We start from the raw sequence: 105,952 nt of genomic DNA on the forward strand, positions 1-105,952 counted from the left end.
CCCGTTCGTATTGCGGTCACTGGAGCAGCTGGTGCAATAAGTTATAGCTTGTTATTCAAAATAGCCGCTGGTGAGATGATGGGCAAAGATCAACCCGTTATCCTTCAATTAATTGAATTACCTCACGCAATGGATTCATTACGCGGCGTTGCGATGGAGTTGATGGATTGTGCTTATCCTTTACTCCACACGATTACACTCCATGATAATGTTGAAGGGGGCTTCAGAGGCGCACATTATGCGCTTTTAGTCGGTGCCAAACCGCGTGGCCCAGGCATGGAACGACGTGACCTCCTTGAAGAAAATGCAGCGATCTTTGCTCGCCAAGGCAAAGCGTTAAATGATTTTGCTAACCGTGACGTAAAGGTTTTAATTACAGGTAACCCTGCAAATACGAATGCGTTGATTACCAGTCGTAACGCGCCTAACCTAAGCCCCTCACAATTTACATGTTTGACGCGTTTAGATCATAACCGCGCAAAAGGGATCCTTGCCAATCACTGTGGTGCGACTACGCGTGATATAGGTGGCATCATGATTTGGGGCAACCATTCTCCAACACAATATCCAGATCTACACCAAGCGACAATTCTTGGCAAACCCGCTATGTCTCAGATTGATACTGCGTGGTATAGAGATGAATTTATACCTAAAGTACAGCAGCGTGGTGGAGAAATTATCGAAGCTCGCGGGCTTTCAAGTGCTGCCTCAGCCGCACAGGCTATTGTTGACCAGATGCGTGATTGGGTATTAGGAACTGACCCAAGCGAGATTATCAGTATGGGTATATTAAGTGATGGTAGTTATGGGATTGCTAAAGGTATTTTCTATTCCTTCCCTGTTCGCTGTAACTATGGTCGTTATCAAATCGTCCATGATATTGAAGTAGGGGAGTTTAGTCGCCAACGTCTGACAGCGACTGAGCAAGAGCTGCTTGATGAGAAAGAGATCGTTGAGCACCTTCTACCTAAAGAAACAGAAGAATCACATCAGAATTTATCGATCTGTTTACGTTCAGGGGTCACCTTGTATGCGGATAATGCAGGCCCTGATGTAGAAAGTAAGTTTATGACAACCAACCGAGTTATGTGATTGTAGATTCCTCACCGCCATAGACTCAATATTCTTGCTAAAATGCCCCTTTTAAAAAGGGGCATTTTTTATGGTCGACATGCTTAGGGTTATTACGCGCCGCCAAGGTTTATATGAATTTACATCGGATTTAGAGCTATTAGTGGAGCGCTCAAAAGTAACTGATGGTATCTGCAACCTTTTAATTCAGCATACAAGTGCGAGTTTAGTTATTCAGGAAAATGCAGATCCTAGCGCTCAAGCGGATCTTGAAAAATGGCTTAATCGCTTAGTACCTGAAGGTGATAGTTTATATACTCATATCTTTGAAGGCGCTGATGATATGCCCGCGCATATAAAGGCAGCTTTAACCGCAAGTTCTCTTTCTATACCGATTAAAAATGGGCGATTGTGCTTAGGCGTGTGGCAAGGTGTGTTTTGTTGGGAGCATCGCCATGCGGGCAGTAGGAGGGAAATAGCTGTTCATATAGGTCAGTAATTAAAGGCTACCTTTGGCAGCCTTTAATATATTAAAAAGGCGTTTAGAAGGCCTCTTCATTTTCATCTAAAGGGGTAATGCTTTGTAGCATTTTGAATATATCTAACAAAATAATCAAAATATTATTGTAATAGCACACACCCATTACAAAGCGTTTTGTGGTTTCTTCGCCGGTTGCATTAGGGGCTCGATCAATATCATTTTGCGGCAGATTAATAACCTCATCGGCACTATCGACCACTAAACCGACAACTTCCTGTTCGTTATATTCAACCACGATAATACGCGTATCATCATTTGGTTTGTGGGCGGCTATCCCAAATAGAAGTCGTGTATCAATAACCGTGACTACGTTACCGCGTAGATTGATAATACCTAGGACATAATCATCAGAGCCGGGAACGGGAGTTATTTCGCTGTAACGCAAAACTTCCTTAACTTGGACTACATCTATGCCATAAAGCTCATTATCAACCTTGAATGTTGCTAGTTGATGGTAGACCACTTCCTCTTGATTGCTTCGTCTGCTCTCAGATGATTCTTTTTGCTGAAAAGCTTGGTCTGTTTGTAAGCTCCGAAGGTGTTCAGCTGCTGATTCTAAACCCATGGTGTTCTACCCATCCAAATTCACTACACAAAAGGTCTCTTTAAAAAATGACTTTTTAAAAAGGTCCTATACTTTTATTCGAGTATCCCATAGCTTGGATACTATTGAAAAGCTTAGAAATATACTTTGTTAAGCATAGACTAGCTAAGCGGGGCTGAAAACCGCAGATATGGAAAAAACAGGGGTGGATTTCAGCTTATCTAATAATTTGTGGGTTAATTAAATACAGTTGTCAGGCTTAGGTAGGCCGGCAATCTTGGCAATGATTTTAGCGGGGCTTCCCGGGAATAGTTTCATCAAGTAGATACTCTTGCCTTTATCTTTTCCAAGTTTCAAGGAAACGGCTTTTACTAGCGGACGCATAGCGGGTGAAAGCTGATAAGTTTGATAAAACTCTCTTACAACATTGATAATTTCTAAATGTGCGTCGGTTAAGCTAATGCCTTCTGTAGTAGCAATTTGTATAGCCATTTCAGGAGACCAATCGCTTAAATCACGCAAATAACCCTCATCATCAAATTCTATCGGCATGTTTTAGTACCAGCTGACAATTTTGTCGTGTTCACAGCTTAGTTTAACAAAGCCTTGGTCATTAACGCTGCTAAATCTAGGTGAGAGTTTATCTTCTAGACCGCGTGCTTGGATGTCAGCTTCTAGTGCGCTTAGTTGAATATCATCAGGCGATAAAGCTTTGAAAATGCTTTGATGAGCTTCTAAGGCGCTATAAACCGCATCCTCAATAAGTAGTACGGCATCGCCAGAGGAGAGGCCATTTAACATATTTAGGTATAGCGACCTATTCTGGGGTGTTTTGTTAATTACATGTAAAGTCATAATCAAAAAGTCAGTACAGAATCATTTTGTTGGATAAGTGATGCAATAGCATCTCTTTGGATAAGTGTTACCGGTATAGCTAAATCGTTTTCAGCTAAGCCTATGCTTTCTAAGTCTTCTTCGGTTATATAGATATTTTCAATATCATACATAGGTAGAGCACTGAGCATTGCTTCATGTTTTTTCATGCTCAAGGCGTCAGGGGATTGGTTGTTGATGAGTTGGTACAAGCCATCACCGATAAAAAGAAGGGATACCGGCATTTCAAAAATGGAGCAGGTTAGCGCAACATCAAGAGACTCTCTTGCCTTGCTTGATCCATAAGGCGCCGATTGGTTGATAATTAATATGCTTTTTTTATCAATCATCTCTTAATTCCCAAAAGTGATAACACGGTCTGAAACCGCAATGGCTTCAGCAAGCTGGCCTAGTCCAGATAGTTCAAACCCTAGAGCAAGATTAGCATTTTCTTTATTGTATCGTTGGGCTTCATTATCGTCTAAAACACCGCGTTTCACAGCAGCGGCAATACATACCACAAGATCTAAGTTATGTGTTTTAGCAAGCGACTGCCAGGAGCTTAAAAGGTTAGTTTCATCTTGAGGAGGCGCAATCTGTTGATTAGCCACGAGCACGCCATCACCATAATAAAAAATACGGAATATTTGATGACCTTCCTCTAACAAGCACTTCGCATAGCGGTAAGCGGTTGAGGAGGTTTGCGCACTAAAGGGTGAGGCATGGACGATTAAAGAGAATTTCATAGTATCTGCTGGTTGGAAGTCTGAGTTAGGCGCTATTTTTCATCAGTTACAAAATAAAAAGCCCCGCTATCTTATCAAAGAAAGCGGGGCTTTTTTATACTATTACTTTAATTAGTCATCGCTAAGCACGCCAACAAGGCTAAGCAGATGAATGAATAGGTTGTAGATGTTTAGATACAAACTAACGGTCGCCATAATGTAGTTTGTGTAAGTACCGTTTACGATATTGCTTGTGTCATAAAGGATAAAACCACACATCAGCAATACGACAAGAGCGGAGAATGCCAAATGTAGGGCGCCTAGCTGTACACCGAAAAGTGGCAATACAAATAAGGCAACCATAGCAATAATCGCGACCATCATACCTGCTGCTAAAAAGCCTCCCATAAAGCTGAAGTCTTTTTTGCTTGTCAGTACATAAGCGGATAAACCAAAAAAGGTTAAGCCTGTCATGCCAAGCGCTGTCATTACAATCTGCCCACCATTTGCCATGGCAAGGTAGTTATTAATGACTGGGCCTAGTCCAAAGCCCATCATGCCGGTAAAAAGGAAGACTAGCGGAAGAGCAGCAGCACTGTTCTGCTTCTTATTCAAAATGAATAACATAACAAAACTAAGTATAAAGCTGCCTAAGTAAACGATCATTGGCATTTGTAGCAGCATTGAAATGCCTGCTGTAATTGCACTAACGACCATCGTCATAGCAAGTAGCATGTAGGTATTTCGAATTACTTTGTTCGTTTGTAAAACTGATTGTTCAGACTGAACATCATAAGTGTTTACGTTACGCATGTTATCCTCGAAGAAAATCCTTGTTTAATATACCTCTATATATAAGCATTTTACTGGGTTTTTCAAGGTCTCTTTACATAGTTTTACGCTCACGTAGAATCAGCCGTCCTCCAAACAGATGAAATAAGCATGAATAATTTAAATATACTCTTTGAAGATGATGACATTATTGCCCTAAATAAACCCTCAGGTTTATTAGTTCATCCTAGTTGGATAGCGCCGCGGGGCACGCCAAATCTAGCCTCAATGCTTAAAGAGTATTTTAATGGGGGGAGCCCTTACACAATTCACCGATTAGATCGGCCAACATCGGGGGTGATTTTGTTTGGTAAAAATAAAGAGATCGCTCAAAAAATGAATTTACTCTTTGCCGAGCGAAAAGTTGAAAAAACTTACCTCTGTATGGTGAGAGGCTATACTCCCGAAGCAGATCTTATCGATTACGCGTTGAAAGAGGAGCTAGATAAGATCGCGGATAAGCACGCTAGTAAAGATAAAGAGGCGCAAGAGGCTGTTTCAGAATATCGACGATTAGCGACGGTAGAGTTAGATATTCCAGTTGGTCGATATGAAAAGTCACGCTATTCGTTGGTTGAGGTAAAGCCTAAAACGGGTAGAAAGCATCAGATTCGTCGTCATATGAAACATATCTTCCATCCCATTATTGGTGATACCAATCATGGGGATAATAAACATAACAAATCGTTTCGTGAGAACTTCGATTTACAGCGTTTAATGTTAATGGCATCCAATATTAAATTTGAGCACCCTGTCACCCAGCAGATGATGGATATTAGTGCACCAGTTGATCAATATACAGATCAATTATTTAAAAAGTTTGCTTGGGATGGATTGTACCTCTCGGAACAAACACTCATTTAAAGACAAGTATCCAGATTGGATAAGCGCAGGTGGTTAAATGCATAAATGGTTGATGTTTTTAGTTGTAATAAGCTTAGGTGTAATCAATGCTTATGCCGATGAGCCTGAGGTGGGTACTCAGATCATTAACTATTCAGGTACTGTAGTTGAGGAGCCTTATTGGTTCAAAGACAGTTTTTTAGACCTTGCCGATGATATTCAAGAAGCGGACGAGGAGGGGAAAAGCCTATTACTTTATTTTCATCAGGCAGGTTGCCCTTATTGCTATAACTTAGTGCAGCAAACCTTTTTGGATCCTCAGTTAAGCGTCTTTATTCAGGAGCATTTTGATGTTATTGCCCTTAATTTATGGGGAGATCGAGAGATAACATTACCTAGCGGTGAAGTATTTACAGAGAAAGAGCTTGCGGTTAAATGGAAAGTACAATTTACGCCAACGCTTGTCTTTTTTACAGGGGACCCAGAACCTAGTCTAAGAATTGATGGTTATCGTAGTAAAGCGATGCTCGCCAAAATTATGGACTATGTGATTAGCGGTTCACAAGAACCATTTTTAGCCCAACAGATTATCAGTAAAGCGAATGGCGTTGAGCTTTACCCTTCCTCGGTTTTTAACGAGCTAAAAACATCATCCCAATTAAATACAGATCAGCCCGTTGCTATACTATTTGAATACCCTGGCTGTGCGGATTGTGAACAGCTTCATAAAACGGTGTTGTCGCGTAAAGATACTCATCAGCTACTATCGTCTTATCAAGCGTTAAGAGTTGATCTATCTGATGAAAAAACGCTACTTGCGCTACCGGGTCAAACGCCTAAAACAGCTAAGCAGTGGGCGGATGATCTAGGCTTAACCTATTTCCCTAGTCTCGTGTTATTTGATACAAATCATCAAGAGCGTTTTAGGATTGATAGCTATGTAAGGTCATTTCATTTCCAAGCGGCTTTGGAATATGTAAGTCAAAAAATATATGAAAGAGAGCCCGAATTTCAGCGCTATATCAATGAACGTGCGGATAATTTACGAGAGATGAAGAAAAAGGTCGTAATCGTCGAATAAGCAAGACTTCAATGCTATTTTTTTGTTGACAGCTGTGATCTAATCCGCGACGGATTCTCAACATACTTTATATAATAAAACGACGGTAACAGTCTCTAATGAGCACAGATCAAAATATGGCTGATCTGCTTAAGCAGAAAAGCGGTAATGTACGCATCGGAATCATCGGTGCAATGGATGAAGAAGTGAAACTGCTTAAGGCCTCTCTTGAAAATAGAGAGGATCACACCGTTGCCGGATATCATATACATACAGGGCAATTACACGGTAAAGATATTGTCTTACTCAAGTCGGGCATAGGTAAAGTAAACGCGGCTATAGGCACGACTATTTTACTGCAAATGTTTAAGCCTGATTGCATCATAAACACAGGTTCTGCTGGTGGTTTCGATCCAGAGCTGAATGTAGGCGATGTGATTATCTCGTCTGAGGTTCGTCATCATGATGTTGACCTTACCGTGTTTGGTTATGCTTATGGACAAGTCCCTCAACAGCCTGTTTCATTTATGCCCGATGAAACCTTAGCCGCTGTCGCTGAACGCTGTATCTCTCGTATGGATGGAGTCAAAACGGTACGTGGTTTGATCGCTACCGGCGATCAATTTATGAACGATCCCGTTCGAGTTGAGCGTAAGCGTAGCCTATTTCCTACGATGAAAGCGGTCGAGATGGAAGCTGCAGCTATAGCACAAGCTTGCTATCAATTTTCAACTCCCTTTATTATTATTCGCGCACTTTCTGATATTGCCGGTAAAGAGTCAGGAGTTTCCTTCGATCAGTTTTTAACAACCGCCGCTAAACATTCTGCAGAAATGATCATTGCAATGATTGATGAGTTAGCCGTCAACTGATACAAATAGAGCCTTAATAATTTACCAGCTTTAGCAAGCGTTAAATAAGGCTCTATAATGACAACTTCTTTTCACCCCCCTGTACGTACACTTATGGGCCCTGGTCCCTCTGATGTAAGTCCTCGTGTGCTTGCCGCTATGGCGCGACCAACGATTGGGCATCTTGATCCTGAATTCATCCGTATGATGGATGAAGTGAAAGCGATGCTCAAAACCTGTTTTAAAACTAACAATGAGTTAACTATGCCTATTTCGGCCCCAGGTTCCGCTGGAATGGAAGCCTGCTTTGTTAACCTTATTGAGCCTGGTGACAAAGTTATTGTTTGCCAAAACGGTGTATTCGGTGGACGTATGAAGGAAAATGTCCTTCGCTTCGGTGGTGAGTGTATTCTTATCGAAGATGAGTGGGGAACTCCGGTTAACGTAGAGAAAGTAAAAGCTGCGTTTGCGGAGCACACAAATATTAAAGCCTTGGCTTTTGTTCATGCAGAAACGTCCACGGGTGTTCGCTCGGATGCTAAGGCCCTTTGCGCCATCGCCCATGCTAATAATGCACTGTCTATTGTCGATGCAGTTACCTCATTAGGTGGTATTGAACTTGATGTGGATGGCTGGGGTATTGATGCGATCTATTCAGGTACGCAGAAGTGTTTGTCATGTCCTCCGGGTATCTCGCCGGTTAGCTTTAGTGATAAGGCGGTCGATGTGGTTAAAAACCGTAAAACGCCTGTTCCAAGCTGGTTTTTAGATACAAACTTAGTGATGGGTTACTGGGGAGGGGGCGGTAAGCGCGCTTATCACCATACCGCGCCGGTAAACTCTTTATATGCGCTTCACGAGTCGTTAGTTATGCTTGAGGAGGAGGGCTTAGAAAATGCTTGGGCTCGGCATGAAAAGCATCATCAAGCGCTGCGCGCAGGTTTAGAGGCTATGGGAATCGGCTTTTTAGTTGAGGAAGGTAGTCGTTTACCGCAACTGAATTCAGTTTATATCCCTGAAGGTGTTGATGATGCAGCGGTACGTACCGCATTACTGCAAAACTACAATCTTGAGATCGGAGCCGGTCTCGGCGCCTTAGCTGGTAAAGTTTGGCGCATAGGTTTGATGGGCTCAGCGGCAACGCAACGTAATGTTATGCTTTGCTTAGATGCATTGGAAAACACTTTAGTTGATATGAAAGCACCTATTAATATAGGTGTTGCAGCGCAAGCGGCTGCGGCCGTATTTGCGGCTGAATAACGTGAGTTATCTAAAGATAAACCGGCTTTTGTAAGCCGGTTTTTTTTATTAGGCGTTAATGATCTATTTGTCTTTTAATGGAGAGCTTTGTTTATTAATTGGATGGAGTCATCACTATCCCAATCTCTACCGCCCAAGGTTCGTAAAATTAACTCACCTTCTTTATCCAGAAGAAGGGTCATTGGCAAACCTCTTATACCAAATCGTTGATAAGATTCTCCCTCTTCATCAAGTAAGATGGGGAAGGTCAGTTCTGTCTCAAGCTCAAGTAAGAAGCTAGAAACTGCTGTTGAGCTTTCACCAATATTGATCGCTATTATTTCAAAAGGTTGCTCAGAGAAATGCTCTTTTAACCGCTGCATGGATGGCATCTCTTTTACGCAAGGCGGACACCATGTGGTCCAGAAATTAAGGAGTATGATTTTTCCTTTATAATCTGCAAGGTTCACCGTTTCATTATCTGCATCTTTTAGGCTGAGTTTATAAAGTTCAGAGCCGGTTTCCCCATGTGCGCTAAGAGTCATGCTGAAGGTAATAAAGAGCATCAGCATAAGGCCAATAATTTTACGGAATTTCATTTGATTACCTACTAATGATTTTCAATCATTCTAACAAATTAGTGAGGGTTGTTTTACCTTATGCTGCTTATTGTTACCTTAATCTTATAGAGATATTTTTAGCTAATGCTTGGCGGCCCAATGTTTACTTAAACTTTATAAACAACTAGAAAAAAAGAGATGCTTTTGCTTAACTGTTGATTCTTTTAAGTCGTCATGTGGCTTTTTTTAGTACCAATTCATTAGTTTAACCAGCAATTTATAGGATGATTATGAACGTAGCATTCATTGGCTTAGGCGTTATGGGATACCCAATGGCAGGGCATTTATCTAAAGCTGGCCATCAGGTTAAAGTCTATAACCGAACAACAAGTAAAGCTGAAAGCTGGGTGAAGGAACACAAAGGTAGCTACGGCATTACGCCAGCAGAGGCCGCAACGGGCGCAGAGATCATATTTGTTTGTGTAGGTAACGACAATGATTTACGTGATGTAATTTGTGGTGAAGACGGCGTTCTCAAAGGTATTTCAGCGGGCGCGATACTCGTTGATCATACAACTGCTTCAGCAGAAGTGGCTAGAGAGATCTATGCAATCGCTCAAGGACAAAATGTTGGCTTTCTTGATGCGCCCGTTTCAGGTGGTCAGGCAGGTGCAGAAAATGGTGTATTAAGTGTCATGGTTGGTGGCGATGAAACGTCGTTCGCAAAAGCCTCGCCAGTTATTGAGGCTTACGCAAAATCTATACGTTTACTGGGAGAGGTAGGCTCAGGACAGCTAGCCAAAATGGTTAATCAGATCTGTATAGGTGGATTGGTGCAGGCCCTTTCTGAGGCGGTTCATTTTGCCAAATGTTCAGGTCTGGATGCTGAGCAAGTATTCGATGTAATTCAGCATGGTGCTGCGGGCTCTTGGCAGATGGCTAATCGCCATCAAACGATGATTAATAATGAGTTTGAATTTGGTTTTGCTGTCGATTGGATGCGGAAAGATTTTGATATAGTACTTTCTGAAGCTCGTAAAAATGGCGCTCGTTTACCTGTTACCGCATTAGTGGATCAGTTTTATGCGGACGTGCAAGCGATGGGAGGTGGGCGTTTAGATACCTCAAGTTTGCTGAAGCGATTAGAAATAGACGAATAAAGCCCTTTTATTAGTATGGTTTTTGTGGCCTAGATGCGGATAGACATCATCATTTGAAACTATATAATAAAGTCGATCTCAAAATTATTATTAAAGAATACCAAGGACCGTTCTATGGATAAGTATAGTTTGATCTCTGTTGCACCAAGCTTAGTTATTGTTGCCGCAATGATTATTGGCACAGTGGTTGGCATCGCAACCCTTAAAAAAGTTATAGCTAAAGACGCTGCTTCTGCAGAAAAATAAGTTGTAATTTTGTCAGGCAGGCTAACAATGGTTAGTCTGCCTGAATTACTGTAGGGCAGTATACTTCCTCTTATTCGCACCATTGATTAGGTACGATAAACCCCCGATCGACTTCTCCTCCTGTTGTTTTATCAAACCTAACAACCAATAACGGTTTATCCGAGCCGTCTATAACTAGTTTAAATTGGTTTAGTGTTTTTAGACTGTTTACCTTAGGTGATAGCCAATAAGGTTTTTCGAGAATAGCATAATTAAATTGCTCGCTGAGCAGATGTTGTTCCTGTTGCTTTATCCACCAGCCTTTTTTGTGATCAGGGTTGATTTCAGGATGTAAGGTGCTTAATTTGCACGGTTGTGACAAGTGGTAAAATAGATAACCTTGTAACAACATAAGTTTTTTGGAAGGGTGTATATTTAACACCTCGCACTGAGCGCGACCCGCAGGGCTATCAGATAGGCGAAGTTGGTGGTTCAATAATCGTTGGTGTTTTCGATCTAATCGGTCCCGTTTATTCGGTCCGATGAAGTGAGAAAGTTGGCTGCCGTCACCTACACAAAGATAGAATTTAACTGCACATTCTAGATGAAAATCGTACTGCTCTGTTCGGCCTAGGAAGTCATATTCGCCGAGAGTTTTCTTTTGCTCTATGACTTGTATATTTCTTTTTAATTCAATTGGTTGTATCTGCTTATTGATAACTTGATTAACAAGTTGCTCGTAGTAGTGACCTATACGATTGTGGGTTGAAGTTACCTCTAGCGTTTCAAAAGCTAATGGGGTTTCAGCTTCATTAATCCAGTCGACTGCTGATGTGATCTCATCATTGGTCAGCTTCATTAAAGAGGGGCATTTTAATATCCAAAAAAGGTCGTCTATCATATGAATTATCTAGTTACACATAGGGCTTTAATCGCTTAAAGTATGCCTTAACTCGAATTTGGATTAAGAGAGAAATAATGAGCAGCACAAATAGCAATAAAAAACCGTTAAATGAGCAAAACCGTGAAGTGATGCTCTCTGATTCTGATATTAACAGTATCATAGTTAATGGGGCTCAAATTTCACTTATGAAGTTGCGTAGAGCGCGCAGCACTGATGCTCAGCTTTGCTATTACGCAGAAATTGGCGTTTATCTTGAAGTTTCTTTATCTAGAGGCGCAGGTATTACTGATGAAACTCTTGAAACCCTTGAAGAGATTCATCGTATAGCCACCCATGAATATATGGATACTCGTAAACTTGAGGCGATGGCAGATAATTAAGCGTGCAACAGGATAATACGACAGAGGGCTTTGATGCCAAAGGCTTCCTTAAGCAGCTTACAACACGCCCTGGCGTTTATCAGATGTATGATCAGGCTGATAAGTTGCTTTATATTGGTAAAGCTAAAAACTTAAAGAATCGCGTTAGTAGCTATTTCAGAGCGACGGGACTGAGCATAAAAACAGCCGCATTAGTCGCTAAAATAGCCGATGTGCATGTAACGGTCACTAATAGTGAAACCGAAGCGCTGCTGCTAGAACAGAACCTAATAAAGCAATATAGACCGCCCTACAATATCCTGCTTAGGGATGATAAGTCCTACCCCTATATTTTCATTTCCGATAAGCACGCCTATCCGGCTGTCCAGTTTAGTCGTGGAGCTAAACGGAAAAGCGGGCGTTATTTCGGTCCATTTCCTAGCGGTGGGGCTGTTCGAGATAGTTTGAACTTACTGCAAAAAATCTTTCAAATACGTCAATGTGAAGAGAGCTTCTTCAAAAACCGTTCACGACCTTGTCTTCAGTATCAAATTAAACGCTGCACAGCCCCTTGTGTTGAAGCTATCTCAGAAGAAGCTTATCGAGAAGATATACGTCATGCGGCTATGTTTCTAGAAGGAAAAAATAGTGCGGTCATGGATGAGGTGGCGAGCCGAATGGAATCAGCCTCGAATGACTTGGATTTTGAGCAGGCGGCGACCTACCGTGATCAATTGATCAGCTTGCAGAAAGTACAGGAACAGCAATATGTGTCAGGTAAGCAGGGTGATGCCGATGTGATTGCCTGTGCGATAAAGCCTGGCGGTGTTTGTATCCATATGCTTTTTGTTCGTGGTGGTCGTATTATTGGTAGTAAATCATATCACCCCAAAGTGGCTATAGAGGAGAGTGAATCAGAGATACTCTCATCGTTTATTGCACAGTGGTATCTTAGCGGCGTTCGAGATATTCCATCTTATGTTATTGCTTCTGATGAGGTTACAGATAAATCTTGTATAGAAGACGCGTTGGCAAAAGCAAAAGATAAAAAAGTCACCTTAACCCATCAGGTCAGAGGCGAAAGAGCAGGGTGGCAAAAATTGGCATATACAAATGCCGAGCAACAGCTGAATAGCTTCCTAGCCAATAAAAAGAATATTTATAATCGTTATTTGGAACTTCAAGAGCTTCTTGGACTTGAAGAAGTGCCGCAACGTTTAGAATGTTTTGATATTAGCCACAGTTCAGGTGAAGCAACGGTTGCTTCTTGTGTAGTGTTTGATCGTAACGGCCCTCTTCAAAGTGATTACCGGCATTTTAATATTGAAGGCATTACCGGCGGCGATGATTACGCCGCTATGCACCAAGCTTTACATCGGCGTTATACCCGTCTTAAAAAAGGTGAAGGGAAGCTACCTGATGTTTTGATTATTGATGGTGGTAAAGGTCAAGTCACGCAGGCTATGGAGGTATTAGATGAGCTGTCGATCAGTGGCGTGCTTGTAATTGGTATCGCAAAAGGCCCTACGCGCAAAGCTGGCTTTGAAGTGTTAATATCAGGTGATACCGGCGAAGAAACTGTACTTGAAAGCGATTCAGCGGCCTTGCACTTAATGCAGCATATTAGAGACGAGGCCCACCGTTTTGCTATTACAGGCCACCGGGCAAGACGAGGTAAAGCTCGTAAAAAATCAGTTTTAGAGGATATTCCAGGCGTTGGCCCAAAAAGACGGCGTGAATTACTGCGTCATTTCGGTGGAATACAAGAAGTTGAGCGTGCGAGTATTGAAGAAATTGCAAAAGTCTCTACCATAAGCCAGACCATAGCCGAAGAGATCTACTCGGCACTTCATCCTGATGTATAAGAATTGATGAAAATACCAAATATACTGACAAGCTTACGCATTTTACTAATACCTGTATTCGTACTCGTTTATTATTTGCCTTATGAATGGGCACCTATAGCGACAGGTTGCGTGTTTGCTATCGCCGGCTTTACGGACTGGCTCGATGGCTATTTAGCTCGCAAGTTGGATCAAGCGTCGCCTTTTGGGGCTTTTTTAGATCCTGTGGCTGATAAGTTACTGGTAGCTATATCGCTTGCATTGCTAGTAGAAGGGTACGCAAATTGGTGGATTACGATTCCCGCCGTGGTTATTATCGGCAGAGAGATTGTTATCTCAGCCCTACGTGAGTGGATGGCAGAGGTAGGTAAACGCTCAAATGTTGCGGTTTCTTACATTGGTAAGGTGAAAACTGCCTTGCAGATGTTGGCCATTATGTTGATGATTGTTACTGAGCCTTATACGACTATTTCTTGGGCTGGGATTGCGGCTTTGTATATAGCAGCCATTCTAACTTTATGGTCTATGTATCAGTATCTTAGAGCTGCTTGGCCCGCTTTATCTGAAGAGATGTAAGTGGTTAATAATTAAGCATAATTTTTTTATCGTAACAGTGTTGACTTATAATAGGGGAACTCTATAATACGCACCACTTGTTACAGCAGAGCGGGAATAGCTCAGTGGTAGAGCACAACCTTGCCAAGGTTGGGGTCGCGAGTTCGAACCTCGTTTCCCGCTCCATATGCTAGATCAAGTTATAGAGGCGCGGTGGCAGAGTGGTCATGCAGCGGACTGCAACTCCGTGTACGCCGGTTCGATTCCGACCCGCGCCTCCATTAAAATTCGCCCGGGTGGTGAAATTGGTAGACACAGGAGACTTAAAATCTCCCGATCGTAAGATTGTACCGGTTCGAGTCCGGTCCCGGGCACCACTTTTCGTGGTGCACTTTAAACCCCGCAAGTTAACGCTTTCGGGGTTTTTTGTTGTCTTTTTTTATGTACGCTCCTGTAATTTATAGCCCACTCGAGTGCCGAATGAGTGCTGCCTTGATAGGCAAGTCAAGTCTCGATTAGCTTAAGGCTATAGCTCTTTTTTGTAGCGATCTGCTACAATCAGTAATGAGTTAATAAAATGATAGAGCGTACGATATGGCAAAAGCACATTCCCCGTTGCGTTTAGATGCAAATCTAGTAGAGCAAGCCAAACTATCAGGAAAGCATCTCCACCGTTCGACAGCGGAGCAGATCGAGTATTGGGCGGACATTGGGCGCAGTGTATCTAAAGTAATTACGCCAGAGACTTTGCTACAGCTCTATGCAGGGTTGGTAAAAGTTAAAGTAGAGCCAGTAGATGGTCCAACTGTAGATCCTGATAGACTCTTTGATATCTTGGAAGATGATCGGGTAGCGGGTTGTCTCCAAGATAATATTACTTCTAGCTCATTAAGGTATCAGGCTTCAGCTCAATATCTTGGAATGCTAGAGCAGATTGCTTTAGATGGCACTGTTATTGTAGGTCAGTTCGAAAATGGTAAATTTATCCCATCCGCTGGCGTGATTTGTGAGTAATTCCAAGCAGTTATGGATGCTTGTTGGTGGAAATGGTGCAGGCAAAAGCACCTTCTACCGTAAATACCTTGAACCAAAGGGTGTGCCATTTGTTAATGCCGATGTGCTCGCAAAGCAAGTCTTTCCTGATGATCCAGAAGGCAATAGTTACGAGGCTGCTCAGTTAGCTACGCAAATGCGTGAGCAGTTACTGATCGATGGTGCTAATTTTTGCTTTGAAACCGTTTTCTCTCATCCCTCCAAAATCGACTTTGTCGCTAAGGCTAAAGCGTTGGGTTATCAGGTTGTTTTAGTATTTATTCATGTTGATAGCCTTTCATTGAATAAAGCTCGAATATCTCAACGAGTAGAGGAAGGTGGACACTTTGTGCCGGATGATAAGGTAGAGGCCCGTATCCCGAGAACGTTAGCAAATGTCCGAAGCGTACTTCCTCTATGTGATCATGTAAGAATTTTAGATAATTCCAGTTGCGGCAGTCCGTATGAGCAAGTAGCTACTATTCGGAATCAAGCGATCACTGAGCATAAGAAACCATTGCCTGCCTGGGCGTCAGATTTGTTATACGCATAACGGGCGGCATAAGTTCAATTATCCATATTATTTCGTATTCCGATTCAGGCTTGGGCTCGAGTCCCGCTTTTTGATGTTTTTAAGCCCCGCAAGTGAGTGCTGTCCGTTTTTTTGTTGTCTTTTTTACAGCTTAGTTGGTGTGGAATTTAGCGGCCTTTCACTTTTCTGTCTCTGTGCATCTTGGGGTGATGTGTCGTTATTGGGATTATGTCTTAATGTATCTATGCTCTTGTACCTCAGTACAATAATGCTATTTAAGCTAGCAAGTTATAATCCTAGCAATTATATATAGGTTTGATTTGAAAATTCATTAGGGCTCTGCAGCAGCTGGCTGAGCCGTTATGTGCTGCTATAATGGAATGAGTGGTTATCGCCTAGCGTGTTAAGGGCCTAAGGGAGAATGGCATGGGTGGTTTATCTAAAGGGGTATTAATTTTATTGGCCGTTGGTGTTGTCGGTGGCCAAATTTTTAGTGCGCTTGATACTCGACCATCAACTAAAATTGCGTCTAATGAATCAGCATCAAGTGAAACTGCCTTTCTAGAGTCTATGGATAATGGCGTGGATCCAACCGATATTCTTGAGCCTACTGCGGCAGGAAAAACGCTAAACTCAGCATGTGAAGCTGGTTATATTGTGGGTGACTTAAATGATAATCGCTTCTCAGAAATCAGCTATGCCTCAATTGATAGGGAAGGTATTACCTATATACAGGTTTCAAGATACAGTCCGTCCTATTTAATTCAAGAGCAAGATCAAATTGTTACAGCCACTGAAGTTGATGAAATACCAGATAGTATAAGACGTCAGTTGCAGCGAGATATTATCGAGCCGGATAGATGTAACAATTTGGACCTCTACCTTTCTAAAATAAAAACTGCAGAATAGTTGCTCAGGCCGTAGGAGCATTGCTTTTCGTTAACGACCTGTGAGTTTAGTTCTATCTGTTTTTCTAGTCTTAAAAGCCTCCAATTTTGGCTATCTCTTTTGCTGTGTCCAGCATGCGATTTGAAAACCCCCATTCGTTATCGTACCAAGCGAAGACCTTAGCTTGCTCCTGGGTACAGATGGTTTGGGTGGAGTCAAAGATGCAAGAGGCTTGTTGGTGATTAAAATCAACAGATACTAATGGCTTGTCGTTGTAGGTGATCACGCTATTATTTGAGCCTTTAGAGGCCTCTTTCATAATGTTATTGATAGTCTCTGCGGTTGTTGGTGTGCTGGGTGTAAAGGTTAAATCAACAAGTGATACATTGGCTGTTGGAACGCGTACGGCCATGCCAGCAAGCTTTCCTGCAAGCTCGGGGAGGACAATTCCTACTGCATCTGCTGCGCCTGTTTTTGTTGGAATCATCGATGTTGCCGCGGCACGCGCTCTATATAAGTCACCACTAAATGCGTCTGTTAGGTGTTGATCGTTAGTGTAAGCATGAATGGTTGTCATGAGGCCTGAGCTGATACCTATAGTGTTATTGAGTGCTTGAGCCATAGGTGCCAAGCAGTTAGTGGTACATGAGGCGTTAGAGATTACTAAATGGTTTTTAGTTAGGGTGCTGTGATTTACGCCATAAACGATTGTTGCATCAGCATTTTTGGTAGGGGCGGATACTAGTACGCGTTTAGCACCACTCTTTATGTGCTCCATTGCTGCGTCTTTATTTGTAAAAAGCCCTGTGCACTCAAATACTATGTCTATCTCTAGGCGCTTCCAGGGAAGGGCGCTTATGGATTTTTCTTTAAGGATTTCTATCTGATCTCCGTTTATTTCTAAACAATGATCTTCGGCTGTGACGTTATACATAAAACGTCCGTGCACGCTATCGTATTCAGTTAGGTGAGCATTTACTTTTGGATCGCATAAGTCGTTGATGGCGATAATTTGTATTTCGCCTTGTTGGTTGGATTCGTAAATTGCACGAAGGATGTTTCTTCCAATACGGCCATAGCCATTGATTGCTATACGTATGCTCATATGAAAACTCCTTTATCGTCTTATTTTTCAGCCTAGTACAGAACGGCGGTTGGCGCTAAAAGATATTTATTAAAGCTGGTGAGGGTGGTGAAGTTAGCTATAATATGTATCAAATAGTACATATTGGATATTAAAAGATGGCAAGAAAGAGCGATACACAGGAGTTTGCTAAAAAGACTGCGGACATTCTTCTACAGGAAGGCATTCGCCCGACGCAGCAAAATGTAAGGGAGCGGATGGGTTGCGGCTCTATTACAACCATCAATAAAGCGTTAAATGCTTGGTGGCAGGAGCTAGGTGAGCGATTAAAGGTAAATACGAGCCATCCTATGCTGCCGGACCCTGTGGCGGAAAGTGCGAGCAAGCTATGGCTTCAGGCGCTTGCTTATGCTGAGAAGGAGCTGGAGGCGCGCCGCGATAATCTTGAGCGCGAATATAGACAAAAAATCAATCAAGCCACAAATTCGTCGAAAGCGGATAACAGCGAATTAAAAGAGCTTCGCTCTCAGTGCCTTAGATTGCTTCAGGAAAATGAAAAATGCTCTGATCAAAAGCTCGTACTTCAAGGGAGGTTGTTTGAGCAAGAGAATACACTTATTGCGCTTCAAGCAAAAAATGAAACCCTAGAGCGAGAGTTAAAACAGAAGCAAATTATGAGTAAAGGTACGCAAGATATTGATGAGTATATTGAAATTCAGGTTAGCAATCGGACTCTCAAAGAGGAAAATAAGCGCCTAAGCAAGCAGATTGAATTGCTGATTAATGACAAATCATCTCTTCAAATGGAAAATATGCAGTTAAATGCAGAGGTTAGCGCGCTGAAGCAGGGGATAAGCTAGTGCAAAACCCAGAGGAATGTTAATCTATATGCTTGTATTTGATCTACATAACTTAACCTCTATTCTGGCTTTCTTAGGTATCTAATTAATATGGATATAGTTTTAAATCTTGAAGCTGAAGATGTAGTGATATTGGATGCGCTGCATGAATGCGGTTCTGAGGATGCTGTCTGTTGCCAGGATGTGGGGACTTTTGAGCGCTCAAAGAAACTACTAATCAAAGAGAAGCTCAAGAATGTTACCGTTCAGCTGCTGGATGAGGGCGGTTACGCGATAAGACAGGTAACCAGCAAGCCTAAGAACAAAGCGCTGAGCTCAGGTTTGCTTAATAGTCGGCAGATTACCGTCATTAAGGCCTTGGAAAAGGTTTTGAAGCATTGTAAAAATGAAGGTATACAGCTTATCGGGTATAGCGATGAGTTAGTTGCTTTGCCCGCAAGTGTTTCAGATGAAGAGATTTCAAGTGCTGGCGCGTTAGATATCAATTGTCATGATGTCTACAAAGGGGCGGATGCAATCCTGCCTGATGAGGATGTGTAATCTTGTAAGAATTGGCTTGATGTTTATTATCTAATTTGTTGTTTTTAAATAAGTACTTTTGGAAAACAGCAAGAGCATATAATGAAGTAAATTACAGGAAAATAGATGACTGATCCAATTAAGATTCTCCTTGTTGATGACCATCCTTTGGTAAGGGCGGGATTTCAACGTTTGCTAATATCTGATGATAGCATTGAGATAGTTGGTGAAGCGGATAACGGCCAGTCTGCATGTGATATGTATGCCACTCACGCGCCTGATGTTGTTGTTATGGACTTAAATATGCCTAACGATTCGTCTACTAGCGATGAGGCTTGCCATAATCTAAATGGTGGATTGGAAGCAATTCGCAGAATAATATCCCATGATGCTAAAGCTAAAGTGCTTGTGTTAACTGCAATGGAGATCGATCCGTTTCCTGCGCATGTAGTTAATGCGGGCGCTAAAGGGTTCCTTACTAAGCGCTGCGCTCCTGATGAGCTACTAGCTGCCGTTAAAGCAATTCATAATGGTGAAGAGTATATTACTGAAGAGATGCGCACCCGAATCAATGGTGATGGCTCCACTGAAGCAGCGTCCATTGGTAACCTGACTAAGCGCGAGCTTCAGATTTTTGCTTTGCTTGCAGAGGGAAGGACGGTTTCACAGGTTGCTGAAGAGATATTCCTAAGCCCTAAAACTATACATGCGCATCGTACTAATATTTTTAGAAAACTATCCATTAGTAATAACTCTGAACTCGTTCACCTCGCAATTCGTCACGGTATCGTCCAAGCTTAAAAATATAACTACTCATAAGGTGGGTGCACCATGAGCGTTTTAGATTTTACTGAGCTGCATATGGAAACTGAGTTTCTATGGAATGAGATATCTATCGGAGATAGCGTTATGTTAGACGCCGATCTATATGAATCCAATACGTTTAAATTACATAAATACCAAGCTTATGAGGTTGTCGCCAAGCTTCGTGCGGTAGCGCCAGAACCCTCAATGCTCATTGTTGAATCAGATATAACTGGCGAATTTATAAATCTTCACCCAGCATTACTGTGCAGCTATCAAGCACCAGATACACCAGTATCTCACGCCTAAAGCGAGCTTAAATTACCACGCATAGCCGCGAAATTGAGCGAGTTAATAGCTCAATAATCAGCGCTAAAAAACAAATCAATCCAAATAATAGTAAGCATTAGCTAATCTGTAGCCCCCTATATAGCCATAATAATATATTCGCATAATATATATTATGTTAAATAGGGTAATTATCTAGGTATAGGTCGCTTTCCCTTTTGGACGTTTACACATAACGCTAAACTTTTTTACACAAAGCGCTAAAGTTTTACACAAAGGTATAAATTCGGTAACCGTAAAATTAAGCTATAAGTGCCTATGACACTAACAAGGTGATCATATTACCTAATGAGAAGTTTTGAGGCGCATTGTACAAATGTGTGCTCTCTCGCACGGACAGTGCTAAAGAAATAGATTTGTGGGTAGTAATCACGGTTAACAACATTCACTGTACGTGTGTAATATCTACGGGATGTTAATGGTTTTTCTGATTAGAAGTTTTACGAGCCCTGATGAATTGTATTGAAGCTTATCCTCTATATAGATATTGATAACTTAATTTTAGAAAAAACTTAGTTTGTATTTTTCTATTAGCTCAATATGCAGTTTTTCAAAAGTAAATACGGAGTCAGGTCTGTATGATTTCGGATCACGGTATAGCTTAGAGCAAACATGTTTAGTCGTTAACGGCTTTGGGATGTTTTCAGTGCAAATAGATAGATCATACATTTATCTCCAGGGCTCATAAGTATGGTGTGCATCGGTTTTATTTTCTTGCAGCACGGCATACAATTAATTACCAGTAGTAGACACTACTGGTAATTAGAATCTTGGAAATTTATAATTGCTTTAAATTCTTATAATTTGTCAAAGGCCTGTTATCTGTGTCGAATAATCCCTTCCCTGGCTTGCCCCTTTACGATTCCGCTAAATTCTTTAATCAGATTTCCAGAAGCGCAGTATTCCCTGATCAATCACCTACAGTAGAGGAATTTGTTCTGGGCCTTAATATTAAAGGTGCAGTTGATGATTACCGTTATACAAAGGATTTTTTGACTAGCTACAGCAAGAAAAGTCAGGATACCTACGACAAGTTTCGAGGTGATGCTGAAAGGCTGCTACTGTGGTCATGGCTGATTAAACGTAAATCAGTTGTAGAATTACGCAGACGTGATCTTGAGGAATATACGGATTTTGTTGCCAAACCTGATTCTAGTTGGCAAGCAGATAATACTGAAAGACGATTTCTCACTGTTAATGGTAAGCGAGAAGCTAATGATCGCTGGCGTCCTTTCCGTTTAACCGGTGCAGGAAAAGGCCGTTTAAACACTAAATCGTGGCAGGGTTTATTTTCCAACCTCAGTGTCTATTTCAACTACTTGATGGCAGAAGATTACGCGTCAGGGAATCATATCCCTATTGTTAAGAAAAATTGCCCCTACTTACGTCATGAAACCGGCATTAAGACTGCTAAGCGCCTTTCTGAATTACAGTGGGAATATCTGCTTAACACCGCCATAGCAATGGCAGACGCAGATTCAAAGCATGAACGAACGCTTTTTGTTATTGCTACTTTAAAGTCTCTCAAGCTTCGTATTTCTGAACTGTCTGAGCGCCCTAATTGGTTACCGATAATGGCTCATTACCATCGAGATCATGAAGGAAATTGGTGGTATCGCACCTATGGCAAAGGCTCTAAAGAACGGGATGTATCTATTTCTAACGAATACTTACAGTTTCTAAAACGCTACCGTGAATACCGAGGCTTGCCTCCCCTACCCTCTAAAGACTCTATAGAACCCGTTATTGAATCAAGAGTACGTAATCGAGGTATTGGTAGCAGGCAGATTCGAAACATCGTTGAACAAGCCTTCACCGAGAGCTGTGACTCTTTGTTAAAGGATGGTTTTGAAGTAGAAGCATTAGAGCTTCGTGCTGCTACGACCCATTGGTTGAGGCATACAGGAGCATCAATGGAAGTTGCAGCAGGTAGGGAGCTATCTCATGTGCAGGCAGACCTTGGCCACGGCAGTATCAGAACCACTGATGAATTGTATGTCGATTCAGATAATATGGAGCGAGCATCAAGCGCGAAGAATCAAATAATATAATTTGTTTGATATGCGCTTGAGGTTTAAGTTGCATCAAATTGATTTTCATCTTTGATGGAAGCACCATCCTGCTTACTCAGGTAAGAATTGAGTAGCCTTTTTATCCAATAATTTATTGGTTATCTAACTAATGACCCCTTGATCCTGGGGTTTGACTTAGAGGTTGCAGTATCTTGTGTTTCATTGCATAACCGTACGCTTTAGTTCTACATATCCACAATTCGCTGAATGCTCTGCTTCCATGACGATTTAAAGGCGTCATCACCAGCAAACAACTTGTATAGCTCTAGCTCATCTTTACGGCGCTATTGAAGCCATCTGGCCGTAGGTTTTTACAAACTGCTTGGCTTTGATTTTGAAGTCAATTTTGGCTTCATTTTCTAGCTCCAAATTTATTGCAGCCCTGCAGATTTGCTTTTTATCCATGAGGTTGCTCTCCATTATTTGAATAATTACGTTAGGGTAAATAAAAAAATGAACAATTATCCAATAAAAGTTTTTAACTGTAGATAGTTTTTAAACTAACCTCCCATATTATCTGAATCGACGCGTTAGTCTTAATGAAAGTCGATTCCTTCCAGAAAATGCCTACTATCGCTGTTCAAGACATTAGTATAGATTTCAGTACTCTCTATCGATTTATGACCGAGGAGCTGGCTGATATATTTAAGAGGACGGCCATGCAACATTAAATGCACGGCAAAGGAGTGTCGGAATGTATTTGCGCTAATAGGAACAGGCATCTGCCCTATTCTATCTACCAGCGAGTTAATGTGGCGATTGACTGTTTGCCTACACATGGTAAACATACGTCGATTTTTTCGGCATGGGTGTTCAGCTAGGTAAGTGTTGAGGCGATCAATCAGTAGCGGCTCTTTGATCGGAATATAACGTCTAGGGTATCTTTTTTTTTGTGAATTAGTTGGTCTGCCCCCGCCTTGTTTCAGCGAATGAAGAATGACTCCAACATCATACCCATCATCTATAAAGTCGATCGGACGTAATGCAAGTACTTCGGAAACCCTTGCCCCTAAGGTCCACATCAAATCCATAATTAATCGATAGGTCGGATGGGCTTCTTGTTCAAGTAACGTGATGACTTCAGGGTGAAGTAAGTAGTTAGGCATATTTTCTACAGTCGCCAGTATGATAGGACGTTTCGTGATTAAGCTTCCCCAGTCAATATCAATGACTTGAATAGGAAACGTGTTACCGCGTGTTCGTGATGCTGTATAGAGCCTGTCTACAGGTGGTCGTGGAAATGCACAGTGGTTGCGAGGAAAATGTTCCATTTGTCTAAGCTCAATGGTTCAATTTAGAACAAGTATAGCTAAGAAAAATATCATTTATGGCCGTGGAACATGCGATTATCAGGAAAAAAATTCATGCACCAAATTACTGAATAATGGTGCAAGATCCGTCCTGTTATAATCACTATGTTGGACTAAGCTCGTAATACTACGAAATTTCGGAGGGTTACGATGCCCCATTCAATCACCATAAATGACCCCAAAACGCTCTCGCAGATTGGTAAGGTACGTACCGAATCTCTTATTCCTAACCAGCAACATACCAGCATAAAACTTCTTACATCCGCTGATTGTTATCAGCAGCGCTTTCTGAAATATCCTGGTATAGCCACTTTCCATAGCTTCGCTGAGTACCTTTATGCACTACAGTTGGAAATCGATCCAAATGTACGGTCATTTGTGCCTCAACCGTTTGTGTTACATATTAATAATAAGAGGTATATACCTGATTTTTATATACTTCGTAATGATAAGGAGTATGTATTTGAACTCAAACCACAAGGATTAATGGACGAGGAAAAACAGCGTGTTGCTGCCGCTTATTTTGATTACCATAATATGATATTTAAGGTGATTTCGAATGAAGAGGTTCTTGCGCATGAACATAAAGCGTTAAATTGGCTACCCATTATTCAGGTACTTGTATGCGCAAATGAATATGGCCTAGATACTGAGGCATTGGAGTTTAAAACTTGGCAGAAATGCGTTAGTTATTCGGATGATCCGGTGATTGGTGATATTTTACTTCCAGGCCACAAAGAGGCAGAGGGATTCCAGGAAATAGCTCTTTACCGTTTAATCTATCGGCACCGCCTCGTCATCGATTTATCAAAGCAACCTATCTCCTATGATACGGTACTCAAACGTTGCGCATAACTTGGCGGCAGCGATTGCAACAAGAGCCACAATGGCAAGATATAGAGAACTGGCCAACAGTGGATATCTTTGTCGGTATGACTCAAAAGAAGCGTAAGCTTTTTAACCGAAATTGGTCATTGCTTTCACGGGCCTTGCAAGGTGAGCCACTACACCAATTAGCATGTGAATACGGGCTTAGCTCAAGCCGAGTAACGCAAATACTTCAACGCGCACTCGGGGGGGATGAAGATACTCCGCCATTGCTGTCTAGAGGGCTTATACCAGGCAATAGATTACAACCTATGAAACGCTTTACTCCTTTGAGTACCCATCAAAAAAAGCATGGGGCACGAGGTTCATTTTCTCACCTGTTGGAAGCTTTACCTAATCTTAAGGTTTATCTCGATAAGCTTATTAAGGGGTATGTACGGCGTTTACGGCGTGGACAAAACCTAACACCGCGTGTCTTCCATCAAGCTTTCATTCGCTATCTCAAAAATCAAAAATGGCCACAGGACACTTACCCTTTTACAGAGGCTTCTTTAGGCTACCAATCATTACGCCGCTATTTGAATAAACAGGTAATCATGCTCACGCTTCCAAAAACATCTGCACGGGTCATATTACCAACCCAGTCAAGTATGCGTATCGGCCAAGAAATTCAAATTGATGAACACCTTGTTCATGTACACGGGCAGGTCGGAATTATCTTCAATGATGTGATAGAACCATTACGCCTTTCCCGTATTTCATTGCTATTAGCTCGAGACGTGGGTTCAAACTGTCATTTAGGCTTTACGCTCGCTTTAACGGGATCCCCAAACCAAGATGATATCTTGTCGCTATTAGAAAAAATCCATAGTCCCTGGAAGCCAAGAGAACTCAAAACACCAGGGTTGAGCTATTTGCCCAATGCTGGCTTCCCTACAGGGGACGATGGCGCATCAAGTCGCGTGACACTCGGTATTGTACGCCTAGATAATGCATTAATTCATAAAGCCAACACTGTTCGATCATTACTCCTCCAATATTGTGGTGCGACAATCAATTTTGGTTTAGTCAGGACTCCTAAAGCGCGGAACATCATTGAACAGGCTTTTAAACAACTAAATGAAGGGCTACACCGTTTCCCATCAACTAGCGGAAGCCATTCTCAAGATTCCAAAGCAGAACCTAGAAAGCATAAAGCGAAAGCACCTATTATCCCACTGTCGACTTTAGAAGAAGTTATTGATGTTTTATTAGCTAATGAGAATGCAAGCAGCCAAGGTAACCTTGGTGGCTCTTCAGCACTAGAGGTCTGGAAGTATCAACTTAGTAATATGATGATTCCGTTGCGCCCCAAACTGTTTGGTAACACGTTCAAACCGTTTCATACACGTCAGGTTGTCACTGTTCGTAAACCAAAGCGAGAATGTAGAAGCCCTTTTATCAATTTTCAAGGGGCACGATATAACGGAAACAATCTCAACAATGTTGATTTGATTAATAAAGAAATTTTGATTGAATATGATCGTAGAGACATTCGTACTCTTGTCGCCTATACCCTTGATGGACAGCCTCTTGGGTTATTGGTAGCACCTAAGGCTTGGCAACGTTTTAGACACGGGCTTAAAACACGAAAAATAATCAATAAATTGATTAAGGGTGAACGAATAAAACGAGAGGACCCCCTCGGCGGCTATTTTGATTACCTTTTAGAACATAGATATATACCTGCAGAAGCACTTAAAATGATTAAGCTAACTCGCGAGTACGAGTTTAATAATCAGATGTATCCAATTGAAAAAGAACCCAGGAAAACAAAGGCGTTTTCCTCTCTCGACGGCATCCCTGAATGGAGTGCAGAGATGGTTAAAAATAGGAATACATTATGACGTCTAGCACTCAGCTTTATAATGCCAGCGAATTTTATATCCCAACACTCATGTCTCAAATGCTTCATGAGACAATACAGAATTGGTTATGGTGTGGATTTACAGGAGGGCTTGTACTAGGTGAATCACGAACGGGGAAAAGTAGAGCAATTCAAGAGCTATCCACCAGTATTCCTTCACGCATAGGGCAAGGAGTACCCATTCATCGCGTTATTTTTGGTGAAAGAGATAATAAAACCATACGTGAAGCGTGGATGAAAATCGCAAAATCGACCGGTATTAATCCAAAAACAGCAGGGTCACTGCAGAAGAATTATCAAGCCAAGTGGCATTCTGGCTAACAGAAGCCGCAATGCAAAACGACACCCATCAAGTCATTTTGATTTCGGATGAAGTGCAGTTCTTATCTATTATGCAGCTCAGTGTGTTTGCTGAATTGCATAATATGCTCAATGAAGAAAAAGTAAACTGCTTAATGATTTTTGTTGCCAATCAAGACACATTTAGCCCTATGGCGTCGGCATTGATGAGGCCAGAAAACAAATATATTCGGGAGCGTTTTTTTAATAATGTGCATCTTTTTTATGGAATAAAAAGCTCGCTAGAGTTGCAGAGTTGTTTAAAATTTTTAGATCAAGGGGATACCGAGCATGGGGGGTATCATAAGGATTCACTCACTGAGAGCTGTATCCCTGAGGCCTTCCGTAATGGGTTTAGATTACACCAGATGACAGACTTGATCTGGGAATTATACAACGAGCAGTTTAAAGGTTATGGTTCATCCCAATCGTGGGGTATGGAGTACTTTTCCCGTTTTATTAAGATTCTTCTACTCGACTATTTACCTCGCTATGATTGTCAATCTGAGGCGGCATTAAAAAGTATGGTAATTCACAGCTTAAATGCTTCAGGTATCAAATCTATGTTGAGTAGCGTTTATGGCTAATGTATCTCACTATGCATCAAGCATACATCAATGCCATTTGAGTGGTTATGCATGCTGGCGCCGCTTTTTACTTTCTAATCCAGTCCTTTCAATGTCCGAGGCTAAACATGTTTTCAGAGGACACAAACCGTATACAGCCGTTCCTAAAAAGATAAGCAAAAATTGTCCAATATGTGCATATTATTTTTTTCACTCGGAGCTCTATGAGCTTCCCTGGATACAGACGTGCCCACTTCACAACATACCACTATCAACACATTGTACGCATTGCAATCAACCATGGCCGAATAAGGAGGCACTACGTACTAGAAATTGTCGTGAATGTGGCTGTCGAGCTTCTTATGGTGATATTGCAGTCAGGAAGCTCTATGACGTCCCCTCGAACCTATCTAGGCTGCAGGCGATCAAAGCGCTAGTTGCAATACACGATAAAACTAAAGGCTCTATACTGAGTATCAATGCACCACCTTGGATGTCTCAATCACAAAATACAGTAGACCTTTATAATCCGCTGATGCCATCACTGTTTAGTGCATATCACAGGTCACTCCGTAGTCCTCTTCAGCTGTCGGGTGTAAAGATCGAGCCTGCTTATATTTTTAATGTAATAGAAACTGAATATATCCGCCTTCAAGATGTAACGTCCGTTAACAATACTGATTGTAAATTAGAAGCGTCTTTGATTGCCGATACCAGATATAAAATATTTAAATTCATTGAAGGTACATTAAAAGATGAATCATACTCAGAGGAGCCTTTTTTATTTGATATGACACGCTTATTTAATGGAAGCAATATTTACTTTTTAGCATACTGTATCTGGCAAGAATTAATGGCTAAGCGGAAAAATGGCTATCGCGACTGGTCTGAACTGGACTTTGGTTATCTTTATAGAGATACGCTATATAAAAATATCCCCCTAATACCCTCTATTAAGCCTTACGCAAATATTGAGGGCATTCAAACAGATGCCTTTGGGTGTATTGATACTTACCACACAATACTCGTTCCTCTGCCAGCGGTTGTCGTAAGTGTTTTGTATAAAATTGAATTATGGGGACTTTTCTTTAATATTTTATGTTTCCTTGACAGGTTAAAAATCGATTTAAAAGATGGTCAAGCCCCTGCTGAGAGCTTATTCGATTATCTAAGTAAACATCAAGCATTACCCGAGCAGAGTTGTATGATTGATGTTGCTATATTAAGAGGTCACAGGAACAGTGTTAATATTGTGATTCCACAAAATCAATCTTACAAATATAGACCTTTAGCAGATACGGGAGAACATTATGGTCCCTACTCTCTGCAACAAACCAAAAAAGCCGGACATGATGAATATTTCTTTGGTAAATACAAGTTTGCAAGATAGCTTAGACCAAAGGGATCTCTTACCTTAGCTACGCTCAGTTCTCGGCAGACAAATCCATGTCTTCAACATTCGGTGCTGTAATTGGGATAACATTATTGAGTAAGATATTTGGTTTAGGTTGCCCTGTCTCATAAATTCAGTGATTCACCTAATTCTTCTGCCAACTGGTTAAGTTCCAACACCAACTCTTCGAGATCTATTCCTTTGAGAGTACTATCTTCTAGGTGATCGGCTTTATAGCGTGATTCCAAGATATTGACATCACCAGCAAGTTCATTCAAACCCTTTATCTGTTGCTCATCAAAGCAATGACCGAACATGTTTGAAAGATAGCTTAGATCAAAGAGATCTCTTACCTTAGCCCGCTGCTTAGCTGCACTCAATTTTTGGTTGATAAGCTCTTCTTTGATATAGACTTGTACCCCATTAATATTAGTAACTAGATTCGATGGAATGCGCTCTTTCCTATAGGAGACTTCGAACTTAAGGGGTAGATTTCCTGCTGGCCCTTCGTAATAGATTTTCCACCGCCTAACAGAATCTGTCTTTTTAACATTATCAATTTTGTGGAGGAGGAATTTCGTTTCAGAAAAGGCTGCTTTAATTTTTTTTTCCGGATTTATGTAAGTAGTAGAATCGAAATCTAAATCCTCACTGTACCGATCTAACCCATAGCAAAGGAGCAGCGCAGTGCCTCCTTTCAGTACCATCGGTGTATCACTAAACTCTTGAGATATTCTTGCCATTATATCTACATGCTGAGCCTGAAGCGGCGTAAATGTATGCCCTATTTCATTCAACATGATTAAGTATCATCCACTCTTCAAGTCTTTGTTGTTTTACTGGATCAATAGAGTAGTAAATTTTTTTGATATATTGACCAAGCTTTTCTTTGTCCCTTTTTCTAGGGAACCAGTCATCCGCTTTGTACGATTCGAGAGTAAGACCTTTAGTCAGCTTGTCATATATCATATCGATCATTGCCCTGTAATGATTAGCCGCAAAAAGTTTATCGTTTACTGACAAACCAGCTTTCCGTAGGACTTCTGAAACCTCTTTTATTCCATCTAGCCCAAGGAACTCATAAGTATCTGAATAATCGTCACCTGCAATAAAAAACGGCCCAAGTGTACTACGGGAACCCCCTTCGAAAGTTTCAATAAAATGCCAATCACCTGTTCCTTCATTTGATGGAATGTTAAGAGCAGACATGCCTGTTAAATAATGGCGGGGGCTTGTCTTCGGTAGGAAGTTATCGATGCTCAGTGAAGGGGGATTATCATTCTCAAAAAACGAACACTGTTCATCAGCAAGAATCTTCTGAATCCGCTTGCGGCCTTTCACTGAGAGCCGCAATTGTTTGTTTTTGCCATCTTCAGAGTCTTTACGTGTGGTGATCCAGTCATTCTGTGAAAGTTTTGTAAGGGAACGACTGAAACTATTACTTGCTTGGCTATTATTATGATACAGATCGCTGAGTGCACACAGGGGCACCCATTTCCCTGTTTTATGTTTGAACAGGGAACAAAGAATGATGAGCTCGGGCAACTTCAATTTGGATATGTCTGAAGAGCGGCTTAACTTTAATAAGTTAATAATGTTATCAGGCACTGTATATCCAGTTAGTTAATTTCGATAACAAAATTATATAATAAATAATAAAAAGGTATTTAGTTATATGGTGATATTCCATTCCTAACAAGACGGTCAATTTATGCATATCGGTTACTAACCTGCTACCAAATTGGGGGTATAAATCTCGATAAGGCTAATGTTTCTTCTAAAAACTTTAGCATTATGTGTACAGGCCGTTTCAGGCCACTACCTATAATCAATGACTTATAAATCCTTTTTTTTAGCGTTATGTGTCAGCGTCCATTTGTCGGTTGTTGTTTTCAGATTCAAATGACTCTTTGTCCAGTTTAGTGAATCTGTTATGCCTAAAGGTTGATACTGTTTGCAATCCAGTCCACATCCAAACTGAATTTAGAAAAGTTTGTACTTGTGAAAATGTTCATAGGCCCCGGCCCCGCCATTTGTGGATTTGATTGCAGTACTAAAGCGTCAGTACAAAAACCACCGTCGAATCTTTTCCGCATTTAGGCTTATTCAGGGTTAAATTAGATCGTGCGGCAAGTCCTTCAAACTCTAATGGCGTTTTACTGAGTACGGTATCGATGATCTGATCATATGTAGACTGACGGATGCTCTCATGCGCTGCATTCAGCAACTCTTGCGGTGTTTGATTGCTTGTAGGCAGCAGTTCAGGTCTGTCGTCCTCAACTCCCTGCTCCGCTTTCTGCTCAGCCGCTCTCAGTGCCATTTGATCTTTTACAAACTGCTGAATCTCCTCAGAACTTTTATTCAGAAACCGTTGAGCCTTATCGGTATTTTTGTAGACGCCTCTGCGTGGTCTTTCTGCCAGTCCGCTATTGGTCAAATAACTAAGCGCCCAACTGATTCTGTCCAAAAATACAGTGCCATTACCTGAGTCATATTCCTGAGCTACTTCCTCGTCAGACAGTTCAAACTCTCGAGCTCCAGGCTTCTGAATTTTTGCTCTCCATGATTATCAAGGTAACGCATAATGTCGTTGTATTTAGGGATAGACATAACTTGTCTGTAAGTTTTATTTGCATGAAATAGCATTTAAAAGTACTTGTAACATATTGATATGAAATGAAATACAAAGCCCTGCATATGTATTAATATCAACAAGGCTATAAATAATTAAATATCTTTAATGCTCTATTTTCCAACCGCTAAAGCCTCAATTCCTTTAATTCGATTTCTCAGGTCCATCACCACACCATCATCAAACAGACCAAATACACCTTCAAAATGAATATCTGAGAACGGCAGTTTGGCCAACATCGCTGGGCTCATCATTCGTATTTAACTCAACATCTTTTAAATTCAGTGCTAATGTGCGTCTATCAATTTAGAACTTTGATGGCAGATCAAATATTAGCTGAACTAATGACTGGGTTGGGTGAGGTCAATTTATCAAGCTATTGTTTACAAGATGGGATCGACGATGTGATTTTTTTATCGATCTGACGTATGAAGTTATAAATTGCTACGTATGCATTGGAGACAAGCTCGTAGTTTACTTCGATAATTTCACCGCCAACGGTTTTACCATTCCTGTGTACTAAGTCGTGCCTAATTGAGCAGGCCTGTTTTATGTCGGTGATGTCTATTTCAAATTTCTGATTTATCATTCCCTCAAATATTTTCACTGACTTCCAAATGTTGTGATATAGAACATTCGAGAGAGAATTGATTACAGTGGATAAGACAAAATCTGGGTCTTTTAAAATTTCATGTAATGGGTATTTTTCAAAAGACAGGGCTTTGCTTATATCTTTGTCAGACACAAAATTGTTCAAACAAGTAGGATGTGTTCTTACGAGATGAACGGCAAGTTCATATAGATAGGCTTCTAGAATAGTTATTCCATATGAATACAGCATTTTGAACTGCCAAGGCTGCTCCTCTGAAGCTTGGAAAGATTCAAGTACCTTATAAGATTCATTCAAATCGTTAACGGTATTGTTGAAGAGAACAAGCGGTTCATTTTTTATAGACCATTGAGCTTCTGCAAAGTCTTCATCTGCAGCCCTACGGCGTTCATGGTCTTCGTAGAAATCGTTGGATAAAGCTTCCCATTTAGGATGGGATTCATCAGCCTCTTCATCATTCAAAATAGAACGAATATAGACTTCTTTTTCCTGCTCAATCTGTTCTTCCGCCAATTCCATATAGTACTGTTTGACTGAACCCATAAGCTTCCTTTATATCTCTCCCATCAGGCCATTGTCCTAACTATAAACTGGTTAAACAGGCTCCTAAGAGTGAATAGTTAACTTTTGAAATACAACTTCTCTAGGCTATTAATACCAAAATATTTTTCATATTCCTGGGCGGCATAGGAGTCCATCATTCCTGAAATATAGTCGGTAACTAGGCGCGTTTTACAGTCCTTCAATGATCTGAGTTCAGGAGGTAGAAGTATGTTGTTGTGGTTGTATTTTTCATCGCTATATACTTCGAATAGTCCTCTGATTATCTGCTCTCCTCGTCTTTCGTAGAGTTGTATATCTTTCTTTCTCAGAATTGCTTTGAATAGTAATTTTTTGAGCCCTTTTGCTAACTGAGAATGTTGCTTGTAACCAAGCTGGCCATCAACTAACCCTATATCTGAACAAAGCATATTTACAATTCTGGACGTCAGCTCTTTCTTCAGGACTATTGCGTATTCCTCAGAGGTCTGTGAACGCTCAGATTTCATTGCCTCTGCTTGTACATATCGTGCCAATTTCTGCATTTCGGGGAGAGCATCTTTAAACCTATCACTAATTTTAAATTCGTGGACTATTTCTCCTAAGCTGATCATCCCAAAACTCAACGCATCTTCAAGGTCATGTGCTGCATAAGCAATTTCATCAGCTAGATCCATGATTTCGGCATCAATGCTTTTCTTAATTGCAATATCTTGCTTTTGCTGTTCAGCAAACAAGAAATCATAATCATCGTCGTACAAAAATTTTTCATCATTTTGGCTTTTGTTAAAAAAGTATTTAGTAACAGCCATTAAAGTACGGATATTTAGATTTAACCCATCGTATGCATGGTGTTTCTTTTCTAGGGTTCTAAGAATTCTAAATGCTTGGGCATTACCTTCATAGCCGCCGCAACCATGGCTCAGTTCATTAAGAACAACCTCGCCATAATGCCCAAAGGGAGGATTGCCAATATCATGCGCAAGGGAAGCCGTTTCAGTTACTACAGAGTCTTTTAGATCTAGATCCATAGCGATAGACCTAGCAATTTGTGCGACTTCAAGGCTGTGAGTTAGGCGATTTCTATTGAACTTGTTGGCATCAATGCCCAATAGCTGCATTTTTCCTTGTAGTCTGCGAAACGAAGATGAATATAATACCCTTGCATAGTCCCTCATCAGCTCTTGCCGACCTTCAGAGCGGCCATCATCCGATTGATAAACTCGATACTCTAATTTTTCGAGTTTTGCTTCTTGCTCCTTCGCATAGTCCTTTGTTTCGCTGTCGTACATATTGTGCTCCTTTATTCCTTGGAGGGAGATCAAAGTTATCTGAAAGAGCCCAGGAAATTGTTAAGTGCAACTTCAGGATGGTCCTCTGTAGAGGTAATCATAGTTATCCCCCACTGGTCTAAGATTGCTTCTTGAATTAGATTTGGGCGATTCGTAAACACATAGGATCTAGGTTGACCGCTTGCTATACCATTTGATCGCCATAATTTTGCAAGTTTGTAGAAAAGAAAACGTAAATTTACATCAGTAAGGCTATAACCGATAAATAGTACAGATTTACCCAATACATCTGACCGAAGTTTTATATCGAGAGGGGTTTCAAACTCAAGGCGTTCATAGTAACTAGACTCATCTAATACAATGGACTCGTCATTATCAAAGTCACCATGAAACTTAATTATCTGCGTGAGACCTTCCTTGATATTTGGAATGTCCGAAACAGCAGCAATCTTGGTATATTCCTGATCATACAGTTCGAATGACTTTTCGATCCAGCGGTCATAGTTAGTCGTATAAATGATTGGGAAATTTGAGGTGGCTATTAACCTATGAATGTTTGAGTCTTCTAGTTTGATAGACTTGTCATGCCAGTTGGTATCCATCCAGCTTCTAAGCGGACCGATGTTCCCCTTTTTTACTTTGTAGTACTCAGCTAAGGCAAGGTTATCACCAAAAGTGTTGAAAATTTCTGGTTCATATCCAAGCTCCTTTGCTATATGCGCAGTGAGTTCAGACCAAGAAGGTAGACCTAAGTTTTTAGATACACCTGCACCAACAAAAAGTATGACATTTCCATTTCTGTATGACTCGTGCAGATCATCCATCACAGAGCCTCCTCAAGCAGAAAATCCCTGAACCGATCAAATGCTATTTTCCTCATTGAAATATCATTTTTGATATCACCCAATTCAGCATACGTTTGATCATACCCTTTGGGAATGAAAACGCAGTCCCACTGAAAATCTCTATTACCTCTTGGCTCTGGTGCGATATTACCTTCTACTACACCTTCAAAAATGTGTAGTTTTTTTGAATCGCAATAAGCAATCACCGTCTTTGCCTTAAGGTCTGTGTTGTCTAGCTGGCCTAATAGCTTTGAAAAATTGTCGGCTTCCAACTTATCCCAAAAAACTTGTGTTAACCCACCTGGAAACCCTTTGAGGCTATCGATGTATAGACCCGTGTGCTCCACGAAAACAGGTCTACTTATTTGCTTAAAGGCTTTAAGGATTTTGTCACGGGCAATATCGTAGATATCCTCAGTTTGTATTTCGTGAATTTCCAAAGGGGTAGGAATGATTGAGACTCCAAGACCGCTAAGAATAGTCTCAACTTCTTGGGCTTTATGAGGATTTTTTGTAACGAAGCGAATATCCATTATCGATAGCAATCCATGAGTAATGCACTTTCATCCTATCCCTTCATTAAAATCACAAGCTTGAAATGATAGAGATAGGCTGCTAACTTATTTTAATATAATGTATACCATAATTAACTAATAATTAAGATATATCCATTTATTTGGCGAAAGTTTGGATTTTCCCAAAATGTGGTCTTAAGCTGGATTCGCAGTTAAAAGTGGTTTGTACTCTTCTCTCTACAGCTCCCTAAATTCCTCAAGCACCAGTTTGGAAAAAGCTTGGATTGCACATTATGTGTGAATTCCAATTTAAAATTGAACTAATTTATCGAAATTAGAAATAACTCTATTTCACTACAAGCCCTGCCAAAGCAAATCTTCTCGGCTGATCCATCCCTGTGACCAGAAACATGGTTTCTAATTTCGTATAAATTTACGTGCAGAGAGCGCTCAGAAATACTTTTTCACGGGTAAGGTATCGTTTTTTGTGCAAGCTAGTGTGGCTTCCGGCTTCACGGGTCTATTCCTCCAGCAAGGTGAAGCCGTTCATAAGTCATTTTAAATAAAGTAATATTTACGTCAAAGCCCGCTAGAATGAGTCTTGTAGGTAATATGAGTACTTGTCATTATTTTTAAATATCTGGTGCGGAGAGGTTTAAAGAATTTGCTTTTGTGGGTATAGCTCCATTTACAAGCACTCAGCAGCGCTGAATCTTGGTTAGATGTCTAAACGATGCGCTATATCTCTAAGCCGTTCTTTCTGTCGTTGGTAATCAGGCATGGCCTGCTCTAACTTTTTCCAGAAACGTTCAGAGTGATCATGGTGAACTAAGTGGCACAACTCATGCGCAACAACGTAATCACATACTGAACTGGGTGCCATGATAATTTTCCAATTAAAAACAATTCGCCACTTGGTGTGCAGCTTCCCCAGCGGGACTTGAAAGCCTGTAAGGATACAGAACTCGGCTTAACACCAATTGTAGTGCTCAGGCGATTAACCTTGTCATTCAGTCTTTCAGTGGCTTTGGTTTTATACCATCTAATCAGTGCGTTTCTAATGATATGAGGTTCTTCAGAGCCATTCGGTGTAAATACCCGTTAATGAGCTTAACGGGCTTATAAGGCCCTGTTACAACCTTTAATTTATAGTGCTTACCTAAGGTTGTTGAAGCGTTAGTTGTTCACTCATTAATATTTCTCTATTCCTTATCACTCGATAGCAGATCGAGCTGAGCATCAGTTATGTTAGATGCAGATATTTTGTTGTCTTGTTGAGCATCAATCAGAACAATTTCTTTACCTTCTTTAAGATCCAGCTCAGTCAGGATTTTTTTAACTCGCTGATATTCTTTAAAAGAAAAATACAGAATAACTTTAATAGCTTTATTGGTCTGATTGGCTTCTTTATATACTTCGACTTGGTGTTTTAGATTTTGCTTTAGTTTGGTATTAGAAGCCAGTTTAAACTCGACGAGGGTACTATCTTTGGCTCCTCGTGAAATTTTGAAATCGACTGGCCCTCTCCCATTATTAACTTCAGCGTCTGTGCTGGAAGGACTTGCATGCCACGTCAATTTAAATAACAACTGAAGATCAGATTCACGCTTAATAGGCTCATCGTTATTGTAGAAAAATCGATAACCATCGTTGCTTTCGATTACTTGCTTTAAAAACAGTACTTTCTGGTAGGCTTCTTCAAATGTGTCACTTGGATGGTTATAGAATTCACTTTCACCATTAATGGTAACTACAAGATCCTTGGCCTGAACTATGAATAGACGCTCAGTATCTGCCACCTTCATTTCACTTACCTTACTGGCCTGATCACCAGTATCTTCTTTAAGTTTAATGAAATAATCGATGTACTCGGGGTGTTTGAGTATGGTCTTTGTTACAGCTTCATTGAATTCTTTCTGGTCGGGATCATCAGGCAACATACGCGACAGGTATTCACTAAGCTGTGCCCTAAGTTGAGAGTTTGGAATGCTATCTACAATATTGTTGAAGTTACCAAACATCTCGGCTTTATTAATCCAAGTGTCATCCTTAGTGAGGATGTCTTTTGGCGTAAGCAAAACATAATCACCATCAATTGAAGGTAGTATGTAAGATTTAGAAACCCATGTCCGAGTTTTATAGTTGAAGCAAACCTTTTGAACAATAAATTCTTCGAGCAAGCTATCGTCAATATACTGATCAGCAAACTTCTGTGTGTAATCAAGTAGAAATTCTTTAATGAGGTTTGTAGTGAAATCACTAATGCTATCACGGCCAACGCCTCCTCTTATGAGACAAAGTTTCTCTAGATGACTGCCTTGTGTTACTTGTTCTTGCCCAAAGTCTGTGAATACTGCATGAAGGTTTTCATTCAGAGCTGTAGCGAATTTAGCGCCTAGGCCTGATCCACCGTTGCCTATACTGCTATAACCAAACCAATTTTGTTTAACTTCTGGAAAACAAAACCAACTTTTTAGTAGACCGGGATGAATACCAGGCTGACTAGACCTATCTCGGAGAAAACCGACATATTTGATGATCTGATCATGAAGTTCAATGTATTCAGGCTTTTCACTGTTAAAGAGAAGAAATGGATCAACGAACAAGGGTAAATCGTTAATGAGAGATACATCGAATGCTCCATATTCCTCAACAACCGCAGGTGCAACGTTGAAGAAGTCGGAGAAATACATTTGTAGATTTTCACTATTTCCTTGTGGTGCCACTTAGTTACAATCTCCTACCGATTCATGTCTATATTGTTCAGGGGCTTTTGGATGTTCGAAGGTTAGCTAAAACCATTATTCTCTAAAGTATTCCCACACTGATTGTATTTGAACAATACTCTCATCGAATAAAATGGCTACTGCCAAATTTGGTGGCTAGCTTCCAATTGATGTTTCTTATCGATTTAATTTTAGGTAGCCCAGCTTCTATGGCTTTTCTTACTTGATCTTTGTCCTTGTCTTGATGTTAAGTTAAAAATAACTTTCCGCTTACAACCTAATGATTTTTTAATGGAATATTATTGGCGACAATATGTTCCTGCATCACCGCGATTGAATGGCTTTTAATTGTGGTAAGTAATTGCTGTATTTCACCATAAGCTTTCATCTTGGCAGAAATCAACTGTTGACCTTGTTTTCAATAAACATCTGGCTGGTTCATTTGCTCAAAAACCGGATTTTCTTTTGACCATTCCCAGACATCAGCTGGAACAAGGAGTGCATCATGATTATTAGTCAGCCCCATCAATAAACCAGCTGGATCAAAATCATAAAAGCCAAGGTTCAGTGCAGGAGGATCAGTTTTCAGTTTATGCTAAGTTCATGGTCATTGAAGCAAGGAACGCTCTGGTTAAATACGTGGTTCAGCGTTTAAACCTTTGCCTAGATGAAAGTCAGCTTAAAAGCACTCCTGAAGCCAATCATCTGACAGTTAGGAATCAACCTGAAGCAATTACTCATCTGATTTCGACCTGAATACAAACCTACGAGGTTAGAAATGGTAAACGTTTCACGCAAAGAGCTTCATGAGCTTGTATGGAAAAAACTATCACTTCCTCCTACCTATTTTTAAAGACAACATAAAATACTTTCTAGATTTAATTATTAGTCAATTTATTGCATTCAACAATTCTTAGGATAGAATGGCTGTATATATGTACAGGTATTTTATTTATATGTTGAAATTCTTCCCCATAAAAGCCCAAGCAGGGATAACAGGTTTCGAGTCCCCTGCTACTGAATACGCCCAGCTAAGCTTAACGTTAGATCAGATCCTGATTGATCATCCGGCTGCAACCTATCTTGGCTTTGTTGAAGGTGACTCCATGACAGGTGTCGGCATTTTCCCTCATGATTTATTAGTTGTATCACGCGCAGAGGCTGTTAAATCGGGCGATATCATTGTTGCTACATTGAATGGGTGCTTCGTTTGTAAAATTGCTGATACAAAGGCTAGGAAGCTTCTCTCATCGGCCCCTGGTGCAAAAGACTATCAGATTAAAGATGGTGATCAGTTCATTGTTGAAGGTGTTGTCACTCGGTCTATTCGATTACATCGACCTCTTAACAGGGAGCTTAACTGATGTATGCCCTCTGCGATGTTAATTCTATGTATGCAAGCTGCGAGAAGATTTTTGATCCTTCAATCCGACATCGCCCTGTTGTAGTACTCACCAATAACGACGGTTGTATATGTGCTGCTTGCGGCATTGCAAAGAAGATGGGCATTGGAAAGAAGTTTGTACCTTACTTTCAAGTAAGAGAAGAGCTAAAAAAAGCTGGCGCAGTTATAAGAAGTTCGAATTATGAATTGTATGCCGATATGTCTCAACGGTTCATGGATACATGCACTCCTTTTGCCCCCTATAGTCACATCTACAGTATTGATGAATGCTTCCTCTTTTATGGTCAAAATTACCAGCCTGAAGAGGGTTGGTTTAGTCATGGTAAGAAGATCCGCAGGACGGTCTGGAAGCACGTAAGGCTTCCGATTGCTGTTGGAGTTGCACCGACACCCACATTGGCAAAAGCGGCCAATCACGCGGCGAAGCGTATTGAGGGGTTTAATGGCGTTGCTGTAATCGATAATGCCAATACTAGAAAGCATATTTTAAAGAATATGATGACCACCGATGTATGGGGTGTCGGTAGAAAGATTGGGAAAAGACTCAACGATATTGGGATTATCTCTGCTTGGGATCTTGCTCAAGCTCCTTCAGGGCTCATAAGAAAACAATTTAGCATCTTGCTAGAAAGCACCGTGCAGGAGCTTAATGGGGTCGTTAAGCTATCTTGGGATGATGTCAGATCTCCTAAGAAAGAGATATTTTCCACTCGTTCATTTGGCCAGCGAGTTAGCGATAAAACCCAACTTAAACAAGCAATCGTAACGCACGTGGAAATTGCAACCAGAAAGCTACGAAAACAACAAAGTTTGGCAAAGAATATTTTTGTCTTTGCGAGCAATTCTCCACACGATACAGCTCCTTACTTCAGACGGTCTTTAGTGCATACATTTCCCTCATACACGTCGGACTCTTCAGTGATTGCAAAGGTTTCTACTCAACTATTGGATTTAATCTATCGCCCTGGAATAAAGTTTTATAAATGTGGTGTAGGTTTATTGAACCTGTGTCCAGAGGAAACCTACCAGCCTGATCTATTTAACCCAACGAAAGATAATCATGAGCTTATGGCTTGCATGGATCTTATCAACTCTAAATACGGTAGAGATACTATCCACCTTGCTAGTGGAGGAGTTCAACAAACATTTGCTATGAGAAGGGATTATTTATCAAAGCAATATACTACCCAGCTGTGTGATTTACCTGTTATTTTTTGTTAAAAAACCAGAGTTTAGAGTTAGTTTCGTAGACTATTTTCAGCTCGATATGTGCTGAATATGCACCACTTGATGTATATTAGCTAATTCAGTAATAGATAGAACTCACCCTACGCGACTTCCCAAATGTCTTATCAATCACTACTTCATTGTTATTGGCCTGATATTCCCCCCACGGGATTCGACAAGCTGTTACTTGGCTTCCTCTAGCCCTCTCTAGTTCATCAAATCAAAGGGGCAGTCATTTATCAGTCGGGTCAGAGATGTTGAACTCAGATTAGAAAAAGTATCTCTCGCTACTAGCACTCTTAGCTTAAAAAGGGGCAAAAGCGAGTTAGAGCCGAATGCCCGCTTTGGCACGTTACCAACTGTCAGATTAGATTGAGTACTGTTAATCTAACCTGACAGATAAAGTTAAGACTTATTGACCAAATAATATTAATCAGTCATCATCCCAATCATCTTCAAAATCATCCTCCGATTGGCATCCACAATCGTCGATTGCACCACCGTAAAAGTCATTAACACCATCATCATCTTCCCACATATTCGTCGTACACAGGCAATGCTGGCATTGATAGTGATATTGCGTCATTTTCCTTTCCTCCTTTCTTGCCTACAATATTTCTTTGTCATTGATTCGACATAGTTACGAACACGAGAACCGCTGGGCGAAGTTGCAATACAAACCCTCCCTGAATTGTCTGGTGAAACCAACATGGCATGCTTTTTCCTTCTTTCGTATTTCCAGCCTTTTTTTAGAAGCCTTTTAATAAGTTGATTAAGATCTTTAGAACTACTGTATTTCACGCTGCAGCTCCTTGAATATTGTTTGGAATATACCTAGAACAAAACGCAGCACTTGAAAATTCGATTTGATTGAACGCTGAGGCAATCCCTTTTTCTAATATTGGATCGCTGTATAGGTATTCAGTTACACCTCGTTGAACGAGTGAGTTTTGGTAAAAACGACCATGCGGGTCGATCATCAGATAAGAGTCCTTCATGTCGAGGTTATCCTCGATATAGACTTGTGTATCAACGCTTTGATTTAGCTCTATGAAATCCTTAAATTGAGCATCAGATATTGTGAGATTGTGATTTATCACTGGAAGTACTCGGAGGATCTTCCATTTTTCGGGTTTTAAAATATTTACCAACCCTTTAAGGTCTTGGTTGCAGTTTGATTGATTAACAACAGTATTTATTTTGATTTTAATGCTGGGATTATACTGACGCGCTAGACGAACTATCTTGGCTAGACAACCTTCAGATAGCGAATTTCCTTTAGTGTCGACTCTTCCAATTAAATTATTTGTGTTTGATTGTGTGGTATCGACACTAATTCCAAGCATGCAAAGCTTCGGAGAAAGCCATTCAAGTGTTTCACTACTCAGAAAACTCCCATTAGTAATCAACGAGACTTTGAAACCCAGCTCTGAAGCGGTTTCAACAATATCTTTGAACCTGTCTCCGAGCAACATTGGTTCACCTCCTGCGAGGCTCAACCTAAGGCCCGACCAATGAAGGTCTTTAGTTAATGGATTTGCATCATTGGTAGAATCAAAATACTCTTTCAGGCTTTTAAGAAATTGATCCGTCTTGTTTTTGTTTCGCCAAATAGCAGAAGATTCTGCTGGTTTTATCCACGATGCATAACAGTATTTACATCGATAATTACATGCTTCTGTGAGATGCCAGTTGACTACTAGTTCAGAAACGCGATGATGTTCTGACTGTTTGAGTATTTCGTTCATTCCTTTTCCTCTTTAATTTTTTTAGGAGAAGAAATTTAGGAGAAACCACCAAATTTATTAACGAAAATATCCGTACACCCCCCTATCCTAATTTTGAAACTAGGGTTGTACGGATTGTTTCGTTAAGAAAATAAAGGCCAAGCGCTACATTGACGTAGCAGTTAACAGTAAAGGAGTTACAGCAATGGCTACCCTGCCATCATTTGAATCATTCTTATTTAATGCATATCAGTCATTGGGGCTTAATAGTCAGGAGTCAGCAACAAATCGGGATCAAATAACTCGATTTCTAGAGCGTAAGAAGCTATCTGTAGACAAATACACCGAACGATATTCGGATCTAATAAAGGGATTACTTTCTTTATTAGACTGCGAATCAGATGAAAATCTGGTGGATGACTTGATATGTTCGGCTACTGAAATACAAATTGGCTCAAACAATTTAGAAAACCGCGTATGGACATTTGATGCGAGTAGCGAACAAGTTCTATGGAACTCGCTAGCTATCTACTATGTACCTTGGTTAGCGAGAAAAAGTGCGTTCTGGCATTTAGATACCCCATTTCCAAAAGATATGCCTGGCGGGGTTCTGTGGTTCCTTCCACACGTTGAAGGCAACAAGCTTATTCTACCTGTTGCAAATGCAGCAAGATGGCTTCTGGATGAGATCGGAGTTACTAGCCCAGTAAGCCTGGAGAGGGACTTATCAAATAATGAGGAAATGGCTGAAAAGCATGTATCGAACTTTATCCGAGATATAGAGAACTGGTTAAGCGGCAAAAATCTTTCAGTTGAGTCTATCGAGACGTATTTTGCCGATGCTGCAAAGTCTCCACTTAAAGGCCTGCTTAATGCTAGAGATGATCTTAACTGGGAGACTGTAAGGCGTAGATTCTTAATCGCAAGGCTTGCTCAGTATAGCTACCAGAAACTTGTGACTGAATTAAAGATTGATAGGTATAAAGTATCTACTGATCTATCAGAAAATAAAGCGCTACAACTTACCCAGTTATTTCGAAATATATTTGAGTGGACTATCCAATCCTACGATAAAACCAAAGCGTTTCGTAGTCACGAGAAAGCTGATGAGTCATTCTTAGAAAAACTATCATCACATCCAAGAGCATTTGAGCTTCAGAGTCTAGATGCCAGCTTGGGAGAATCTCATATTGAATTTATCTCAGAGTTAATGACTGAAATGTTCAAAGGGTGTGTGTATGGCTCAGAATTACGTGATATTGAGCACTGGAATGAGCCCTCAAAACAACGTATCTCATCAGACACTGAACAGTTACAGAGTACAATTGAAACCCGAAGAGAAGACTTTCATAGCACCTATGCTCTGTATATGAATGACGGTCTCCTACCTGATATCAAACAAGGCGGTTCCTTACAGTCTCTGCTTTATCTATTGAGGCAGCCGGAAATTCCTTGGAAAGCTAAGCATTTTATTCTTAAACAGATCAGGAAGCTTAAACTCAGTGGCTTTGATGAGATGTATGCAATCAACGAGGAGCTGGCTTTATATCTTAATGATCACGCGCAAAAAAATCGCAAAGAAACCATCCTACGAGTTGATGAATTACTTGCAAGAGCTGAAGCTCATAAATTGGGTCATATTTTTAAAGCTTTGACCCTGCAATACAAAGCCAAGCACCTTTTATCGTTGAATATAATTGATGAAGATGAAAACAACGAAGACGGCGCAATTACTTTGTTTGAGCGTGCGCTTGTCGCTTGTGATGAGAGAAATTACGGACCGCTTAAAGGTGAAATATCCCGAGATTTACTAGCTACAAAGATATTCAATACTGCCCTACATCCCAATGATAGAAGGCTTTATCTGAATATAATCTTTGGAAATATCATCGAAAATCATGATTCAAAAAATCATGGACAGGACTTATTAGATCAAATAAAAAACGCATCTCAAGCCATTGCATTTGAAGATATCGCAGCCATGTCAGCTGAATACTTTTGGGAAAATCTATATGCCCCTTACGCAGGCTTAAGACCAATCAAGCCTGGTATAAGTGATGCCGTTCCCCTAATGGCTTCTATTATGAAAATGATTTTTGATAATGATTGGGATGGATTAAAAACATGGATCAGACAGAATAAAGATAAGGTCTTTCGAAGACTTAACGATGTCAGAGGTCAAACAATATTGATATTAATGATCAATGCTAGGCATGGATTATTAAACGGTTATAAGGAAGGCATTAGATATGGTGTTATTGATGCTGAAAAGGTAACTACATTCGAAGCTCAGCTGGATAAAGCAATAGAAATATTAGTCAATATCGCGACGAAAAGATATGTAGAGATGAATGACTACAAATATCAAACTCCTCTTATGCTGGCTTGTGATGGAGGCTTATCAACAGTTGTATCATCACTACTAGCGAAGAAAAATCTAAGAATTGATCAACAAGACTTTAACAAACGTACAGCTTTAACAGCAGCAATATCTTCGGGTTCAGATGCCTGTTTCACCATGCTTCTCGAAGCAAATGCTAATCCGACCATATGTACAATGGAAGGTATGAATGCTCTGCACACAGCTGCTAGATTGGGGCGTTTTAAGATGGTTGAGCAACTAGTACGGAGCCATCCTCAGCTATCAGGTTCTAGCGACAAGTTAGGGTTGAGCCCTCTTGATTATGCAGCTGGAGTTGTAAACAACATGGGATATGACAAATGGAAAACAATTCTTAAGAGTCAGCACGGTAGAGATATCGGAACTGAAGATGAATACAAGAGTATCATAAAACTGCTTAGCGAACTGAAGGATCTTGATGCAGCATAGCTGAAAAGCGTGTTTGTTACAGTTATAGGGGTAGATGAATTAGCTCAGACTAGATCTGACGCATCATCTTGAAAAAGAGAGAGTTACCCGTTTTGATAAAGGTGTCGAATCTTAAATCAAAACAAAAGGTAACTCTCAAGATCCATACTAACAATCCAATCATTAAACACAAAGCTGGCTTGCTGAATTTGGCAGAAGAGCTAGAGATAACGGTTGCCAAGTTTAGCGTTATACGTAAAGGCTTGCCGATTCCGAGTATTTGATATATCCCTTATAAAAACTTTAGCGTTATGTGTACAGACTGTTTAGATTACTACCTACAATCAATGACTTATAAATCCTTTTTTTTTAGCGTTATGTGTCAGCGTCCATTTGTATTTAGGCATTAAAAATGAAACCGTGGGATAAGGTGAAAGTCTGCTGCATGCCCCATTACTACAGATACTGAGTGTTATTAGGCATTAAAAATGAAAGCTTAGGTATTAAAGTGAAAGTTGTATCTCATACCTGAAACCTTTCTCGCCAGCAGGCTTCTGAGTAATCACCTAGAAGCATAAGTTTTAAATTAATGTTGATAGATTTGAGTTTCGTGCGGAGAGCTTCGAAGAATTCTATTTCGAGGGTAAAGTGTCGTAAAGAGCAACCTAGCGCTCAGCTGCCATGTATAAATTCCAAACATATTTTACAAATGCGTTTTTATGACTGGGTGTAATTAAAGCACTAGTCCAAATTTGGAATGTCCTAATCTACCCTCAAATATCAGGCTATGTACAACTTGTACATCGGTTATTCTATGACTTCCAAGTATTTAAGGAGAAGGTGCTGTTTTTGCGAATATTCTTGCATGCCTGCTAGACCTTTGTATCGCCAATATGATTCACTTCTACCGACCACTTCTCCGAGTTTTTTGAAAAGATGCTCTTGCTTTTTTTTGATGTAAGCAGTTCCAATTGAACCTCTTTTGACTAATGCATTTTCTTTGACAAACTCAATTATATGCTGACGCATATCGAATTTACCCGTCGCACCGTTTTTATCTGCTTGAACACAGAATTCTAAAAAAGCCGATAGGTTGCATTCGCTATCTCGACATATTTTCATAATGCCTTCGAATTCATCAATAGCTGTAAAATATATGTTTTCAATAGGAATATGGTCACCGTATTTCTCCATCAATTTCTCATGAAGTGTAGGATCAACTAAATCATTCAATCGTTTACCATTAGATATATAGAATTCTAGATGAGTAACAACTAAGGCATAGCAGCGTTCTTTTTTAGGAATTTCTATTTCACCAATTTCTTTGAGTGTCGATGCACAACCAAAAGCCTGTTGCACGCCATGTGTAAAGCTGCTCGATAGCTTATCCTTAAGTATTCGTGAATTATCAGAAACCTGCACTTTTGGATGTGGTTCTATTCCTTTGGCATCAATGAAAATGACTGCATCTTCTTCCTTTATCAGATAATCAACAACCTTATTTCCTTGCTGGTTATACTTTTTGTAAAGATCATTCAGCACATCTTCAGGTATAAAAGTTGATCCTGATTCATCTAGTACTGTACCTACATATTTTTCAAATATAGGGGTGAATTTATCTTTAAAGCGCTGAGAGTCTCGTGCTTTAAAGTCCATCAACACAAATTCAGATATTGCCTTCGTCAAAAGTGAATGATGTGGTGTAGTTATGTAATCACTTAACATAAATACGGGTTTCTTGATGAGGGCTGTGGGTGCAAAGTATGCATCGATCGAAACAGATTGCTCAGATAGTGGATATAAATAAGCCTCAAGCTGCTTAAGGTTTACACTAATCAATTTAAAAAATTTTGATACCTTTTCAATATCAAAGAAAGGTGTTAATTCAATAATTATACGCTGATATGGAATGGCGTAATTGTTCTCGTCGAACTTAATCATTAGCCACAGGCTCAATACGTAGAACTCTTCGAGAGTCAGTTTATTAACCTTTTCAAATTGTTCTTCGAACCATGTACTACCCTCCTCCTCCTCCTCGCTCGTGGTTAGAGCATGTAGCCTTGTCAAACGATACAAGCGAACAACTCTACTTTGTTGTGGCCAATGCTGTGCAGAAAGCATTTTTCTTAGAATAAGCTCATAGTGAACATGATCTCGAAAAGGAGCAGCTATGCTTTGTAAGTGAAATATTTTGTCCAGAATGCAACCAACATCTTCCTTGCTTGCCTCTCTAGCCCATTCAAACTCTTCTACCTGATATAACCATTCAATCAGAAGGTGTGCTATGTACGGCATTTTCCTAGCTGCATCTAAACCATTTTCTTCAGGTTGATGTAGGTAGTTAAGAATATGTTTTAAAACAGACCTTTTCTGAAAGCATGATAATCGCGCTCTAATCGATTTAGCCCTATCCGTGTAGCTCACAATCCCTACTCCTATAGATCAGTATCGCATTACACTTAAATTCTGCGTGCATTTGTACGTATGTTATCTGTAACGCATATTCACAGACTTTTGATTTGCTCGGTCGTATCCACTATAAGAATATATAAATCTTCATTCTAAGCTGGTTGATATTCATTTGTAGTCTCTACTTGTGGCAGGATTAGCTCTTCCATTCCTGAATAATGTTCAGGGTCGATAACTGCAAGTCGTGTTTGAGCAAATTTTGTATTCATTTCTGTTGTTCATGGTGCTGTTACATCTTGGGCATATCCGCTCTTTGTTATGACACATAGGGTAATTACTACACCCCATATTAGCTGATCTTTGAGTCGTTCTGCATTCCATCCCAGAAATCAGAATCCATCTCTTTGATTTCGATATGTTGCTTAGTTTGCATTCCAAGGCTGTAGTCATACATATACTTAGCCAATTGCTCACCATTGATCAAAACCAAATTGGTGGTACCGTTTAGACTCTCGGCATAAGCAATTGCACCAGCACTGTATGATGAGGTTGTGATGAATACACCTTTATTAGATTGAGCGACGGCCAGAGCGCCAACAAACTTCTGAACCTCCTCACGTCCTACCGTGTTGCTTCTTGCATAACGTTTAGCTTGGATATGTATTTTTCCTAGCCCAAGGATGTCTTCTTTAATAATCCCGTCTATACCACCATCATTTGAGGCCTGTGTGACCGTTCCTGCGTTTTTTACTTCTCCGCCATAGCCCATACGCTCCAGAAGCTTAACCACAAGGCCTTCAAACTCTGACGGTGTCTTACTCAGTACGGTGTCTATGATCTGGTCATAAGTGGACTGACGGATGCTCTTATACGCTGTATTCAACATCTCCTGCGGGGTTTGATTGCTCGTAGGCAGTAATTCAGTCCTGTCGTCATCAAACCCCTGCTCTATTTTTATCGCTTTTTGCTCAGCGGTTCTCAGTGCCATTTGTGCTTTAACAAACTGCTGAATCTCTTCGGAGCTTTTATCAAGAAACTTCTGGGCGGTATCTGTTATTTTGTACACACCTCTGCGCGGCCTTTCTGTAAGCCCACTGTTCGTCAGATAGCTTAGCGCCCAACTGATTCTATCCAGAAATACCGTACCGTTACCTGAATCGTACTCCTGAGCGATCTCGTCATCAGATAAACCAAATTCAATAGCCAGAGGCTGCTCCAGCTCCCTGAATTTCTGCTCTCCATGCTCCGCAAGATAACGCAGAACGTTGGGCATGATTTCGTTGTATTTAGGGATAGACATAGCTTTTCCGTAAGTTCTTCTTGTTTTTAGTGGCTTTAAGAAGATAGTCTAACTTTATAATATTTAAGATTAAATAACTTTTGAGGTGGCAATTTAAATTATCAATTTACCAATAAGCAAATCGGAGACCTTTTACGTTGTCGCTTGAAGGTTTGTGTGGGGGTACGCTAAATACTTTTTCGTGGGTCAAAAGTGTCTTTAATAACCACGTAGCACACGCTCGCTATTTTGTGACTGTCACTGAATTTTATTTACCCCAGAGCTAATAATTAGTAGTCGTTTAATCAAAGCACATTAGTGAAATTATGCTTCTGGGCAATACCTTGATAAACGATGTTGGATACGTCCCGTATCACTTCGGCTCGATCGCGTATCCAGGTGGTATAGTTACGCGCTTTTTCTTGCTTTTCGATAATGCCAATAAGGATATAGGGGTAGCGTTTCCCATCAGGTCCCTTCACGTTCAAGATTCCCATGTCGGCGCATAATCGAGCAGTATTTCCGGTCTTGTTGAATACCTGAGTACCCACCGGTACTGATTCGGCACCGGTGTAGATTCGGTCTGTACCAGGTAAAGACATAAGACGCTTTATCTCTCGGGCACCAGCGATATTATCGTTCCATAAAGCATACAGAAAGCGACTATAGTCATGAACTGAGGCCTTGTTGCGGTAGGTCTTTCCGCCTGCAGGAATGTATTCGACGATACTGGTGGCGCGGAATATACCGGGATAATTTTTTTTGAGTATTCGTTGTACCGCCTTCAGACCACCCACTTGCTTAATAACCCAGTTGGTGGAAGCGTTGTTAGAACGGTGGATCATCCGCTCCATATGGCGTCGACTTTTTGGCCCGTAGATTAGATCTTTTTGTTTAACTTGATGAAAGAAAGCTGCAGCAATAAAGGGTTTGATCAGGCTAGCGGATTGGAATTGAAGCTCCTCGTTGATGGTGACCAGTTTTTCTCCGTTAGTGAAGTCGTATACTGACCAGCCTGTGCGTTCGTCCTTACTTATTCGCCCTCTTTGCCGAAGGTCTTTGATATAGGTTTCCACAGCAACCTCTAGGTCGTGGATTGCTTGGGACTTTTTAGTCGAAGAACTGGTTGGTTTGGCAACGGTGTTTGATCGTTCAGAGTTTTTTGCGAATACAGTTTGTTTTTTGGTTTTCGTTAAGTTGCGATCGGTTGTTGCTAAGACCCAATCCTTCGACAGTACCGGAGCGGATGCATCTAACCCTTTTTTGTTGAGTAATTGACTATGCACACGGGCTACCCGTACCGCACCTGTACTGTTTCCATGACGTAGATAAATGACCCCATGCAAACCATTATCGACTACAACGCGCAAGTGTCTAGCTACCGCAGGTCCGAGAATTCGCGCTACATTGTCATGATACTTCTGCACAGCGGCAGCATCTTTGCTCCAAACGTAAGAGACATCATAAAACGCATCAGTGGTCGAACTTGGCTCGGCAAGTACAGGGGTACTCAGAACAACAAACAGGGCAATAAATAGTCTGGCAAGTCGACAAAGCATTGGTAAATCCTTATTGGGCAAAACTCTTGAATCTTTACCCGTTTTCGGAGCTCTAATAATAGTATCTTGAGTCCAATAAATATTATGAATAACCGGTCACTAATGTGGCCTGATAAGCTACATCGCTTTTGGTTTTGGTTTTCTTAAATTCCACTAAGCCTATTATTGCAGAATCTAATCTCGGTAAACACGTTCCTTTAATTCCCTATCGGCTTTGATGTCTGCGCAGTATTCAGCAGTCGGTCTTGCTAAAAGGCGTGGAATGCCTATAGGTTCATCCGACTCCAGACAGTAGCCATAGGTGCCTAGGCGTATGCGCTCCAATGATTGGATGATTTTAGGCAGCAGCTTTTGTTCTCGATCCAAAATCCGCAATGAAGTACTACACTCTTCCTCCCAAGATGCCCGATCACTATCATCGTTAAGTTCAGGGGGACTAGCCATTTTGTTCTTAGCCTCTTGGATTCTTCCACTGATAGATTCATGAAGCTGTATTAACCGACTTCTAAAATATTCGAGTTGTTCTGTGTTCATATAGTCTGATTTCGGGGCCTTTAAGATCTGTTCTTCCTTTAAGACGCATTGATCTTTCTGCGAAGTGCTCATGATTTTTCCCTCCAACAAGGTACAGGCGTGCTCAATACTGAGCAATAATTTTTACCTTTGAGGACCTTGCCGTTCGTCAACAAGTTGTTGTCGAAGGCGCAGGTTATAGCTCGATCTAAATACTGCCCAAGGAAAACAAACTCTTGGCACATAGCAGGTACTCGACTCATAGCAGTAAGAACTCCGGCCCAATAGAATTTAAAGGTAGGGCAACTTTCAATGATGTTATTACATAACATCTTTAATGCAAGTTTAATTTGTTTTGAAAACAAGTAACGGTAATTCTGTTAATATCGCTTAGGATACGAAAGCATAGATCTTCGACGACCCGAAGGGTGAGTGTAGCGAATAATACCCTCCAAACGCGCCACTTTCCCCTATCCTCTTACTAAGCTAATCAAACGGGTTAATGACAACGGCTCGTTTGATCTATTTACTCTTAGTTATCGACGCATTACGAATGTTAATTTAAGCGCAAGGCTGGAAAGTTATAGGTAGGAAGATCATTAAAGAGCGTTATTAGAAAATAGCGATAATAGATCTGCGGGTTGATCTAGGCGCTCTAAAATCATGTTTCTGAAAGCGGCCAGTCGGGCTGGGACTAATTTTTGATCGGCCCATACCATATAGACTATACCTGATTCGCATTGAATCTCTGGCAGCAAGAGCAACTCTCCTCGTTCTAAATATGGCTGTAAGGCGGCTTTAGGCGCCATGCAGATACCTATGCCTGAACAAGCTGCTTGTATGCATAGGCGCAGGCTATTTATGGAGTATTTAGGTTTTACGGGGATGCGGATTATTTTGTTTTGTTGCTTAAACTCCCAAAATTGCATGGTATTACCCATAAGCAGGTGATGTTTTAAAAGATCTTCTGGGGTTACGGGAGTGCCTTTTTTATCTAAGTAACTGGGAGCCGCCGCGAGTGATAAATCTATATTAAATAAACGCCGTTGAACTAAGTTTGGAGCCTGAGCTGGTCGTGTGACAATGGCTAAGTCGATCTGATCGTCGAAAAAATGGTCTATATCAGATGAAAATAGTATATGAATATTAACGCCTGAATTCTGCTCCATAAATTCGATAGCGGTTTGCTGTAGGAATATTTCAGCGAAAGTTTCAGGGCAGGAAACGTGAATATCGCCCACCAATTTAGGTTGTTTGTCTGAGAGCTTTTCCCATTCAGTATCTAGCTGCTTATAAAGGGATGAGAATTTTTGATAATAGATATCGCCAGCTTTTGTAAGCTGGAATTGCTTAGCATTGCGATGAATTAATTTTTCGCCCAAGGTCTCTTCTAATTGGGCTACCGCTCTTGAAAGCGTAGGCGCAGATACTTTGGTGTTGATGCTTGCTGCTGCAAATCCACCTGATTCTACTGACTGACAAAACCAGTAGATGTTGGTCATATCTTTAGCTTTCATATATGCATGCTTACCTTGCAATATTGCCTGTTTTTGAACGACCGTTCCGATGATAGAGTTTACTTGTGAATTAAACAACTAGGTTTAAAAATGAAGAAGCTTCCTAATAAATTCCAAGTACCTTTAGTTATGTCCATTATGGTACCGACTATGCTGCTTGGTATGCCGGCAATTGTGGTTTATCGAAATGCCACAGCGGATTCAGTTTTGTTTGATGAGTGGATAGCAACGGTTAGCCAAACGCTTCCCCTCGCCTTGTTGTTATTTTTTAGTGTGGGCTCTCTTGCTCGTTTAGTCGTAACTAAGTTCTTAGTTGAACCTAAAGAACACTAATGGACTGTGCTGGGAAACTTAACGGCTTTTACTATTATTGCCTTACTATGTAAGACATCTTGCTGACCTATTTAGTTGGGAAAAATACCTGATTTTAGGTAGCTAATTTTATTGTTCCGAAAATGGTTGGTAACCTATTTTCATGCAGGTGATATTAATCTCTTTTCGTGACTTCCTGTTTACATTTTTTACTGGTTTTATAGGCCTACCTGTTATAGCTCTTTATGTTCCCCCTTACTTTAATGGAACAGATATTCATAAATCCTAAGCTTTTTTTGGTTTATGAATTAGTTGTAATCTACTGATTTTAAAATATAAAAATATAGAATAAACAGTCCTGCTTTTTTGTGATTTCCATTGCTTATTTATAATATTAATCTAAGCTTCTATGATAATGACTAGAGCAAAGGATTCTTTATGTCAGAGTTAGAATTGTTTCATTTTTCTGAAAGTTCTATTGTTGATAAAGCGGCTGCAGCACCATGGAAAGTGCTTAGTGTTGAAGATGATCTCACTTATCAGGCATCACTGGTTTACAGCCTACAAGATTTAGTTGTTTATGAACGTCCCGTCCAAATATTAACTGCAAATTCAGTGAGTGAAGCTGCTGATGTTATCTCCCGCAATAGTGATATTAGCGTTATCTTACTAGATGTAGTTATGGAAGAAGATGATGCAGGTTTAAGACTTGCGAGCACGATTCGCGAGGTTTTAGGTAATTCAGCGGTGCGTATTATCTTGGTCACGGGCCAACCGGGCATGGCTCCCCGCCATGAAGTAATGGCTAAGTATGATATAGATGAATATTGGAATAAATCAGACTTAGCTCGGGATACCCTGCATACGGTTGTGAGTAGCCATATTCGCACTTGGCGCTATCTCTCCGAGCTTATTCAAGCTAAGCAAGGACTACAGATGGTTGTTGATGCCGCACGAAGCATCAGCAGCAAGCAAAACCTAGTAAGCTTTACCGAAACTGTGCTCAATGAGATTGAGCGTATTATTGGTATCAAACAAGGTGGTATTGTTTGCTTTGCCTATAAAGGTGGAGATTTCTCACCGGAGGCGCGTATATTGGCCGCGAGTGGTATCTACAGTGGTTCTACAAAAAAAACATTATCAGATCTTCAACTAGCTACTTATTACCCTGCTTTTATTGCCGCAACGGAACAGCGCAGTCATCTTTTTGATGATGACTTTACGGTATTACATTTTGATACGCCTCAAATAGATGAAACTCACTATATATTATTGGTTAACTCTAACCATAAGCTAACAGATAGCCATATCAATTTACTACAAGTGTTTAGTGAAAATATCAACAGCGGTTTTACGGCTGTTGCACTGGTTAACCGTCTATCTGATTTGGCTTATCGTGATCAAGTGCTTAAATCCTACAATCGAAATTGGCTCTTGCGTGAACTATCTACCATGCCTGCGGAGGAAAAAGACGAAAGCAGTTTGATTATCCTCGTTGTTAATGACTTTACAGGCATGATGGTGACTTTTGGTGAGCGATATTGTGAAAAGCTGTTGTCGGCTTTACTGGTCAATATTTGTGATTTACATCCGAATAATTTGATCGCCCGTACTGGAGATTTTACCTTTGCGATCCTGCTTAACAAAGAAAGTATGCTGACAGAGGAGCAGTTACTTAACATCATTGATCAGCGGTTGATGTTGAACCATACGGTTCATCGCTTAAGGTTAACGGTTGCTAGGGTTAATTTAAATCTACTTATGGAGTGTAAAGCTGAACAGATACTGCAGTTATCTGAATCAACTGCCAATATGGCTCGCCTCAAAGGCCAGCGGATTATCGATTATGAACCAGACATTATGCTATCCATCACCGCTAGTCATCATCTATTGATGGATTTGCACAGCGCTATAGATAATCATGAATTTTTTATTGTTTTACAACCCAAAGTAAACATGACAACGGGGGCTACCGTCGGTTTTGAAGCATTATTGCGCTGGAGAAAACCGGATGGGCAGATCATATCCCCCACTCGGTTTATTCCACTCGCGGAAACCGCAGGTTTAATTAGTCATCTTGATATTGAGGCTGCCCGCCACACAATTGAAGCGGCGACCTCTCTTCAAAAGGCAGGGTTTAACCTTCCGATTTCGTTTAATGCCAGTTGTGCGGATCTGAATCACAAAGATTATATTGAGTCCTTGCTAAATATGATCGTTCAAAGTGGCCTGGATGGGCAGATGCTTGAGATAGAGGTAACAGAGTCTCAGGCCATGCAAAATTATGAATATATTAATCCCGTACTAAAGCAGTTTTCCGATCGAGGAATAGGCGTTAGCATTGACGATTTTGGTACAGGTTATTCATCTTTAGCCCATGTTGCTAATTTAAAGGCAACCACACTTAAAATTGATAAAAGCTTTATCGATCATTTAGGAGAAAGCGCGGCGGGTAACCATGTTGTCGATATGGTGTTACATCTAGGTAAAAAATTTGGGTTTGTCATTATCGCGGAAGGTGTAGAAACTGAAATTCAGCGTCAGCATTTAGTGAATAGAGGATGCCATATTGCACAGGGCTATCTGTTTTCTAAGCCTATGCCTGTTAGTAATGTCGTTGAATGGTTACAAGTGCAGCCTAAAATATGAACTGGCGCCGTCAAAAGATAGATTCTGCCCATAAAAATGGCGTGGATGAAGATATCCAAAAGTTTAAGCGTAAGTACTTAGTTTTTGGTGCAGTTATTATTTTATTAGCGGTTTTAAGCGGTGTCATGCTCTATAACAGCATTAAAGGCGAGCGAATTACGCAGTTACGGGAGCGACACGAGGAGCAAATCACTTTAGCTGCTATTGATATAAACCGAGAGCTTGGAGATATAGGGAATACTGTACGGCTGTTATCGACAGATAGTGATATTTTAAGCAGTTTATCTCCGTTTAATCAGCTTAATACCCTTCGCTTAAAAACTATTTTTAAGCAGTTTGGCCGAGCTATTGATAATCTTTTACAGATACGCTGGCTGGATGACACAGGGCACGAGCAGGTGCGTATTAATATTGTCGATGGAAAGGTGCACGCAGAACCTGCAGAGATGCTCCAAGATAAAAGTAATCGTTATTACTTCCAGAACGCGATGAAGGTATTTCCGCCTGAAATTTATATTTCGCCGATCGATCTAAATATCGAACACGGTGAGATTGTAAAACCCCTACAACCTGTATTTAGAATAGGTCTTCAAACCACTGCAACAAAGGGCATGCGGCGCGGTTTGTTAATGATCAATTATGATTTGACTCATCTAATTAAAAAAATCCGCTCATTAAGTTCAGGTGAGACGGAAGTAATGTGGGTTGATGCTTGGGGAAACTGGCTGCTCCATCCTGACCCCTCATTGGAATGGGGGGCCATTTTAGGGAAGTCTAAAAATTCTCTAACGCAGTTGGACCCCCTACTCTGGGCCAAAATAAACAGCGGGGAAAACCAGATCATAATGCCTCATAACGGAGAGCTTATTAGTACTCGCCACATAGCTCTCTCTTTTACAGAAGCACCTACTGTTGCTGAAAGTATCTATATGCTCGTCCGTACGCCTAAAAAGGTTATGGAAGAGATTGAATGGAGTGCAATAAAACCTACATTATTATTGGTGATAGGTATTCTTTTGATTGGGGGGAGGATCTTATGGCGCGATTACACTATGCAGCAAAGCTTGCAAAAGATGACGCTGAGGCTAGCCTGTGAAAAAAATGAGTTAAAATTCCTTAATAGCGAACTCGACAATGCTCTATCTAAACAACAATTATTGCAAAATGAGCTAGTCGAAACACGTAAACTCTCTTCTCTAGGCATGATGGTCGCTGGCGTAGCCCATGAACTTAACACCCCGATTGGAGGCGCTATTATGGCAGAGTCAACTTTGCAGAGTTCACACGATTCACTTAAAAAAGCCCTAGATGAGGGGCTTAGCCGTCAAGCGTTTGATAACTATATTAGTAATACAGAGGAAGGGTTAAAGCTAGTCGAAAGTAATCTTACCCGAGCCGCAGCTTTAGTTAAGAGCTTTAAGCGCTTAGCGTTAGATCGTGCTAATGATGAAATTGTTTCGTTTAATCTTGATCAGGTGGTTAGTGATCTGATCTATACTTTAACGCCTAAGTTGAAAAATTCAGGTACGCGTATTGTTAATGAGGTTAATACGGAACTAATGCTTGCCGGCTACCCTGGTATTGTGTCTCAGATATTACAAAACCTCATTATCAACGCCCTTACTTACGGTACTGAGGGTATGCAGCAAGGCGAGATTATCGTGCAGGCAGAATTAAATGAAGAGTGGGTTGTGCTGTCTGTTAGCGATAATGGCAAAGGGATTCCTCCCGAGTTAAGGGAGAGCTTATTTGATCCTTTTGTGACTAGTGGTCGAGGTCTTGGACACACTGGGTTGGGGTTACATTTAGTTCACCAGTGGGTCACAAATCTTATGCATGGCCAAATTAAAATGGAAGCACTCTCTAGGGGAGGTACTCGCTTTGTTATTTATCTTCCTAAAAACATTCAAAGTAGCCAGAGTTAAACAGCGATGCCAGTGTGGTTGTTTTTTATATCTGCAGTTAACTTGTAACTGTAATTAATTGATAAAAAACATCATTTCAATCTGGGCTTGTTGTAAAAGTTTAGTTTTTTATCTCTGTAGCTCTGTTTAATAAAACACCAATAATCTATGGTTACTCTAGTGTATTTGAGCAGCGTGATACTTGACCCATTTGAGTGCATCTAATTTTGTTTTCTGCGCCATAAAAAAGCGTTTAAGCAGAGTAGATAACGGTAAGTTAAGGGTTTAACTAATAAAACAGGCTTTCGTTGCTTGGCCTAATGCTTGCTAATATTTACTCATAAATAATGACTTAAAGTCCCTTTAAAGGAATAGCTAGAATGAGCACGATTCATTTTGTAGGCGGTGAAAAAGGTGGCGTAGGAAAATCAGTTCTTTCCCGCACCTTGTCGCAGTATTTTCTTGATAACGATTTAGCTTATATAGGTTTAGATGCAGACCAATCCCATCCTACGTTAACCCGTTATTACGACGGTTACACCCGCCCTATCAATCTTGATCTATTTGAAAGTATCGACACGATCATGGAGATCGCTATGGAGCAGGATGTCCATCTGTTGATCGACCTACCGGCGCAAAGCCAGCGTTTTTTGGAGCGCTGGTTTGAGGAGAGTGATGTTTTATCCCTTTGCTCTGAAGTAGGTATCGACTTAGTGTATTGGTATACCGTGGATGGTGGCCCTGACTCTATTAACTTGTTAGATCGTTTTCTGGCTAAATACAGCTCACAATTAAACTGCATAGTCGTTAAAAATTACGGCTGTGGTAATGATTTTAGCGGTATCGAAGCGTTAGCTCATTTTAATGCTGACCCACTTAAAGTCCCTGTACTACGTCAAATGTCCCTACCCGCGCTGCATGAGTCAACGATTAATAAGATCGATAAATTAGGGTTAAGTTTCTGGGGAGCGATTAATGTTAAAGACAGTGAGTCTAAGCACCTTAGCCTAATGGAGCGACAGCGTAGTAAGGTTTGGCTTAAAAAGAGCCATGCAGCTATTAAAGAGGTTTTAACAGGTATTAGTAATTAGACCTCTCTCTAGGGCGTATTGAGCTATAAAATTTTATACTTAATCGGACAACGGAGGCTAACTAGATACATAGCCTTTGATTTGTCCGATTCTTCTCCAAGCAAACTCGTAAAATGGCTGAAAACGTTTAGTTGTTAATATGCGTAGACAGTCCGATTCTGTCCATTCAGACGCGGACAGGTCCATAATCCGTGCATCTTGTTCCCTCCTCTGCTTTGCCTTGCGCTCAGAAGCTGACATTGATTCAGAGAACAGTGGTTTACGACCCCGTCTTGCTTGGCCTGTTCGCACTGAGGAGGATTGATGCGATTTAGGGTTGCTCATGTAAATCATCTACTCCATTGTTTATATTTGTGACTGTCACAAATATAAGGATAGTAGCATGATCTAGTATCAAGTACAGGCGAGACTGAGCCTACAATAAGGCTCGAAAGGTTACAGATAGATCTGATTTATAGAGAATTTAGCGGGTAAAAGTGCTTAACGACTAAAATATTGATCAATAATTATGGGGAGTTGTTCGAAGACGGCAGCTTCAAAATCCTCAATATGTTGATCGAATATCGTAAAGTATCGGGCCGCTTGTGCGCGACTAAGCATTTTCCCACTGATAGCGTAGTCAATTTCAGGAAGTGTTTTGTCGCTTCGCGGGGTTAAGTTCCAATCAATAAAATCTGAATGCAGTGCTTGCAACCTTTTATGGGCCAATATGCAGAACTGATCTATATGAGCAGGGCCTTCGGGACCTAAGCAGCCCGCTTCTATACGAAAATTAACCGTGAGGTGTGTCTGGGTTATTGTCATTTATTTACTCTTATTATCTAAAAAATATCCCACAACCGTTACTACTATAGGTTATTAAACGGTTATTTACCTATTGTGACTTTAGCTATAGTCGATCTGATTCAGTTAGCTATAACTTAATCGTTTAAATTACTTTATAATTTCCGCTTTTAGCGACTCGCGCCTAATGCGCATATTGAGAGATATATATGAAGTTTACCGCCTTAGATCTTGCACCTGCTATCCAGCAAGCATTGGATGATTGTGGTTATGAAGAAATGACCCCGATTCAGAAGCAAGCCATTATTCCTGCGCGTCGCGGAAAGGATCTCTTAGCTAATGCTCAAACGGGTACTGGTAAAACGGCTGCATTTGCACTACCTATTTTGCAAAAATTACATGATCAGCCTAAAGAGCTAAATGCGACGCAAGTCCGGGCCGTGATATTAACCCCAACTCGCGAACTTGCCCAACAGCTTTTTGAAACAATTTCTCGCTATAACAAGTATTTAGATCTACGTATTATTGCGGTTTATGGCGGTACTACGCTCGATACGCAAAAGAAAAAACTGCGTAACGGCACTGACATATTGATCGCTACTCCTGGTCGTTTGCTGGAACATATTACTGCTTGTAATGTATCTCTAGCGCAAACTGAGTTTGTTGTCTTAGATGAAGCCGATCGTATGCTTGATATGGGCTTCGTTAGCGATGTAATGACTATCTTAGAAAAGAGTGCGAAGAAACGTCAGACGATGCTTTTCTCTGCAACCTTATCTAGTGCAGTGCATACTCTATCCCGTAAGATTCTGACCAGTCATGAGACCATTAGCGCAGCCAAAGCCAATATTACTGCCGATACCGTGGATCATGTTGTCTATCCGGTAGAAGAGAAACGTAAAGCAGACCTGTTTGCTGAATTAATTAAAAAGCATAACTGGTTTCAAGTATTGGTTTTTACCAGTACTAAAGGTCAGGCCGATGAGCTAATGAAAGACCTGAAGTTTGACGGTATTGATGCGGTCATTTGCCATGGAGATAAAAGCCAAGGGGCTCGCCGCCGTGCGGTTGCAGATTTTAAGGCCGGTAAAGTACAAGTGCTTGTAGCAACTGAAGTTGCAGCAAGGGGACTAGATATTAAAGGCTTAGAGCATGTGGTCAATTACAACCTTCCCTACTTAGCGGAAGATTATGTTCACCGTATTGGCCGTACAGGTCGTGCGGGCGCTAAAGGTCAGGCGATCTCTTTTGTGAGCCGTGAAGAGGAAAGCGCCTTAGATAATATTGAGCGTTTTATTGGTGCGAGCATCCGTCGTGTTTACGTGCCGGGCTTTGAGGTAGGTAGCCGTGAAGGTTTGCGGAAACGAATTAGTCAAAAAGGCCCTAAAAAGCGTGTTAATAAAGCCACACGTACCAAAATAATTGGTCAAAAATCGGCAAAGAAAAACAATGCGATAGGGAATGTTAAAAAGAAACGTTAATTTAGAACACTTAGCTCACTCTCGGGTCTTGCTGTTACTTATTCATAATGCTGGAATAAAAAAAAGAGCGATGCGGTATAAGCCGATCGCTCTTTTTTATAAACTGGTTTTTGCGTACAGGGTATAGTGTTTAATGCAGTTCTGAACTATCCATTGCCCCACGCTTCATACTACGTTCTACTAAATAATTATCCGAATCCTGTTTTTTGCGCTTGGTCTTTCCTGCCCTCTTCCTTGAATTCAATGCAGTGTTTGGCTTTTTAAAACCGTGATCAAAGTCATCATCGTCAAACGCAATCTCGCCTAATCTTAATTTGCTGCTCATTACCTTATCCTGATTTTTTGTTTTCCAATGCCTGCTGTTGTTTACAGACCATCATATGGAAACGTTTTTTTATGAACAAATCATTAAAGAAAGATTAAAAAGTAAGTTTAATCCTTTGCTAGTATAGAGTAACTCTACGATTAGACGAATATCTTTCATCAAAAGATTTAAATAAAATCAGGGGTTAAATTGAGATCTAGATAAGGTCTTATCTGGTGATGTTTGATTTATGTATAACTAAGCCCTGAGGCTAGTATTTATAGGGCCTCAGGGCTGCTTTTTTATATTATAGTTCGGCCATGATTGAACGTACTTTTTCAAGGTAGACGGTCTCAGGCAGTGCGCCTGTATCATATAAGGCCTGAAGCTGCCGTAAACGCCCTTCTATAATACTTTCTCCACGATCATTGATATGCGTGGACTGATCTCTTTCTTGTTCAAGTTGGATAATACGCGCCTCTAAAGTGCTGGATTGCGCTTGCTGCTGTTCGGTGAGGTATTTTGAATCTACGCTTTGCTTATCTTTTTTAAGCGTGGCGTATTGGTAGGTCTTCTGTAAATCTATTGATAACCAGTCTGTTCTGTTATCAACAAGATCGGCCCCGCTAAAATGGATTAGCTGCCACTCATTTGAGCTTGTTCCCTGGATATCGCCATTACTTAAATTGTTCTTTAGACGACCATAATTTCCTGTTATTCCCGAACGCCGTTGCTCTGCAATCAAGTCCGCATGCATAGCGCCGATGAGTAGGTTTAATTTATTATTTTTAATAAAAATAGATCCACTAATTGAGAGTCGTTTACGGCCAATATAAGCTGAACGAAAATCTGAAACAGAGAAGGTAATGACTTCGTTAGACTTTACCTGTTTAAAAGCTTGGCTAAGCTTGTTACCTAATAGATCAATTTCTCGATCGGTAAATACTCGAACAGCGACCTCCGCATCATCATCCCACATTGAGTCACTTGTATTGTATGAACTGTTCTTGACTTGAACTTGGCTGAGCAACCGCGCTATCTTCTCAACGGAAATCTCTTTGGGGTGGTTATTATTATTTGCTCCGTTTAGTGTATTGATGGCAATATAGTCGGCCTGTTTTTTCCAGATGACCTCAGGTTTTGCTTGTACTGAAATGCTGATGAGCAGCACCAAAGGCAAAATGATAACTTTTTGATATATTTTGTTAATCACGGCGTCTTCCCTTTATTTTTGTCATTGTAGGGAAACACAGAGCAAAATGTATGCCCCTGTTTGTGGTCGTTTTTTAGGCTTTTTTCATTGATTTATTGATGTTTCATAAACCAATCATCCATAAGTGCGACACTCTGTATCATTGAGCATGGACCACATCGTTCCAATAGGTAAAAACAGTGACCTATCAACCCTCCTCTTCTTAAGACAGATAATAGGTACTTAGGAATATATTTGCTCCGTTCAGTATCCCGCTGTACGGGATGCTTTTTATAGGAATATAAATTTGATGGACGCACAGTCTAGATCAGAACAGCTTAAAGGGATTTATTTTGCGAGTGCAGCCTTTGTTATGTGGGGGTTTGTACCTGTTTATTTTAAATTGGTAGATCAAGTTTCTGCGCTTGAAGTATTAGCGCACAGAGTGCTTTGGTCTGTTCTTTTTCTTGCTTTATATATTCTTGTTACTAAACGCTCACGGGAGTTCTTAAGTATATTTAGGCAACCTAAGGTTGTGTCTGCCTTAGCGCTTTCAGCGATTGTTATCTCCCTTAATTGGCTCGTTTTTATCTGGGCTGTCGGACAAGATAGAATTGTAGAGACTACCTTAGGGTATTTTATCAACCCATTGATAAATATACTTTTTGGTATGGCTTTTTTTGGTGAGCGGCTCCGTTCTATTCAATGGGTATCGGTTTGCTTGGCAGCCGGTGCCGTTGCTTATCAAGTGATTTTACTTGGGGAGTTGCCTTGGGTTGCTTTGACTTTGGCAGGTTGTTTCTCGGCATACAGTGTATTGCGTAAGAAGATCCCTGTTGATTCTGTGAGTGGATTACTTATTGAAACTTTGTGGCTACTGCCCATCGCATTAGCTTATATGGGATGGCTATTTAGCCATAATGAATTCCAGATATTAAGCGTAGACAATCATATGGTTTGGTTGCTGTTGGGCACAGGCCTTGTCACGAGTCTTCCCTTGTTGGCTTTTGCATCTGGCGCTCGCCGTTTGAGCCTCACCTTAATTGGGTTACTCCAATATATTGGCCCAAGTATCGCTTTTTTGATTGCTGTTTTTTATTACCATGAACCTATGGATGAACGTCGCTTAGTTACATTTATACTTATCTGGATTGCGCTGGCTCTTTTCAGTGCCGAAGGAATCTTATTTCAGCGTCGTAGAAACCGCCTTAAGGGTTAGATGATTGGTATTAGAAGTGCTCATATTTAATGGCTCTAAAAAGCGGCTTAAAATAGAGTAATTTTACGACTACCTTTTATCTCGAAATCACAGTACAGTGCTGCAAAATTTATCAGTTATGTGAAATTGTGATGAATATTGAAACCTTACAATCCCGTTTTTTTGAAATTAGAAGCAACAAGGCTTTTGAGCTATTCGTTGTGGCCGTCATACTCTTTTCCGCCTTAGTTATTGGCGCAAAAACCTATGATATACCTACACATATACTTTCAATTATTGTCTGGTTAGATCGCGCCATTACGGCTTTCTTTTTTATTGAGCTGACAATACGGTTTATAGGTGAACCCCATAAGAAAACGTTCTTCAAAAACCCATGGAATATTTTTGATACCCTGATTGTTGTGGTCAGTGTTATTCCTATTCAAGACAGCGAAATGGCCTTGATCGGGCGTTTAATTCGTATTTTCCGAGTTTTGCGTATGGTGTCGATTGTCCCTGAATTGCGTTTACTACTTAATTCATTGATCAAAGCGCTACCTCAGTTGGGTTATGTGATTTTGCTCATGTTTATTATTTTTTATATCTATGCAGCGATCGGTTCATCATTTTTTGTCGATATTAATCCCGTGTTATGGGGTGATATCTCTATCGCTATGCTAACGCTCTTTAGGGTAATGACCTTTGAAGATTGGACCGATGTAATGTATGAAACCATGGAGGTCTACCCTTTCAGTTGGCTTTTCTACTTAACATTTATCTTCTTAACCACCTTCGCTTTCTTGAATATGGTGATCGGTATTGTGGTCAATGTGATGGAAAATGAACACGCAGAGGAAGCTAAAGAGAAAGCGATAGCGGATGGCGATCTTACAATAGAGGATCTTTCTCGCCAGATAGCCGAGCTTAAAACCCTGCTGGAGCAGCGAAAGTAAGAGCGTGATTTTATCTAGCCGCTGACGTAAGTGATAAGCCCGAGATTGATTGTCAATTTCGGGCTTTTTTTATGGCTATGTTAAGGGAAAAGGGTTTTAGGATCATCTCGTTGCCAAGCTGGATATTTCTGCATAATGTTGCTGAATAGCTCGGAGTCTTTAAAACGGTTTAGCCAGTTTTGAAGCTGTGTATATTGGGTTGATTCAAACCAAGCCAGATCCACATGGGCACATTGCCTTATAAATGGCAGTAACGCCATATCAGCTAAAGTTATTTGATCGGTTACTAGGAATCCTTTGTTAGCCTCTAATAGGGATTCTAATGTTTTAAACCACGCTTCACATTGGTTCCGATAGTACGTTTCAGACTGTTCTGGATATCGGTCTGCATATTTATAACGATCAAGCCAAGGCTTAAACGATTCATCATTTTGTGTAATCAATGACTCAATCGCTGGGATATAAGGCTCAGAGTACCAGTCATTAGGATCATGTTGAGCCAATGCCCAGCGCATAATATCAATGCTTTCATCGATCACTTCGCCACTAGGTAGCTGTAAAACGGGGACCGTGCCTTTAGGAGAGATCGCTAGCATCTCTTCAGGCTTATTACGGAGCACTATTTCACGTAACTCTAGCTTTATGCCACTGTAGGCTATAGCAAGCCGAGCTCGCATTGCATAGGGGCAGCGACGGAAGGAGTATAAAATGGGCAGTTTAGTCTCGGTCATTATCTTTGCTTAGTCTATTTAGGCTGGTATGCGCAATAGTTAGGCTTTGGACCAACCATTGGATGCTTACGACAGGTATCGGGTCTATTTTCATAGATAATACATAGACGGGTTTTCTGTTCTAAATAGATACAATCGTCATTGGCATAGCGTGAGAGCGTATAGACTTCGGTTTTGTTATTAAAATGACCAACAATACCTTCCTTCATCAACCTTTTAGCTAGACGTTTAGGTTGTTCATGTACGTCAAACTCATCAAGCACACCCATTCGAACAAGATCTGCGAAGCGCACTTCGACAGGTAGGCTGCAACAGGTACCTTTGCAGGAGTCGCACATTTTACTTTTGTACTTCACCCATGTTTGTAAATCATCGACATTAGCGGCGGGAATCGGCTTATTCATGGATATCACTTAGTTGTTCTGCTGGAGTTTAAGGCGCGATCATAGCATTATCCAATAACTGAACAAGTTTTATAACACCAAGATTACACGAGTCACTTTGTAAAGAGTTTACATCTCCCTATGGGCTTAAATAACGATTTCCTTGATATTTACCGCAAGCAATCCCGCTGGCGTCTAATTAATGAACCTATTGCTGCCAGTTCCCATGCCGCTTTAAAAAGGGATAGCGAACTATTAAAAGAGGTTGCGTGCGGCAAGCGAGGTGCAACAGCGCGCCTCTGGGAGGTTCCACAATGTTTAGTGGTAACGAGAAAGGAGACGCGCTTCCCTTCCTTTGAACAGGCTTGTATGGAATTACAGGAGCAAGGATGGCCGGTCATTGTTCGCGATAGCGGTGGTACAACAGTGCCTTTACATCCAGGTATTATTAACTTCTCAATTATCTTCCCTAAAATGGGTAATGATGATTTTGATCTTGATGAGATCTATATGGCTTTATGCGAGCCCATTAAAAGGGCCTTGCAACGTTTAAACCTCTCTGCAGAGTATGGAGAAACGCCAGGTTCCTATTGTGATGGTCGATATAATTTAAATATAGGTGGCTTAAAAATAACTGGTACAGCACAAAAAATAATGGTGTCTCCGACTAATAAAAAAGGGATAAAACAGGGTGTGCTAGCACAAGCGATGCTCATGGTTGAAGCGGATGCCGTTGCTGGAACCTATTGGGTTAATCAGTTCTATACACGGGCAGGCAATAATCGGCAATTTGACCCTTTAGTGGCAACAAGTATTAAGCACTTATTGCCGCAGACTCAAACCGCTGAAGCAGCGGGCTTATTGACGACACAGGTTCGAACACTTATCTCCGAGGAGTTTAATTTACTTCTTTGCAATTAAATCATCACTTTTTTGTCATATAGAACCCATATAATTTACTCATGTTCAAGGATAAGTAACGCCGGACGGGCAACGGACTGCCATCCCACCTAACTTCTCTCTCCTAAGTGTTTATCCTCCCCTACTTTAATCATTTTAAGCTTCCTGATTTAATAGCAGAACATTAACTTAGATATAGAAGCGACACCTATGCGTGCAATTAAGCCTTATTCTCAAGCTGACCTTAAAAAAGTTATTAATGAGCTTGCGACTACTTTCGGTGATCGTATTCACTTATCACAGACCGTACGAGAACAACATGGCGGCGGTGATGACAGCTATGGCAACCTTCCCCCTGATGCGGTGATGTACCCCTTTAGCACAGAAGAGATCGCTCAGATCGTTACACTCTGTAATAGATATAAGATTCCGGTTATCCCTTTTGGCGCAGGTTCCTCCGTTGAAGGACACTTACTTGCGGTTAAAGGTGGGATATCTATAGATCTATCTGAAATGAATCAAATTATAGAAATTAATGCGCCCGATATGGATTGTCGTGTTCAAGCAGGCGTAACTCGAGAGCAGCTTAATAAGGCCTTGCGTTATGACGGGTTGTTTTTCCCTATAGATCCCGGCGCTAACGCGTCAATTGGTGGTATGGCTGCCACTCAGGCTTCAGGCACTAATGCGGTTAAATACGGAACAATGAAAGATGCGGTTATTGGTTTAACCGCCGTTATGGCCTCAGGCGAGGTGATTAAAACCGGTTCACGAGCAAGGAAGAGTTCTGCAGGTTATGACCTTACACAGCTTTTGGTAGGCTCAGAAGGCACCTTGGCAGTAATTACTGAGGTGCAGTTACGCTTACATCCCGTCCCCGAAACAATAAAGGCTGCAGTCTGTAGTTTTGATACTGTGGCATCGGCAGTCGATACAGTGATTAACGCTATGCAGATGGCGATCCCTATGGCCAGAATTGAATTACTTAATAGTCTGCAGATGAAGGCTTGTATCCAATATTCAAAGCTTGAAGGGTTTGAAGCAAAACCGACTCTCTTTATTGAGTTTAATGGCACAGAAAAGAGTGTAGCTGAACAAATTAATTTATTTAAAGATATAAGCGGTGAATTTGGAGGCAGTGAATTTAAATGGGCAGAAACAACGGAGCAGCGCAATCTGCTTTGGAGCGCCCGTCATCACGCTTATCATGCGACTCAGCAGTTACAAGCCAACAGTAAAGTACTTACAACCGATGTTTGTGTGCCTATATCTAAATTGGCAAAAAGCATATTGCAGGCAGAGCAAGATGCTGAGGCAAGCGGACTGCAGTGTACTATTGTTGGCCATGTTGGGGATGGTAACTACCATCTATTGATAGTGATGGACCCAACTAGCCGTGATCAAATTGAGCGGGCTAAACAGTTATCATCTCAGGTAGTTAATACCGCACTTAACTTAGGTGGAACTTGTACAGGAGAACATGGAATTGGCTTAGGTAAAAAGGAGTTTCTAAAGCTGGAACATGCAACATCAATAGATGTCATGAAAACGATAAAAATGGCCTTAGATCCCAAAAATATTATGAACCCAGGTAAAGTCTTCGATCTATAGGCTCATGCATACCTTTATCATCTTTATCTATGCTGGTGGAGGTTCTAACCACACTCGCCATGTTGTTGAACCGTTAACCTGTAAATAATAGCGTCCGGGCTGCTCTAAAACATAACTATCCTCCCCGCCTCCGCCAATATGAAGATTCTCAACAACATCGCCCTCTTCGTTATAGATCGCCATAACAAAGATAGAACCGTCACTTTGAAAGCGAATCTGGGTGGGGCCAGTAAGGGTGAATAGCTCAGTTTTGAGAGTATGTTTACCGGAAAACTGGGGCTCATTGCTAACCATTAAATCTTCAATCACTAAGCTATCATAACAACTAAGCCGCTGATCCTTATCCTCAATAGTTTTACATTGATTAAAGGCTTTAGTGATCGGGTTTGCATAAAGCTGCGCACTTAAAGAGCCCGTTAAAGCGAGTACAATTATTGGAGCTGGCCACTTGCGTTCCACAGTTAATCTCCTCACTCAGCGCTTTGTAATAATTTAAGGTTATTAAACTGCTTAGCTTCTGTTTTGATCTTACAGCTTCGCTCATCTTCAACGTTGCTACAGGTAACTTGCAGACCATCAGGGTAGTGGCTTAAATTTTTACAGGAGATAAAAAACTCAATACTCCCGTCAGATCGTTCAGTGCGAAGAAGGTCATTCTTTATGCAATCAGATTTCATCGCGACAAGGCGAATTACTTGATAGTCCTGTACCGCAGCGTGGCCTTCAATAGCAAAAAGTGTAATCAGGATAGATAACAATTTACGCACAGTCATGACTCCCTTTAATAATATGAGACGAGCTTAACATTAAAGGTCAATTTTCTTGATTTTCGGGAAAAAGAAAAGCACCAAAGTAGGAGTTATTTGAATAAACCCTCAGACATAAAAAAGCGGCCCTTATAGGGCCGCAATAATGCAAGAAGCTAAATGAATAGCTATGGACGATAGGTAAACTATCGTCCGAAAAGCTTCCTACTTAGAAGAAGCCTAGAGGATTAGCGCTATAGCTTACCAACATGTTTTTAGTCTGCTGGTAATGATCAAGCATCATCTTATGGTTTTCACGACCTACACCTGACTTCTTGTAACCACCGAATGCTGCATGAGCTGGGTACAAGTGGTAGCAGTTCATCCAAACACGACCCGCTTGGATACCACGACCCATACGGTATGCAAGGTTAGTATCACGAGTCCATACACCAGCACCAAGACCGAATTCAGTATCGTTAGCAATTGCTAGCGCTTCTGCTTCGTCTTTGAAAGTAGTGATGGCAACAACTGGGCCAAAGATCTCTTCTTGGAAGACACGCATATCGTTTGTGCCTTTGATCAATGTTGGCTGGATGTAGTAACCAGAACCAAATTCACCTTCCAGCTTCTCGATACCGCCACCCATTAGGATTTCAGCACCCTCTTCACGACCGATATCCATGTAACCTAGGATCTTGTCGAACTGTTCTTGAGACGCCTGTGCACCAACCATAGTTTCAGTATCAAGTGGGTTACCACGTTTGATCTGGCCAGCACGCTCAATAACTTTAGCGATGAATTCATCAGCGATATCTTCTTGAACAAGAATACGTGATGGACAAGTACATACTTCACCTTGGTTGAAGTAAGCAAGTACCGCACCTTCAATCGCTTTGCTAACAAACTCATCTTCTTGAGCTAGCACGTCTTTGAAGAATACGTTTGGAGACTTACCACCTAACTCAGTCGTAGAAGGAATGATGTTTTCAGCAGCACATTTCATGATATGCGAACCTACTGGTGTAGAACCAGTGAAGGCGATTTTAGCAATACGTGTGCTAGATGCTAACGCTTGGCCTGCTTCAGCACCAAAACCGTTAACGATGTTTAGTGTGCCTGCTGGTAGAAGGTCACCAATACATTCCATCAAGATAAGGATAGAAACAGGTGTCTGTTCAGCTGGCTTAAGAACAATTGTGTTACCTGCTGCAAGCGCTGGAGCAATTTTCCAAGCAGCCATTAGCAATGGGAAGTTCCAAGGAATGATCTGACCAACAACACCTAGAGGCTCATGGAAGTGATAAGCAACAGTCGTTTCGTCGATTTCACCGATTGAACCTTCTTGTGCGCGGATACAACCAGCAAAATAACGAAAATGATCCGCCATTAGAGGTACATCGGCAGCAAGTGTTTCACGTACTGCTTTACCGTTATCCCATGTTTCAGCAACAGCTAGACGTTCTAGGTGCTCTTCAATACGATCAGCAATTTTAAGTAGAACACCTGAGCGTTCTGCTGTAGAAGCTTTGCCCCAAGCACCTTTAGCTGCTTCTGCTGCATCAATAGCAGCATTGATATCTTCTTCCGTTGAGCGTGGGATTTCGCAGATAGCTTCGCCTGTTACTGGCGTGTGATTCGTAAAATATTGTCCGTTAATGGGTGCAACCCACTGGCCATTGATGAAGTTTCCATAACGTTCTTTGAAAGAAACTACAGCGCCGTCTGTACCTGGCTTAGCGTAAATCATCTTCTAAATGCCTCTTGTTTTTATCTACTGTCAGGAGTGTTGGACAGTATGGTTATTTTTACATACCCATATTAGCGACCCATCAAGAAGCACAGGTATCATTCCTTGGCATCAAAAAAATACTTATTTGGTAGTAGTTATCGAGGCCCCCGCTCCACATACGCAAAGCGGCTCATCACCTTTCTGACACAAAATATAACCATAACTATATGATAAATAATAGTTTATTAATTTGCTTTATATTTTTTATTCACTATAAATAAGAATATGATGATTTATTAAGATTTAGTGCTCATTACTGCACTTTGTGTACATTAACTGTTTTCAGGGATATAAACGCCTAATTGGCACCCCTTTTTTGGGCTGGAGCAATAAAGTGACAAAGCTATATGAAGTAGCAAGCTGGCAAGAGTTTTTGGCTTTAGTGGAATCGGAAGAACTTCGTGGATGGGCGTTTCGCGGTCAATGTGATGCCTCTTGGGATTTAGAAAGTTCGCTGACTCGACGACTTAAACAATTCGTCCCTAAAGATCGCTGGGCAGAGCAAGAAGGAAGAGCAATACGTGTATTTAAACGCAAAGCCCATTACTTTTTAAATGATACATCGGCTTTAGATGATGATTTCCGTTGTTTGGCGCTAATGCAGCATCATGGCGCACCGACTAGGTTATTAGATTTCACTAAATCTCCTTATGTTGCTAGTTACTTCGCTCTCCACTCCAGCACAACAACGGCTGCAGTCTATGCAGTAAACACTCCCGCACTTTGGCATGAAGCAACCCCACCGGGCTTTCCTGAGCAAACAAGAGATGCCATAGACCCTCGTAACCATGACCTGCTGCACAAGTATTACCTATCCAACCAATACCCTGTGGTGTGGCCTGGAGAGCCTTGGTCTATGGACCGTCGTATTGTTGCGCAAGCAGGGACTTTTATTATCCCTGGGAAGATTGATGTATCTGTCGCTGAGTTATTAACTAATTACGATTATAACGATATTATTCTTGCCAAAATCATCATACCTAATGAGATAAGGTCTGAAGCGATGGAAGCACTCTATCGAATGAATATTAGCCATGCAACGCTCTTCCCTGATTTGGATGGTTTAGCCCGCTCAATCTCTTATGAGCTAGAGGCTAGCTGGGTTGGCTCTTCAGCAAGCTCCAATTCAAATCAGTAAACACCTATGCTTTTTATGCGGTAGTCTCTCTATGCCTTCTTGATCTAAGTAATAACTTATTCCGAGGCGCCGCATATCAATAGATATATACATATACACTCTTTACAATAGAGCGACTTATACTCATTAGGTAGTCACAATGTATTCCCAAGCCCCTGATATAGAGTCCATTAACGCATGGACATCCCCACTCTTCGTCACTACAAATCCGGATCATGAATTTATCAAAGACGATTTGTTGGCTTATATTTATGAGTATCAAAAAAACCAATCCCATGCGATTGATAGCCATGTAGCAATAACCGCTAAACATCAGCTATTTGAAAGCAAATTGAATTTTCTTGAGGCGGATTCTCCGGCAATCATTGAAGCCCGTCGAATGCTTGAGGAACTGCTTTCAGCGGTAGTGACCGAAGTAAACAGCGGTTGCTGGCCAGAAGGCACGGAAGGTGATGCAACTATTATTGAATCATGGTTTCACGTTACAAGAAATGGCGGATACCATGATATTCATTCCCACCCTAATTGCTCTTGGTGCGGAATCTATTATCTGGACTCTGGCGAGTGTGAATTAAACTCTCGTAATGGCGTTAATCGCTTTTATGACCCGCGAATTAATGCTGACCATTATGCCGATGCCGGTACGGCTTACTTAGGTGAACAGGGCTTTTGGGATTTTGAGCCAGTTGAGGGGCAAATAGTTATCTTTCCCTCCTACCTAAAACACTCTGCACTGCCCTACTTCGGGCAAAAAGACAGAGTAGTTATCGCGTTTAACAGCATTATAGGTTTGGTTTAACCAGAAAAATACTTTAAGCAAAGCCATCCAATCACCGACAGTCATACCCTGTCGGTTTTTTATGTTATTTCTCTTTAAATCGCAGCTTCTATTTAGGATATCAGACCTATTAATCACAAGTACAAGTCGCAATATTCACGCCTGCTATCGCCTAAATTAGCCGTACTTTAAACAAAAAAAAGCCAACTTAAATAAGTTGGCTTTTTATGCTGGGACAGGCTAAGCACTGGTTACAGTGCTTAGTCGTAATTCCGAAGAATTACTAAGGTAGTTTGAATGTCCAAACTGTGCCACCTTGGTTAAGGTGTTTAACACGTTTAGCCACTTCACCACCCCATAGAGGTACTGCACCACCCCAACCAGAAACGACAGATAGGTACTGTGAACCATCCTGTTCCCAAGTGATTGGAGAGCCTACGATGCCTGAACCCGTGTTAAATTTGTATTTAACTTCACCGTTCTTAGCGTCTAGACCAAGCAAGTAACCTTCAGGTGTACCGAAGAATACTAAGTTACCTTTAGTAGATAGCACACCACCCCATAGAGGAGAGTAGTTTTTGTAGCGCCATACTTCTTTACCAGTTTTTGGATCCATCGCACGCATAACACCAATGTAATCGTCGTTCATTGGTTTAATCGTGAACCCAGCACCTAGGTAAGCAGCACCTTTCTTATAAGCTGTTGGCTCATTCCAGATATCCATCGCCCATTCGTTTGATGGTACATAGAACAGACCTGTATCTTGGCTGTAAGAGATAGGCATCCAGTTTTTACCACCCAAGAAACCTGGGACAGCGTGTACAGAGCTACCTTTCTTGCCATCTTTAGATTCAGCAGGGTTACCTGGACGGAATGCTTCATCATAAATTGGACGACCCGTCTTAGGATCTAGACCTTTAGCCCAAGTGATTTCGTCTACAAATGGGAAACCACGGATAAAATCACCGTTTTCACGATTCAAGACATACATGAAACCGTTACGGTCAGCTGTTGCTGCCGCTTTAACTGTTTTGCCACCCTCTTTATAATCAAAAGAAACTAGCTCGTTTACACCATCGTAATCCCAGCCATCGTGTGGAGTAGTCTGGAAATGCCATACAATTTTACCTGTATCAGGATCAATCGCTAGACGAGAAGATGAGAACAAGTTATCACCAGGACGTAGGTGAGAGTTCCAAGGAGCAGGGTTACCTGTACCGAAGAATAGTAGATCAACGTCTGCATCATAAGTACCGCCTAACCATGTAGCAGCACCACCGCTTTTCCAAAGGTCACCAGGCCATGTTTTGCCTGCTTCACCACCGGAAATACCGTTTTCCACTTTCTTGCCATCTTTCCAGATGTAGCCCATGTGGCCTTCAACTGTAGGACGAGTCCAAGCAAGTTTACCTGTTTTAGCATCGTAAGCTTCTACTTTACCAACGATACCAAATTCACCACCAGATACACCTGTGATTACTTTGCCTCTTACAACAATTGGCGCTGCAGTAATGGAGTAACCCGCTTTGTAATCTTCAACTGTTTTCTTCCAAACGACTTTACCGGTCTTGTTGTTTAGGGCAACAAGTTTAGCATCGAGCGTACCGAAGATAACAAGGTCATCATATAGTGCAACACCACGGTTGATAACGTCACAGCAAGGCATAATGCCGTCAGGTAGACGTGCATTGTATTCCCATAGCTCTTCACCTGTTTTAGTGTCAACAGCGAATACGCGAGAGTAAGATGCAGTAACGTACATTACGCCATCTTTAACCATCGGCTGAGATTCTTGACCGCGCTGTTTTTCACCACCGAAAGAAAACGCCCAAACGGGACGCATATCTTTAACTGTTTCTGTATTGATTTTGTCCATTGGACTATAGCGTTGACCACGAAGGCCCATGCCGTAAGTCAATACATCACCTGTTGTCATCTGGTCGTTAAGGATATCTTTATCAGTAACACCAGCTTGAGCCGTGCCAGCAATAGCCATTGCTGCAACTAAGGCTGACAGAGTGAATTTCTTCATTGTACGCTCCTCTACGGATATTTATTATTAGCGTTCAGAGAGAGTCGGGAAAAATTCCCAATCCATGCACACATTGTTTTTCTTTACCGCTTTTTCAACAATTAAACAGCGGAAGTAGTTTTGTCATCACTTAGTAGTAATACCAGAAATACAAGAAATACAAATACAACCAATCTGTTTTATTTATTTCTTTTAATACAATAAGTTAGCAGCCTTTCAGCTGCTGTATAGGGTAAGGATCTGATGAAGCTACTTTTGGGAGGATTTTATAGATAGACGGGAAAGGCGCCGGGGTAATTAAAAATACAAGTCTTCGTATTTGGGATATAGGTGGGCAACCGTCTTAATGAACTCAAGTTTAGTCAATTTAATTGAGTCAAATTCCGCACTTATTGGCAGCTTAATCACTTCAGTCATGCTCAAACCTGCCTTAGCAGACTCAGTTAATGTTTTATCAAGCCATTTCAAGTATGACGTCATCTGCTCCAGCGGACGGTCATCCATAGTGACAGGGCCATGCCCAGGGACTAGATATTTATACTTATAATTTTTAAGCTGATTGATTTCATCAATCCAAACACCTAACCCAGGTGTATGCGGCGTTGTTAAGGCGCGCTGATAAAAAACAATGTCAGAAGCAAAAAGCACCCCTGTTTTTTCATCGTATATAACCAAATCCGAACCCGTATGCCCCGTAAAAGCACTAAACTTAAAACGATGGCTACCTAAGTCCAAATGATCGATGTCTAATGTTTTTGTTGGCAGAAAGACTTCTGTAGATCGCATCCAATCCCCGACTAAGCTATACATATTTTCTGCAAAGTCATTACCGTCGCTCTTGATCTGTTGCTGTGTTTTAGGAAGCGAAAGTATCTCAAGATCTTTAAACGCTTGATTCCCTAAAAAGTGATCAGGGTGATGATGGGTATTAAATACATACTTAATTGGCTTATCCGTCACCGATTCGATGACCTTGCGCATCTCTTTGCCGTATTTTAACGAAGGGCCGGTATCTATAACGACAACACCTTCTTCGGTCACCACAAACCCTGTATTGACAATATTTCCTCCATTTTTATTGGAGAAGTCTTCAAGCTTACCTTGCAAGACCCACGTATTATCAGTTATTTTTTGTGGTTTTAAATCATAGCTAAAAGGTGCCGCTAACACAGGCCCAGCTATAAATAATAAACTTGCTACAAGTGTTTTTTTGCTGATCATTAGCAATACTCCTGAACTTTAAAGTTCTTGCTCAAATTCGTTGCCGCCATTGTCTCTTAACCAGACACTGTGCTTTTTAGTGGCATCACGAACATCAAAGGAGATAACCGGATTTTCACTCACTGGAGGTGATAGCTCCATATGTGCTAATTGCTCACCTTCGGCATCACGAACAGCAATTTTTTCAATGTAAAATTCAGGTATTGCGTCAACTAACCCTGTATCCATTGGGTGAATAACTTTGAATTTATAGCGTCCACCCTCCTCTCTCGGAAAGAGTCGGCTTTTCATTTCACCTAGATGACTTTCCCAGTAAGGATCTGCATTAGCCATACTTGGCGTTGAACAACCGCCACCTGCAGCTTCTAGATAGCTGCCGCCTACATGCCAAACACCATCTTTAGTCAATACGGCAGCTCTTACAGCGGTGCTTTGCTGCACTTTAATTCGTAAAGAAACTCTAGGAACTATTTCAGGATGAGGGTAGTAGGTAAGAATATGTTGAATGGGGTTTAGATCTGCCCAAGAAACAATACGTTCAATATCACCACTTAACGCACTCGCGTCAATCGTCATAGGAACTTGTGTAGGGTCTTCAGCAAAGCTTGGTAGTTCGACTTTTATACGATCATCAAATACGTATTTATCATTACCAATAAATTTTTCTCGAAGATAGTCCCATAAAGGGGACTCTAAGGGGTCCGTAACAGCATAGGCTGGAAATGATATGACAGCACTTAACACTAAGGCTGATAGTTTACGCTTCATATTTAGACCCCTTATTATTTTTTTATTAGTTCAAGTCGTCACTCAAGGTCCCTATTATTTAGCAACCTCTTGATACAGAGCTGGCTTTTCATAGGTTAAACCATAGGATTGGTAGATTTTAGCCATATCACCGTTGCGGACCATTTTGTCAACAACCTCTTCGATGGCATAACCTAACTGGCGATAGCTAGTTTTAACCGCCATACCAATATCCCATTTCTGCTTACCCATAGAAGGATAGCTGTTTGTAGCAAATTTAAAGTTAGGATCACCGGCTTTATTAACTAACCAGTCAACCTCTGCCCTCATTGCCATCACGGCATCAACTTCACCTTTTTGCATCCCTTTAAAGGCTTCACGTGCATTTGTGTAGTGATGCGTTTTATCACGCATACGGCCACCAAAAGCAGACGTTAGATAAAAGTCTGGCAGACTATCGATTTCAACACCTATAGGGTGGTATTGAAAAACAGCCACTGTTGAGACGTTTTCGATTTTCCTACTATCGTAAGTCACCTTCCAGCTTTCGCGCTGGTACGGACCAAACATGACCACCATGTCGTTAATAACAGCACCAGTGGAATCTTGCATGTAGGCAAATTCACGATCATAAGGAACACGCATCATTACATCAGCTACGTTTTTAAGTGCTAGCGCCCCTTGCTCCTCATTTTTGTCTAGATAATGCCCTTTCCAAACATTATTTCGCAGATCGTCTTCAAGGTTTTCATCGGGGGTAATCCAATGGGTCTTGAAATCAACACCTAAGCCTTCAGCTATACGCTTACCAACTTCAACATCAACACCTACAGCCTCTCCATCTTCTATATAAGAATAAGGAGGGAAGTCCCGATAAAAACCAACCGTCAAATAACCGCTATCTATTACATCGTCATAATAACGAGCTTGCGCCAGACTGCTAAGCAGGCTGGCGCAAGTGAAAACAGTAGCGCAAAATAGGCTATGTTTATTCATCAGTAGCACGAGTCTCTAGGTATGCACGGATTGCCCATAAGGCTTCTTGGCTAAGTGAGTCTGCCATTTTAGGCATGTAAACACGGCCATCACGTACAGCACCATTGATTACGCGATATTTATACCATTCATCGCCTTCAAGACCTGGTTCTAAATAACGTAGATCCGGTGCAATACCACCAGAAATAGCATCAAGACCATGACAACGTGCACAGTTTTGAGTGTAAGCAGATGTACCGATCTCTACTGCAAGCTTATGGTTTTCATAGTCAGGCGTATAGGGATTGGACTCTAACCACTCTTCCCCTAGCATTTTAAGACCTGTTACATCAACAGCCTGTGGTGTTACATCACCGTGCGCCATTACTTGGCCAGATAGAACTGCCGTAAGCATTCCCGCTGTCGTTAACCCTAATATTTTTTTATTGATAGACATCTTTATTCACCACTTAGTTTTTATACGGTCCGCCTTGCCTGGTATAACACTGTGTCGATAAAGACCAGGCTCTACTCTTTGCAATCTTCCTAATCGCAGCCGGCGAGAATTCTTAGTTATTGGCAGAAGTCACCCACTTCAGCCGTTCTCCCTATATGATATTGCTAGTGCAAAATCAGCAAGAATTGTACTTTGGGTTCCAAAAACTACTCCCTTGGTATCAAACCACCTACACAGCAGTACTTAAGTGCTATATTCTCGCCTAGACAAATAGAACCAAAGTTCTAAGTTGTCAGATATAAATGCGAATGATTCTCCATTACTGAAATGGTATTTTATACCTCCTATTCAAACTAAAAGAATGGAAGTCCCGCCGAGGAAGAGCTCTTTTCTACAAAGCTGGCAACTTGATATTGATACCTTCTATGACCTCTTTTAACTGTAATCATTCAGCTCAGCCTTATATTTCATGCCCTTTCAACTTATCACCCAGCAACTGAATGCAAGATAAATAAAACATACAAATTCATTAGGGTGTTTCTTTATCAATAACTTATGCGCTTTAGCAAAGTATTAGTTTTTCGCTTTTTCTCGCGAAAATATCCCGATATTGAGAGGCATATTTCCCTTAAGGAAGGGCTTCGATCCCATGTTACTTGGGCTTGTTTCCGTAGCCGCATCTCTGCTGGCAAAACTAGAATCTCAGTGCTCAATTTACAAAAAAATAAAACGCTATTCGTTTACAGGGTTTATAAAAATGACAAAAATAATAGGAACGGGAATCAAGCCTTTATGTGTTGCGATCACTTTGTCGCTCGCAGCTACTACAGCAATTGCTAAACCTGTCACTTGGAATGACATTAAGAATGATGCCAACACTCCAGAAGATGTTCTTGGTTACGGTATAGGACCAAAAGCTCAACGCTGGAGTGATTTAACTAAAATCAACGATAAAAATATAGACGCCCTTGTTCCTGCATGGTCATTCTCTTTTGGCGATGAGAAGCAGCGCGGTCAAGAATCACAAGCACTTGTACATGATGGCATCATCTATATTACAGGTTCTTATTCACGCATATTTGCCGTAGATGCTAAAACAGGTAAAAAAATCTGGTCATACTCTTATCGCCTACCGGACGACATTCGTCCTTGCTGTGATGTAGTTAACCGTGGTGCTGCTATTTTCGGTGATCTTGTTTACTTCGGTACTCTAGATGCGGCTATCGTTGCGCTTGATAAGAAGACCGGTAAAGTTAAATGGAAGAAAAAATTCGGTGATCATACCGAAGGCTACACAATGACTGGCGCGCCGACGATCATTAAAGATCAGAAAACAGGCAAAGTTCTTTTGATTCATGGATCATCTGGTGATGAGTTCGGTGTAGTTGGTAAATTGTTTGCACGCGATCCAATGACAGGCGAAGAGATTTGGATGCGTCCTTTCGTAGAGGGACATTATGGCCGCCTAAATGGTAAAAAAGGCTCACCTACTGGCGATCCAAAAGCACCTTCTTGGCCTGATGATCCAAATTCACCAACAGGTAAAGTTGAAGCATGGAGTCATGGTGGTGGTGCCCCTTGGCAATCAGCTAGCTTTGACGTAGAAACCAACACTATTATCGTAGGTGCGGGTAACCCTGCTCCTTGGAATGGCTGGGCGAGAACATCACCAGGTGGCAATCCAGCTGATTACGATAGCTTATACACATCAGGTCAGGTTGCCGTTGATCCATCTACAGGTGAAGTTAAATGGTTCTACCAGCATACACCTAACGATGCTTGGGATTTCTCCGGTAATAACGAATTAGTACTTTTTGAGTACAAAGATAACGGTAAAACTATTAAAGCAACAGGTCATGCTGACCGTAACGGTTTCTTCTATGTAGTAAACCGTGAGAATGGTGACTTCATTCGTGGCTTCCCATTTGTTGATAATATCACTTGGGCAACACATATCGACCCTAAAACTGGCCGTCCAGTAGAAGTTGAAGGTCAGCGCCCTCCTCTACCTGAAGCAGGCAAGAAAAAAGGTAAGTCTGTAGAAGTATCACCTCCTTTCTTGGGCGGTAAAAACTGGAACCCTATGGCTTATAGCCAAGATACAGGCCTCTTCTATCTAGGTGCTAACCACTGGAAAGAAGACTACTGGACTGAGGAAGTTCACTACAAAAAAGGTGCAGCATACTTAGGCCAAGGTTTCCGTATTCGTAAGATGTATGAAGACCATGTTGGTGTGCTTCGTGCGGTTGATCCTAAAACAGGCAAAATCGCATGGACTCACAAAGAAAAATTACCATTATGGGCAGGGGTTCTTGCCACTAAAGGTAACCTTATCTTTACCGGTACTGGCGAAGGTTACTTAAAAGCATTTGATGCTAAAACAGGTAAGGAACTATGGAAGTTCCAGACAGGTTCAGGGATTGTATCCTCTCCTGTAACTTGGACTCAGGATGGTGAGCAGTATATCGGTATCGCAAGCGGTTACGGTGGTGCTGTACCTCTATGGGGTGGCGATATGGCTGACTTGACTAAGCCTGTTTCGCAAGGTGGTTCATTCTGGGCGTTTAAACTAAAGACTAAATAACAATTAGTTTTTCGCTTTATTTAAATAGATTCTAATCTATCTATATAGCCCTCTTTCATCACTATGATAAGAGGGCTTTTTTTTGGAGCACACATGAAATTTATTATCCCTATTGGTCTCTTATTTTGCGCATCCAATCTTTTTGCAGACGAGATGGTTATCAATGGCTGTAAAATAGAACCTAAAGCGCAATGTGCAAATATGGATCTATCCGGTGCAGATTTAAGACTCGTTGATCTTCGTAACGCAGACCTAAGCGGCGCGAACCTATCAGGAGCCGACTTACGTCATGCAATCTTAAAAAATGCAAACCTAGGCAAAGCGGACTTATCGGGAGCAAATCTAGCACGTGCTGATATGCGACACGCTTCAGTAAAAGGCGCTAACCTTTCATCTGCAAACTTAGAAGCCATTAATGGCTGGACGCTTTTTGGTCAAGGCGCGAACTTTAACAACGCTAATCTGTATGGTGCAAATTTAGAGTTTTCCAGATTAAGTAACGCTAAATTTGAGGGGGCGGTGTTACGAGCGGCTAACTTAGAAATGGCATGGATGACTAAAACAATTCTAACCGGTGCCAATTTAGAAAATGCCAATCTGCAAGAAGCAAAACTGAATGGCGCGTCACTAGAAAACGCTATATTCACGGGCGTACAGAAACGTTATGCCTCATTTCAAGCTACATATATGGAAGGCTGTGTAGATTGCCCGTTTGATTGGGCTAGAGATTAAACGATCATGGATTAACGCACCGGCATATAATACCGGTGCGTTCTATTTTAACTAACTTCCACACCGACCTTAACTACACCGGTTTCAATAGCTAAATGCACTAATTCCGCTGTCGAGCTTATCTGCAACTTACTTTTTAAGATCGACGTGTAATTAGAAACTGTCTTATTACTGATAAATAACTGCTCAGAAATTTGATGTACGCTACACCCTTGTGCCAGCATAACAAAAATCTCAAACTCCCTCTGTGTCATATCTTTAAGGCGTTGATCTTTCTGTTCAGGTCGAGTAACCGCTAAACGCATTGCCAGTTCATGTTCTACATAAAGTTGGCCTGCAGCTACTTTTTTAACCGCATCAATTAATATTTCAGGCGTGCAACTTTTAGTTATGTAACCTTTGGCTCCAGCCTCCATTGCCTGGGCAACAACCGGTGACTCGTCATACATACTAAAAAATAAGATATTAATATTTGAATCACGTTGTAAAATTCTACGAGTTGCTTCAACGCCGCTAATCCCTTGCATGTTTACATCCATAATCACAATGTCAGGCTTATCTGTTTGGCAGAGATTAAATGCCTGATCGCCATTACTTGCTTCTAGAACATCGCAAGGCGCCAACATGGTTGATAGAAGACTTGAATAGCCTTGACGAACAACCGCATGATCGTCAGCAATAATTATTTTCATACTTCCTCCTCAACAACAGGGATTTCCATAGAAACCATGCTGCCACCTTCGGCTAACTGTTTAAAATTTAGAGTGCCTTGCATACAGCGTGCTCTTTCCCGCATCGATCTTAATCCTAGGCCTGAACCTTCTGAACATTCAGAACCTACACCATTGTCACTTACTGTTAATGCAAGCGAATTTTTATGACTGCTCAAACTTATATCCACCAAACTTGCCTGTGCATGGCGAGCAATATTATTTAATGCTTCTTGAATGATTCTATAAATATGAGTATTACTTTCATCAGATAAAGAGATCAGATCATCAGGGAGTTGGAGGTTTACTTTTATATGATGGGACTGACTCCAATTATCAACCAATGTGCGAATCGCCTCCAATAAACCCAATTGCTCTAATATAACGGGATGAAGTTTACGAATTAACTGCCTAAAGCTGATATGCATCGCATCGCAATTAACTGTAATCTGCTCTCCAACAGATGAAACCACATCCGGGTTATTGGCCGACGCTTTAATTAAATAAGCTTGCGCCCTAATACCTGTTAAGTATTGCCCTAGATCATCATGTAGTTCTCGAGCAAGGTGAGCGCGCTCCTTTTCTTGTAAACGCATTAGCTCGTGGGTCAACCTTGTATTATCACGCTCAGCATTTTCTAGCGCATGAGCCATAGCATTAAAATGCTCTGACAAGTCATTGATTTCTCTTATTGAATAGTGATCAAGTCGCGCTGCAAATCGGCCCTTTTCTATATCTTTTAATGCATTAAGAAAATCGGTTACAGGCTTAACACCCTGTCGAACACCTATATAGATCGCAAGATTTGATAGCAGTGCACTGAGAGTAAATAGCACTAAAACATTTTGTACCGACTCCCACACCTCCTCCACTTCATCAGAAGTATCAGCCTGCAGACGTAAAGCTCGGCCATCAGATAAATATCTAAAGTATTGCTTTTCTTCTACATGATCTAAACCAGGAATTAAATTAAAAAACCACTCAGGCACTTCATCTGAGTGATGAGTTAGCGGGCTATTATCTGGCAGCTGGGTATTTTCTACGATAGACAGGTGAACATGACGTGTTTCACCTTCAAGCAGGTTTTGCAGTAAGGCTTCGTCAGTAGCCGCGGCACTCAGTAGTTGATGAGTAAAACTCACACCCGCCGTCACTTCCCGAGTAATATCTTTAGTGGCTTGTTGAAGCATGTCATATAAAGTTACCAATAAAGCAAAGGCAAATACGAGTGCAACAACTAAATTTAAACGCAAAACTGCTTTCATCTACATACCTAATTCAGAATATAGCGAAGTTAGGTTCCGCTATAGCTTAGTATGCAAACCTCATAGGGGGGAGCTGTATTCCTCTATAGCAGTATTCAAACTAACACTTAGGTACTAGATTGCACCCGTGATTAGCATTTTAATGGGCGATTTTGATAACGCCTGCATCAATAGCTAAATGCACTAATTCGGCTGTAGAACTAATTTTTAGCTTACTTTTTATCGTAGTCACGTAATTAGATATAGTTTTAATATTTAGGTTTAGGGTGTCAGAAATGATTTGATTGCTCTGTCCGCGCGCTAGCATGACAAAAACCTCAAACTCACGCTGGGTTAATTCTCGTAACCGCTCATCAGAAATATTTTGTGAATTGAGCGCTAATTTCATAATTAACTCATACTCAATGAATATTTCACCTTTGGATATTTTTGTTACTGCTTCAACGAGGGTTTTGGGAGATCCAGATTTAGTGATATACCCCATAGCGCCAGTGTCCAGCGCTTGCTTAACGATAGGTGCTTCATCATACATACTAAAGAACAGCACTTTTGCATCATTATCTGCTTGCAAAATGCGAGTGGCAGCTTCAATGCCACTAATGCCTGGCAAGTTAATATCCATAATTACAAGGTCTGGCAACTCCTTCTGGTAGAGTTCGCAGGCCTCTTCTCCACTTGCCGCTTCAACGATTTCGCAATCCTTAATAACCGTCGGAAGAACACTTGCGTATCCTTGTCGCACAACTGAGTGGTCATCAGTAATTAGGATTTTCATGGAGTCTCCAGATAGGAAAATAATATCCCCCATCCTACCATGAAAAACAGGCTATTTTATCTATCTGTGAAGGGTAAACTAAGATAAAAATACTCGCCTAAAGGCTAAGGCGAGTATTTTGATACAAACAACCACTAAGGCGTTATTATTTAACGTTAAATACGCCTTCCATTCCTTTCTCTTCTAGGCCTTCAGCGTAAAACTCAAAGTTACCTGGCTGTAAAGGAACGAAGTAAATTTCTGCCTCAGCTTCCTGTTCAAATTCAAGCTCAGTAACAGTCATAGTTTTTATTTCCATATCGCCAGCTTCGAGTTTACGCAGGAAAATGGAAGCAAAAAATTCTGGTGCTTGTAGAGCATATTCAGTTTGACCGCTAGAGACTATTTTCAGCTTATAAGCCTTACCGGTCTCAAGTTCATACTCTTTTTGCGATAGTTCATAACGGTTATCTTCAGTTCCTAAAACAAGATCTGGTAGTTTCGTTGGCCTAGTTGTTAAATCACCTTTTGCCATTGCAGATAAACTTGAAAGAGCTAAGACAGCAGTTAGCGTTCCCATAGTAATTTTTTTTGCAAAATTCATTCTTCACCTCGAGCATTAAGAGTATTTAGTTATTATGTGCACCATGCTAAAGATAGCTCTGGGCAAAAGAATGCTACTTCGGTACTAATTGTTTTCTACTTTATTCATATTCCGAGTTCACGAATTCCCGCCTATGCTGGGATAAATACACTAACGGTAAGCTTGTATAACTATTATGTTTCATAATCATAGAAAAAACGCGCTAGCGATAACAGTGACCGCTCTATTGGGTAGCAGCAATGTTTATTCCGAGATAGAGGTGAATATCAGTTACTTACAACAGGAGATTGATCAAGGCCCCGTTTTATCTAATATCCTGCCTGAACCTGAAGATGCGGGCTTACAAGGCGCAAAACTGGCGATTCAAGATAGTAATACAACAGGCCGCTTCCTAAAGCATAAGTACCAGCTTCAAGAATTAGTTGATGAAGATCCTGAAGTTTTACTAAGCAAGGCGAAAGCGCAATATGACGCGGGTATTAGATACTTTGTTGTAAATACCGATGACCAAACAATTAGTAAATTTACAGAAACTTTAGGTAAAGATGCACTTATCTTTAACGCGGGCTCAACGACTAATGCCTTGCGACAGCATATGTGCACCCCCAACCTTTTCCATACAATACCAAGTAGAGCAATGCTAACGGATGCATTGGCACAGTGGCTTAAAGCAAAACGTTTACAAAAAATCTTTATGATTACCGGCGCCACACCTGAAGACAAAGCCTACAGCAACTCTTTCAAGCGTTCAGTGAAACGCTTTGGCTTATCAATAGTGGAAGAAAAAGACTGGAGTTTCGATACAGATTTACGCAGGACTGCACAATCAGAAATGCCTCTGTTTACTCAACACCGCGATTACGATGTTGTATTCGTGGCTGATGAGCGAGGAGATTTTGGTGAGTATGTACTCTATAACACTTGGCTACCTAGACCTGTTGTTGGAACCCAAGGACTAATGCCTGTCGCATGGCATCGTGTTGTTGAGCAATATGGTGCCGCTCAGCTGCAAAGCCGTTTTGAGAAAAGCTCTGGCCGCTGGATGAACGGCAAAGATTATTCCGCTTGGGCCGCTGTGCGAACGGTTGCAGAAGCGGTAACGCGAACACAAACTAATGATGCATCTACGAATGAAGCTTATATCAAATCAGATCAATTTCAGTTGGCTGGATTTAAAGGCCGCAAGCTTGACTTTCGTAGCTGGAATGGACAACTTAGACAGACTATTCCATTAGTTCACCCTCGTTCGTTGGTATCTCTTTCGCCTCAAGAAGGCTTTTTACACCCAACGAATGAGCTCGATACATTAGGATTTGATCAAAAAGAAACTGACTGCACCGAAACACGCAAATAAAAATTGGAATAATTATGAATTTTAAAAAATCACTTACCGCATTAGCTGTTGGTAGCTTGCTGGCCTCTTCTGCACTTTATGCAGAAACGGCTTATGTCTCCAATGAAAAAGATGACACTATCTCAATCATTGATTTAGATACGATGACTGTCACTGACACAATCAATGTTGGTGAGCGTCCTCGCGGCATAATACTTTCTAAAGATAATTCTAAACTTTATATCTGCGCATCTGATTCAGACACTGTACAAGTAATGGACCTTGCCACCAATCAGATTATAAAAGAGCTACCTTCAGGTGAAGATCCTGAACAGTTCGCCCTTCACCCAAACAATCGTCATCTATATATTTCAAATGAAGATGACGCCCTAGTTACTATCGTTGATACTGAAACAAGTGAAGTGCTTGCACAGATTGATGTAGGCGTTGAACCTGAAGGTATGGCTGTCAGCCCTGATGGAACAATGGCGGTTAATACAAGTGAAACAACCAATATGGTTCACTGGATTGATACAGAGAAACACGAATTAGTAGACAACACTTTGGTTGACCAGCGTCCACGCCATGTTGAATTCAGCAAAGACAGCAAATTGTTGTGGGCAAGTGCTGAAATTGGTGCAACGGTTTCTGTTATTGACACCGCTTCACGTAAAATAATTAAAAAAATCACCTTTGAAATTAAAGGTGTTCATAAAGATAAAATACAGCCCGTTGGCGTTAAACTTTCAGACGATGGACGTTATGCTTTCGTAGCTTTAGGACCTGCTAACCATGTTGCAGTTGTCAACGCTAAAACTTATGAGGTTGAGGACTACATCTTAGTTGGCCGTCGAGTATGGCATATGGAATTCAACCAAGATCAAAGCCTACTTCTAGCAACGAACGGTATCAGTGGCGACGTATCAATCATCGATATTAGCAAAATGAAAGCCATAAAAACCATCAAGGTGGGACGGTACCCCTGGGGTGTTGTAATTAAACCATAATTTGTAAATGAGGCCTCCAATTGGAGGTCTCAACTTATTTAGGAACTGTATGACAATTTCAGTAGAGTCGCTTAGCTTCAGTTATGGCCCAAAACAAGCATTACAAGATGTTAATTTCCTACTTGAGAAAGGAGTATTTCATGCTCTGATCGGGCCGAACGGGGCCGGAAAATCCACTTTATTCGCCCTGTTGACTCGTCTTTATGAGCTACAGGGGGGCAATATTTATATTGATGGACAAAGTATCAAAGAACAGCCCTCCAGCGCCATGAAGCGGATTGGTGTCGTCTTCCAGCAAAGCACCCTCGATTTAGATCTAACTGTAACCCAAAACCTTCTTTATCACGCCTCGCTACATGGAATCTCCTCCAAAGAAGCACAAAAACAGATTGATAATGAACTTGATCGTATGGAGATGAAAACACGGGCTAACGAAAAAGTGAGGGGGCTCAACGGTGGACACCGTAGACGTGTTGAGATCGCAAGAGCCTTACTTCATAAACCCGATATTTTGCTATTAGACGAACCAACCGTTGGTCTAGACCCTCAAACGCGAAGAGGACTTAATCGGCATGTTCGTAAGTTATGTGATGATGAAAACATCACAGTTTTATGGGCCACACATTTAATGGAGGAGATAGATATTAATGATCCAATCATTCTCTTGCATAAAGGCAGTATTTTGTTGGATTCAATCGCGAGTACAATGATTGAAAAATCGGGCGAGCAAAACCTAACAGATGCCTTCCATAAATTAACAGACAGTGAGTCCTTTGGAGGTGCCCAATGAAAGTTTCTGCATCCTGGTACTGCTTCAAAGGAATATTAATACGTGAGTTTTTGCGTTTTGTTCAACAACGTTCCCGTTTTTTAAGCGCATTAATTAGACCTCTACTTTGGCTTGTGGTATTTGCAGCGGGCTTTAGAGCGGCATTAGGTATCGCCATTATCGATCCCTATGAGACCTACATCACATATGAAACCTACATAGCACCAGGTTTATGCTGCATGATCTTATTGTTTAACGGTATGCAAAGCAGTCTATCGATGGTGTACGACAGAGAGATGGGGAGTATGCGAGTGTTACTGATGAGCCCTCTTCCTAGACCTTACTTACTGCTATGTAAAATGGTTTCAACCGCCCTTATATCTCTAACGCAGGTTTATGCTTTTCTCTTGATCGCATTGCTTGTTGATGTAGAGCCTCCATTGCTAGGTTACCTAACAGTATTGCCTGCTCTTTTGCTGGTCGCCCTTTTACTGAGTTCATTAGGTCTATTTCTTTCAACTAGAATTAGACAACTCGAAAACTTTGCTGGCGTGATGAATTTTGTAATCTTTCCAATGTTTTTCCTATCTTCCGCACTTTATCCCTTATGGAAAATGCAGGAAGCGAGCGAATGGTTATATTGGATCTGTGCGGTTAACCCCTTTACTCATGCAGTAGAACTGGTTAGATACGCGTTATATCTAAAACTGAATACTGATGCGATGTTTATTACTGCAGGATGTACTCTGTTTTTTGCTGTACTTGCTGTCACTGGGTTTAATCCTCAGAAATCCGGTAAGTAAGCGCAAAATAAAGCCTGATTAAATATCAGGCTTTATTTTTTTAAGTCGTCTTAAGCTAAGTAATCCCAACAAAGGACCGGGTGCGAGTAACAGCATAACCCACTCAATAGGAAAGCTATCCAATAACATGGCGGTCATTTGTGTCGCTATAATAGTGATGGTAAAACCTATTGCGTTAATCATAGTTAACGCACTGCCAACAACCTCGTTAGGTGCTGTTCGAGCGGATAAAGCTGAAAATTGAGGGGAATCAGCCACAACGGTTACCCCCCAAATAGTCCAAAATATTACTACCACAACAAATGGCAGCTCGAAAATAAATGGCGAAAGCAAACAGCAAACGCCTGAACAAAACAGCATAAACCTAGCAACATGCCAGCTTCCTAGTTTTAACGAAATATGCCCGCCTAACATGCACCCTAAACCACCGACACCAATCACATAGAAAGACCAAAATGGGATATTAAGATCAACCTCGTTCTGAGCTGCCCAGGCAATAAACCAATAAGGAGCTAAAGCTAACACAGCATAAAGCTCCCACATATGGCCAAAGTAGCCACCGGCGGCTGCTTGTAAAGGTTTGTCTTTCATAGCGACCCATAGATGTCTAAACCTGAGAGCACCACCTTTATGTAAAGCGGGGCCGTCAGGAACAAACAACAATACCAATAAACCACCAATAACAGAGCAAGCACTGGTTAAGTAGATAACCGACTGCCAGTCATTAAACTCAAAAGAGGCAAAGAGGTGACCTGAGGATGTACCTAAAGCTAAAGCACCAACAAGATAGCCCAATGCTAGGCCTAAGCCTTCAGGGTACCAACCTGTCGCGATTTTCATACCAACAGGATAGACCCCAGCTAACATCATCCCGCCAAAAAAGCGCAATAATAAAACCTGATTAAGGCTATCAGCCCAAAAAGCTATTTGAAGGTTAAAGAAAGCCGTGCCTACAGCACAGATAAAAAATAACACCCGAGGTGATATACGATCAGCTAAGGCTAAAAAGGCAAAAAACAGAGCGCCTACAATAAAGCCAAGTTGAACCGAGTTTGTTAACTCAGCCACCGCACTATTGGGGAGCGACCATTCAGCTTGTAATACAGGTAAAATAGCATTACCCGCGAACCATGTAGATGTACCAAGCAGCTGAGCTGCAACAATTGCAATAAGGATGTAGCGAGGTCTATTTGTCATTATCGTTTTTATTCTTTTAGATCATTCAGTTACCAAAGTAACCTAATGTTTTAATAACGCCTCAAGCTCATTGCGAGATATATCATCAATCCTGCTGTTATAGATTACTTGGGCCGGAGTATGACCTAAGACAGAAACCCTATCACTAAGTTCAAGTGCTTCATCTAAGTCATGTGTTACGTAGAGCATACTACGAGTTGGGTGATCACAAACCAAGCGTTTTATTAAGCCCCTCATCTCTCGTGCAGTAGGAAGATCGAGTGAGGTAAGAGGCTCATCCATCAAGACTAGCTCAGGCTCAAGTAATAAGCAGCGCACAAGCGCAACCCTACGCGCCATACCTAAAGATATCTTAGATGGGTAGTAATCCGCATAGTCTTGCAGCTTCACCTCATGTAATAGCTTAAGTACGACCTCTTTATCAGGCTCAACCAGCAATAAATTCTGCATAATCGTTCGCCAAGGCAAAAGGCGAGGTTGCTGAAATAGATAGCCTATTTCAGGTTTATGAGGCGACCAATAGTTGTCTTTCTTAACTTCCCCCTTAATCGTTACAACATTCTCCTGCTCTAAACCTGCCATTAAATTAAGTAAGGTCGTTTTACCACTACCTGATGGCCCTAAAAGACAATGCGTTTCCCCTGAATTTATCTTGATATTTAAAGCTGACAAGATCTGCCTTTGGGACAAGGTTAGTCCCTCTACATGAAACTCAAACATGGCTACTACCCTTCTGCCAACGAGATGCCTTTCTATCTAAAGGCTGCAAAATAAACCATTCAATTAACTGAACCACAGAGATAAAAGCTAAGCTATAAGCCAATATAGTAGCGACATCAAATGACTGAAAAGCTAAATGTAATTGAAAGCCTACGCCATTAGAACGCCCTAGCAGCTCCACTACCAAGACAATCTTCCAGATAAGGGCAAGGCCGCTTCGTGTTGCTATCATGATGTATGGGAACAGCTGAGGCCACCAGATATGGACTAGCTTCTGCTGGAAGCTAAATTTATACATAACTGACATCTCTTCCAACTCGTGGTCAAACATGCGCCCTCCTTCTCGGAGAGTAACTGCAACATTAGGTAACTTATTAATAATCACGGCTGCAACTGCCGCAATCTCAACAAGGCCAAACCAGATATAAAGCAAAATAATGACAACGAGTGCTGGAATGTTTAACAGAATAATTAAAATAGGGTCGAGAATACGGTTAACAAGACGAAATCGGCCCATTAAAACACCAATAATGCCACCCAGTAGCATCGCGAAGACAAAGCTAATTACGACGCGTTGCAAAGTCACTAATAAGCTTTCAACTAAACGCTGCTCTCTGAACTCTTTGCTTAATGCTTCAAATACCTCTAAAGGTGCAGGTAAAAGAGGGCTAGATACAAATGAGGCGACTAGCCACCACCCCGCCAGCAAACAAGTAAGGGCAATGACCTGGTCACTAAATCTACTACTTTTCATTACAACCCCTTATAAAAAAGCTCAGGATTGAGCTGGGTGCCTGAGGGGTATGGTTTAAGCTCATCAATTATTTGATAAAAGTTCACAGCATCCTCAATCTGCTCTTGCGTAATATCGCTAGGGGTACCGGCTCGATAACCTGCAACAAGTCCCTGATAGATAGCATCATTCTCTGCTTTCATTAAAGGTCGAAGCGCTGTCCATGCTTCATCATCTATAGCCAGTTGCGCTTTTGCCTGTTTAACTGCCCGATAAAAACCCGCAACCAATGTCGGGTGCTGATCTTCTAAAGATTGATTAAAGAGGTAACCCAGCATAGGAATATCACTGGTTAATCCTAACCCTTTCATAACGTCCTTAAGGCTATATAACTTACTGTACCCCTCCGCTTCCAATCGAGCGCCGTAATGCCAAAATGTTGCAAGCATATCTAACTGACCACTTCTCAGTGCCTGATTTAGCAGTGGGGGCGCTCCAAACTGTATTTTTACATCATTCTGAAGGTCGATCCCCTCCTTCTTTGCCGCAGCACGTAGCAATACCCAACCTTTATTCAACGGCCCTCCAGCAATACCAACACGTTTACCTTTTAAATCTGAAAAGTTGAGTATATTGCTGTCTTTTGCAGCGATAATGCTCCCTATTTGTTGAGAAAATGGGATAAACCTCAGATTAGCTCCTTTCATATTTCGCTCAGTAACCCACAACCAATCAGAAACGATAAAGTCTGCATTACCTGAAGTGATTGCGATTCTCGCGGCAGATAAACTGGCAACGGGATCAATAACGAGATTAAAGCCGTTGTTATGGTCGAGTTGCTTATTTTTTAGGTGTTGTAATTCCCAGTTAACAGTACCGGAAGCAATGACAGTAACGCGCACCGTCGGTAACGGCTCCTTTGCCGCTAGATGTGTTGTAAAAATAATTAAAATACTAGAAAGGATTAACCGGAAAGAAATACGCATGGAATGCCTGTGATTCTGAATAAAATAGATGCTATAAAGCCCTTAACCAACATATGCTGCTAGGCTGTGTGTAAAAATAGTACTTTCGTACCTGTTTTTTTGCTCGATGGTAGGATTTTGACCAAGACTTTCGCAGGTTGTAATAGAGGCATAAAAAGAATGACAGGTAATTGACTATTTTATTACTCCGATTGTGCTTAGTAACTCTATTTATGTTGGGATCAACGATCGCTGTCGCTGCGACAAATTCTGATGCCTATGTGGAAGAGAGTGATGATGACTTTGGACTATTTAATGTAGATGGTTATCGGCTGTTTCGATATCGAAGCCCAACCCCCAACAGTAGTGAACATGCAGAGACCTTAACGCTATCAACATTATTAGCCTTACTTGAGAAAGACAAAAATGTTGTTTTGTTGGATGTTCAACCTCTCTTATGGAACCGCGTCTTTATCCAAAAAGAGCCTAGATTACATATTCCCGGTAGCCTCTGGCTGCCAAACGTAGGACGTGGTGAGTTAGAACCTGAGTGGGAAGAATATTTCCGCTCGAACCTAACGAAAATTACAGCAGGAAACAAGCAGCGCCCTATCGTTATATACTGCAGAGCTGATTGTTGGATGTCATGGAATGCCCTAAAACGCGCATCCTCATGGGGTTATAGCAGGTTATATTGGTATAGAAACGGGTCTGATGGTTGGATTGAAAACAATATGGAAACCTCAGTTGCTCAACCGATTCCGTTTCAGCCACAAGATGACCATTAACACCAGTTATTGAATAATAAATTGAAACTATACAACAAAGTTGTAACATAACTTGAAAATTACCCTTACAGTGTTGGTATGCAGGAACAGAAAGCCCAAGATGACCTATAGCACTGATTTCGGTGTTTATAATAAATATAATGAGATTGGAGAAGCATTGTGTACAAGATCCTAATCGCAGACGACCACCCGCTATTTCGTGAAGCTATCATTAATGTAATAGCAAATAGCTTTGACGACTGCAAAACACTCGAAACAGAAGATCTTGAGAGCGCGTTGGAGATTGCACAAGGAGAAGAAGATCTCGACTTGATTTTACTAGACCTTAATATGCCGGGCATGAATGGCTTGAATGGTTTAATAACATTAAGAAATGATCTGCCTACTGTTCCAGTCGTTATTGTTTCGGCAGAAGAAGATAAGCAGATCGTACTTCAAGCTATCACTTACGGTGCAGTTGGATTTATCACTAAATCATCGCCTCGTGAGCAGATGACAGATGCTTTACGACAGATTCTTGCCGGCAATGTATACCTCCCATCTGATATTATTCGAGCAAGTCAGCCTGATAATAAAAGGATGCACCGCAAAGATGACAACCAGATCCCTCCAGAACTGCTCTCATCCTTAACCCGTCGTCAGCTTTTAGTTCTTGAGCGCATGTCAAAAGGCGAATCAAATAAACAGATCGCTTACAACTTGAATATTGCTGAAACAACCGTAAAAGCACATGTCTCCGCTATTTTGCGTAAACTCGGTGTTCATAACCGCATCCAAGCAGTGCTATCTGCTGGTAATATTGATTTTAACGAGTATTTAAAACGTTAATCCTAAACAAATTTTCCTGTTGATCTAAAAAAACCGCAAATGCGGTTTTTTTTGTTTTATAGGACTACGTTTTAAAACTATGAACCAAGCATATGAATCAGCGTTGTTTTTAGTTTAAGTGGTTTAACCGGCTTGTTGACCAACATATAGTCAAGATCGCGTATCTCCTGATTTAACTCTTTACTGTAATTGGCGGTTATCATCAAAACGGGAAGGTTATGCGGTACTTCACTCGTGACTATTTTTGCCGCATTAAGTCCATTTTCGCCATTGTCTAAATGGTAGTCGGCAATCAAAATATCAACTGAATCATTATGGAAATTTACTTGCGACCTTAAATCATCTAAAGATAGCGCTGTGACAATATTACACCCCCAACCTGTTAGCAGAGTCTCCATTGCCTCACAAATAGCCGCATCATTATCTATAAGCCATACATCTGCATCCACTAAACGTTCAGTAATCATTGGTATTTGTGGGCCGGTCGCCACATTAGGAAGAAGCTGTTGCGCTTTAGGCACCTCCACCGCAAATACAGAACCTTTTCCTTCAATTGAGGACACTCTAATTTTATGGCCCAGCACCCTCGATATTTTATCAACTATAGCAAGCCCTAAGCCTAAGCCTTTCTCTTGCCCAGGTTGATCCTCCTGTAGTCGTTTAAACTCTTGAAAGATCTCAACCAATTTTTCTTTAGGGATACCAGAACCTGTATCCCACACCTCTATCCATAAGGTTTCAGCGGTATGTCGGCACCCTAATAATAATCGCCCTTGTTTAGTGTAACGAATAGCATTAGTCAGGAAATTACGCAGTATACGTGCCAGTAATTGAGAATCTGAGCGAATAACAGCATCACTATGAACACATTTAAAACCTAAGCCTTCAGCCCCCGCTAACTGTGAAAACTCCGCGGCTAAAGTATCAAAAAGCCCTTGTATACTAAAATTAACAACGTCAGCTTTAACTACACCGGCATCAAGCTTAGATATATCAACTAATGTTCGTAATAAGGATTCCACATCATCTAATGAGTTGGATACCGATTGGACAAGATTATAGTTTCTAGGGTCTTTAATCTGCTCCGATAATGCCCCAGAAAATAAACGAGCGGCATTTAACGGCTGTAAAAGATCATGACTAACGGCAGCAAGGAACTTTGTTTTAGATAGATTCGCTTGATCGGCTTCTTTTTTAGCTTCTCGGAGCCGTGCTTCGACCCCCGCTCTTTCTGTAATCTCTGAGCGAAGCTGATTGTTAAGCGCTGTAAGCGCCGAGGTTCTCTCTTCAACGCGCTGCTCTAGTAGCTGATGAGACAGTTCTAAAGCTTCCGCTGAGCGTCTACGTTCGGTTATATCGCGAATCATAACAAAGAAGCCATCCGGCTGACCGTCCTTATCAATATTCGCCACATAAGATTTGAGCATATAGCGTTGCTCGCCTCTAGCGTTTGTCTGCCAAACCTCGAAAGTTACACTTTCACCTGATAAAGCCCTTTCTACATAAGGCTCTACCTCTGCATACTGATCGTCAGTATAAACCTCATGAATGCTTTCTCCATTGAGCATACCGTGGGGTTTGCCAAACCATTCGTTATAAACTTTGTTGGTAAATAGATAATGTAAATTCTTATCTAGGTAAGCGATCAAGGCTGGAACGTTATCTGTAATTAGGCGTATCCATTGCTCACTTTGTCGCAGAGATTCTGCATAACGATGGCGCTCGGTAATATCTGTGTAGGTATTTACAAATCCTCCCTGAGGCATAGGGTGGGTTCGCACTTCAATAACTTGACCTAACCGCCCCGTCTGTTCAGAGGCTAAAACTTCACCCTGCTGTGCGGCCGTGAGTGCATGTTGAAGGATGGCATGATTATCCAACATAAGTGCAGCAAATGGAGGATAAGACTCAACTTGCTCGGCATCTACACCCATTAGATCAAGAAAGCGATCATTCCATAGCTCAACCCTTCCCTCCGGCGTTACTAATACAACCCCTTGAGAAAGGTTATCAACTGTACGTTGCAGTAGTTTAGTTTTTTGAGCTAGCGCTTGCTCTCTATCAGCGGTTTCTCGTTCTTTAATCGCTGTAATATCAGTATAGAGAATAACTAAACCACCATCTTGGGTTGGTCGTTCTGACATCTGCACCCAACGGCCATCACTTAAACGATAAACTTTACTGCCACTATTGGTTGCAGGGTACTCCTCATCAATTAAGCCGCTCATTCTTGCGAGACGAGTAATATCTTGAATAGTCGTGCCTGTTTTTACATCAAGGCCTGTTGATTCCCAAACATTGCTAAATTTGCTATTGAAGAGAACAATTTTCCGTTCTTGATCAAATAAAACAAAGGCATCAGAAATACTTTCGATTGCATCAACCACACGTTGGTTAGCTAAAGCGGCTTGATCATTAGCTTCTTTTAGATCTCGATGACTTGCTTTTAATTCAGATAAAACACTGTGTAGCGCATCGGTTCGTTCCCTTACTTGCTCAGCAAGCACAACGGAATGCTCAAACGCTGAGTAGGGATTCGCCCCTTGACTACCGCCGGCCTCTACACGCTCAATAAGCACACTGTTGATTTTACGAAGCTTGCGATTCTCTTCTTCTAAACGCTGTACTTGAGATTCAAGGCTTTCATCACTCATTGCGATTTCTCCCTATCGCTACCGCAGTGAAGGTCTGGTTTATATGTAGCCCTTCCATCTGTTCTCCGTAGGTGTTGAAGCCAATAACATTGTGCTTTTTTAACAGCTCGGAAACTTCATCAGAATAACCCTTAATTTCACATTCCATACGCCTTAGAAAGCAATCACAACCAATAATTAATTGCGGCTTACCTATTTTTTCTTCAATGGAGTCCAGTGTTTGAATAAGATCTACAACAAGATCTTTTGCATCCATAATTGTCAGCACTATGCCGTTTTCTACTGCACAGTAAAATTTGAGGCTTAAATCATCAGTAACTTGCTGTATAGAACGAACATAGTATTCATCACCCAGCTTTACAGCGATTGGGTTTAATGCGAATACTTGATGATTTAACTCCTCAACAGAGAGGCCTATAGCATCGGCGTATACTGAGGCTGCGGGTTCCGCATTTAACTCATACACACAACGGGCATCTACATCAGCAGCGGTGACAACTAATTTAATGTCTTTATGTTGCATATGGTGAGTACTAAATACTTCAAACTCATAAGCCGTATTCACCATCATGATCACTGCCGCGTCGGTGTGGAATTCACCATTATAAAAGACATGGGTTTTATAGTGATGAATATCATCAGCAGCTGAACCGCCAAAGTTTGGGATACTACCTAAGGCTGAATTTAACGTAACTAACACATTTTCTTCTTGAATGGATAGCCCATCTAAGAGCGTCAGTGCAAAGGTATTTCCTTTGATTGGAGCTACGTCTGCTTTTCTACAGCCTGCTATTAATTGATCAACCAGTGTTTGAGCATCGGTAAGGCTAAAATTATCTAAGCACTCTATCGATTGGGTATGAATAGAGAAATCAGTCGAACTAAAACCTATAGCAGTTATACAGCCTTGGCCGTAACCTAAAGGTGTGATCTCCCCTGCTGTAGTGCACCCAGAGACATCAACATTTTGAAACACTTGATTAATGGATTGAGCTAATAAAGGAAGGTCATACTCAGCGGAGCAAAAAAATATAACCGTTTTCAGATCTATTCCTGATAGCTGTTGCCCCAGATCTGCAGCTGCCTCTTTGGGGTCTGCACTAAATGATGCAGCAGTAATAAAAGCAGGTGTATTAGTCACAATGCTAATCCTCAGGAAGTAGGTTTTTTCTTTCCATTCTAGGACCTGCGACTCAATACCAATATACTACTTGAGTCCCCTTTTAATTAAATTTAAAAAAAGAGCTAAGCATTTGATAATGCCATTAAATGTTGATGATAATTAACATTGACAACATTGTCAGGGCAGGCCTTATCTACTGGCATAAGTGAGTCAAAAGCGCACGAAGTTTACTTGGTTTTACCGGCTTATTAATAACAGGCAATCCCATCTCCTTAAACATCTGACCCGATTCGCTGCTTCTATCAGCTGTCAAAATAAGGGCCGGAATTAATGAAGAGTAGTTTTCTCTTATTTGTGCTATTCCATCAGTACCTAGTAAGCCATTATCTAAATGGTAGTCCGCAAGAATAACATCAGGCGTAAACTCTTCATCTTGACAAAGTATAAGGGCTTCCTCTGCACTAGATGCAGTAATAATACTGCACCCCCATTGGCTGAGTAGCGCATCCATGCTGACAAGAATATTCTCTTCGTTATCAATGACCAAAATAGATAGATCATGAAGCATATTGATTTGCGGGGGATGTAATGGCGTGAGCTCAGGGCTATCCGAAAAGTGTTCAACAAAAGGCACATCCACAGAAAAGATCGAACCTTTCCCCTCTACAGATCTAACAGATAAGTCATGCCCTAATATAGTGGCTATACGTTCGACAATCGCCAAACCAAGTCCAACCCCTTGCCGGTCTTTAGCATTAGGCGTATCAAGTTGATTAAATTCTTTGAAAATAGCGTCCAGTTTATTGTCGGGAATACCTATACCTGTATCTAAGACCTGAATGCGAATAACATCTTTCTTTCGCCGACAGCCAACAAGCACTTTCCCCGCTGGGGTATATCTGATCGCATTACTAATTAGGTTGCGAATAATACGCAGCAGTAACCTTGAATCTGACTTCACAACCACACTACTTGACTGTAATCTCAGCTCTATCCCTTTATCTTCTGCTACCGGCTGGAATTCACTAACCATAGAATGAAGCAGATGATCTAATCTAAAACAGCTAACATCCAGTGTGACCGCATTTTGATCCAGTTTCGAGATATCGAGAAGATCGGTTAAAAGATCCTCGGCATTTTCTAATGCCATATGTACGCGCTCAACTAAATGGCCATCCTGCTGAGGCAAACTCCGCTCACGCAATGCTGATATAAGTAACCTAGCAGCGTTCATTGGTTGAAGCAGATCATGACTGGCGGCGGCCAAATACTTATCTTTACCTCGATTCGCCTCTTCTGCAGCCTCTTTAGCAATTTGAAGCTCTTTCTGTGCCCTCTCTCTATCACTAATCTCTTGCCAAAGCTTATTATTCAGGGAGACAAGCTCTTGCGTTCGGCTTGTAACACGCAGCTCTAACTCTTCATTTAATTGCTTTAGCTGTCCTTCTGTTTTCTTTCTTTCCGTTATATCTTTAATAAAAGCTTCAATAGTGGGATGTTCACCTTGATTATCTTTTAATAAAGCATTGATAGAAACGTGAATACACTGGCCATCCGCACGTAAAAATATGGTTTCAAACCCAGAAACCTTACCGGACTGTACGAGGTTATATCTAAAATCTTCATATGCATCTACGCAGCAAAATAGTAAAGATTCAAGATCAGTAACGGTATCGCAGAACTCCTTAGAGGATACATAGCCGCAAATATGGACTATAGCCGGATTGGCATTGAGTATGCCGCCATCTAGCTGCGCTTGAAATATCCCATGCTGGGCATTTTCAAATAACCATTTGTAACGGTTTTTCTCTTGTTCTAATTCATCAAGCTTACTAACAAGTTCAGAATAATAGTTTTTCCGGACGGAATGATTTCCCAAACCCATCAAATTAGTAAGGGTATCATTGGCGGCGTTAGAGTGCTTCTTCATATACTGCGGCTACATCTCGCTTGTTAGACTTTCTAGGATTTGTAAGTATACAAGGGTCAAGTAAGGCATGATCAGAAAGTATGGGTATATCGCTAATATGCACCCCGGTTTCTGCCATCTTTTGAGTGAGGCCTACATCTTTTTTCAATGTAATAACAGTATTCATCAGGCGGCTTTGAATCTGTTTTGTATTTAAACCTCGCGTATCAATCCCTAATGTCTCAGCGACTATTTTAAAACGCTCGTGTGCTTCTTTATAATTAAAGTCAATAACATGCTCTAACAACATCGCATTACATAACCCATGCGGGAGATCTAGATAGCCGCCCAAACTATGGGACATCGCATGCACAGCACCCAAAATAGCGTTAGAAAATGCTAAGCCCGCTTTCATCGACCCAAGCATAATTTGCTCTCGGGTTTTAATGTCATAAGGATTGGCAACTAGAGTTACAATATTTTCATTAATAAGTCGCATGGCATCAAGCGCATGCATATCCGTTAGTGGACCAGACCCTGTAGAAACAAAAGCTTCAATTGCGTGCACAAGTGCATCAATGCCTGTGCAAGCGCTTAAAAATGGATCCATTGTTATGGTTGTTTCAGGATCGATGAGTGACACATCAGGCACAACCGCTTTACTGACAATGGATATTTTAATCTTTTCAATAGGATCGGAAATAATAGCGAACTGAGATACGTCCGCGGATGTGCCTGCCGTCGTGGGGATAAAGATCAAGGGAGGTATAGGTAAGTGAATAGTATCGATCCCTTCGTAATCAAGGATATGCTTACCGTTGGCGCTGACAATGCCAATCCCTTTTGCGCAATCCATAGGGCTTCCGCCACCAATAGCTACAATGACATTACATTGAGCTTCTTGATACACCTGCGCTCCACTCATCACTTCATTAGCGCGAGGATTGGGCGATACCTCAGTAAACGTTGTATATTCTATATCTGCTTCAGATAGAAGATTACAGATCTCATCTAACCACCCGGCGGCAACAACACCTGGATCAGAAACCACCAATACTTTTCGCGCACCAAAGGTTCGCGCATAATTCGCAACAGATTTGCGCGCCCCGACCCCAAAAATAATTTCAGGAGAAACGAACTTTCTAAGATTGGAGATATCACTACTCATCATGACTACCATACCCTACCCATCAATAACGGCTAGGTCTGCATTATTGTTATGACCGCATTTAAAGCTGTGTTAAATTAGAACGAAAAAGTCGTAGTAGAAAAAGCACTTAATTTTATTATTAGTTTTTGAGCGTACCTTAAGTCTTTTACTGATACTTATTACTAGTCATTATTAAGTCATATTTTGACCTTATAATAAGCCTGCACCTAAATGATGCAGGCGCACAATAAAGAGGACCTTTAGTACTAGTCTGGTCTATAACCCCTTCGCCCCAATACTGCACACCTTCAGAATCATACCCGAAATCACTAAAGGTACAAGCACACTAAGGTTTACCTATATCTGTTCTTCTGCCTGATACAACTCAACCATCAAGTTCATGATAATCGCTGCAACGTTTAACAAAAAATAAATCCGTATTTCCGGGGGCGACATGAAAAATAATAAAGCTAAACTGTTAGCAGTAGCAGTAGCAATGGGAATCAGCACTCAGGCCAGTGCTGCAATTGAACTGTATAACCAGGATGGCACGACCTTCGCTGCAGATGGTCACTTCAATGCTTTCTACGTTCACACTGATGACGATACTTCAGGCAATCAGTCTCGTGTACGCATGGGCTTTCTACCTAACTGGATCGGTTTTAATGTTAGCAAACAGATTGATGACTTAAAAGTTGGCGGTCGTTCTTCTTTCTGGGTAACAATCAACGATGGTGGCGGTACAAGTACTGCAACTGATACAGCTATCGATGTTCGTCAGTTCTACGGAACAGTAGACGGTGATTTCGGCCAAGTTCTTTTCGGTAAAGATTTTGGTCTATACGCTCGCAGCAACATTTTCTCTGATGAACTACTTCTAGGTACAGGTCTACCGCAGATTAATTCTGGCGGCGTAACATTTGGTAACATCTCAGTAGGCTACCCATACGCTACACCAAGTGCTCAGATCACTTACCGTTCACCAATGAACAACGGCTTCCAAGTTGCTGTAGGTATTCTAGATCCGGATTCTGGTGAAACTGCAGGTGCAGGCAACGAAGCACGCTTCGAAGGTGAAGTTACTTATGCAACTGACTTCGATGGTGGTAAATTCAATGCTTGGATTGGTGGCGCAACAGGCGAATCTAATACCGATGGTGGCAGCGTAGAAGGTATTGCATACGGTGCTCGTATTGCCATGTCTGGGTTCCAATTTACAGTTTCTGGTTTTGATCAGGAAGGTATTAGCTCTGTTTTGGCTGACAGCACAGTTGCAAGCAATGTTGAATCTGATGGTTACCTTGTTCAAGCATCTTATGGCGCTAACGGTCACCGTATTGTACTTTCTCACGGCGAGACAGATACTAATGCCGCAAGCGAGAATGAAATGGACTCTATTGCATACTTCTACGATATCAACAGCAACCTGAAACTAATTGCTGAATATGATATCGCAGACAACACTGCCGGTAACGATACTAAACAGTTCGCAATCGGTGCGGCTCTAACTTGGTAAGCCCTGCTTAAAAGTTAGAACCATTGGCCGCCGCTCTGTCCCCCCTTCTCCAGAGCCGCGGCCTTCTTTGTTTTTAATACCAGAAAACCTTCGCCGACAAGCCGAACCAATCCTCCCGCTTATTACACAGACACCTACACGAAACCCTTCGCATTAACCCCGCCAACCATTAACGCTTAAGGTCATGTGCTACAAAGCCTCGACATACTCAACGCAGCCGTATCAGCTCAGATTACAGATATATACTATAAAAACACTTCGCTAGATAAATCGAACCCGCAAAAGATAAACCATCTAAGGCAAGGTAAAATTAGGCGGGGTTATTTCAGGCAAAAAAAAGCCTGCTAAGAAGCAGGCGAAGTACGACGGTTAGAGCTTTAGATAGAAAACTCACAAACCAGAGAGTGGATGCAAAGAGCTAGGTAAGCTCTTTAGTGGGTCTATTATCAGGCTTAATGGAAGTGATTTATGCTCTGCAACAGAACGATTTTATCTAATACTTTAGTTTCCATCCGTAAGATACGACTTGTTGTGCTATACAACAACATAGACAAAATCAGAATAAGCGAAGGCAAGAAAACAAGGGATGGTTAAGACTAACAATAGAGAGAAGTGTTACTGAATTTAGGGTAGATACTTTCTATAAAAACGAAGCTCCTCCGCCAACACACACACTACATTCTCTTTCTGACGAAAGCCGTGCCCCTCATCACTAAAGTAATGAGCTTCAACATCAACGCCTTTACCCTTCAGCTCAGCGACCATAGCGCGAGTCTGCTCAGGGAGTACAACTTTATCTTTTTCGCCCTGAAAAAAGATAACAGGGGATCCTATATCGGCAGCGTGATAAATAGGCGATAAAGATCTGTATCGCTCAGCATCAACTATAGGATCGCCAATCAACCAGCCAAGGTAATGAGACTCAAATTTATGGGTGCAATCATTCAGCACCGCCGGATCAGTAACACCATAGAGGCTTGCTCCAGCAGTGAACAGATCAAGCTGACATAAGGCATTTAGCGCACTATATCCTCCCGAGCTATTCCCTCGAATAAACACAGCACTAGGATCCGCAACACCTTCATTAATCAAAGAGGTAACCGCTAAGCTAATATCATTAACTTCAATGTCACCCCAAGCATGCTCAAGCGCTAATCTATAGCTTCGGCCATAATTACTACTGCCTCTATAATTGAGGTCAAGCACCGAGAACCCCCGTTGCGTCCAATACTGAAGTTTTAAATTCAATACCGGGTAGCTAGCGGCTGTAGGCCCCCCATGCAGAAAAACAACAAGCGGCTTACTCTCTTCACTTTCGCTATAACGATGGTTTTTAGCTGGGTATAAATACCCATAGCAACGATCCTTTCCTGAACCAAACACACGTGCTTTTGGCTCAGAACAGTCCGTTTTATCTAAAGGAGCCCCTCCTCCAGTTAAACGCCTAAATTGAAGTGACTCATTGACCTCAATAACTGCATCTAAGCGATCTAGAGAGCTAGCTATTGCATATAATTTCCCATTTGAGACCTGCAATGAGTGAAAATAACTCATTGTGTCTTTTTTAACACGACAACCCTGATGGTAAAGCTCACTTCCTTCATGTGCGATCAATAGATGCGATATACCAGAATCTGTACAGGCATAATGTCTTAAACCAGACTGCCATGGTGCAGAGATCATATCTTGTGGAGAGGACAGATGCGGTTCTAAAGCGCCATTAAGAGCGTCATAACGATAGATATTCCACCACCCATCACGATCACTAACCACATATAACTGCCCATCAGGACAGTAAAGCGGCTGCGATAGAGCCTCTTTGCTCGCCCGCCCTGCTATTACGCTGACAGCAAGATCTTTAAGTTGAAGAGAAACCAGCTCCGTGGATATCCAAGGTTGAAATGGATGATTCCATGCAATAAATGCTAACTCGTTATTCTGTGGATTAAGTGTAGGGTAGCTATAAAAACTATAGCCTTCATGAAGCAACTTTACTTTGCCTGTAGTTAAAGAGATCGCAACTAGGCGATTGATAACATTGTCAGAGTTATGCTGCTCTTCTACCGCTATAATTTGACGGTTAGGCTGATCCCACACAGGCTCTATAAAACGAGAATTAATTTCTGCTGTGATCTGCTGACAAGAAGGCAAGGAATCCGATAAGTTTTTTTGCAGATAGAGCTGCTGATCATATTCATTGACGAAAATGAGCCCTTCATCAACAAAACACCAGCTTTGCCCACCATACTCATGCACTTTGCTACGAACACTATATTCTGTAGGCGTAATATCAACGATCGCCCCCTCTTTTTCATAACATAAAACACAGCGGGAGTGATCGTCGGGCCTAAGCTCTACCCAGTAAGGCACTCCGTCAAATGAGCATCGCAGTTGGCTATATTCAACATTAGCGCTGACTACTTTTTGCTCACTTAGTTCTGTAGACCAGAACCCCGGGCGCGCCTTTTCATTAAACTTAGGAATCGAATCTGCTTTCAACATTAACTCTTAGCAAATACTTTAGAGTTACGCTCATTTCTGAAGGTAAACTCATCAGGATTATTAACCACTGCTTCTGCGCGTTCCCGCGCTTCTTCGATCAGGTGATGATGCTCCGACTTGGCACAGACCGGATCCGCATTGTACATATCCCCTGTCAGCATAAAGGCCTGACAGTGACAGCCACCAAAGTCTTTATCTTTCTCATCACAGCTACGGCAAGGCTCTTTCATCCATGCATTACCACGGAAGTGATTAAACCCAGGACTCGTATCCCAGATCTCTTGCAAGCTCATCTCAGTGACATTGGGGAACTCGATCGGCAACATACGTGCACTATGGCAAGGAAGCGCTTTACCATCCGGTGTAACCGTCAGGAACACTTGCCCCCAACCGTTCATGCAGCCTTTAGGCCGCTCTTCGTAGTAATCGGGCGTGACGAAGATCAGCTTGATCGGATTACCTTCAGCCGCCAGTTTGGCACGATACTCATTGGTAATACGTTCAGCCCGCTCGAGTTGCGCACGGGTCGGTAGGAGCTGCTCTACGTTTTCATAAGCCCAGCCGTAGTATTGACAGGTGGCTAACTCAACATAGTCTGCATCAAGCTCAACACACAGCTCTATAATACGGTCGATACGATCGATATTATGCCGATGGGTCACGAAGTTAAGCACCATCGGATAACCTTGGGCTTTAACCTCTTTGGCCATTTTCAGCTTTTGTTCAAAGGCTTTTTTCGAGCCTGACAGCATACTATTAACGGATTCGTCACTGGCCTGAAAGCTGACTTGGATATGATCTAAACCCGCTTGCTGGAACTCAGCCATTTTATGTTCATTCAGGCCGACACCTGAAGTGATCAGGTTCGTGTAGTACCCCATCTCATGGGCGCCCCCGATCAGTTGGATCAGGTCCTGTCGTACTAAAGGCTCACCGCCTGAAAAACCCAACTGAACCGCCCCCAGATCTCGCCCTTGCTGGAAAACATCCAACCATTGCTGGGTGGTGAGTTCACCACCAAAGTCAGAAAAATCAAGCGGGTTGGAGCAGTATGGGCATTGCAGTGGGCATTTATAGGTCAGCTCAGCGAGCAGCCAAAGAGGCTGCCCGTGAGATTTGTCATCGCTAATAATCGGCGGTGTCGGTTGTGCGTTACAAGGTGATCCAGTGTTGGCCATGTGCTTCTCCTAGAAACTCGATAATATCGCCACTCAGATCACCCGCATCGGGGAACTTGGCTTCCAGCTCTGATGTAATGGCCGCGACGGAACGCTCGCCATCCACTAAACCTAGAATCTCTCCAGCGGGACCGTTGAGTTGAATCATCCCTTCAGGGTAAAGCAACACAAAACAGTTCTGTGCTTTTTCCCATTGAAAGCGAAACATCTTATTTAACACCGGCACTGAGGCCGCTGTTATCTCAATATCACTCATTAAATAGCCCTTTATGATAAACCCGTTGATCCGTCACGGTATGGTACGGTGGACGTTTCAGCTCATAGGCCATGGTCATTGCATCCAGCATGCTCCAGAGGACATCCAGTTTAAACTGGAGGATCTCAAGCATACGCTCTTGCTGTTCACGGGTGGTGTAGTGATCTAGGGTAATACCTAACCCATGCTCCACATCACGACGGGCTTCCGTTAGACGGTTTTT

At 41.3% G+C, this 105,952-nt stretch carries 103 protein-coding genes, 3 tRNA genes and 2 pseudogenes (1 of these 108 running past the window's edge); 50 read left to right on the forward strand and 58 right to left on the reverse strand.

Features of this window, described 5'->3' with window-relative positions; translation table 11 throughout:
- Positions 1-1,092, forward strand: the 3' portion of a protein-coding gene (locus tag Q4486_RS09400; RefSeq protein WP_303417932.1) for a malate dehydrogenase. It extends 9 nt beyond the left edge of the window; the window shows 1,092 of its 1,101 coding nt (coding positions 10-1,101); its start codon lies beyond the left edge, outside the window; the stop codon is at positions 1,090-1,092.
- Between the two features lie 70 nt (positions 1,093-1,162).
- On the forward strand, positions 1,163-1,570 hold the full coding sequence (locus Q4486_RS09405) for a secondary thiamine-phosphate synthase enzyme YjbQ (protein ID WP_303417934.1): 408 nt from the start codon (positions 1,163-1,165) through the stop codon (positions 1,568-1,570).
- A 43-nt stretch (positions 1,571-1,613) separates the two neighbouring features.
- Here Q4486_RS09405 and Q4486_RS09410 read toward each other — a convergent pair whose 3' ends face one another.
- The 6 genes from Q4486_RS09410 to Q4486_RS09435 all read right to left on the reverse strand — a co-directional run bounded on the left by Q4486_RS09410 (position 1,614) and on the right by Q4486_RS09435 (position 4,567).
- A complete protein-coding gene (locus Q4486_RS09410; protein WP_303417936.1) occupies positions 1,614-2,177 on the reverse strand; it encodes a chemotaxis protein CheW in 564 nt (187 codons plus the stop codon).
- Positions 2,178-2,396: 219 nt separating this feature from the next.
- The gene (locus Q4486_RS09415) at positions 2,397-2,708 is read right to left on the reverse strand and encodes a TusE/DsrC/DsvC family sulfur relay protein (protein WP_303417938.1); all 312 of its coding nucleotides are present in this window, start codon (positions 2,706-2,708) and stop codon (positions 2,397-2,399) included.
- Between the two features lie 3 nt (positions 2,709-2,711).
- The gene (tusB, locus tag Q4486_RS09420; RefSeq protein ID WP_303417940.1) at positions 2,712-3,011 is read right to left on the reverse strand and encodes a sulfurtransferase complex subunit TusB; all 300 of its coding nucleotides are present in this window, start codon (positions 3,009-3,011) and stop codon (positions 2,712-2,714) included.
- A gap of 2 nt (positions 3,012-3,013) precedes the next feature.
- Complete coding sequence (tusC, locus tag Q4486_RS09425) at positions 3,014-3,379, reverse strand: sulfurtransferase complex subunit TusC (RefSeq protein ID WP_303519188.1); 366 nt, start codon at positions 3,377-3,379, stop codon at positions 3,014-3,016.
- 3 nt (positions 3,380-3,382) lie between these two features.
- Complete coding sequence (tusD, locus tag Q4486_RS09430; protein ID WP_303519190.1) at positions 3,383-3,775, reverse strand: sulfurtransferase complex subunit TusD; 393 nt, start codon at positions 3,773-3,775, stop codon at positions 3,383-3,385.
- 111 nt (positions 3,776-3,886) lie between these two features.
- Positions 3,887-4,567 carry a Bax inhibitor-1/YccA family protein gene (locus Q4486_RS09435; RefSeq protein WP_067864803.1) on the reverse strand — a complete coding sequence of 227 codons (681 nt, stop codon included), beginning with the start codon at positions 4,565-4,567 and terminating at the stop codon, positions 3,887-3,889.
- A 129-nt stretch (positions 4,568-4,696) separates the two neighbouring features.
- Between Q4486_RS09435 and Q4486_RS09440 the strand changes: the two genes are divergently transcribed.
- The 4 genes from Q4486_RS09440 (at position 4,697) to Q4486_RS09455 (ending at position 8,599) form a co-directional block, all read left to right on the forward strand.
- Positions 4,697-5,449 (forward strand): pseudouridine synthase, encoded by a 753-nt coding sequence (locus Q4486_RS09440; protein ID WP_303519191.1) that lies wholly within the window; start codon positions 4,697-4,699, stop codon positions 5,447-5,449.
- A gap of 37 nt (positions 5,450-5,486) precedes the next feature.
- Positions 5,487-6,509 carry a thioredoxin fold domain-containing protein gene (locus Q4486_RS09445; protein WP_303519192.1) on the forward strand — a complete coding sequence of 341 codons (1,023 nt, stop codon included), beginning with the start codon at positions 5,487-5,489 and terminating at the stop codon, positions 6,507-6,509.
- Between the two features lie 98 nt (positions 6,510-6,607).
- A complete protein-coding gene (gene mtnN / locus Q4486_RS09450; RefSeq protein ID WP_303417951.1) occupies positions 6,608-7,360 on the forward strand; it encodes a 5'-methylthioadenosine/S-adenosylhomocysteine nucleosidase in 753 nt (250 codons plus the stop codon).
- A 57-nt stretch (positions 7,361-7,417) separates the two neighbouring features.
- Positions 7,418-8,599, forward strand: coding sequence for an alanine--glyoxylate aminotransferase family protein (locus Q4486_RS09455; RefSeq protein WP_303519193.1), 1,182 nt, complete (start codon positions 7,418-7,420; stop codon positions 8,597-8,599).
- A 74-nt stretch (positions 8,600-8,673) separates the two neighbouring features.
- On the opposite strand, the gene Q4486_RS09460 is transcribed toward Q4486_RS09455, so the two are convergent.
- Complete coding sequence (locus Q4486_RS09460; RefSeq protein ID WP_303519195.1) at positions 8,674-9,177, reverse strand: TlpA disulfide reductase family protein; 504 nt, start codon at positions 9,175-9,177, stop codon at positions 8,674-8,676.
- A gap of 251 nt (positions 9,178-9,428) precedes the next feature.
- Here Q4486_RS09460 and Q4486_RS09465 point away from each other — a divergent pair, with 251 nt between their 5' ends.
- Together Q4486_RS09465 and Q4486_RS09470 are read left to right on the forward strand one after the other, a co-directional pair.
- Complete coding sequence (locus tag Q4486_RS09465) at positions 9,429-10,298, forward strand: NAD(P)-dependent oxidoreductase (protein WP_303519197.1); 870 nt, start codon at positions 9,429-9,431, stop codon at positions 10,296-10,298.
- 114 nt (positions 10,299-10,412) lie between these two features.
- The gene (locus tag Q4486_RS09470; RefSeq protein ID WP_269454613.1) at positions 10,413-10,544 is read left to right on the forward strand and encodes a hypothetical protein; all 132 of its coding nucleotides are present in this window, start codon (positions 10,413-10,415) and stop codon (positions 10,542-10,544) included.
- Between the two features lie 70 nt (positions 10,545-10,614).
- On the opposite strand, the gene Q4486_RS09475 is transcribed toward Q4486_RS09470, so the two are convergent.
- Entirely contained in the window at positions 10,615-11,424 is an 810-nt protein-coding gene (locus tag Q4486_RS09475) for a DUF1853 family protein (RefSeq protein WP_303519198.1), read from the reverse strand.
- 77 nt (positions 11,425-11,501) lie between these two features.
- Between Q4486_RS09475 and Q4486_RS09480 the strand changes: the two genes are divergently transcribed.
- The 9 genes from Q4486_RS09480 (at position 11,502) to Q4486_RS09520 (ending at position 16,658) form a co-directional block, all read left to right on the forward strand.
- On the forward strand, positions 11,502-11,807 hold the full coding sequence (locus Q4486_RS09480) for an excinuclease ABC subunit C (protein WP_303417960.1): 306 nt from the start codon (positions 11,502-11,504) through the stop codon (positions 11,805-11,807).
- Positions 11,808-11,809: 2 nt separating this feature from the next.
- Positions 11,810-13,651, forward strand: a complete 1,842-nt coding sequence (gene uvrC, locus Q4486_RS09485; RefSeq protein WP_303519200.1) for an excinuclease ABC subunit UvrC — start codon at positions 11,810-11,812, stop codon at positions 13,649-13,651.
- A 6-nt stretch (positions 13,652-13,657) separates the two neighbouring features.
- Positions 13,658-14,206 (forward strand): CDP-diacylglycerol--glycerol-3-phosphate 3-phosphatidyltransferase, encoded by a 549-nt coding sequence (gene pgsA, locus Q4486_RS09490; RefSeq protein ID WP_303417963.1) that lies wholly within the window; start codon positions 13,658-13,660, stop codon positions 14,204-14,206.
- A 90-nt stretch (positions 14,207-14,296) separates the two neighbouring features.
- A tRNA-Gly gene (locus Q4486_RS09495) sits at positions 14,297-14,371 on the forward strand.
- Positions 14,372-14,392: 21 nt separating this feature from the next.
- Positions 14,393-14,466: transfer RNA gene (locus Q4486_RS09500), tRNA-Cys, on the forward strand.
- A 9-nt stretch (positions 14,467-14,475) separates the two neighbouring features.
- Positions 14,476-14,562: transfer RNA gene (locus Q4486_RS09505), tRNA-Leu, on the forward strand.
- Between the two features lie 217 nt (positions 14,563-14,779).
- Positions 14,780-15,199 (forward strand): hypothetical protein, encoded by a 420-nt coding sequence (locus tag Q4486_RS09510; protein ID WP_303519201.1) that lies wholly within the window; start codon positions 14,780-14,782, stop codon positions 15,197-15,199.
- On the forward strand, positions 15,192-15,770 hold the full coding sequence (locus tag Q4486_RS09515) for an AAA family ATPase (protein WP_303519202.1): 579 nt from the start codon (positions 15,192-15,194) through the stop codon (positions 15,768-15,770). Before Q4486_RS09510 ends, Q4486_RS09515 begins: the two co-directional genes overlap by 8 nt.
- Positions 15,771-16,175: 405 nt before the next feature.
- Positions 16,176-16,658: a hypothetical protein gene (locus Q4486_RS09520; protein ID WP_303519203.1), complete on the forward strand. Its 483-nt coding sequence runs from the start codon at positions 16,176-16,178 to the stop codon at positions 16,656-16,658.
- A gap of 70 nt (positions 16,659-16,728) precedes the next feature.
- Here Q4486_RS09520 and gap read toward each other — a convergent pair whose 3' ends face one another.
- The gene (gene gap, locus Q4486_RS09525; RefSeq protein WP_303519204.1) at positions 16,729-17,742 is read right to left on the reverse strand and encodes a type I glyceraldehyde-3-phosphate dehydrogenase; all 1,014 of its coding nucleotides are present in this window, start codon (positions 17,740-17,742) and stop codon (positions 16,729-16,731) included.
- 137 nt (positions 17,743-17,879) lie between these two features.
- On the opposite strand from gap, the gene Q4486_RS09530 reads away from it, so the two are divergent.
- The 5 genes from Q4486_RS09530 (at position 17,880) to Q4486_RS09550 (ending at position 22,303) form a co-directional block, all read left to right on the forward strand.
- On the forward strand, positions 17,880-18,581 hold the full coding sequence (locus Q4486_RS09530; RefSeq protein ID WP_303519206.1) for a DNA-binding protein: 702 nt from the start codon (positions 17,880-17,882) through the stop codon (positions 18,579-18,581).
- Between the two features lie 90 nt (positions 18,582-18,671).
- The gene (locus tag Q4486_RS09535) at positions 18,672-19,121 is read left to right on the forward strand and encodes a response regulator (RefSeq protein WP_303417974.1); all 450 of its coding nucleotides are present in this window, start codon (positions 18,672-18,674) and stop codon (positions 19,119-19,121) included.
- A 105-nt stretch (positions 19,122-19,226) separates the two neighbouring features.
- Entirely contained in the window at positions 19,227-19,901 is a 675-nt protein-coding gene (locus Q4486_RS09540) for a response regulator transcription factor (RefSeq protein WP_303417976.1), read from the forward strand.
- 30 nt (positions 19,902-19,931) lie between these two features.
- Positions 19,932-20,213 carry a hypothetical protein gene (locus Q4486_RS09545; protein WP_303417977.1) on the forward strand — a complete coding sequence of 94 codons (282 nt, stop codon included), beginning with the start codon at positions 19,932-19,934 and terminating at the stop codon, positions 20,211-20,213.
- Between the two features lie 863 nt (positions 20,214-21,076).
- A complete protein-coding gene (locus Q4486_RS09550) occupies positions 21,077-22,303 on the forward strand; it encodes a site-specific integrase (protein WP_303519208.1) in 1,227 nt (408 codons plus the stop codon).
- A 297-nt stretch (positions 22,304-22,600) separates the two neighbouring features.
- On the opposite strand, the gene Q4486_RS09555 is transcribed toward Q4486_RS09550, so the two are convergent.
- Positions 22,601-22,729 carry a hypothetical protein gene (locus Q4486_RS09555; RefSeq protein ID WP_303519210.1) on the reverse strand — a complete coding sequence of 43 codons (129 nt, stop codon included), beginning with the start codon at positions 22,727-22,729 and terminating at the stop codon, positions 22,601-22,603.
- A 131-nt stretch (positions 22,730-22,860) separates the two neighbouring features.
- A complete protein-coding gene (locus Q4486_RS09560) occupies positions 22,861-23,595 on the reverse strand; it encodes a site-specific integrase (RefSeq protein ID WP_303519211.1) in 735 nt (244 codons plus the stop codon).
- Positions 23,596-23,784: 189 nt separating this feature from the next.
- Between Q4486_RS09560 and Q4486_RS09565 the strand changes: the two genes are divergently transcribed.
- The 5 genes from Q4486_RS09565 to Q4486_RS09585 all read left to right on the forward strand — a co-directional run bounded on the left by Q4486_RS09565 (position 23,785) and on the right by Q4486_RS09585 (position 28,663).
- Complete coding sequence (locus Q4486_RS09565) at positions 23,785-24,489, forward strand: TnsA endonuclease N-terminal domain-containing protein (protein WP_303519212.1); 705 nt, start codon at positions 23,785-23,787, stop codon at positions 24,487-24,489.
- A 14-nt stretch (positions 24,490-24,503) separates the two neighbouring features.
- Complete coding sequence (locus tag Q4486_RS09570) at positions 24,504-26,348, forward strand: hypothetical protein (protein ID WP_303519213.1); 1,845 nt, start codon at positions 24,504-24,506, stop codon at positions 26,346-26,348.
- Positions 26,345-26,689: a hypothetical protein gene (locus Q4486_RS09575; RefSeq protein WP_303519214.1), complete on the forward strand. Its 345-nt coding sequence runs from the start codon at positions 26,345-26,347 to the stop codon at positions 26,687-26,689. The genes Q4486_RS09570 and Q4486_RS09575 overlap by 4 nt, the downstream gene beginning before the upstream one ends.
- Positions 26,674-27,294 carry a hypothetical protein gene (locus Q4486_RS09580; RefSeq protein WP_303519215.1) on the forward strand — a complete coding sequence of 207 codons (621 nt, stop codon included), beginning with the start codon at positions 26,674-26,676 and terminating at the stop codon, positions 27,292-27,294. The genes Q4486_RS09575 and Q4486_RS09580 overlap by 16 nt, the downstream gene beginning before the upstream one ends.
- Positions 27,295-27,766: 472 nt before the next feature.
- Positions 27,767-28,663: a hypothetical protein gene (locus tag Q4486_RS09585; protein WP_303519217.1), complete on the forward strand. Its 897-nt coding sequence runs from the start codon at positions 27,767-27,769 to the stop codon at positions 28,661-28,663.
- 128 nt (positions 28,664-28,791) lie between these two features.
- Here the strand turns inward: Q4486_RS09585 and Q4486_RS09590 are convergent, their stop codons facing one another.
- The 10 genes and pseudogenes from Q4486_RS09590 to Q4486_RS09635 all read right to left on the reverse strand — a co-directional run bounded on the left by Q4486_RS09590 (position 28,792) and on the right by Q4486_RS09635 (position 37,826).
- Positions 28,792-29,466 carry a nucleotidyl transferase AbiEii/AbiGii toxin family protein gene (locus Q4486_RS09590; RefSeq protein WP_303519219.1) on the reverse strand — a complete coding sequence of 225 codons (675 nt, stop codon included), beginning with the start codon at positions 29,464-29,466 and terminating at the stop codon, positions 28,792-28,794.
- Positions 29,456-30,274 (reverse strand): MarR family winged helix-turn-helix transcriptional regulator, encoded by an 819-nt coding sequence (locus tag Q4486_RS09595; RefSeq protein ID WP_303519220.1) that lies wholly within the window; start codon positions 30,272-30,274, stop codon positions 29,456-29,458. Before Q4486_RS09595 ends, Q4486_RS09590 begins: the two co-directional genes overlap by 11 nt.
- A 445-nt stretch (positions 30,275-30,719) precedes the next feature.
- On the reverse strand, positions 30,720-31,217 hold the full coding sequence (locus Q4486_RS09600; RefSeq protein ID WP_303519278.1) for a winged helix-turn-helix domain-containing protein: 498 nt from the start codon (positions 31,215-31,217) through the stop codon (positions 30,720-30,722).
- A gap of 194 nt (positions 31,218-31,411) precedes the next feature.
- Entirely contained in the window at positions 31,412-31,552 is a 141-nt protein-coding gene (locus tag Q4486_RS09605; protein WP_303519221.1) for a hypothetical protein, read from the reverse strand.
- A 122-nt stretch (positions 31,553-31,674) separates the two neighbouring features.
- Positions 31,675-32,451 (reverse strand): hypothetical protein, encoded by a 777-nt coding sequence (locus Q4486_RS09610; RefSeq protein WP_303519223.1) that lies wholly within the window; start codon positions 32,449-32,451, stop codon positions 31,675-31,677.
- A 77-nt stretch (positions 32,452-32,528) separates the two neighbouring features.
- A complete protein-coding gene (gene dgt, locus Q4486_RS09615) occupies positions 32,529-33,740 on the reverse strand; it encodes a dGTP triphosphohydrolase (RefSeq protein WP_303519224.1) in 1,212 nt (403 codons plus the stop codon).
- 35 nt (positions 33,741-33,775) lie between these two features.
- Positions 33,776-34,564 carry an SIR2 family protein gene (locus tag Q4486_RS09620; RefSeq protein WP_303519279.1) on the reverse strand — a complete coding sequence of 263 codons (789 nt, stop codon included), beginning with the start codon at positions 34,562-34,564 and terminating at the stop codon, positions 33,776-33,778.
- Positions 34,564-35,118 carry a non-canonical purine NTP pyrophosphatase gene (locus Q4486_RS09625; protein WP_303519225.1) on the reverse strand — a complete coding sequence of 185 codons (555 nt, stop codon included), beginning with the start codon at positions 35,116-35,118 and terminating at the stop codon, positions 34,564-34,566. The genes Q4486_RS09620 and Q4486_RS09625 overlap by 1 nt, the downstream gene beginning before the upstream one ends.
- Positions 35,119-35,818: 700 nt before the next feature.
- Positions 35,819-36,165: pseudogene (locus Q4486_RS15765) on the reverse strand (M48 family metallopeptidase).
- 137 nt (positions 36,166-36,302) lie between these two features.
- Positions 36,303-37,826 (reverse strand): hypothetical protein, encoded by a 1,524-nt coding sequence (locus Q4486_RS09635; RefSeq protein WP_303519226.1) that lies wholly within the window; start codon positions 37,824-37,826, stop codon positions 36,303-36,305.
- A gap of 956 nt (positions 37,827-38,782) precedes the next feature.
- On the opposite strand from Q4486_RS09635, the gene Q4486_RS09640 reads away from it, so the two are divergent.
- Together Q4486_RS09640 and Q4486_RS09645 are read left to right on the forward strand one after the other, a co-directional pair.
- Positions 38,783-39,190 (forward strand): LexA family transcriptional regulator, encoded by a 408-nt coding sequence (locus Q4486_RS09640; protein WP_303519227.1) that lies wholly within the window; start codon positions 38,783-38,785, stop codon positions 39,188-39,190.
- Positions 39,190-40,452 carry a Y-family DNA polymerase gene (locus tag Q4486_RS09645; RefSeq protein ID WP_303519228.1) on the forward strand — a complete coding sequence of 421 codons (1,263 nt, stop codon included), beginning with the start codon at positions 39,190-39,192 and terminating at the stop codon, positions 40,450-40,452. Before Q4486_RS09640 ends, Q4486_RS09645 begins: the two co-directional genes overlap by 1 nt.
- A gap of 439 nt (positions 40,453-40,891) precedes the next feature.
- Here Q4486_RS09645 and Q4486_RS09650 read toward each other — a convergent pair whose 3' ends face one another.
- Entirely contained in the window at positions 40,892-41,044 is a 153-nt protein-coding gene (locus tag Q4486_RS09650) for a hypothetical protein (RefSeq protein WP_303519230.1), read from the reverse strand.
- Between the two features lie 211 nt (positions 41,045-41,255).
- Positions 41,256-42,206, reverse strand: a complete 951-nt coding sequence (locus Q4486_RS09655; protein ID WP_303519232.1) for a viperin family antiviral radical SAM protein — start codon at positions 42,204-42,206, stop codon at positions 41,256-41,258.
- 184 nt (positions 42,207-42,390) lie between these two features.
- Here Q4486_RS09655 and Q4486_RS09660 point away from each other — a divergent pair, with 184 nt between their 5' ends.
- Positions 42,391-45,015 (forward strand): ankyrin repeat domain-containing protein, encoded by a 2,625-nt coding sequence (locus Q4486_RS09660; RefSeq protein WP_303519233.1) that lies wholly within the window; start codon positions 42,391-42,393, stop codon positions 45,013-45,015.
- A gap of 786 nt (positions 45,016-45,801) precedes the next feature.
- Here Q4486_RS09660 and Q4486_RS09665 read toward each other — a convergent pair.
- From Q4486_RS09665 to Q4486_RS09685, 5 genes are all read right to left on the reverse strand, one after another.
- Positions 45,802-47,418 (reverse strand): hypothetical protein, encoded by a 1,617-nt coding sequence (locus Q4486_RS09665; protein WP_303519234.1) that lies wholly within the window; start codon positions 47,416-47,418, stop codon positions 45,802-45,804.
- A 334-nt stretch (positions 47,419-47,752) separates the two neighbouring features.
- Positions 47,753-48,703, reverse strand: a complete 951-nt coding sequence (locus Q4486_RS09670; protein ID WP_303519235.1) for a restriction endonuclease — start codon at positions 48,701-48,703, stop codon at positions 47,753-47,755.
- A gap of 284 nt (positions 48,704-48,987) precedes the next feature.
- Entirely contained in the window at positions 48,988-50,241 is a 1,254-nt protein-coding gene (locus Q4486_RS09675; protein ID WP_303519237.1) for a serine hydrolase, read from the reverse strand.
- Between the two features lie 174 nt (positions 50,242-50,415).
- The gene (locus tag Q4486_RS09680) at positions 50,416-50,847 is read right to left on the reverse strand and encodes a TraR/DksA C4-type zinc finger protein (RefSeq protein ID WP_303519239.1); all 432 of its coding nucleotides are present in this window, start codon (positions 50,845-50,847) and stop codon (positions 50,416-50,418) included.
- Positions 50,848-51,353: 506 nt separating this feature from the next.
- Positions 51,354-52,271 (reverse strand): LysR family transcriptional regulator, encoded by a 918-nt coding sequence (locus Q4486_RS09685; RefSeq protein WP_303519240.1) that lies wholly within the window; start codon positions 52,269-52,271, stop codon positions 51,354-51,356.
- A 90-nt stretch (positions 52,272-52,361) separates the two neighbouring features.
- Here Q4486_RS09685 and Q4486_RS09690 point away from each other — a divergent pair, with 90 nt between their 5' ends.
- The 4 genes from Q4486_RS09690 (at position 52,362) to Q4486_RS09705 (ending at position 58,227) form a co-directional block, all read left to right on the forward strand.
- On the forward strand, positions 52,362-52,604 hold the full coding sequence (locus Q4486_RS09690) for a hypothetical protein (protein ID WP_303417989.1): 243 nt from the start codon (positions 52,362-52,364) through the stop codon (positions 52,602-52,604).
- 417 nt (positions 52,605-53,021) lie between these two features.
- Positions 53,022-55,232 carry an EAL domain-containing protein gene (locus Q4486_RS09695; RefSeq protein WP_303519241.1) on the forward strand — a complete coding sequence of 737 codons (2,211 nt, stop codon included), beginning with the start codon at positions 53,022-53,024 and terminating at the stop codon, positions 55,230-55,232.
- Complete coding sequence (locus tag Q4486_RS09700) at positions 55,229-57,157, forward strand: ATP-binding protein (protein WP_303519242.1); 1,929 nt, start codon at positions 55,229-55,231, stop codon at positions 57,155-57,157. Before Q4486_RS09695 ends, Q4486_RS09700 begins: the two co-directional genes overlap by 4 nt.
- Before the next feature lie 359 nt (positions 57,158-57,516).
- The gene (locus Q4486_RS09705; RefSeq protein ID WP_303519243.1) at positions 57,517-58,227 is read left to right on the forward strand and encodes a mobilization protein MobD; all 711 of its coding nucleotides are present in this window, start codon (positions 57,517-57,519) and stop codon (positions 58,225-58,227) included.
- Between the two features lie 57 nt (positions 58,228-58,284).
- Here the strand turns inward: Q4486_RS09705 and Q4486_RS09710 are convergent, their stop codons facing one another.
- Both Q4486_RS09710 and Q4486_RS09715 read right to left on the reverse strand, forming a co-directional pair.
- Positions 58,285-58,551: a hypothetical protein gene (locus Q4486_RS09710; RefSeq protein ID WP_303519244.1), complete on the reverse strand. Its 267-nt coding sequence runs from the start codon at positions 58,549-58,551 to the stop codon at positions 58,285-58,287.
- 156 nt (positions 58,552-58,707) lie between these two features.
- A complete protein-coding gene (locus Q4486_RS09715; RefSeq protein WP_303519246.1) occupies positions 58,708-59,031 on the reverse strand; it encodes a hypothetical protein in 324 nt (107 codons plus the stop codon).
- 188 nt (positions 59,032-59,219) lie between these two features.
- On the opposite strand from Q4486_RS09715, the gene Q4486_RS09720 reads away from it, so the two are divergent.
- On the forward strand, positions 59,220-60,491 hold the full coding sequence (locus Q4486_RS09720; RefSeq protein ID WP_303519248.1) for a DEAD/DEAH box helicase: 1,272 nt from the start codon (positions 59,220-59,222) through the stop codon (positions 60,489-60,491).
- Between the two features lie 130 nt (positions 60,492-60,621).
- Here Q4486_RS09720 and Q4486_RS09725 read toward each other — a convergent pair whose 3' ends face one another.
- Positions 60,622-60,816, reverse strand: a complete 195-nt coding sequence (locus Q4486_RS09725; RefSeq protein ID WP_303417999.1) for a hypothetical protein — start codon at positions 60,814-60,816, stop codon at positions 60,622-60,624.
- Positions 60,817-61,102: 286 nt separating this feature from the next.
- The gene (locus Q4486_RS09730; RefSeq protein ID WP_303519249.1) at positions 61,103-62,008 is read right to left on the reverse strand and encodes a hypothetical protein; all 906 of its coding nucleotides are present in this window, start codon (positions 62,006-62,008) and stop codon (positions 61,103-61,105) included.
- A gap of 289 nt (positions 62,009-62,297) precedes the next feature.
- Between Q4486_RS09730 and rarD the strand changes: the two genes are divergently transcribed.
- Together rarD and Q4486_RS09740 are read left to right on the forward strand one after the other, a co-directional pair.
- Positions 62,298-63,206: an EamA family transporter RarD gene (gene rarD, locus Q4486_RS09735; RefSeq protein ID WP_303418002.1), complete on the forward strand. Its 909-nt coding sequence runs from the start codon at positions 62,298-62,300 to the stop codon at positions 63,204-63,206.
- Between the two features lie 131 nt (positions 63,207-63,337).
- Complete coding sequence (locus Q4486_RS09740; protein WP_303418004.1) at positions 63,338-64,138, forward strand: ion transporter; 801 nt, start codon at positions 63,338-63,340, stop codon at positions 64,136-64,138.
- An 80-nt stretch (positions 64,139-64,218) separates the two neighbouring features.
- On the opposite strand, the gene Q4486_RS09745 is transcribed toward Q4486_RS09740, so the two are convergent.
- On the reverse strand, positions 64,219-64,869 hold the full coding sequence (locus Q4486_RS09745) for a glutathione S-transferase (RefSeq protein ID WP_303519250.1): 651 nt from the start codon (positions 64,867-64,869) through the stop codon (positions 64,219-64,221).
- A 14-nt stretch (positions 64,870-64,883) separates the two neighbouring features.
- On the reverse strand, positions 64,884-65,273 hold the full coding sequence (locus Q4486_RS09750) for a YkgJ family cysteine cluster protein (protein ID WP_303418008.1): 390 nt from the start codon (positions 65,271-65,273) through the stop codon (positions 64,884-64,886).
- 120 nt (positions 65,274-65,393) lie between these two features.
- On the opposite strand from Q4486_RS09750, the gene Q4486_RS09755 reads away from it, so the two are divergent.
- Positions 65,394-66,173, forward strand: a complete 780-nt coding sequence (locus tag Q4486_RS09755) for a hypothetical protein (RefSeq protein WP_303519251.1) — start codon at positions 65,394-65,396, stop codon at positions 66,171-66,173.
- Positions 66,174-66,362: 189 nt separating this feature from the next.
- The gene (locus Q4486_RS09760; RefSeq protein ID WP_303519252.1) at positions 66,363-67,763 is read left to right on the forward strand and encodes an FAD-binding oxidoreductase; all 1,401 of its coding nucleotides are present in this window, start codon (positions 66,363-66,365) and stop codon (positions 67,761-67,763) included.
- A gap of 27 nt (positions 67,764-67,790) precedes the next feature.
- On the opposite strand, the gene Q4486_RS09765 is transcribed toward Q4486_RS09760, so the two are convergent.
- The 3 genes from Q4486_RS09765 to Q4486_RS09775 all read right to left on the reverse strand — a co-directional run bounded on the left by Q4486_RS09765 (position 67,791) and on the right by Q4486_RS09775 (position 70,259).
- A complete protein-coding gene (locus Q4486_RS09765; protein WP_303418014.1) occupies positions 67,791-68,222 on the reverse strand; it encodes a hypothetical protein in 432 nt (143 codons plus the stop codon).
- A gap of 11 nt (positions 68,223-68,233) precedes the next feature.
- Positions 68,234-68,530, reverse strand: a complete 297-nt coding sequence (locus tag Q4486_RS09770; RefSeq protein WP_303418016.1) for a hypothetical protein — start codon at positions 68,528-68,530, stop codon at positions 68,234-68,236.
- 208 nt (positions 68,531-68,738) lie between these two features.
- Positions 68,739-70,259 (reverse strand): aldehyde dehydrogenase family protein, encoded by a 1,521-nt coding sequence (locus Q4486_RS09775; protein WP_303418017.1) that lies wholly within the window; start codon positions 70,257-70,259, stop codon positions 68,739-68,741.
- 376 nt (positions 70,260-70,635) lie between these two features.
- On the opposite strand from Q4486_RS09775, the gene Q4486_RS09780 reads away from it, so the two are divergent.
- Both Q4486_RS09780 and Q4486_RS09785 read left to right on the forward strand, forming a co-directional pair.
- Complete coding sequence (locus tag Q4486_RS09780; protein WP_303519253.1) at positions 70,636-71,439, forward strand: FRG domain-containing protein; 804 nt, start codon at positions 70,636-70,638, stop codon at positions 71,437-71,439.
- 139 nt (positions 71,440-71,578) lie between these two features.
- On the forward strand, positions 71,579-72,238 hold the full coding sequence (locus Q4486_RS09785) for a putative 2OG-Fe(II) oxygenase (protein ID WP_303519254.1): 660 nt from the start codon (positions 71,579-71,581) through the stop codon (positions 72,236-72,238).
- A 262-nt stretch (positions 72,239-72,500) separates the two neighbouring features.
- Here Q4486_RS09785 and Q4486_RS09790 read toward each other — a convergent pair whose 3' ends face one another.
- The 5 genes from Q4486_RS09790 to pedF form a co-directional block, all read right to left on the reverse strand.
- Positions 72,501-74,249 carry a PQQ-dependent methanol/ethanol family dehydrogenase gene (locus Q4486_RS09790; RefSeq protein ID WP_303519256.1) on the reverse strand — a complete coding sequence of 583 codons (1,749 nt, stop codon included), beginning with the start codon at positions 74,247-74,249 and terminating at the stop codon, positions 72,501-72,503.
- 297 nt (positions 74,250-74,546) lie between these two features.
- Positions 74,547-75,470: a quinoprotein relay system zinc metallohydrolase 1 gene (locus Q4486_RS09795; protein ID WP_303418025.1), complete on the reverse strand. Its 924-nt coding sequence runs from the start codon at positions 75,468-75,470 to the stop codon at positions 74,547-74,549.
- A gap of 18 nt (positions 75,471-75,488) precedes the next feature.
- A complete protein-coding gene (locus Q4486_RS09800; protein WP_303418028.1) occupies positions 75,489-76,238 on the reverse strand; it encodes a quinoprotein dehydrogenase-associated SoxYZ-like carrier in 750 nt (249 codons plus the stop codon).
- Positions 76,239-76,292: 54 nt separating this feature from the next.
- On the reverse strand, positions 76,293-77,213 hold the full coding sequence (locus Q4486_RS09805) for an ABC transporter substrate-binding protein (RefSeq protein ID WP_303519257.1): 921 nt from the start codon (positions 77,211-77,213) through the stop codon (positions 76,293-76,295).
- Positions 77,206-77,649, reverse strand: coding sequence for a cytochrome c-550 PedF (pedF, locus tag Q4486_RS09810; RefSeq protein WP_303519258.1), 444 nt, complete (start codon positions 77,647-77,649; stop codon positions 77,206-77,208). The genes Q4486_RS09805 and pedF overlap by 8 nt, the downstream gene beginning before the upstream one ends.
- Before the next feature lie 757 nt (positions 77,650-78,406).
- On the opposite strand from pedF, the gene Q4486_RS09815 reads away from it, so the two are divergent.
- Both Q4486_RS09815 and Q4486_RS09820 read left to right on the forward strand, forming a co-directional pair.
- Entirely contained in the window at positions 78,407-80,233 is a 1,827-nt protein-coding gene (locus Q4486_RS09815) for a PQQ-dependent methanol/ethanol family dehydrogenase (RefSeq protein ID WP_303519260.1), read from the forward strand.
- A 93-nt stretch (positions 80,234-80,326) separates the two neighbouring features.
- Positions 80,327-80,965 carry a pentapeptide repeat-containing protein gene (locus Q4486_RS09820; protein ID WP_303519261.1) on the forward strand — a complete coding sequence of 213 codons (639 nt, stop codon included), beginning with the start codon at positions 80,327-80,329 and terminating at the stop codon, positions 80,963-80,965.
- 47 nt (positions 80,966-81,012) lie between these two features.
- Here the strand turns inward: Q4486_RS09820 and Q4486_RS09825 are convergent, their stop codons facing one another.
- The 4 genes from Q4486_RS09825 to Q4486_RS09840 all read right to left on the reverse strand — a co-directional run bounded on the left by Q4486_RS09825 (position 81,013) and on the right by Q4486_RS09840 (position 84,298).
- Positions 81,013-81,657, reverse strand: coding sequence for a response regulator transcription factor (locus tag Q4486_RS09825; RefSeq protein ID WP_303418036.1), 645 nt, complete (start codon positions 81,655-81,657; stop codon positions 81,013-81,015).
- Complete coding sequence (locus Q4486_RS09830; RefSeq protein ID WP_303519262.1) at positions 81,654-82,940, reverse strand: sensor histidine kinase; 1,287 nt, start codon at positions 82,938-82,940, stop codon at positions 81,654-81,656. The genes Q4486_RS09825 and Q4486_RS09830 overlap by 4 nt, the downstream gene beginning before the upstream one ends.
- A 139-nt stretch (positions 82,941-83,079) precedes the next feature.
- A complete protein-coding gene (locus Q4486_RS09835) occupies positions 83,080-83,715 on the reverse strand; it encodes a response regulator transcription factor (RefSeq protein ID WP_303418039.1) in 636 nt (211 codons plus the stop codon).
- Between the two features lie 145 nt (positions 83,716-83,860).
- Positions 83,861-84,298: a copper-binding protein gene (locus tag Q4486_RS09840; protein ID WP_303418041.1), complete on the reverse strand. Its 438-nt coding sequence runs from the start codon at positions 84,296-84,298 to the stop codon at positions 83,861-83,863.
- Positions 84,299-84,473: 175 nt separating this feature from the next.
- Between Q4486_RS09840 and Q4486_RS09845 the strand changes: the two genes are divergently transcribed.
- From Q4486_RS09845 to Q4486_RS09860, 4 genes are read left to right on the forward strand one after another with little or no spacing between them, the layout of a single operon-like run.
- A complete protein-coding gene (locus Q4486_RS09845) occupies positions 84,474-85,652 on the forward strand; it encodes an ABC transporter substrate-binding protein (RefSeq protein ID WP_303418042.1) in 1,179 nt (392 codons plus the stop codon).
- Positions 85,653-85,666: 14 nt separating this feature from the next.
- Positions 85,667-86,638, forward strand: coding sequence for a YVTN family beta-propeller repeat protein (locus Q4486_RS09850; RefSeq protein WP_303519264.1), 972 nt, complete (start codon positions 85,667-85,669; stop codon positions 86,636-86,638).
- A 49-nt stretch (positions 86,639-86,687) separates the two neighbouring features.
- On the forward strand, positions 86,688-87,428 hold the full coding sequence (locus tag Q4486_RS09855; protein WP_303418045.1) for an ABC transporter ATP-binding protein: 741 nt from the start codon (positions 86,688-86,690) through the stop codon (positions 87,426-87,428).
- Entirely contained in the window at positions 87,425-88,210 is a 786-nt protein-coding gene (locus tag Q4486_RS09860; protein WP_303418047.1) for an ABC transporter permease, read from the forward strand. The genes Q4486_RS09855 and Q4486_RS09860 overlap by 4 nt, the downstream gene beginning before the upstream one ends.
- A gap of 18 nt (positions 88,211-88,228) precedes the next feature.
- Here the strand turns inward: Q4486_RS09860 and Q4486_RS09865 are convergent, their stop codons facing one another.
- The 4 genes from Q4486_RS09865 to Q4486_RS09880 are packed head-to-tail and all read right to left on the reverse strand — an operon-like array spanning position 88,229 to position 91,846.
- Complete coding sequence (locus Q4486_RS09865) at positions 88,229-89,407, reverse strand: nitrate/nitrite transporter (protein ID WP_303519265.1); 1,179 nt, start codon at positions 89,405-89,407, stop codon at positions 88,229-88,231.
- 42 nt (positions 89,408-89,449) lie between these two features.
- Positions 89,450-90,127 carry an ABC transporter ATP-binding protein gene (locus Q4486_RS09870; protein ID WP_303519266.1) on the reverse strand — a complete coding sequence of 226 codons (678 nt, stop codon included), beginning with the start codon at positions 90,125-90,127 and terminating at the stop codon, positions 89,450-89,452.
- Positions 90,120-90,881 (reverse strand): ABC transporter permease, encoded by a 762-nt coding sequence (locus Q4486_RS09875; RefSeq protein ID WP_303519268.1) that lies wholly within the window; start codon positions 90,879-90,881, stop codon positions 90,120-90,122. Before Q4486_RS09875 ends, Q4486_RS09870 begins: the two co-directional genes overlap by 8 nt.
- Positions 90,881-91,846: an ABC transporter substrate-binding protein gene (locus Q4486_RS09880; protein ID WP_303519270.1), complete on the reverse strand. Its 966-nt coding sequence runs from the start codon at positions 91,844-91,846 to the stop codon at positions 90,881-90,883. Before Q4486_RS09880 ends, Q4486_RS09875 begins: the two co-directional genes overlap by 1 nt.
- A gap of 212 nt (positions 91,847-92,058) precedes the next feature.
- Here Q4486_RS09880 and Q4486_RS09885 point away from each other — a divergent pair, with 212 nt between their 5' ends.
- Entirely contained in the window at positions 92,059-92,613 is a 555-nt protein-coding gene (locus Q4486_RS09885) for a rhodanese-like domain-containing protein (protein ID WP_303418056.1), read from the forward strand.
- 159 nt (positions 92,614-92,772) lie between these two features.
- Positions 92,773-93,441 carry a response regulator transcription factor gene (locus tag Q4486_RS09890; RefSeq protein WP_067864586.1) on the forward strand — a complete coding sequence of 223 codons (669 nt, stop codon included), beginning with the start codon at positions 92,773-92,775 and terminating at the stop codon, positions 93,439-93,441.
- A 77-nt stretch (positions 93,442-93,518) separates the two neighbouring features.
- Here the strand turns inward: Q4486_RS09890 and Q4486_RS09895 are convergent, their stop codons facing one another.
- From Q4486_RS09895 to ercA, 4 genes are all read right to left on the reverse strand, one after another.
- A complete protein-coding gene (locus tag Q4486_RS09895) occupies positions 93,519-96,095 on the reverse strand; it encodes a PAS domain-containing hybrid sensor histidine kinase/response regulator (protein ID WP_303418059.1) in 2,577 nt (858 codons plus the stop codon).
- Positions 96,088-97,236, reverse strand: coding sequence for a nitric oxide-sensing protein NosP (gene nosP / locus Q4486_RS09900; RefSeq protein ID WP_303418061.1), 1,149 nt, complete (start codon positions 97,234-97,236; stop codon positions 96,088-96,090). Before nosP ends, Q4486_RS09895 begins: the two co-directional genes overlap by 8 nt.
- Before the next feature lie 175 nt (positions 97,237-97,411).
- Positions 97,412-99,148 carry a NahK/ErcS family hybrid sensor histidine kinase/response regulator gene (locus Q4486_RS09905; RefSeq protein ID WP_303519272.1) on the reverse strand — a complete coding sequence of 579 codons (1,737 nt, stop codon included), beginning with the start codon at positions 99,146-99,148 and terminating at the stop codon, positions 97,412-97,414.
- Positions 99,132-100,298, reverse strand: coding sequence for an alcohol dehydrogenase-like regulatory protein ErcA (gene ercA / locus Q4486_RS09910; protein WP_303418065.1), 1,167 nt, complete (start codon positions 100,296-100,298; stop codon positions 99,132-99,134). Before ercA ends, Q4486_RS09905 begins: the two co-directional genes overlap by 17 nt.
- A gap of 433 nt (positions 100,299-100,731) precedes the next feature.
- On the opposite strand from ercA, the gene Q4486_RS09915 reads away from it, so the two are divergent.
- Positions 100,732-101,793, forward strand: a complete 1,062-nt coding sequence (locus Q4486_RS09915) for a porin (protein WP_303519274.1) — start codon at positions 100,732-100,734, stop codon at positions 101,791-101,793.
- A gap of 624 nt (positions 101,794-102,417) precedes the next feature.
- Here the strand turns inward: Q4486_RS09915 and Q4486_RS09920 are convergent.
- The 4 genes and pseudogenes from Q4486_RS09920 to Q4486_RS09935 all read right to left on the reverse strand — a co-directional run.
- On the reverse strand, positions 102,418-104,295 hold the full coding sequence (locus Q4486_RS09920) for a S9 family peptidase (RefSeq protein ID WP_303519275.1): 1,878 nt from the start codon (positions 104,293-104,295) through the stop codon (positions 102,418-102,420).
- On the reverse strand, positions 104,295-105,473 hold the full coding sequence (gene pqqE, locus Q4486_RS09925; RefSeq protein ID WP_303519276.1) for a pyrroloquinoline quinone biosynthesis protein PqqE: 1,179 nt from the start codon (positions 105,471-105,473) through the stop codon (positions 104,295-104,297). The genes Q4486_RS09920 and pqqE overlap by 1 nt, the downstream gene beginning before the upstream one ends.
- Positions 105,448-105,729 (reverse strand): pyrroloquinoline quinone biosynthesis peptide chaperone PqqD, encoded by a 282-nt coding sequence (pqqD, locus tag Q4486_RS09930; protein ID WP_303418073.1) that lies wholly within the window; start codon positions 105,727-105,729, stop codon positions 105,448-105,450. Before pqqD ends, pqqE begins: the two co-directional genes overlap by 26 nt.
- Positions 105,722-105,952: pseudogene (locus Q4486_RS09935) on the reverse strand (pyrroloquinoline quinone biosynthesis protein C); the annotation flags it as partial. The pseudogene Q4486_RS09935 and the gene pqqD, both read right to left, overlap by 8 nt.

Origin of the sequence: Neptuniibacter sp. 2_MG-2023 (assembly GCF_030547495.1) — a bacterium.
Taxonomy (GTDB): Bacteria; Pseudomonadota; Gammaproteobacteria; order Pseudomonadales; family Balneatricaceae; genus Neptuniibacter.

Coding starts and splice junctions, on each gene's coding strand:
- Q4486_RS09405 (WP_303417934.1), top strand. CDS start 1,163: ATGGTCGACATGCTTAGGGTTATTACGCGCCGCCAAGGTTTATATGAA.
- Q4486_RS09410 (WP_303417936.1), bottom strand. CDS start 2,177: ATGGGTTTAGAATCAGCAGCTGAACACCTTCGGAGCTTACAAACAGAC.
- Q4486_RS09415 (WP_303417938.1), bottom strand. CDS start 2,708: ATGCCGATAGAATTTGATGATGAGGGTTATTTGCGTGATTTAAGCGAT.
- tusB (WP_303417940.1), bottom strand. CDS start 3,011: ATGACTTTACATGTAATTAACAAAACACCCCAGAATAGGTCGCTATAC.
- tusC (WP_303519188.1), bottom strand. CDS start 3,379: ATGATTGATAAAAAAAGCATATTAATTATCAACCAATCGGCGCCTTAT.
- tusD (WP_303519190.1), bottom strand. CDS start 3,775: ATGAAATTCTCTTTAATCGTCCATGCCTCACCCTTTAGTGCGCAAACC.
- Q4486_RS09435 (WP_067864803.1), bottom strand. CDS start 4,567: ATGCGTAACGTAAACACTTATGATGTTCAGTCTGAACAATCAGTTTTA.
- Q4486_RS09440 (WP_303519191.1), top strand. CDS start 4,697: ATGAATAATTTAAATATACTCTTTGAAGATGATGACATTATTGCCCTA.
- Q4486_RS09445 (WP_303519192.1), top strand. CDS start 5,487: ATGCATAAATGGTTGATGTTTTTAGTTGTAATAAGCTTAGGTGTAATC.
- mtnN (WP_303417951.1), top strand. CDS start 6,608: ATGAGCACAGATCAAAATATGGCTGATCTGCTTAAGCAGAAAAGCGGT.
- Q4486_RS09455 (WP_303519193.1), top strand. CDS start 7,418: ATGACAACTTCTTTTCACCCCCCTGTACGTACACTTATGGGCCCTGGT.
- Q4486_RS09460 (WP_303519195.1), bottom strand. CDS start 9,177: ATGAAATTCCGTAAAATTATTGGCCTTATGCTGATGCTCTTTATTACC.
- Q4486_RS09465 (WP_303519197.1), top strand. CDS start 9,429: ATGAACGTAGCATTCATTGGCTTAGGCGTTATGGGATACCCAATGGCA.
- Q4486_RS09470 (WP_269454613.1), top strand. CDS start 10,413: ATGGATAAGTATAGTTTGATCTCTGTTGCACCAAGCTTAGTTATTGTT.
- Q4486_RS09475 (WP_303519198.1), bottom strand. CDS start 11,424: ATGATAGACGACCTTTTTTGGATATTAAAATGCCCCTCTTTAATGAAG.
- Q4486_RS09480 (WP_303417960.1), top strand. CDS start 11,502: ATGAGCAGCACAAATAGCAATAAAAAACCGTTAAATGAGCAAAACCGT.
- pgsA (WP_303417963.1), top strand. CDS start 13,658: ATGAAAATACCAAATATACTGACAAGCTTACGCATTTTACTAATACCT.
- Q4486_RS09510 (WP_303519201.1), top strand. CDS start 14,780: ATGGCAAAAGCACATTCCCCGTTGCGTTTAGATGCAAATCTAGTAGAG.
- Q4486_RS09520 (WP_303519203.1), top strand. CDS start 16,176: ATGGGTGGTTTATCTAAAGGGGTATTAATTTTATTGGCCGTTGGTGTT.
- gap (WP_303519204.1), bottom strand. CDS start 17,742: ATGAGCATACGTATAGCAATCAATGGCTATGGCCGTATTGGAAGAAAC.
- Q4486_RS09530 (WP_303519206.1), top strand. CDS start 17,880: ATGGCAAGAAAGAGCGATACACAGGAGTTTGCTAAAAAGACTGCGGAC.
- Q4486_RS09535 (WP_303417974.1), top strand. CDS start 18,672: ATGGATATAGTTTTAAATCTTGAAGCTGAAGATGTAGTGATATTGGAT.
- Q4486_RS09540 (WP_303417976.1), top strand. CDS start 19,227: ATGACTGATCCAATTAAGATTCTCCTTGTTGATGACCATCCTTTGGTA.
- Q4486_RS09545 (WP_303417977.1), top strand. CDS start 19,932: ATGAGCGTTTTAGATTTTACTGAGCTGCATATGGAAACTGAGTTTCTA.
- Q4486_RS09555 (WP_303519210.1), bottom strand. CDS start 22,729: ATGGATAAAAAGCAAATCTGCAGGGCTGCAATAAATTTGGAGCTAGAA.
- Q4486_RS09560 (WP_303519211.1), bottom strand. CDS start 23,595: ATGGAACATTTTCCTCGCAACCACTGTGCATTTCCACGACCACCTGTA.
- Q4486_RS09565 (WP_303519212.1), top strand. CDS start 23,785: ATGCCCCATTCAATCACCATAAATGACCCCAAAACGCTCTCGCAGATT.
- Q4486_RS09575 (WP_303519214.1), top strand. CDS start 26,345: ATGACGTCTAGCACTCAGCTTTATAATGCCAGCGAATTTTATATCCCA.
- Q4486_RS09585 (WP_303519217.1), top strand. CDS start 27,767: ATGTCTCAATCACAAAATACAGTAGACCTTTATAATCCGCTGATGCCA.
- Q4486_RS09590 (WP_303519219.1), bottom strand. CDS start 29,466: ATGTTGAATGAAATAGGGCATACATTTACGCCGCTTCAGGCTCAGCAT.
- Q4486_RS09605 (WP_303519221.1), bottom strand. CDS start 31,552: ATGATGAGCCCAGCGATGTTGGCCAAACTGCCGTTCTCAGATATTCAT.
- Q4486_RS09610 (WP_303519223.1), bottom strand. CDS start 32,451: ATGGGTTCAGTCAAACAGTACTATATGGAATTGGCGGAAGAACAGATT.
- dgt (WP_303519224.1), bottom strand. CDS start 33,740: ATGTACGACAGCGAAACAAAGGACTATGCGAAGGAGCAAGAAGCAAAA.
- Q4486_RS09620 (WP_303519279.1), bottom strand. CDS start 34,564: ATGGATGATCTGCACGAGTCATACAGAAATGGAAATGTCATACTTTTT.
- Q4486_RS09625 (WP_303519225.1), bottom strand. CDS start 35,118: ATGGATATTCGCTTCGTTACAAAAAATCCTCATAAAGCCCAAGAAGTT.
- Q4486_RS09640 (WP_303519227.1), top strand. CDS start 38,783: ATGTTGAAATTCTTCCCCATAAAAGCCCAAGCAGGGATAACAGGTTTC.
- Q4486_RS09645 (WP_303519228.1), top strand. CDS start 39,190: ATGTATGCCCTCTGCGATGTTAATTCTATGTATGCAAGCTGCGAGAAG.
- Q4486_RS09650 (WP_303519230.1), bottom strand. CDS start 41,044: ATGACGCAATATCACTATCAATGCCAGCATTGCCTGTGTACGACGAAT.
- Q4486_RS09655 (WP_303519232.1), bottom strand. CDS start 42,206: ATGAACGAAATACTCAAACAGTCAGAACATCATCGCGTTTCTGAACTA.
- Q4486_RS09660 (WP_303519233.1), top strand. CDS start 42,391: ATGGCTACCCTGCCATCATTTGAATCATTCTTATTTAATGCATATCAG.
- Q4486_RS09670 (WP_303519235.1), bottom strand. CDS start 48,703: ATGTCTATCCCTAAATACAACGAAATCATGCCCAACGTTCTGCGTTAT.
- Q4486_RS09675 (WP_303519237.1), bottom strand. CDS start 50,241: ATGCTTTGTCGACTTGCCAGACTATTTATTGCCCTGTTTGTTGTTCTG.
- Q4486_RS09680 (WP_303519239.1), bottom strand. CDS start 50,847: ATGAGCACTTCGCAGAAAGATCAATGCGTCTTAAAGGAAGAACAGATC.
- Q4486_RS09685 (WP_303519240.1), bottom strand. CDS start 52,271: ATGAAAGCTAAAGATATGACCAACATCTACTGGTTTTGTCAGTCAGTA.
- Q4486_RS09690 (WP_303417989.1), top strand. CDS start 52,362: ATGAAGAAGCTTCCTAATAAATTCCAAGTACCTTTAGTTATGTCCATT.
- Q4486_RS09695 (WP_303519241.1), top strand. CDS start 53,022: ATGTCAGAGTTAGAATTGTTTCATTTTTCTGAAAGTTCTATTGTTGAT.
- Q4486_RS09700 (WP_303519242.1), top strand. CDS start 55,229: ATGAACTGGCGCCGTCAAAAGATAGATTCTGCCCATAAAAATGGCGTG.
- Q4486_RS09705 (WP_303519243.1), top strand. CDS start 57,517: ATGAGCACGATTCATTTTGTAGGCGGTGAAAAAGGTGGCGTAGGAAAA.
- Q4486_RS09710 (WP_303519244.1), bottom strand. CDS start 58,551: ATGAGCAACCCTAAATCGCATCAATCCTCCTCAGTGCGAACAGGCCAA.
- Q4486_RS09715 (WP_303519246.1), bottom strand. CDS start 59,031: ATGACAATAACCCAGACACACCTCACGGTTAATTTTCGTATAGAAGCG.
- Q4486_RS09720 (WP_303519248.1), top strand. CDS start 59,220: ATGAAGTTTACCGCCTTAGATCTTGCACCTGCTATCCAGCAAGCATTG.
- Q4486_RS09725 (WP_303417999.1), bottom strand. CDS start 60,816: ATGAGCAGCAAATTAAGATTAGGCGAGATTGCGTTTGACGATGATGAC.
- rarD (WP_303418002.1), top strand. CDS start 62,298: ATGGACGCACAGTCTAGATCAGAACAGCTTAAAGGGATTTATTTTGCG.
- Q4486_RS09740 (WP_303418004.1), top strand. CDS start 63,338: ATGAATATTGAAACCTTACAATCCCGTTTTTTTGAAATTAGAAGCAAC.
- Q4486_RS09745 (WP_303519250.1), bottom strand. CDS start 64,869: ATGACCGAGACTAAACTGCCCATTTTATACTCCTTCCGTCGCTGCCCC.
- Q4486_RS09750 (WP_303418008.1), bottom strand. CDS start 65,273: ATGAATAAGCCGATTCCCGCCGCTAATGTCGATGATTTACAAACATGG.
- Q4486_RS09755 (WP_303519251.1), top strand. CDS start 65,394: ATGGGCTTAAATAACGATTTCCTTGATATTTACCGCAAGCAATCCCGC.
- Q4486_RS09760 (WP_303519252.1), top strand. CDS start 66,363: ATGCGTGCAATTAAGCCTTATTCTCAAGCTGACCTTAAAAAAGTTATT.
- Q4486_RS09775 (WP_303418017.1), bottom strand. CDS start 70,259: ATGATTTACGCTAAGCCAGGTACAGACGGCGCTGTAGTTTCTTTCAAA.
- Q4486_RS09785 (WP_303519254.1), top strand. CDS start 71,579: ATGTATTCCCAAGCCCCTGATATAGAGTCCATTAACGCATGGACATCC.
- Q4486_RS09790 (WP_303519256.1), bottom strand. CDS start 74,249: ATGAAGAAATTCACTCTGTCAGCCTTAGTTGCAGCAATGGCTATTGCT.
- Q4486_RS09795 (WP_303418025.1), bottom strand. CDS start 75,470: ATGATCAGCAAAAAAACACTTGTAGCAAGTTTATTATTTATAGCTGGG.
- Q4486_RS09800 (WP_303418028.1), bottom strand. CDS start 76,238: ATGAAGCGTAAACTATCAGCCTTAGTGTTAAGTGCTGTCATATCATTT.
- Q4486_RS09805 (WP_303519257.1), bottom strand. CDS start 77,213: ATGAATAAACATAGCCTATTTTGCGCTACTGTTTTCACTTGCGCCAGC.
- pedF (WP_303519258.1), bottom strand. CDS start 77,649: ATGTCTATCAATAAAAAAATATTAGGGTTAACGACAGCGGGAATGCTT.
- Q4486_RS09815 (WP_303519260.1), top strand. CDS start 78,407: ATGACAAAAATAATAGGAACGGGAATCAAGCCTTTATGTGTTGCGATC.
- Q4486_RS09820 (WP_303519261.1), top strand. CDS start 80,327: ATGAAATTTATTATCCCTATTGGTCTCTTATTTTGCGCATCCAATCTT.
- Q4486_RS09825 (WP_303418036.1), bottom strand. CDS start 81,657: ATGAAAATAATTATTGCTGACGATCATGCGGTTGTTCGTCAAGGCTAT.
- Q4486_RS09830 (WP_303519262.1), bottom strand. CDS start 82,940: ATGAAAGCAGTTTTGCGTTTAAATTTAGTTGTTGCACTCGTATTTGCC.
- Q4486_RS09835 (WP_303418039.1), bottom strand. CDS start 83,715: ATGAAAATCCTAATTACTGATGACCACTCAGTTGTGCGACAAGGATAC.
- Q4486_RS09840 (WP_303418041.1), bottom strand. CDS start 84,298: ATGAATTTTGCAAAAAAAATTACTATGGGAACGCTAACTGCTGTCTTA.
- Q4486_RS09845 (WP_303418042.1), top strand. CDS start 84,474: ATGTTTCATAATCATAGAAAAAACGCGCTAGCGATAACAGTGACCGCT.
- Q4486_RS09850 (WP_303519264.1), top strand. CDS start 85,667: ATGAATTTTAAAAAATCACTTACCGCATTAGCTGTTGGTAGCTTGCTG.
- Q4486_RS09855 (WP_303418045.1), top strand. CDS start 86,688: ATGACAATTTCAGTAGAGTCGCTTAGCTTCAGTTATGGCCCAAAACAA.
- Q4486_RS09860 (WP_303418047.1), top strand. CDS start 87,425: ATGAAAGTTTCTGCATCCTGGTACTGCTTCAAAGGAATATTAATACGT.
- Q4486_RS09865 (WP_303519265.1), bottom strand. CDS start 89,407: ATGACAAATAGACCTCGCTACATCCTTATTGCAATTGTTGCAGCTCAG.
- Q4486_RS09870 (WP_303519266.1), bottom strand. CDS start 90,127: ATGTTTGAGTTTCATGTAGAGGGACTAACCTTGTCCCAAAGGCAGATC.
- Q4486_RS09875 (WP_303519268.1), bottom strand. CDS start 90,881: ATGAAAAGTAGTAGATTTAGTGACCAGGTCATTGCCCTTACTTGTTTG.
- Q4486_RS09880 (WP_303519270.1), bottom strand. CDS start 91,846: ATGCGTATTTCTTTCCGGTTAATCCTTTCTAGTATTTTAATTATTTTT.
- Q4486_RS09885 (WP_303418056.1), top strand. CDS start 92,059: ATGTTGGGATCAACGATCGCTGTCGCTGCGACAAATTCTGATGCCTAT.
- Q4486_RS09895 (WP_303418059.1), bottom strand. CDS start 96,095: ATGAGTGATGAAAGCCTTGAATCTCAAGTACAGCGTTTAGAAGAAGAG.
- Q4486_RS09905 (WP_303519272.1), bottom strand. CDS start 99,148: ATGAAGAAGCACTCTAACGCCGCCAATGATACCCTTACTAATTTGATG.
- ercA (WP_303418065.1), bottom strand. CDS start 100,298: ATGATGAGTAGTGATATCTCCAATCTTAGAAAGTTCGTTTCTCCTGAA.
- Q4486_RS09915 (WP_303519274.1), top strand. CDS start 100,732: ATGAAAAATAATAAAGCTAAACTGTTAGCAGTAGCAGTAGCAATGGGA.
- Q4486_RS09920 (WP_303519275.1), bottom strand. CDS start 104,295: ATGTTGAAAGCAGATTCGATTCCTAAGTTTAATGAAAAGGCGCGCCCG.
- pqqE (WP_303519276.1), bottom strand. CDS start 105,473: ATGGCCAACACTGGATCACCTTGTAACGCACAACCGACACCGCCGATT.
- pqqD (WP_303418073.1), bottom strand. CDS start 105,729: ATGAGTGATATTGAGATAACAGCGGCCTCAGTGCCGGTGTTAAATAAG.